The 115,343-nt window shown below is 31.5% G+C and carries 108 protein-coding genes and 3 tRNA genes (1 of these 111 running past the window's edge); 55 read left to right on the top strand and 56 right to left on the bottom strand.

Features of this window, described 5'->3' with window-relative positions:
• On the bottom strand, positions 1 to 243 hold the 5' portion of the coding sequence (locus DIS18_RS13580) for a carboxypeptidase-like regulatory domain-containing protein (RefSeq protein ID WP_109353629.1). 558 nt of this gene lie to the left of the window's left edge; the window shows 243 of its 801 coding nt (coding positions 1-243); it begins with the start codon at positions 241 to 243; its stop codon lies off the left edge, out of view.
• A 103-nt stretch (positions 244 to 346) separates the two neighbouring features.
• Between DIS18_RS13580 and pepE the strand changes: the two genes are divergently transcribed.
• Positions 347 to 1,054 carry a dipeptidase PepE gene (pepE, locus tag DIS18_RS13575; RefSeq protein WP_109353628.1) on the top strand — a complete coding sequence of 236 codons (708 nt, stop codon included), beginning with the start codon at positions 347 to 349 and terminating at the stop codon, positions 1,052 to 1,054.
• A gap of 159 nt (positions 1,055 to 1,213) precedes the next feature.
• Here the strand turns inward: pepE and DIS18_RS13570 are convergent.
• Positions 1,214 to 1,286: transfer RNA gene (locus DIS18_RS13570), tRNA-Gly, on the bottom strand.
• 51 nt (positions 1,287 to 1,337) lie between these two features.
• Complete coding sequence (locus DIS18_RS13565; protein ID WP_109353627.1) at positions 1,338 to 1,763, bottom strand: GNAT family N-acetyltransferase; 426 nt, start codon at positions 1,761 to 1,763, stop codon at positions 1,338 to 1,340.
• 37 nt (positions 1,764 to 1,800) lie between these two features.
• Here DIS18_RS13565 and DIS18_RS13560 point away from each other — a divergent pair, with 37 nt between their 5' ends.
• Complete coding sequence (locus DIS18_RS13560) at positions 1,801 to 2,283, top strand: GNAT family N-acetyltransferase (RefSeq protein ID WP_342752176.1); 483 nt, start codon at positions 1,801 to 1,803, stop codon at positions 2,281 to 2,283.
• A gap of 95 nt (positions 2,284 to 2,378) precedes the next feature.
• Positions 2,379 to 3,146: a M48 family metalloprotease gene (locus DIS18_RS13555; protein ID WP_109353625.1), complete on the top strand. Its 768-nt coding sequence runs from the start codon at positions 2,379 to 2,381 to the stop codon at positions 3,144 to 3,146.
• A 73-nt stretch (positions 3,147 to 3,219) separates the two neighbouring features.
• Here DIS18_RS13555 and DIS18_RS13550 read toward each other — a convergent pair whose 3' ends face one another.
• The gene (locus DIS18_RS13550; protein WP_109353624.1) at positions 3,220 to 3,624 is read right to left on the bottom strand and encodes an ankyrin repeat domain-containing protein; all 405 of its coding nucleotides are present in this window, start codon (positions 3,622 to 3,624) and stop codon (positions 3,220 to 3,222) included.
• 252 nt (positions 3,625 to 3,876) lie between these two features.
• Here DIS18_RS13550 and gpmI point away from each other — a divergent pair, with 252 nt between their 5' ends.
• From gpmI to DIS18_RS13525, 5 genes are read left to right on the top strand one after another with little or no spacing between them, the layout of a single operon-like run.
• On the top strand, positions 3,877 to 5,391 hold the full coding sequence (gene gpmI, locus DIS18_RS13545) for a 2,3-bisphosphoglycerate-independent phosphoglycerate mutase (RefSeq protein WP_109353623.1): 1,515 nt from the start codon (positions 3,877 to 3,879) through the stop codon (positions 5,389 to 5,391).
• A 57-nt stretch (positions 5,392 to 5,448) separates the two neighbouring features.
• The gene (locus DIS18_RS13540; RefSeq protein WP_109353622.1) at positions 5,449 to 5,853 is read left to right on the top strand and encodes a BT0820 family HAD-type phosphatase; all 405 of its coding nucleotides are present in this window, start codon (positions 5,449 to 5,451) and stop codon (positions 5,851 to 5,853) included.
• 42 nt (positions 5,854 to 5,895) lie between these two features.
• On the top strand, positions 5,896 to 6,714 hold the full coding sequence (gene map, locus DIS18_RS13535; RefSeq protein ID WP_109353621.1) for a type I methionyl aminopeptidase: 819 nt from the start codon (positions 5,896 to 5,898) through the stop codon (positions 6,712 to 6,714).
• 1 nt (position 6,715) lies between these two features.
• Positions 6,716 to 7,033 carry a cupin domain-containing protein gene (locus tag DIS18_RS13530; RefSeq protein ID WP_109353620.1) on the top strand — a complete coding sequence of 106 codons (318 nt, stop codon included), beginning with the start codon at positions 6,716 to 6,718 and terminating at the stop codon, positions 7,031 to 7,033.
• A gap of 6 nt (positions 7,034 to 7,039) precedes the next feature.
• A complete protein-coding gene (locus tag DIS18_RS13525) occupies positions 7,040 to 7,804 on the top strand; it encodes a class I SAM-dependent methyltransferase (protein ID WP_109353619.1) in 765 nt (254 codons plus the stop codon).
• Position 7,805: 1 nt separating this feature from the next.
• Here the strand turns inward: DIS18_RS13525 and DIS18_RS13520 are convergent, their stop codons facing one another.
• Positions 7,806 to 8,783, bottom strand: coding sequence for an FAD:protein FMN transferase (locus DIS18_RS13520; RefSeq protein WP_109353618.1), 978 nt, complete (start codon positions 8,781 to 8,783; stop codon positions 7,806 to 7,808).
• Positions 8,784 to 8,802: 19 nt separating this feature from the next.
• Positions 8,803 to 9,180 (bottom strand): Na(+)-translocating NADH-quinone reductase subunit F, encoded by a 378-nt coding sequence (locus DIS18_RS13515; protein ID WP_109353617.1) that lies wholly within the window; start codon positions 9,178 to 9,180, stop codon positions 8,803 to 8,805.
• Positions 9,181 to 9,303: 123 nt separating this feature from the next.
• Between DIS18_RS13515 and DIS18_RS13510 the strand changes: the two genes are divergently transcribed.
• The 4 genes from DIS18_RS13510 to DIS18_RS13495 all read left to right on the top strand — a co-directional run bounded on the left by DIS18_RS13510 (position 9,304) and on the right by DIS18_RS13495 (position 14,774).
• On the top strand, positions 9,304 to 10,032 hold the full coding sequence (locus tag DIS18_RS13510) for a fibronectin type III domain-containing protein (protein WP_109353616.1): 729 nt from the start codon (positions 9,304 to 9,306) through the stop codon (positions 10,030 to 10,032).
• Between the two features lie 192 nt (positions 10,033 to 10,224).
• The gene (locus DIS18_RS13505) at positions 10,225 to 10,794 is read left to right on the top strand and encodes an RNA polymerase sigma factor (protein WP_109353615.1); all 570 of its coding nucleotides are present in this window, start codon (positions 10,225 to 10,227) and stop codon (positions 10,792 to 10,794) included.
• Between the two features lie 7 nt (positions 10,795 to 10,801).
• The gene (locus DIS18_RS13500) at positions 10,802 to 11,542 is read left to right on the top strand and encodes a tetratricopeptide repeat protein (protein WP_109353614.1); all 741 of its coding nucleotides are present in this window, start codon (positions 10,802 to 10,804) and stop codon (positions 11,540 to 11,542) included.
• A 13-nt stretch (positions 11,543 to 11,555) separates the two neighbouring features.
• The gene (locus DIS18_RS13495) at positions 11,556 to 14,774 is read left to right on the top strand and encodes a CHAT domain-containing protein (protein ID WP_245925713.1); all 3,219 of its coding nucleotides are present in this window, start codon (positions 11,556 to 11,558) and stop codon (positions 14,772 to 14,774) included.
• 62 nt (positions 14,775 to 14,836) lie between these two features.
• On the opposite strand, the gene DIS18_RS13490 is transcribed toward DIS18_RS13495, so the two are convergent.
• On the bottom strand, positions 14,837 to 16,756 hold the full coding sequence (locus DIS18_RS13490) for a T9SS type A sorting domain-containing protein (protein WP_109353612.1): 1,920 nt from the start codon (positions 16,754 to 16,756) through the stop codon (positions 14,837 to 14,839).
• 65 nt (positions 16,757 to 16,821) lie between these two features.
• Positions 16,822 to 17,691, bottom strand: coding sequence for a DUF4846 domain-containing protein (locus DIS18_RS13485; RefSeq protein WP_109353611.1), 870 nt, complete (start codon positions 17,689 to 17,691; stop codon positions 16,822 to 16,824).
• Between the two features lie 111 nt (positions 17,692 to 17,802).
• On the opposite strand from DIS18_RS13485, the gene DIS18_RS13480 reads away from it, so the two are divergent.
• On the top strand, positions 17,803 to 18,252 hold the full coding sequence (locus tag DIS18_RS13480) for a Na(+)-translocating NADH-quinone reductase subunit F (protein WP_109353610.1): 450 nt from the start codon (positions 17,803 to 17,805) through the stop codon (positions 18,250 to 18,252).
• A 103-nt stretch (positions 18,253 to 18,355) separates the two neighbouring features.
• Here the strand turns inward: DIS18_RS13480 and nqrF are convergent, their stop codons facing one another.
• The 6 genes from nqrF to DIS18_RS13450 are packed head-to-tail and all read right to left on the bottom strand — an operon-like array spanning position 18,356 to position 24,456.
• Positions 18,356 to 19,663 (bottom strand): NADH:ubiquinone reductase (Na(+)-transporting) subunit F, encoded by a 1,308-nt coding sequence (nqrF, locus tag DIS18_RS13475; protein WP_109353609.1) that lies wholly within the window; start codon positions 19,661 to 19,663, stop codon positions 18,356 to 18,358.
• Between the two features lies 1 nt (position 19,664).
• Complete coding sequence (gene nqrE, locus DIS18_RS13470; RefSeq protein ID WP_109353608.1) at positions 19,665 to 20,384, bottom strand: NADH:ubiquinone reductase (Na(+)-transporting) subunit E; 720 nt, start codon at positions 20,382 to 20,384, stop codon at positions 19,665 to 19,667.
• Positions 20,385 to 20,430: 46 nt separating this feature from the next.
• Positions 20,431 to 21,075, bottom strand: coding sequence for an NADH:ubiquinone reductase (Na(+)-transporting) subunit D (locus tag DIS18_RS13465; protein ID WP_109353607.1), 645 nt, complete (start codon positions 21,073 to 21,075; stop codon positions 20,431 to 20,433).
• 1 nt (position 21,076) lies between these two features.
• On the bottom strand, positions 21,077 to 21,823 hold the full coding sequence (locus DIS18_RS13460) for a Na(+)-translocating NADH-quinone reductase subunit C (protein WP_109353606.1): 747 nt from the start codon (positions 21,821 to 21,823) through the stop codon (positions 21,077 to 21,079).
• A gap of 2 nt (positions 21,824 to 21,825) precedes the next feature.
• A complete protein-coding gene (locus DIS18_RS13455; RefSeq protein ID WP_109353605.1) occupies positions 21,826 to 23,064 on the bottom strand; it encodes an NADH:ubiquinone reductase (Na(+)-transporting) subunit B in 1,239 nt (412 codons plus the stop codon).
• 36 nt (positions 23,065 to 23,100) lie between these two features.
• A complete protein-coding gene (locus tag DIS18_RS13450; RefSeq protein WP_109353604.1) occupies positions 23,101 to 24,456 on the bottom strand; it encodes a Na(+)-translocating NADH-quinone reductase subunit A in 1,356 nt (451 codons plus the stop codon).
• Between the two features lie 126 nt (positions 24,457 to 24,582).
• Here DIS18_RS13450 and DIS18_RS13445 point away from each other — a divergent pair, with 126 nt between their 5' ends.
• Together DIS18_RS13445 and apaG are read left to right on the top strand one after the other, a co-directional pair.
• Complete coding sequence (locus DIS18_RS13445; RefSeq protein ID WP_245925711.1) at positions 24,583 to 25,866, top strand: type IX secretion system plug protein; 1,284 nt, start codon at positions 24,583 to 24,585, stop codon at positions 25,864 to 25,866.
• A gap of 170 nt (positions 25,867 to 26,036) precedes the next feature.
• Positions 26,037 to 26,423 (top strand): Co2+/Mg2+ efflux protein ApaG, encoded by a 387-nt coding sequence (gene apaG, locus DIS18_RS13440; protein WP_109353602.1) that lies wholly within the window; start codon positions 26,037 to 26,039, stop codon positions 26,421 to 26,423.
• Positions 26,424 to 26,533: 110 nt separating this feature from the next.
• Here apaG and DIS18_RS13435 read toward each other — a convergent pair whose 3' ends face one another.
• The 3 genes from DIS18_RS13435 to DIS18_RS13425 form a co-directional block, all read right to left on the bottom strand.
• On the bottom strand, positions 26,534 to 26,926 hold the full coding sequence (locus tag DIS18_RS13435) for a VOC family protein (RefSeq protein WP_181364055.1): 393 nt from the start codon (positions 26,924 to 26,926) through the stop codon (positions 26,534 to 26,536).
• A gap of 112 nt (positions 26,927 to 27,038) precedes the next feature.
• Complete coding sequence (locus DIS18_RS13430) at positions 27,039 to 28,031, bottom strand: DUF6695 family protein (protein WP_109353600.1); 993 nt, start codon at positions 28,029 to 28,031, stop codon at positions 27,039 to 27,041.
• Entirely contained in the window at positions 28,024 to 28,746 is a 723-nt protein-coding gene (locus DIS18_RS13425; protein WP_109353599.1) for an NRDE family protein, read from the bottom strand. The genes DIS18_RS13430 and DIS18_RS13425 overlap by 8 nt, the downstream gene beginning before the upstream one ends.
• A gap of 151 nt (positions 28,747 to 28,897) precedes the next feature.
• Here DIS18_RS13425 and pruA point away from each other — a divergent pair, with 151 nt between their 5' ends.
• From pruA to DIS18_RS13380, 9 genes are all read left to right on the top strand, one after another.
• Complete coding sequence (gene pruA / locus DIS18_RS13420) at positions 28,898 to 30,529, top strand: L-glutamate gamma-semialdehyde dehydrogenase (protein WP_109353598.1); 1,632 nt, start codon at positions 28,898 to 28,900, stop codon at positions 30,527 to 30,529.
• Between the two features lie 284 nt (positions 30,530 to 30,813).
• A complete protein-coding gene (locus tag DIS18_RS13415) occupies positions 30,814 to 31,971 on the top strand; it encodes a radical SAM/SPASM domain-containing protein (RefSeq protein ID WP_109353597.1) in 1,158 nt (385 codons plus the stop codon).
• A gap of 460 nt (positions 31,972 to 32,431) precedes the next feature.
• On the top strand, positions 32,432 to 33,490 hold the full coding sequence (locus DIS18_RS13410; protein ID WP_109353596.1) for a helix-turn-helix domain-containing protein: 1,059 nt from the start codon (positions 32,432 to 32,434) through the stop codon (positions 33,488 to 33,490).
• 69 nt (positions 33,491 to 33,559) lie between these two features.
• Positions 33,560 to 33,913 (top strand): hypothetical protein, encoded by a 354-nt coding sequence (locus tag DIS18_RS13405; RefSeq protein WP_109353595.1) that lies wholly within the window; start codon positions 33,560 to 33,562, stop codon positions 33,911 to 33,913.
• 32 nt (positions 33,914 to 33,945) lie between these two features.
• Positions 33,946 to 34,419 (top strand): YHS domain-containing (seleno)protein, encoded by a 474-nt coding sequence (locus DIS18_RS13400; RefSeq protein WP_109353594.1) that lies wholly within the window; start codon positions 33,946 to 33,948, stop codon positions 34,417 to 34,419.
• An 11-nt stretch (positions 34,420 to 34,430) separates the two neighbouring features.
• On the top strand, positions 34,431 to 34,784 hold the full coding sequence (locus DIS18_RS13395; protein WP_109353593.1) for an SPW repeat domain-containing protein: 354 nt from the start codon (positions 34,431 to 34,433) through the stop codon (positions 34,782 to 34,784).
• Between the two features lie 400 nt (positions 34,785 to 35,184).
• Positions 35,185 to 35,532 (top strand): YciI family protein, encoded by a 348-nt coding sequence (locus DIS18_RS13390; RefSeq protein WP_109353592.1) that lies wholly within the window; start codon positions 35,185 to 35,187, stop codon positions 35,530 to 35,532.
• Positions 35,532 to 36,773 (top strand): RNA polymerase sigma factor, encoded by a 1,242-nt coding sequence (locus DIS18_RS13385; protein WP_109353591.1) that lies wholly within the window; start codon positions 35,532 to 35,534, stop codon positions 36,771 to 36,773. The genes DIS18_RS13390 and DIS18_RS13385 overlap by 1 nt, the downstream gene beginning before the upstream one ends.
• A 136-nt stretch (positions 36,774 to 36,909) precedes the next feature.
• Positions 36,910 to 37,869, top strand: a complete 960-nt coding sequence (locus DIS18_RS13380) for a tetratricopeptide repeat protein (protein ID WP_109353590.1) — start codon at positions 36,910 to 36,912, stop codon at positions 37,867 to 37,869.
• Here DIS18_RS13380 and rsmG read toward each other — a convergent pair whose 3' ends face one another.
• A complete protein-coding gene (rsmG, locus tag DIS18_RS13375; RefSeq protein ID WP_109353589.1) occupies positions 37,870 to 38,499 on the bottom strand; it encodes a 16S rRNA (guanine(527)-N(7))-methyltransferase RsmG in 630 nt (209 codons plus the stop codon).
• Positions 38,500 to 38,640: 141 nt separating this feature from the next.
• Here rsmG and DIS18_RS13370 point away from each other — a divergent pair, with 141 nt between their 5' ends.
• Together DIS18_RS13370 and DIS18_RS13365 are read left to right on the top strand one after the other, a co-directional pair.
• Positions 38,641 to 39,738, top strand: a complete 1,098-nt coding sequence (locus DIS18_RS13370) for a fatty acid desaturase family protein (protein ID WP_109353588.1) — start codon at positions 38,641 to 38,643, stop codon at positions 39,736 to 39,738.
• Between the two features lie 33 nt (positions 39,739 to 39,771).
• Positions 39,772 to 40,956 (top strand): pyridoxal phosphate-dependent aminotransferase, encoded by a 1,185-nt coding sequence (locus DIS18_RS13365; protein WP_109353587.1) that lies wholly within the window; start codon positions 39,772 to 39,774, stop codon positions 40,954 to 40,956.
• A gap of 401 nt (positions 40,957 to 41,357) precedes the next feature.
• On the opposite strand, the gene DIS18_RS13355 is transcribed toward DIS18_RS13365, so the two are convergent.
• From DIS18_RS13355 to trkA, 4 genes are all read right to left on the bottom strand, one after another.
• Positions 41,358 to 41,975, bottom strand: a complete 618-nt coding sequence (locus DIS18_RS13355) for a hypothetical protein (protein WP_109353585.1) — start codon at positions 41,973 to 41,975, stop codon at positions 41,358 to 41,360.
• A gap of 15 nt (positions 41,976 to 41,990) precedes the next feature.
• The gene (locus DIS18_RS13350) at positions 41,991 to 42,245 is read right to left on the bottom strand and encodes a hypothetical protein (RefSeq protein WP_109353584.1); all 255 of its coding nucleotides are present in this window, start codon (positions 42,243 to 42,245) and stop codon (positions 41,991 to 41,993) included.
• A 210-nt stretch (positions 42,246 to 42,455) separates the two neighbouring features.
• Positions 42,456 to 43,949, bottom strand: a complete 1,494-nt coding sequence (locus DIS18_RS13345) for a TrkH family potassium uptake protein (protein ID WP_109353583.1) — start codon at positions 43,947 to 43,949, stop codon at positions 42,456 to 42,458.
• A gap of 1 nt (position 43,950) precedes the next feature.
• Positions 43,951 to 45,300, bottom strand: coding sequence for a Trk system potassium transporter TrkA (gene trkA / locus DIS18_RS13340; protein WP_109353582.1), 1,350 nt, complete (start codon positions 45,298 to 45,300; stop codon positions 43,951 to 43,953).
• A 240-nt stretch (positions 45,301 to 45,540) separates the two neighbouring features.
• On the opposite strand from trkA, the gene ubiE reads away from it, so the two are divergent.
• Together ubiE and porT are read left to right on the top strand one after the other, a co-directional pair.
• Entirely contained in the window at positions 45,541 to 46,266 is a 726-nt protein-coding gene (gene ubiE / locus DIS18_RS13335; protein WP_109353581.1) for a bifunctional demethylmenaquinone methyltransferase/2-methoxy-6-polyprenyl-1,4-benzoquinol methylase UbiE, read from the top strand.
• 4 nt (positions 46,267 to 46,270) lie between these two features.
• Entirely contained in the window at positions 46,271 to 47,002 is a 732-nt protein-coding gene (gene porT, locus DIS18_RS13330) for a type IX secretion/gliding motility protein PorT/SprT (RefSeq protein ID WP_109353580.1), read from the top strand.
• Between the two features lie 19 nt (positions 47,003 to 47,021).
• Here the strand turns inward: porT and DIS18_RS13325 are convergent, their stop codons facing one another.
• On the bottom strand, positions 47,022 to 47,738 hold the full coding sequence (locus tag DIS18_RS13325) for a TrmH family RNA methyltransferase (RefSeq protein WP_109353579.1): 717 nt from the start codon (positions 47,736 to 47,738) through the stop codon (positions 47,022 to 47,024).
• A gap of 117 nt (positions 47,739 to 47,855) precedes the next feature.
• Here DIS18_RS13325 and tamL point away from each other — a divergent pair, with 117 nt between their 5' ends.
• From tamL to accD, 3 genes are all read left to right on the top strand, one after another.
• Positions 47,856 to 50,375, top strand: coding sequence for a translocation and assembly module lipoprotein TamL (gene tamL, locus DIS18_RS13320; RefSeq protein ID WP_109353578.1), 2,520 nt, complete (start codon positions 47,856 to 47,858; stop codon positions 50,373 to 50,375).
• A 134-nt stretch (positions 50,376 to 50,509) separates the two neighbouring features.
• Positions 50,510 to 51,577, top strand: coding sequence for a class II fructose-bisphosphate aldolase (fbaA, locus tag DIS18_RS13315; RefSeq protein WP_109353577.1), 1,068 nt, complete (start codon positions 50,510 to 50,512; stop codon positions 51,575 to 51,577).
• Positions 51,578 to 51,895: 318 nt separating this feature from the next.
• Positions 51,896 to 52,753, top strand: coding sequence for an acetyl-CoA carboxylase, carboxyltransferase subunit beta (gene accD / locus DIS18_RS13310; protein ID WP_109353576.1), 858 nt, complete (start codon positions 51,896 to 51,898; stop codon positions 52,751 to 52,753).
• Between the two features lie 56 nt (positions 52,754 to 52,809).
• Here the strand turns inward: accD and DIS18_RS13305 are convergent, their stop codons facing one another.
• Positions 52,810 to 53,919, bottom strand: coding sequence for a sensor histidine kinase (locus DIS18_RS13305; protein WP_109353575.1), 1,110 nt, complete (start codon positions 53,917 to 53,919; stop codon positions 52,810 to 52,812).
• 199 nt (positions 53,920 to 54,118) lie between these two features.
• On the opposite strand from DIS18_RS13305, the gene rpsO reads away from it, so the two are divergent.
• From rpsO to rpe, 14 genes are all read left to right on the top strand, one after another.
• Positions 54,119 to 54,388, top strand: a complete 270-nt coding sequence (gene rpsO, locus DIS18_RS13300) for a 30S ribosomal protein S15 (protein ID WP_109353574.1) — start codon at positions 54,119 to 54,121, stop codon at positions 54,386 to 54,388.
• 308 nt (positions 54,389 to 54,696) lie between these two features.
• A complete protein-coding gene (locus DIS18_RS13295) occupies positions 54,697 to 56,943 on the top strand; it encodes a polyribonucleotide nucleotidyltransferase (protein ID WP_109353573.1) in 2,247 nt (748 codons plus the stop codon).
• Between the two features lie 99 nt (positions 56,944 to 57,042).
• Positions 57,043 to 57,603: a hypothetical protein gene (locus tag DIS18_RS15080; protein WP_245925709.1), complete on the top strand. Its 561-nt coding sequence runs from the start codon at positions 57,043 to 57,045 to the stop codon at positions 57,601 to 57,603.
• 59 nt (positions 57,604 to 57,662) lie between these two features.
• A complete protein-coding gene (locus DIS18_RS15075) occupies positions 57,663 to 58,160 on the top strand; it encodes a tyrosine-type recombinase/integrase (protein ID WP_245925707.1) in 498 nt (165 codons plus the stop codon).
• Positions 58,161 to 58,307: 147 nt separating this feature from the next.
• On the top strand, positions 58,308 to 59,267 hold the full coding sequence (locus DIS18_RS13285) for a transglutaminase domain-containing protein (RefSeq protein WP_109353572.1): 960 nt from the start codon (positions 58,308 to 58,310) through the stop codon (positions 59,265 to 59,267).
• Positions 59,268 to 59,434: 167 nt separating this feature from the next.
• Entirely contained in the window at positions 59,435 to 59,956 is a 522-nt protein-coding gene (locus tag DIS18_RS13280) for a hypothetical protein (RefSeq protein WP_241974212.1), read from the top strand.
• Between the two features lie 315 nt (positions 59,957 to 60,271).
• Positions 60,272 to 60,592 (top strand): hypothetical protein, encoded by a 321-nt coding sequence (locus DIS18_RS14980; RefSeq protein ID WP_181364054.1) that lies wholly within the window; start codon positions 60,272 to 60,274, stop codon positions 60,590 to 60,592.
• A gap of 144 nt (positions 60,593 to 60,736) precedes the next feature.
• Positions 60,737 to 61,318, top strand: a complete 582-nt coding sequence (locus DIS18_RS13270) for a PHD finger domain-containing protein (RefSeq protein WP_181364053.1) — start codon at positions 60,737 to 60,739, stop codon at positions 61,316 to 61,318.
• A gap of 180 nt (positions 61,319 to 61,498) precedes the next feature.
• Positions 61,499 to 62,035, top strand: coding sequence for a hypothetical protein (locus DIS18_RS13265; protein ID WP_146191834.1), 537 nt, complete (start codon positions 61,499 to 61,501; stop codon positions 62,033 to 62,035).
• 492 nt (positions 62,036 to 62,527) lie between these two features.
• Entirely contained in the window at positions 62,528 to 62,767 is a 240-nt protein-coding gene (locus DIS18_RS14895) for a hypothetical protein (protein ID WP_146191833.1), read from the top strand.
• Between the two features lie 151 nt (positions 62,768 to 62,918).
• Positions 62,919 to 63,485 (top strand): hypothetical protein, encoded by a 567-nt coding sequence (locus tag DIS18_RS13255; RefSeq protein WP_146191832.1) that lies wholly within the window; start codon positions 62,919 to 62,921, stop codon positions 63,483 to 63,485.
• Between the two features lie 6 nt (positions 63,486 to 63,491).
• A complete protein-coding gene (locus DIS18_RS13250; protein WP_146191831.1) occupies positions 63,492 to 63,791 on the top strand; it encodes a hypothetical protein in 300 nt (99 codons plus the stop codon).
• 689 nt (positions 63,792 to 64,480) lie between these two features.
• On the top strand, positions 64,481 to 65,344 hold the full coding sequence (locus tag DIS18_RS13245; protein ID WP_019387909.1) for a sigma-70 family RNA polymerase sigma factor: 864 nt from the start codon (positions 64,481 to 64,483) through the stop codon (positions 65,342 to 65,344).
• Between the two features lie 175 nt (positions 65,345 to 65,519).
• Positions 65,520 to 66,182 carry a ribulose-phosphate 3-epimerase gene (rpe, locus tag DIS18_RS13240; RefSeq protein ID WP_109353565.1) on the top strand — a complete coding sequence of 221 codons (663 nt, stop codon included), beginning with the start codon at positions 65,520 to 65,522 and terminating at the stop codon, positions 66,180 to 66,182.
• Here rpe and DIS18_RS13235 read toward each other — a convergent pair.
• The 18 genes from DIS18_RS13235 to mraZ all read right to left on the bottom strand — a co-directional run bounded on the left by DIS18_RS13235 (position 66,179) and on the right by mraZ (position 87,906).
• Positions 66,179 to 66,598, bottom strand: coding sequence for a CBS domain-containing protein (locus tag DIS18_RS13235; protein WP_109353564.1), 420 nt, complete (start codon positions 66,596 to 66,598; stop codon positions 66,179 to 66,181). The two genes, rpe and DIS18_RS13235, sit on opposite strands and share 4 nt — an antisense overlap.
• 107 nt (positions 66,599 to 66,705) lie before the next feature.
• Complete coding sequence (locus tag DIS18_RS13230; RefSeq protein ID WP_109353563.1) at positions 66,706 to 67,128, bottom strand: CBS domain-containing protein; 423 nt, start codon at positions 67,126 to 67,128, stop codon at positions 66,706 to 66,708.
• Positions 67,129 to 67,292: 164 nt separating this feature from the next.
• Positions 67,293 to 71,357, bottom strand: a complete 4,065-nt coding sequence (locus tag DIS18_RS13225) for an FG-GAP-like repeat-containing protein (RefSeq protein ID WP_109353562.1) — start codon at positions 71,355 to 71,357, stop codon at positions 67,293 to 67,295.
• 353 nt (positions 71,358 to 71,710) lie between these two features.
• A tRNA-Arg gene (locus DIS18_RS13220) sits at positions 71,711 to 71,784 on the bottom strand.
• A gap of 28 nt (positions 71,785 to 71,812) precedes the next feature.
• Positions 71,813 to 72,262 carry a GatB/YqeY domain-containing protein gene (locus DIS18_RS13215; protein ID WP_109353561.1) on the bottom strand — a complete coding sequence of 150 codons (450 nt, stop codon included), beginning with the start codon at positions 72,260 to 72,262 and terminating at the stop codon, positions 71,813 to 71,815.
• A gap of 134 nt (positions 72,263 to 72,396) precedes the next feature.
• A complete protein-coding gene (ftsZ, locus tag DIS18_RS13210) occupies positions 72,397 to 74,397 on the bottom strand; it encodes a cell division protein FtsZ (protein WP_109353560.1) in 2,001 nt (666 codons plus the stop codon).
• Positions 74,398 to 74,452: 55 nt separating this feature from the next.
• Positions 74,453 to 75,763 (bottom strand): cell division protein FtsA, encoded by a 1,311-nt coding sequence (ftsA, locus tag DIS18_RS13205; RefSeq protein ID WP_109353559.1) that lies wholly within the window; start codon positions 75,761 to 75,763, stop codon positions 74,453 to 74,455.
• 3 nt (positions 75,764 to 75,766) lie between these two features.
• Entirely contained in the window at positions 75,767 to 76,459 is a 693-nt protein-coding gene (locus DIS18_RS13200; protein ID WP_342752174.1) for a cell division protein FtsQ/DivIB, read from the bottom strand.
• Between the two features lie 16 nt (positions 76,460 to 76,475).
• Positions 76,476 to 77,828, bottom strand: coding sequence for a UDP-N-acetylmuramate--L-alanine ligase (gene murC / locus DIS18_RS13195; RefSeq protein ID WP_109353557.1), 1,353 nt, complete (start codon positions 77,826 to 77,828; stop codon positions 76,476 to 76,478).
• A complete protein-coding gene (gene murG, locus DIS18_RS13190) occupies positions 77,825 to 78,925 on the bottom strand; it encodes an undecaprenyldiphospho-muramoylpentapeptide beta-N-acetylglucosaminyltransferase (protein WP_109353556.1) in 1,101 nt (366 codons plus the stop codon). Before murG ends, murC begins: the two co-directional genes overlap by 4 nt.
• Entirely contained in the window at positions 78,926 to 80,119 is a 1,194-nt protein-coding gene (locus DIS18_RS13185; protein ID WP_109353555.1) for an FtsW/RodA/SpoVE family cell cycle protein, read from the bottom strand.
• Between the two features lie 11 nt (positions 80,120 to 80,130).
• Positions 80,131 to 81,462 (bottom strand): UDP-N-acetylmuramoyl-L-alanine--D-glutamate ligase, encoded by a 1,332-nt coding sequence (gene murD / locus DIS18_RS13180; RefSeq protein WP_109353554.1) that lies wholly within the window; start codon positions 81,460 to 81,462, stop codon positions 80,131 to 80,133.
• Entirely contained in the window at positions 81,463 to 82,704 is a 1,242-nt protein-coding gene (gene mraY / locus DIS18_RS13175; protein ID WP_109353553.1) for a phospho-N-acetylmuramoyl-pentapeptide-transferase, read from the bottom strand.
• A 44-nt stretch (positions 82,705 to 82,748) separates the two neighbouring features.
• Positions 82,749 to 84,212, bottom strand: coding sequence for a UDP-N-acetylmuramoyl-L-alanyl-D-glutamate--2,6-diaminopimelate ligase (locus tag DIS18_RS13170; protein WP_109353552.1), 1,464 nt, complete (start codon positions 84,210 to 84,212; stop codon positions 82,749 to 82,751).
• Positions 84,209 to 86,170, bottom strand: a complete 1,962-nt coding sequence (locus DIS18_RS13165) for a penicillin-binding protein (protein WP_109353551.1) — start codon at positions 86,168 to 86,170, stop codon at positions 84,209 to 84,211. The genes DIS18_RS13170 and DIS18_RS13165 overlap by 4 nt, the downstream gene beginning before the upstream one ends.
• Before the next feature lie 64 nt (positions 86,171 to 86,234).
• Positions 86,235 to 86,552, bottom strand: a complete 318-nt coding sequence (locus DIS18_RS13160) for an FtsL-like putative cell division protein (RefSeq protein ID WP_109353550.1) — start codon at positions 86,550 to 86,552, stop codon at positions 86,235 to 86,237.
• Positions 86,553 to 87,461, bottom strand: a complete 909-nt coding sequence (rsmH, locus tag DIS18_RS13155; protein ID WP_109353549.1) for a 16S rRNA (cytosine(1402)-N(4))-methyltransferase RsmH — start codon at positions 87,459 to 87,461, stop codon at positions 86,553 to 86,555.
• The gene (gene mraZ / locus DIS18_RS13150; RefSeq protein ID WP_109353548.1) at positions 87,436 to 87,906 is read right to left on the bottom strand and encodes a division/cell wall cluster transcriptional repressor MraZ; all 471 of its coding nucleotides are present in this window, start codon (positions 87,904 to 87,906) and stop codon (positions 87,436 to 87,438) included. Before mraZ ends, rsmH begins: the two co-directional genes overlap by 26 nt.
• Before the next feature lie 326 nt (positions 87,907 to 88,232).
• Here mraZ and DIS18_RS13145 point away from each other — a divergent pair, with 326 nt between their 5' ends.
• A complete protein-coding gene (locus DIS18_RS13145; protein ID WP_109353547.1) occupies positions 88,233 to 88,997 on the top strand; it encodes an alpha/beta fold hydrolase in 765 nt (254 codons plus the stop codon).
• 51 nt (positions 88,998 to 89,048) lie between these two features.
• The gene (yihA, locus tag DIS18_RS13140; RefSeq protein WP_109353546.1) at positions 89,049 to 89,654 is read left to right on the top strand and encodes a ribosome biogenesis GTP-binding protein YihA/YsxC; all 606 of its coding nucleotides are present in this window, start codon (positions 89,049 to 89,051) and stop codon (positions 89,652 to 89,654) included.
• Between the two features lie 5 nt (positions 89,655 to 89,659).
• Here yihA and DIS18_RS13135 read toward each other — a convergent pair whose 3' ends face one another.
• Both DIS18_RS13135 and DIS18_RS13130 read right to left on the bottom strand, forming a co-directional pair.
• A complete protein-coding gene (locus DIS18_RS13135; RefSeq protein ID WP_109353545.1) occupies positions 89,660 to 90,754 on the bottom strand; it encodes an ABC transporter permease in 1,095 nt (364 codons plus the stop codon).
• A gap of 8 nt (positions 90,755 to 90,762) precedes the next feature.
• Complete coding sequence (locus DIS18_RS13130) at positions 90,763 to 92,904, bottom strand: carboxy terminal-processing peptidase (protein ID WP_109353766.1); 2,142 nt, start codon at positions 92,902 to 92,904, stop codon at positions 90,763 to 90,765.
• Between the two features lie 173 nt (positions 92,905 to 93,077).
• Here DIS18_RS13130 and surE point away from each other — a divergent pair, with 173 nt between their 5' ends.
• The 5 genes from surE (at position 93,078) to DIS18_RS13105 (ending at position 97,988) form a co-directional block, all read left to right on the top strand.
• Positions 93,078 to 93,848, top strand: a complete 771-nt coding sequence (gene surE / locus DIS18_RS13125; protein WP_109353544.1) for a 5'/3'-nucleotidase SurE — start codon at positions 93,078 to 93,080, stop codon at positions 93,846 to 93,848.
• Between the two features lie 21 nt (positions 93,849 to 93,869).
• Entirely contained in the window at positions 93,870 to 94,151 is a 282-nt protein-coding gene (locus tag DIS18_RS13120; RefSeq protein ID WP_109353543.1) for a hypothetical protein, read from the top strand.
• Positions 94,152 to 94,241: 90 nt separating this feature from the next.
• Positions 94,242 to 95,354 (top strand): lipid-A-disaccharide synthase, encoded by a 1,113-nt coding sequence (gene lpxB, locus DIS18_RS13115; protein WP_109353542.1) that lies wholly within the window; start codon positions 94,242 to 94,244, stop codon positions 95,352 to 95,354.
• A complete protein-coding gene (locus DIS18_RS13110; RefSeq protein WP_245925705.1) occupies positions 95,335 to 95,925 on the top strand; it encodes a C40 family peptidase in 591 nt (196 codons plus the stop codon). The genes lpxB and DIS18_RS13110 overlap by 20 nt, the downstream gene beginning before the upstream one ends.
• Before the next feature lie 23 nt (positions 95,926 to 95,948).
• Positions 95,949 to 97,988: a ComEC/Rec2 family competence protein gene (locus DIS18_RS13105; protein WP_109353540.1), complete on the top strand. Its 2,040-nt coding sequence runs from the start codon at positions 95,949 to 95,951 to the stop codon at positions 97,986 to 97,988.
• Positions 97,989 to 97,994: 6 nt separating this feature from the next.
• On the opposite strand, the gene DIS18_RS13100 is transcribed toward DIS18_RS13105, so the two are convergent.
• The 5 genes from DIS18_RS13100 to DIS18_RS13080 form a co-directional block, all read right to left on the bottom strand.
• Positions 97,995 to 98,465, bottom strand: coding sequence for a thioredoxin family protein (locus DIS18_RS13100; RefSeq protein ID WP_109353539.1), 471 nt, complete (start codon positions 98,463 to 98,465; stop codon positions 97,995 to 97,997).
• 16 nt (positions 98,466 to 98,481) lie between these two features.
• Positions 98,482 to 99,030: a thioredoxin family protein gene (locus DIS18_RS13095; protein WP_109353538.1), complete on the bottom strand. Its 549-nt coding sequence runs from the start codon at positions 99,028 to 99,030 to the stop codon at positions 98,482 to 98,484.
• Between the two features lie 88 nt (positions 99,031 to 99,118).
• Positions 99,119 to 100,666 (bottom strand): peptide MFS transporter, encoded by a 1,548-nt coding sequence (locus tag DIS18_RS13090; protein WP_109353537.1) that lies wholly within the window; start codon positions 100,664 to 100,666, stop codon positions 99,119 to 99,121.
• Between the two features lie 68 nt (positions 100,667 to 100,734).
• Positions 100,735 to 102,315: a peptide MFS transporter gene (locus tag DIS18_RS13085; protein ID WP_109353536.1), complete on the bottom strand. Its 1,581-nt coding sequence runs from the start codon at positions 102,313 to 102,315 to the stop codon at positions 100,735 to 100,737.
• A 23-nt stretch (positions 102,316 to 102,338) separates the two neighbouring features.
• Complete coding sequence (locus tag DIS18_RS13080) at positions 102,339 to 104,573, bottom strand: S9 family peptidase (RefSeq protein WP_109353535.1); 2,235 nt, start codon at positions 104,571 to 104,573, stop codon at positions 102,339 to 102,341.
• Positions 104,574 to 104,780: 207 nt separating this feature from the next.
• On the opposite strand from DIS18_RS13080, the gene DIS18_RS13075 reads away from it, so the two are divergent.
• Entirely contained in the window at positions 104,781 to 106,097 is a 1,317-nt protein-coding gene (locus DIS18_RS13075; RefSeq protein ID WP_109353534.1) for a hydroxymethylglutaryl-CoA reductase, degradative, read from the top strand.
• A gap of 1 nt (position 106,098) precedes the next feature.
• Positions 106,099 to 107,013: a GYDIA family GHMP kinase gene (locus DIS18_RS13070; RefSeq protein WP_109353533.1), complete on the top strand. Its 915-nt coding sequence runs from the start codon at positions 106,099 to 106,101 to the stop codon at positions 107,011 to 107,013.
• 57 nt (positions 107,014 to 107,070) lie between these two features.
• Here the strand turns inward: DIS18_RS13070 and DIS18_RS13065 are convergent, their stop codons facing one another.
• From DIS18_RS13065 to DIS18_RS13035, 7 genes are all read right to left on the bottom strand, one after another.
• Positions 107,071 to 109,200 carry a peptidylprolyl isomerase gene (locus DIS18_RS13065; RefSeq protein WP_109353532.1) on the bottom strand — a complete coding sequence of 710 codons (2,130 nt, stop codon included), beginning with the start codon at positions 109,198 to 109,200 and terminating at the stop codon, positions 107,071 to 107,073.
• A gap of 133 nt (positions 109,201 to 109,333) precedes the next feature.
• Positions 109,334 to 110,623 carry a hemolysin family protein gene (locus tag DIS18_RS13060; RefSeq protein WP_109353531.1) on the bottom strand — a complete coding sequence of 430 codons (1,290 nt, stop codon included), beginning with the start codon at positions 110,621 to 110,623 and terminating at the stop codon, positions 109,334 to 109,336.
• A complete protein-coding gene (locus tag DIS18_RS13055) occupies positions 110,624 to 110,818 on the bottom strand; it encodes a hypothetical protein (RefSeq protein ID WP_109353530.1) in 195 nt (64 codons plus the stop codon).
• A 62-nt stretch (positions 110,819 to 110,880) separates the two neighbouring features.
• A complete protein-coding gene (gene lptC / locus DIS18_RS13050) occupies positions 110,881 to 111,411 on the bottom strand; it encodes an LPS export ABC transporter periplasmic protein LptC (RefSeq protein ID WP_245925704.1) in 531 nt (176 codons plus the stop codon).
• 23 nt (positions 111,412 to 111,434) lie between these two features.
• Positions 111,435 to 112,817 (bottom strand): tetratricopeptide repeat protein, encoded by a 1,383-nt coding sequence (locus DIS18_RS13045; protein ID WP_109353529.1) that lies wholly within the window; start codon positions 112,815 to 112,817, stop codon positions 111,435 to 111,437.
• A gap of 18 nt (positions 112,818 to 112,835) precedes the next feature.
• Complete coding sequence (gene bamG / locus DIS18_RS13040) at positions 112,836 to 114,146, bottom strand: BamG family beta-barrel-assembly machinery protein (protein ID WP_109353528.1); 1,311 nt, start codon at positions 114,144 to 114,146, stop codon at positions 112,836 to 112,838.
• Positions 114,143 to 114,874, bottom strand: coding sequence for a type III pantothenate kinase (locus DIS18_RS13035; protein ID WP_109353764.1), 732 nt, complete (start codon positions 114,872 to 114,874; stop codon positions 114,143 to 114,145). The genes bamG and DIS18_RS13035 overlap by 4 nt, the downstream gene beginning before the upstream one ends.
• Before the next feature lie 180 nt (positions 114,875 to 115,054).
• Between DIS18_RS13035 and DIS18_RS13030 the strand changes: the two genes are divergently transcribed.
• A tRNA-Phe gene (locus DIS18_RS13030) sits at positions 115,055 to 115,127 on the top strand.
• The last annotated feature ends 216 nt before the right edge of the window (positions 115,128 to 115,343 follow it).

The raw sequence follows: 115,343 nt of genomic DNA, 5'->3' as shown, positions 1-115,343 counted from the left end.
AAAACTTATGTTTTGATATTGCAGCGCACTAACTTCAATATTATCATTTAAAGCAACTTTTAGTTTAAACTCGCCATTATCATCGGTAATTGTACCGCTATTGGAAGATGTATTAAAAATTGTAATCCCTGAAATATCACTACCTTCAACAATAATTTTTCCAGAAACTTCTATTCTGGTAATAGTCTGAGAAATTGCAGAGATAGAAAAAACTAAAGCTAAAACGAATAAAACTCTTTTCATATTTTTTATTTTCAAATTACTATTTTAATTTCTTTATTTAAAGTAAAAATCATCAATTTTTTTAATACCAATAATTAATTAGTTTTATATAAAATTAAAATTCATGCGTAACATCATAATTGCTAGCACCTCAACAGTACATGGAAGTGGGTATTTAGAATATATTTTAGACGATTTAAAAACGTTTTTCCAAAACGCTAACACCATACTTTTTATCCCTTATGCAAGACCAAGCGGAATATCACATAATGATTATACCAAAATTGCAAGCAAAGCATTTAAAAAAATTAATAAAAATGTAAAAGGTATCCATGAATTTGAAAACCCAGTTGAGGCTATTAAAAATGCCGAAGGTATTTTTGTAGGTGGCGGTAATACCTTTGTTTTAACCACTCAATTATACAAAAACAATCTAATAAGCACTTTAAAACACACCATACAAAACGGCACACCATACTTAGGCACAAGCGCAGGCAGTAACATTTGCGGCTTAACTATAAAAACTACTAATGATATGCCCATAGTATATCCGCCTAATTTCAATGTTTTAGGCTTGGTCCCTTTCAATATAAATCCACATTATCTAGATCCAATTTCGGGTAGTAAACACATGGGAGAAACTAGAGAAACCCGCATAAAAGAATTCCATCATTACAACACCCAACCCGTTATTGGCTTAAGAGAAGGCAGTTGGTTGCATGTAAACAGCAACTCCATAATATTAAAAGGACAACTAACAGCCAGAGTTTTTGAGTATAACAAACCACCTTACGAAGTTGATTCTGGAACTGAGTTAAATCAATTAAAATAATAATTTGGGCGTGCCCCTAAAGGGTCGGGCTATCCGTTACAAGTCCTCGCGCAAAAAAGCGCTGTGGGCTTTCCTCTACTATCCCTCACGCGAGTATACCAGCAAAAAACAGAGTTTTTACCAAATAAAAAAGCTCCATCGTAACGATGAAGCTTTTAGAGCGGGAGACCAGGTTCGAACTGGCGACATTCAGCTTGGAAGGCTGACGCTCTACCAACTGAGCTACTCCCGCCTTTAATTCCGATGCAAAGATATAAACAGTTTCTTCTTCTGCAAGAAAAAATCATAGCTTTTTCAAAAAATGATAGCCTAAAATTTTAAAACCTTCATTAAAATAAAATTTATGTGAAGCAGCATTTGTAACATACGTATTTAACTCCATGGCTTCAAACCCTTTAGCTTTTGAATAATTATAAATCCAAGTAAAAAACTGCTTTCCTAAACCTTTCCCTCTATAACTATCATCAATATAAACATGGTCTGGTTCTACACTCTTACCAGAGTAATGTCTTGTACAAAACCACAATCCACAAACTCCAATAAGCTTTTCATCATCATAAATAACAGCACACTCATAATTCTGAGTTATCATTTCAGAAAAACGTTGCTTTAAAACAGCATCAGAATCTTTATTTCCATTAAGTTTTTGAACCAATGGAACAATCAAGTCGATCTTCTCTTTTTCTAAAATTTTAAAATTAAAAGCCATAAATAAATTTTAAGTGAAGGTAATAATTCCTTAAAATATTTTTAAGTTTGAAAAGCATAAAATAAAAACTATCGCTAATTCAAACTATATAGTTAAACAAATAAACGCAGAAGAGACTCATACTGTAAGGCATCCTGTTTTAAGAACAGGAAAACCCATCGAATCTTGTATTTTTAATGGTGATAATCTTAAAAGCACTATACATTTAGGCATTTTTATTAAAGACCAACTAGTTGGTATAAGTTCATTCTTTAAAAATTCCAATCCTAATATTCTTGAAGAGAATCAATATCAATTAAGAGGAATGGCTATTCTAAAATCATTTCAAGGGAAAGGTTTAGGAAATATCATTTTAAAACAAGGAGAAGATTTATTGAAAGAAAAAAAGATAAAAATTCTTTGGTGTAATGCAAGAGAAGTTGCAATTCATTTCTACAAGAAAAACAATTATCAAATTATTGGCAAACCTTTTAACATAAAGCAAATAGGGATCCATTACGTTATGTATAAAACACTCTAGGAACTTTAAATTTGAAGAGTGACTAAATCTAAAAGCAAGTGTCAAAATATTTATACGCTAAAATTTTGTAATTTTAGTTTCAAATTTTTTTCAAGATGAGAGGTAAAAATCTAAAAGTTCGTTTATTAATAGGAGTAGCTATAGCTTTATTTTTTGTATTCAAAAGATGTAGTCAAAGAGAAGAGAACCCCTATACAGGAAGAATGCAAACAATATCTATGACTCCTGATAAAGAAATTGCAATAGGTTTGCAAAGTGCTCCACAAATGGCGCAACAACATGGTGGTTTACACCCAAATAACCAGTACCAAGCTTTAGTTGACAATGTTGGAAACAAATTAGTAAACAATAGTATTGCTAGACAAACGCCATATCAATACGAGTTTCATTTACTAGCAGACCCCAATACCATAAATGCCTTTGCATTACCTGGAGGTCAAATATTTATAACACATGCGCTTTTTTCTAAACTAAAAAACGAAGATCAATTAGCAGGTGTTCTAGGTCATGAAATCGGGCATGTATTAGGTCGCCATAGTGCAGAGCGTATTGCAGAAAGTGAGTATTGGCAAGGGTTAGCAACAGCAGGCTCTGTTGGTGCAGATATGGGAGGATTAGTTGGTGGCATTGGTCAACAAACACTTTTAACTAATGGTAGAGATGATGAGTTAGAAAGTGATGACCTTGGTGTTAAGTTTATGATTAAAGCAGGTTACAACCCTGAAGAAATGATTGGTGTAATGAAAATTTTAAAAGATGCTGCTGGTCCAAATCGTGTTCCAGAATTTCAAAGCACTCATCCAGATCCAGATAATAGAATTGAAAAAATTGAAGAAGCCATAGATAAATATCGAAATTTATAAAAACAAAAAAGCCTCATTTTTAATGAGGCTTTTTTTATGAGTGACTAACTCAAATAATTATTAATTCTTATAATTATTTTCTTTTCTTAGCTTTAGCATCTGCAATTGCTTTTACTAAAATTGCTTCAGCATCTTTAGCGCCATGTAATTGTGCATACTTCAAAGCCGTCATTTTCTTGTCAGTCTTAGCTTTTAAATTAGCTCCATGAACTATTAAAAGTTCTAAAATATCAGTTCTGTTAAATTTTGCTGCATACATTAATGGCGTCATACCATTAGATTTTGCATTTACATCTGCACCTCTACTAATAAGTTTTTGCACAGTTTCTAAATCTCCTTTTGCTATAGATACACAAAATGAGTTTACTTTGAAAAAAGCTTCAACTTCATAATTAGAAGTAACGTTTACTGGAGTAGCATTTACTGATACAATTGAAAAGCATAATGCGATTGCGGAAATAATGATTGTTTTTTTCATGATGAAAGATTTTAATTTGATTTATTGATTTATGTTTTTTGATATACTAAAGAGACGATATAAAATTCAATCTGTTACACAAAAAATTATTTATAACACATTTTTAACATTTACTTAGTAATTATTAACGAAATCGTTTCAATAATTAATTATTCGCAAAATCCTTGAAAAACAAGGGTTTTCAGAGTTTTAAATAACCTCTTTTCACTCAAACTTGTTTATCTTTGCCTAGTTTAAAATTTTAACAAAAAAATGAACAAAAAAGTTATTTTAATGATACTTGACGGATGGGGAAACTCTCCAGATCCAAAAGTTTCGGCTATTGATAATGCAAATACACCATTTATCGATTCTCTTTATAAAAAATATCCATTTGCCACTTTAAGAACTGATGGATTACATGTTGGTTTACCCGAAGGTCAAATGGGAAATAGTGAGGTTGGACACATGAATTTAGGAGCAGGAAGAATTGTATATCAAGATTTAGCAAAAATTAATTTAGCCATTGAGCAAGATACTTTGAAAGACGAAAAAGTATTAATTAATGCTTTAAAATATGCTTCAAAAAACAATAAAAATGTTCATTTTTTAGGATTATTAAGTAATGGTGGTGTTCATGCACATACCAGTCACTTAAAAGGTTTTATAGATGCAGCAAATAAAGCTGGTGTAAACTCTTTTGTACATGCTTTTACTGATGGTAGAGATGTAGACCCTAAATCTGGTAAAGGTTATATTGAGGATTTAGAAAAACATATTGAAGGTACTAACACAAAAATAGCAAGTATAACTGGTCGTTATTATGCTATGGATAGAGATAAACGTTGGGAACGTGTTCAACTTGCTTACGACGCTATAGTTAATGGAGCTGGGACGAAAATAACAAATCCAACTGCGGCTATTCAAGAAAATTATGATAATGATATAACGGATGAATTTATCAAACCTTTAATCATTACTGATGATAACAATACCCCAGTTGCAACAGTTCAAAAAGATGATGTGGTTATCTTCTTTAATTTTAGAACAGACAGAGGTCGTGAATTAACAGAAATGTTAAATCAAAAAGATTTCCCTGAATACAACACTAAGAAATTAGACTTATACTACGTAACTATAACTAATTATAGTGATGCTTTTGAAGGCATAAAAGTGATTTTTAATAAAGATAATATTACTGAGACTCTTGGTGAAGTTTTATCAAAACATGGTAAAAAACAAATTAGAATTGCTGAAACTGAGAAGTATCCTCATGTTACATTTTTCTTTTCTGGTGGACAAGAAGAACCTTTTGAAGGCGAATCTCGTATTCTAAAAAACTCACCAAAAGTAGCCACTTACGATTTAAAACCTGAAATGAGCGCTTACGAACTAAGAGATGCTTTGGTTCCTGAATTAGAAAAAGGTGATGCAGATTTTGTATGCTTGAACTTTGCTAATGGTGATATGGTAGGACACACAGGAGTTATGGAAGCTGCTATAAAAGCCTGCGAAGCAGTTGATACATGTGTAAAAGATGTTGTAACCACAGGTTTAGATAATGGTTACACAACGCTTCTTATAGCAGATCATGGAAACTGTGAAACCATGATAAATCCTGATGGTTCACCTCACACTGCCCACACAACAAACCCTGTTCCTGTAATTTTAATTGATAATGAACTCACTGAAATTAAAGACGGAATTTTAGGAGATATGGCTCCAACCATATTAAAACTTATGAATGTTGAGCAACCAGATGCGATGACTCAACATCCTTTAGTTTGATTATAATTAAGAAATAAATAGTGTAACTTTACATTTCAATTAACGTCATTAAATTAAATGAATTTTAACGATACACTTATTATTGCAATAGATTTTGATGGAACTATTGTTGAAGATGCATATCCAAAAATTGGAAAACCTATTTTATTTGCTTTTGAAACTTTAAAGAAGTTACAAGAAGATGGGCATCGTCTTATATTATGGACTTACAGATCTGGCGAAAGGTTGGATGAAGCTGTCAAATTTTGTGAAGATAACGGTATTCGGTTTTACTCTGTAAATAAAAGTTTTGACGAAGAAGAATACACAAACGATATCAGCAGAAAAATAAATGCGGATTTATTTATTGATGATAGAAACATAGGTGGCTTCCCTGGTTGGGGGGAAGTTTATCAAATGCTTACCAACTCAACACCGCCTATTCCTCAGAAAAAGAAAGGCTTCTTTGGACTTTTTAAATAACATGAGTTTTTAAGTATCTTTGCACTCTTATTATTACTTTTTATGATTATTGTTAAAACAAGAGAGGAAATTGAATTAATGCGCGAAAGTGCTTTAATTGTATCTAAAACTTTAGGAGAACTTGCAAAGGCTATAAAGCCTGGGGTAACAACCCTTGAATTGGATAAAATAGCAGAAACTTGTGTTAGAGACCATGGTGCTATTCCTGGTTTTTTGGGTCTTTATGATTTCCCAAATACGCTTTGTATGAGTCCTAATTCACAAGTTGTACATGGTATTCCTAATGGAGATCCGCTTGTTGAAGGCGATATAATTTCTATTGATTGCGGTGCTTTAAAAAATGGTTTTTACGGAGACCATGCGTACACATTTGCAGTAGGTGAAATTGATCCTGAAACTGAAAAATTACTTCAAATAACTAAAGAATCATTATACGTTGGTATTAGAGAATTTAAAGCAAATAATCGTGTGGGTGATGTTGGTTATGCAATTCAACAATACTGTGAATCTCACGGTTATGGTGTTGTTAGAGAACTTGTTGGTCATGGGTTAGGAAGTAAAATGCACGAAGATCCAGAAATGCCAAACTACGGAAGGCGTGGTAGAGGTAAAAAATTTATTGAAGGTATGGTAGTAGCTATTGAACCTATGATAAACATGGGAACACACCGTATAAAACAACATAGAGACGGCTGGACAATTACTACACAAGATAATAAACCATCAGCTCATTTTGAACATGATGTTGCCTTAGTTGATGGAAAACCAGAATTACTATCAACCTTTGCCTATATCTATGAGGCTTTAGGTATTACTTCAAACGAGGAAGATGAATTCAGACAAAAAGCTTTGGTAATTTAAAATGACTTTAAAATTTTCAGACATACAAGAAAAAAACCTTGTTAAAGGGATTAGCGGAAAATATATTCATACTGAGAATAATACGGTTGGTTATATTGAAATAAAAAATGGAGCTGTTTTACCTGCGCATTCACATATACATGAACAAATAACTCAAGTAATTTCTGGTAAACTAGAAATGACAATTGATGGAGTTACTCAAATCCTCGAATCAGGTTCCATTACAATTATACCTTCCAATTCTGTTCACAGTGCTTTTGCACATACAGATTGTATTGTTATAGATACTTTCTTTCCTGTAAGAGAAGATTATAAATAATCTCAATTGAAAAAACTCTTCAAATTAATACTAAACATTATTCCAAGACCTATATTAATTAGGTTGAGTTATATTATACGTCCAGTTCTAGCTTTTTTTTTAAAAGGGAACAAATTCACAGATCCTATAGATGGAAAAAGTTTTAAAACTTTTCTACCTTACGGATATGGAAACCAACGAAATAATGTGTTATCGCCTTCAACACTAAGTTTAGAACGCCATAGGTTGCTGTGGCTTTATCTTCAAAATGAAACCAAATTCTTTTCTGAAAATTTTAAAGTGCTTCATTTTGCTCCTGAACAAGCTTTTTATAAACGCTTCAGGAGTATGAATAATCTAGATTATGTTACTACAGATTTATATTCACCTTTAGCAGATGTTAAAGCAGATATTTGTAACCTTCCTTTTAAAGACAATGAGTTTGATGTCATTTTATGTAACCATGTTTTAGAGCACATCCCAGACGACAAAAAAGCGATGCAGGAATTATATCGTGTATTAAAAGTTGGAGGTATGGGAATACTACAGATACCTCAAGATTTGAGCAGAGAAAAAACTTTTGAAGATAATACCATCACAGATAAAAAAGAACGCGCAAAAATCTTTGGTCAATACGACCATGTTAGGATTTATGGACTAGATTATTTCAGCAAGCTTAAAAGCATTGGCTTTAAAGTTGAAGAAGTTGACTATACAACAGAATTTTCTAAAAGTGAAATTGACAAATATTGTTTAGCAAAAGGCGAGATTATTCCTGTTGTTTATAAATAATTTAAGACTCAGGGAAACCATTTAAGTTTAAGGTCTCAAGTTCTTTATTTTTATTCTCAAAAATCAAAAACACTTTCAATTCTAAGTGATTTTTTAAAAAGCTTTTAATTTTATCAACGCCCATAGATTTAAATGCTGTTGCATAAGCATCGGCTGTCATGCAATCATCAGTAATAACTGAAATACTTAACAAATTAGTTTTACTAGGATACCCCGTTTCTGTATCAATAATATGGGCATATCTATTTCCGTTTTCGTCTATCTTAAACTTTCTATATGTACCAGATGTTGCCATAGCTTCATCCTTAAGAGTTATAGATTTTAATATTGATTTTTGCCCTTCAAAATTAGGTTCTTCTACACCTACTTTCCATTTACTTTGTTTTTCAGCATTAATTCCTCTTGTTCTAATTTCTCCACCAATTTCAACCAAATAATCCTCTATTTTATTACTTTCAAGATATTCTCCTAAAACATCAACTGCATAGCCTTTAGCAATGGCATTAAATTCTAAATAAACATTTGGATTAGATTTTCTTATAGTATTATTACTCCTATATGTTTTATCAAAACCTACATACTGCATCAAACTATCTATTTTTAGGCTATCAACAACTTCTATAGTATTTTCTGAACCAAATTTCCATGCATTAACTACATTTCCAATAGTTGGATCAAAAGCACCCTCAGTTTGTCCAAAAATTTCTTTTGAGGCATCGTAAACTTTTATAAAGTGTTTATCAATTTCAAAAGATTCATTTCTATTTAATTTAGAAATATCAGAATTTGTTTGATACGTAGACAAGGACTTATTAATCACATAAAATAAACTATCAAATTGAGTTTCATAATTGATATCAGAGTCATAAATAATGGAATAGCTCGTACCAAAAATAGCTCCTGACAACTTTGTGTTTTTAGGCTCTCTTTTACAAGAAAACAAAACACTAATTATTAGTAATACAACTAAATTCCTCATAAATAAATTAATAAGATTTCTAATTTAAATTAGTCTCTAAAACCTGAATACCATTATACTCTAACAAGTAATCTTTGTTTAAATAAATTGGCTCTTTCTCACCTTCAGTACTCCCAATTCCAACCCCAGCATAAAGTACTTTTGCATCTTTCTCTCTTGCATGATTTTTAAAGGATTCCATCCAAACTACATCATAGTTATTAGGGTTTTCTGGTAAAATCACAGCGCGTACAATAACAAAATAGTACTGTTTGTTTTTATCAATACATACAAATTGTGGATGCTTTTTAAGCTTACTATTCACAGCAATAAACTCAAAACCACGTTGCTCTAAATCTTTTCCAACATGATTCATTGCTAAGTTATGTAATTCTTGAGCTGATAGTGGTTTATTCATGTTGCAAAAATACTATAAAAGTTTAACTGATGATGACATTTTAATTTAATTACGATGACTATAAAAATCATAATTACAAAGTTATAAATTCAATAAAACACTAACATTTAAAAAACAATAACTATGGTAACATTCCAAAGAACTAAATATTACTTAATCGTTTTTTTTACATTATTATTAGCGAGTTGCACAACATCAGATAGTGACCCAAACAATTCCGTTCCTGGATTATTTTCTGCAAATACAATAGAAACTACAGCTAATGGGGCTACTATAGAGTGGACAGAATCTATTGATCCAGATGACGATGATGTATCTTATGCTATAATTCTAGAAGGTCAAGAAATTGCATCTGGTGGCACTAACTTAACTTACAGTTTTTCTGGATTGGAACCAGAAACCAATTACGAAGGCTATGTTGAAGCTAGAGATGGTAACGGAGGTACATCTCTAGCCTCATTTTTCTTTACAACAGAACCCGAAGTAATTATACAAACTTTAAATATTAAATACAGATGGTGGGAAGGTGCTGGAGGTTATGGTATAGTGGCCTATTTTGAAGTCCCTGCCATAGACAATGCATTAAGCTATCATCTCGAAATATTAGATTACACTCCAGATGTTATTCCTTCTAATGTAGGAAGAACCTATTTTTGGAAACCAGATGACTCTATTAGACAAGGCAATGATGTAGGGTCTGGAGCTAGCCACTTAACCGAGTTCTCACCAGGACTTTATCATGCAAATACAACAACTGGTAGTGGACCAATGTCAAATTTTCCAAATGTCAAAAGCTATTATGAATCTATAGTAGCAACAGCAAGATTAACAGTAATTGTAGGGCAAGAGTAAAAATTACATTTTTTAAAATAGTAATTAATTGTGTAAATAATGAATCAAAAAACAAAGTAATAACATAACTAAGTTCCTATCAAATAAATTTAATATATGAGATAAAAGTAGATAACCGAAATATTAGCCCTTTGGTAGTGAAGTATTTGCTGTAAAATGAAATAATTGTATCTTTCCTCTAGCTATTAATTCATGGGGAAGTCAATAAATTCATTAAGTCAATCAGAGCTCGTTTATGCGATAAAATCAAACGACCCAAATGTTTTAAAATTCTTTTACACAGAGAATTACACAAAAATTGAAAGTTTAATTCTTAAAAACAGTGGTTCTATTGAGTATGCAAAAGACATCTATCAAGATGCATTTATTACAGTTTGGACGCATATTAAAAACGATAAATTCGTTCCAAAAAACGATACCGCTTTGCAAGGCTATTTATATAAAATTGCAAAAAACAAATGGATGGATGTATTGAGATCTAAATCTTTTAAAAACCTTAAATCTTTAAATTATGAGACTTTGGTTTATATAAAAGATGAGAAAGATGAAAACATTGATTTAAAGAATAATAAATTAAAAATAGCAATGCTTGCCTTTAAAAACTTAGGGCAACCTTGTAAGAAACTATTAAGCACCTTTTATTTTGATAAAAAATCTATAAAAGATATAGCATCAGAATTAAAAATAGAAGAAACCACAGCACGAAATAAGAAATACAGATGTATGGAAAAATTACGTGCTCTAGTATTAGCCTCAAAATAATTATAGATTGAACGATAATAGCGACATATCACAAGAATTATTAGAAATTATAGAACGATACATTAATGGTTCTATGACTTCTCAAGAATTAAAAGATTTCAATCAACTTCTTGAACTTGACAATGAGTTTAAAGTTAAAGTTGAAGATATAAAAACCATGCTTTTAGGTATTGAAGCACAATCTTTAAAAGAACAACTAGATATACTACATAAAGATATTCCTAAAACCATAGTTAAAAAACCTGTAGATAAAAAAGTTAAATATTTAAACTTCAGCAAAATAGCTGCTGCCGCTGCAGTAATTATTGCAATAGGCAGTATTTGGTTTTTCAGCACCCCTAAAAACGAAAAACTATACGCTAACCATTTTAAACCAGACCCAGGATTACCAACTACCATGAGTAGCACAAATAATTATGATTTTTATGATGCTATGGTAAAATATAAGCATGGTGATTACAATATTGCAATTGATAAATGGAAAATTTTAAGTGAACAAAAACCTGAAAATGACACATTAAACTACTTTTTAGGTGTTGCTTATATGGCTAATAAAAATACTTCAGAAGCCATTCCTTTTTTAGAACGGTCCGTTGAAGCGCCTGATGAATTTGTTTTCTTGAATGAAGCATACTATTATTTAGGTTTAGCTTATTTGAAAGAAGGCAATGTAGAACTTGCTAAAAAAAATCTTAGCTTAAGTGAAACCGATGCATCTAAACTAGTACTTTCAAAATTGACAAAATAAAATCTTCAATCTAATGATTAAGTCTTCATCAATTTTAAAACACACATTTTTAATGTTTGTGTTACTTTTTGTATTCAAGTTTCAGGCTCAAAATGATTCTATTTCAAATATTTCATACATCCAAAAATTAATAAAAAATGATTCTTTAGAAAAAGCGAGTAAAGAATTAAAAACACATTTAGATTTTTATCGTGCTCAAAAAAACACAGATAGCCTAATAAAATATGTGTTTCTTGTTGGAAGCTTAAAACTAGCAAATAATGATTATGAGTTGGCCATAAAAAAAGCAGAAGCTTATGGAAAAGAACTAAAACAATACAATAGCCCTTTTGTTGATAAAGAAGCTTTATTAGAAATAGCTTGGATATATGATGACGCAGGTTATACAGAAAGATCTTATGAAATTGTAGAAGAAGCTCTTGAAGTAGCAAAAAAAATCAAAGACCCAAAAAAAGCTGGTATAAATTCTATTTATCATAATCTCGGTTATTTATCTGCTAATCTTGGTAATTACTCATCTGCAAAAAAATATTATTTAAAGGCCACAACTATTATGGAAGGCGCAAAAGAGGATGACTATGAGTCTTTACATCAAACTTACAACGCTTTAGGTGGCATGATGTGGCAAACCTCTGAATTAGATAGTAGTGTTTTTTACTTTAATAAAGCTTTAAAAATGTTAGATAAAGCTGAAAAAACACCTATGAATATGCATTACAGAAAGGCTTTGGTAAATCTCAATCTTGCTGTATTAAATCAAAGTTTAGGAAAAATAGATCAAGCTATTGAATCATCTAAAGAAGTTATTGAAGGTTTTCAAAAATATTTAGATATTTCAGATGATGAATCTAGAAAACTAAGAGCATTAAAACACCAATTAGCTGCTATAGATAATTTAGGCGTATTCTATCATTCTGTTGGAGAATTTGAAAAGGCAGATAAACTAGTAACATATGCTTATAATAAAAAAGCACAAAATTTAGCTCCTGATGATAATGACTTAACAATATCTCCTATTATATGTGCACAAGCAAAAATTGGTCTAAGAGATTTTAAGGCTGGAAAAAAACTGATAGACCATGCGTTAGACAGAATTGATAAAAGCAAAAATACTCAGCTTTTTTGGCATGCTAGTGCGTTATCTACAAAGGCTTCCATTAGTAATGAATTAGGCGAAATTGAAAATGCTGACGATAATTACAATAAAGCATATATCATTTTTAAGAAAGCTTTAGGTAATACTTATAACAGGGATTTTTTAGACGTTATAATAAATATGTCTCAATTTCACGCTTCTCAAAATAATGCTTCAGAAGCAATTTCTTACGCAGAAGAAACCTATAATTTTATAAAAAATAGCGACTTTAAATCTACGATACAGGAATTCCACCATATTGTTAATTTAAGTGAGGTACATTACAAATTAAAAAACTATGATAAAGCCATAACATATAGTAACGAGGCCATAAATTTTTTATATAATATTGAAATTGATACAAATAGCTTTAAGGATTCTATACAAATTCAATACAGAAAACCCAAAGCCATACTTATAAATGCTAAATCTAAATATGCATTAAACACAGATAAATCTGAAGATTTTTTAATTGATTTACTAAATCAAACTAAAAACAGCTTGGACATTCTTGAACAACGCAAAACAATTATAAATTCATATGAAGACTTAAATTTATTAATTACTGAAAACAGCGAGTTATTCAATTTTTCAAAACAATTACTTTTAGATTTATATTATCTTACCAATAATGAAACATATTTAAATAAATTGCTAAGTATACACGAATCAAGTATTTATAATCGTATTCGCTCTCGCTTTAATCTTAAAAACAGTATTACTTTTTCTGGGATTCCAAATACTGTTATTCAAAGAGAAAAAATACTAAAAAACAATCTAAATACTTCTATTAATAATATAAACGATGGGTTAAAATCATTCTCTCAAGCAAGTTCTAATTGGAATTCTTTTCTAGATTCTATAAAACAAGTCTATCCCAAATACTATAAAATGCGTTACGCAACTATAGAAGAACCTATGGATAGTTTAAAACATAACATTCCAAAAAACACTACTGTTGTACGTTATCTATTTATTGATACAATTTTATACGCAATGGTTATTGATAGTAAAGAAAAGCATCTATTTAAACTGGATAGTAAAAACGTTGAAGACTATACATTTCAACTAACAAATCATCAATCTAATACTAACACTAAACTTCATCAATTATATCTGCAACTTTGGAAGCCTTTTGAAAAAAATGTAGTTACCGATAATGTTATTATTATTCCTGATGGTCCTTTATTTAATTTAAGTTTTGAAAGCTTAACACCTTCAAAAATAAATTCATTTAAAGATTTAGCAAAACATAGTTTACTTGCAAAACATACTATTTCATACAATTATAGTTTGTTATTATTAGGTGCAAGTAAAAAGTCTATTAATTATCAAAAAGATTTTATTGCATTTGCTCCAGAATTTAATGATAAAATGAAGCAAGATTACAGTGTTGCAATAAAAGATTCTATATCAATAGATGAAACATATTTAAGTCTATTACCACAGCCATTTAGTGTAGATTTAGCTAAAGAATATTCTAGATTATTTGATGGCGATTACTTTATAAATGAAAATGCATCCAAACAAATTTTTAAAAATGAAGCTAATGAACATAAAATTATTCACATTGGTACGCATGCTGAATCAAACAATATTTCTCCTGAATTATCGCGATTAATTTTTGCTAAAAATATTAAAGATGAAGACAATTCATTATACACTTATGAAATTTATAATGAAAATTTAAATTCTAATTTGGCTATTTTAACAGCCTGTGAAACAGGAAAACCAACTTATCAAGCTGGAGAAGGCATGATTTCTTTAGCACATGCATTTAATTATGCTGGAAGTGAAAGTATTTTAACTAGTCTTTGGAAAATAGATGAAAAATCTAGTACCCAAATAATAGAACTGTTTTATAATAACATCAAAAAAGGACTTTCTAAAGACAAAGCTTTACAACAAGCTAAACTAAATTATATTTCTAACAACGAAGGTAGAATTATAGCACCAAACTACTGGGCAGGTTTAGTTTTAATAGGAGATACTAGTCCTATAAATTTAAAAACATCTTCAACTATATTATGGTATTTATTATGTGTTTTATTACTTATAATAGCTACAGTTTACATAATAAAAACTCGCAAAAAATAAAGAAGAGTTACTATCTCTAGCAACTCTTCTTATAATTAAAACTAATTATAACTTTTAGTAAGTTAGTTAGAAACAACTATCCGTTTTGTTGTTGTGGCATTTAAATTATCATCTTCAATTTTAAATAAATAAACACCAGTAGGTACTTCCTTTACATTAATTCTAAGTTCGTTAGATTCGAAAGTTGAAGCTTTTACTACTTGTCCTAATTGGTTTATTAGTTGCCAATTACCTTTACTTATTAAATTAGACTTGATATTTAAAACACTGCTAACAGGGTTAGGATATATTGCAATGTCTTCTAATATATTTTCAGTATTAGAAAGTACTGCGTTAGGTCCATTTAAATATACCGAGTTATTGTGACAAACAACATCAAAAGTATAGGGTGTACCATTATAAGTTGCTGTTACTGTACTAGGTAGACTGCAATTATAAATTTCATTAGATTTTATAATCTCGAAACTTGCATCGTTAGCTGGTAAGTAACCCAATGTAACTTCTATTTCGCCTTCTAATCCTGCATTATTGGTAACTGAAATTTGATCGTATTGAGTTCCAGCATTTGGTCCATCTATTTCAATTTCAAAAGTTGCGGAAGTTGATGTCACAAAGTCCCCAACTACAGTTAAAATACCTGGGGAGCTTCCTGGAGCTACCACGCCATCTAAAACAAAATTACTAGGAAACTGAATACTTCCACTACCACCATAACTTCCAATCCAATCTAAATATTCTCCTGTAGTTAAATCTTCATTAAATGCTAAGGTTCCTGATTCACTAATAACATCTCCATAATTTATAAAAGTGGTAAGATTAACTGAAGATGTTCCACTTCCTGTTGTTTTTTTAAGAGCACTAATAACACTAACAGTTAATTCATGAAGTGTACCACTATTATAACCAATAGTAATATTATCACCATTAATGTTATAGCTGTTAAAATTAAACACCCTAACTGTACCATTATTTATGTTTAAGTTTCCCTGATTATGATTAATATCATCAAAAAATGTCCATAAATACATATTAGTATCTAATTCTTTAGTTCCAGGGCCATCAAGATTAACATTTCCATAACTGTTTATTCCAGATTGATCATTAGGATCGTTACTATATATTTTTCCATCTGTCCAAGATAATGTTGCTCCTTTTTTTACATAAATATATTTATCTAGCAAAAAATCGCCATTTATTTCTAAAGTACTGTCTGCTCCTAAAATAACATTTGCAACAGCTGTAATTCCAGCACCATTAGTAGACACAAAATCACCCCCAGGCAAATTAATAACCACCCTAGAGTCTGCTTCTGGAATACCATTAGGATCCCAATTTGCAGGATTACTCCACATACCATCATTTCCTTCACCATCCCAAGCAATAGAAGTTGTATAATTAATATCTAAAACTTCGTAATACAACCCATCAAAGTCACATTGTGCCGTTAGTATAGTATCAAAATCAAAACTAGGATTTAGATAAGATGTAGGAGAAGGACAAGAGCCTTGATTTCCCTCTACAACTTGAAAGGCATCTCCAATTTGTGGTGCATATCCTGAAAAAAGTAAATTTACAGTTCCGTTAAAATAAAAATTTCCTTCACAGGTTACTTTATTAAACAAATCTATATCTTGTACAACAACTTCAAAAGTACTCGATGCATCCACGATGAAATCTCCATAGAGATGGAAATCCCCTTGAGTAAATAATCGTGCTCCAAATCTTAACTCTAAATTCCCATAGTCTTGCTGAGGAATAGAACCAAGACCATTAAAATAAACACTAAATCCCTCAATCAAGATATCATCCCCTTCTTCAGGAACTCCAGGTAACGATGGATCTCCTCCTCTACGCCAATTTTCGGGGTCTTCCCAAGCATCAGTACCTGCGTCTCCAGTAAATATAACTTGATTGTAATCTTGGGCATTAAGGGTTGCAAATGTGAATGTAAAACACATTGTAAATAATAAAATTCGTTTCATAATTAATAGCTTTATATGGTTTATATATAGCTACATCGAAACAAATGAAAAATGTGAGCAGAAAATTATTTAAATTTTACAAATTTTGAACTATTAAAGGTGTAATTTGAAACTGGTATTTCAATATTATTCTCCAGATGGTACCAAGGTGAAATTTTAGAGTTTTCTAAATTTTTAACTAAATGTACACTTTGTGCTGGTGTATTGCCTTGAAACAATAAAAACAGCTTCTCTCCTTTGTTATTTATTACCTCATCACAAATCATAACAATATGCCCTGGAGAACCACCTTTAATCAGCATATCACCTATTTTTAAATTTTTAGCATCTTCGATTTTAGGAAGTTCATTATAAAGTGATAATGTTCCTGAATACATATAAATCAAGTTCAAATACTTATAGAAGTTTTCTTTTGAAAAATTTTTAGTTGCTGTTTTATGAAAAGACACTTTATTACCGTTAATTTTTGGGCGATACCCTTCAGCATATTGTTTCCAAGAGCAATAATGCCCGATAGTAAAATTGAAACCTATCTCATCCTTTCTATCATTATCCCATAGATATTCACTTCTTATCCTAATTAAAGCATCTGCACATTGTTGTAATCCGTTTTTTGGCACAGGAATTTCTAATATCCCTATATGTCCACCTTGCCAAAAATATTCGGTATCATCATAATTGATAATTTTTGTTCCGAAAGGTTTTAGTTTATAGTTTCTAAGATAATTTTGAAATGAACCTAACGGATACTTTACGCGCTTATATCCTTTAGGTGTTTTAACTCTTGATTTTATAGTAAGACTATCTTTATTAATTAAGCTAGGTGCTTCAATAGTAGCAGCAATAGTTTTTATAGTATTTTTTGCAGGTTTAAATTGAATAAATAAAACCAACAGCAAAACTAAAAGTAGTACAATTCTAAGCGAGTTTTTCATATTGAAACTAACGTTATGATTAACCAACTTCGTACTTCATTATGAAAAATTTAAGATTAATTTCACTTATAAGGTTTAAATTTTTAGTAATTTGAAGTAAAAATTCAGCTTATGGAAACTTCAACAAGATTGGGGTCAGCTCTAAAAAAACTCTACACAGCATTTCATAATAATACATTAAATCCAGAATGTTGTAAACAATGTGCTGTTGGAAATATTTTGAGTCATACTGATAATTGGAAACATTTATCTGACTCACACGGTGCTTTAGAGCTTAATTATATTGGGAAAGTACATCAAACTTTGGGTAGAAAATTTAACGGTTATTCACCTATTGAGTTACTAAAGATTGAACATATATTCTTGAAAGCTTGTGGTTATCAATTACCGCTTCATTATAAAAATAAAAAACCAAAGAATCCAACTGATAAAACTATTTTATTTAATGGCTTATATGCTGTTATTTCTTTTTTATGCGAATTAGATGAAATTGCAAATGTCATGGATTACACAAAATTGTTTGAGGTTGAAAATGATAAACCAAAATATGAATTAACTTAAATACTATTTAAATAAAGCCATAAAAAAACCAACTCTAATGAGTTGGTTTTTTTTATTAATAACTTATAAACTGAAATACATTCAGCACGATAATTTTTAATTCTTATCCTCCAAAATCATCAAATCGTATGTGTTCATCTGGGATACCAAAATCTTCTCCCATTTTCTGAACTGCCTTATTCATTAATGGTGGTCCACAGAAGTATAATTCTATATCCTCAGGTGATTCGTGTTTACTTAAATAGTTGTCTATTACACAATTATGAATAAATCCAACAAAACCATCTCCAGGAGCATCTATATCTTCTTTTACTTTCCAATTATCTTCTTCCATTGGCTCAGATAAAGCTAAATAGAATTTAAAGTTTGGAAACTCTTTTTCTAATTGTTCAAAGTGATCTAGATAGAATAATTCGCGTTTAGAACGTCCACCATACCAATACGTTACTTTTCTACCTGTTTTTAAGGTTTTGAATAAATGATATAAATGAGAGCGCATTGGTGCCATACCAGCACCTCCACCAACATAAAGCATTTCACTATCAGACTCATTGATAAAAAACTCACCATAAGGTCCTGAAATAGTACACTTATCACCTTTCTTTAAATTAAAAATATAAGAAGATGCTACACCAGGGTTTACATCCATCCATCCATTCTTCGCTCTATCCCATGGCGGTGTTGCAATACGAACATTCAACATAATTTCTCGTCCTTCAGCTGGGTAAGAAGCCATAGAGTAGGCTCTTTCAACTGTTTCAGTATTTTTCATCACTAATGGCCAAAGACCAAACTTATCCCACTCAGCTTGAAACTTATCAGGTGTTTCATGTTCTTCTGGGTGAGCTGTAATATCTATATCTGAATATTTTACTTCACATTCAGGAATTTCAATTTGAATATACCCTCCTGCTTTATAACCCATATCTTCTGGAATTTCAACAACAAATTCCTTAATAAAAGATGCTACATTATAGTTACGTACAACAGTTGCTTCCCATTTTTTAATACCAAATACCTCTTCAGGTATAGTGATATCCATATCTTGTTTTACTTTAACCTGACATGATAAACGTGCTCCATGTGCTAATTCTTTTCTTGAAAAGTGAGGTGTTTCAGTTGGTAAAGCTTCACCTCCACCAGATAGTACATGACATTCACATTGAATACATGTTCCACCACCACCACAAGCAGATGGCAAGAAAATTTTGTTTGCTCCTAAAGTAGATAGTAAACTACCTCCTGAAGCAACTTCTATTTCACGTTCACCATTAATTTTAATTTTTACTGGACCAGATGGTGATAATTTTTGTTTTACAAAAAGCAATAAACTAACGAGTATTAGCGTAATTAATAAAAACGCTACAACCGTTGCTATAACTGTTCCTGTTGTTCCTGCTGCTAAAATCATACTACTCAATTATTTTAGTGTTATCAGCTAATTCTTTAGCTTTTTCAGTTTCTAATTCATTAACATTTATGGCTGTTTCTGTAGCTGGTTTTTCTTCTTCGTCTCCACCAGTTAACATCCCTCCAAAACTTAAAAAACCAATTCCCATTAGTCCTGTAATGATAAAAGTTATACCTAAACCTCTTAAAGGTGCTGGTACATTACTATATCTTATTTTTTCACGAATAGCAGCAATAGCTAAAATGGCTAAAAACCAACCAATTCCTGAAGAAACCCCGTAATTAAAGGCTAATCCTAAAGTTTCAATTTCACGAGATTGCATAAATAAAGATCCACCTAAAATGGCACAATTTACTGCAATAAGTGGTAAGAATATACCAAGTGAATTGTATAAAGAAGGGGAAAACTTTTCAACTACTATTTCTACCAATTGAACCATGGTTGCAATGGTTGCAATAAACATAATAAATGAAAGAAAACTTAAATCATAATCTGCATATTCTGCTCCTAACCAAGATAATGCACCCGGTTGTAATAAATACTGGTCTAATAACCAGTTTAAAGGCACTGTAATTGCCAATACAAATATTACTGCTGCACCAAGACCTACTGCTGTTGCCACTTTTTTAGATACTGCTAAGTATGAACACATACCTAAGAATACCGAAAACACCATATTATCAATAAAAATTGATTTGAAAAATAATTCTATGTGCTCCATTATTATATTATTTTAATTCTTTAAAAGAAAAACTAAAGAGGGTTTTTTAATCCTCGATTAATGCTTTATTTCTACTACGTTGTACCCAGATAATTAAACCTACTACTATTAACGCCATTGGAGGCATTAACATAAATCCATTATTTTCGTAACCATATTTATAAACTCCTGTCAATTCGATAGGATCTCCTAAAACAGGAACACCAAATAAAGTACCTGACCCTAAAAGCTCTCTGAAGAATCCAACGATTAATAGAATAACTGCATATCCTAAAGCATTACCAATACCATCAAGGAAAGATTTCCAAGGTCCGTTTGCTAAAGCAAAAGCTTCAAAACGTCCCATAATGATACAGTTTGTAATAATTAATCCTACGAATACTGCCAATGTTTTACTTAATTCGTATTGAAAAGCTTTTAATACTTGATCTACTATAATTACCAAAGCAGCTACAACAATAAGTTGTACGATGATTCTAATTTTTGAAGGAATTATATTTCTCATTAAAGAGATTACTACATTTCCTATACCTAATACAAACATTACAGCAATTCCCATTACTAAAGAAGCTTTTAATTCTGCAGTAATAGCTAATGCAGAACAAATACCTAATACTTGAATTGTAATTGGGTTATTATCTGCTAACGGGTCTGTTATTAACTTTGCGTCTTTTTTTGAAAGTAGTCCCATATTATTTTAAGTTTTTAAAGTAAGGTAAGTACAATTTTAAATCAGATTTAATCATAGCTGAAACACCATCTCCTGTAATAGTTGCTCCTGCTAAAGCATCTACTTCGTAATCATCTTTAATTAAATTTTTAGGATCGTTGTTTCCTTTTGCTACAGCAATACCTTTAAAAGTACCATTGTCGTCCAATAAACGTTCTCCTGTAAAATCATCCATAAAGAAACGCTGGTTAATATTTGCACCTAAACCTGGAGTTTCTCCTTTATGGTCAAAAAATACACCTTGTACCACCATTTGTTTATCTAAAGCTACATAAGCCCAAATAGCATCCCAAAGTCCTTTACCTCTAATAGGTGCTATATAAAATGTTTTACCATCTTTCTCACCAATAAATAAAGGTAAACGTCTTGTTTCTCCGTTTTTAGCTTTTGCTTGTTCTTTTTTAACATCAATTAAATACGCTTCGGTATCTTCCTTAGATCCACCGTTTGCATCAACTATTAATTGTTTTTTAATGTATTTTGAAAACTCTCCAGCAACTTTATCTGTAGAGATGAATTCTCTACTTGTACCTTCATTTTCATTTACACCCATAGCATACAGAATGTTCTGTTGCTTTTCCATTCTTTCATTCTCTGTAATTCTAGGTTTTAATGAAGCTGCTGTAAACGCTAATAATGAACCTACAACTAACACCATTGCTATAGCAAATAGTATTGTATATGAATTTTTATCTGTATTAACTGCCATAATTATGCTGTTTTAACTTTTAAACGTTTCATTCTTTTCTTCACGTTACCTTGAATAACATAATGGTCAATAGTTGGTGCAAAAACATTCATCAATAGAATTGCCAACATAACACCTTCAGGGTAAGCCGGATTAAATACACGAATCATAATTGATATAAAACCAACTAGGAAACCGTATATCCATTTTCCTTTATTTGTTTGTGAAGCTGTAACAGGATCTGTAGCCATAAATACAGTACCAAAAGCAAAACCACCGATAAGTAAGTGATGCCAGAATGTTGTATTCATTAATCCATAAAATTTACTACTTTCAGAAATTATTCCTGAATCTGCAACAAAGTTAAAAATAAGCCCCATTACAATAGCTCCCATTACTGATGATAACATAATTCTCCAACTTCCAATTTTCGAAAAAATCAAGAACAATCCTCCTAATAAGATTAATAGTGTTGATGTTTCTCCAATTGATCCTGGAATAAATCCTAAGAATGCATTCCAAATATCTGCAGTTGTATCAATCATACTTGTATTGTTTTGAGCTAAACTACCTAATATGGTTTCACCAGAAATAGCATCAGGTTGAGCACCAGCTGCTAAATCTTGAACTCTAGGATCTGCACCATGAACCCAAACTTTATCACCACTCATCCATGTTGGATAAGCGAAGAATAAAAAGGCTCTAATGGTTAATGCTGGATTAAGAATATTCATTCCTGTACCTCCAAAAACCTCTTTACCAATAACAACTCCAAAAATAACTGCTACAGCTAACATCCATAATGGGATATCAATTGGTACAATTAATGGTACAAGCATTCCAGTTACTAAGTAACCTTCTTCTACTTCGTGTTTATTAATGATAGCAAATATGAATTCAATTAATAATCCAACTCCATAGGATACGATTACCAAAGGAATAATTTTCCAGAAACCAACCATAAAATTATCAAGTGTCCAAAATTCAGCACTTAAAAAACCTCCAGATACAGCTTGAATTTCTCCTAAAGCTAAATGGTGTTGGTAACCCGCATTAAACATACCAAACAATAAACATGGCACCATGGCCATTATTACTGTATTCATTGTACGTTTTAAATCATCGGCAGCTTTAATATGTGTACCGTTGTGCGTAGTCTCATTTGGTAAGTATAAAAATGTATGGATGGCATTAAATGCTGGTATCCATTTTTTATTTCTATTCTTTTCTTTAAAACTGTGTAATTTTTCTTTTAAACCCATCTTGTAATATTTTTCATTTCGTTCCTCAATGAATAATTATCCAATTTCTTTAAGCATTAAGTCTAAACCTTCTCTTATAATTTTTTGATGTGGTTGCTTAGACACACAAACAAATTCTGTTAATGCAAAATCTTCTGGAGCAACTTCATACATTCCTAAAGCTTCCATTTCATCTAAATCTTGATACATACAAGCCTTTAAAATTTGCATTGGATAAATATCTAAAGGAAAAACTTCTTCAAAAGTACCAGTAGTTACAAATGCACGATGCTCACCGTTGGTATTAGTATTTAAATCATATGCTTTCTTTGGGCTTAACCAAGAAAAAGTTAAAGCTCTAGAAGTCGAAACTTTATTAAAAACTGGCTTATTCCATCCAAAAAACTCATAGTCATCACCTTCTGGAATTACAGAAATTACATTACTGTAAAAATCTAAGCTACCATCTGGTTGTATTTGTTTTCCTGATAACACATTCCCAGAAATGATACGATCATTTCCTCCCTTAGCAACACCTTTATCATAAATAATAGTGGAAATTTCACTACCAGCAAGTGTTTTAAAATATCTTGGTTTTTCAACTGAAGAGCCTACTAATGCTACAATACGTTCTGCATTAAACTTACCAGTTAAAAGTAATTCACCAATAATGACTAAGTCTTGAGGATTAACCGTCCAAACTACTTCTCCTTTATTTACAGGATCAATTTTGTTGATTTGAGTTCCAACATTTCCTGATGGATGCGGTCCAGAAACTTTGTGCAAAGTCACACCGTTTAAACTAGCAAGAGGAGAATTTCCATTCTTCCCAACCGAAACATGCACCTTACCTTCAGTTAACTTTCCTAAAGCTGAAACTGCAGTTTGTAACTCAGCTTCTTTCCCTTGTAAGGTAAAATCTAAATCGGCTGCTAATGGTGCACTTGCATAACCTGAAATAAATATCGCTTTTGGCGATTTTTCTGGGTTTGCAATCACATCATAAGGACGTTGTTTTACAAATGGCCAACACCCTGCTGCTAATAAATGTGCTTTAATGTCTTCTGGTTTAGAAGCTTCAACATTAAACTTTCCAAAATCTTCAAAAGTTTGTGTTTTATCAGCTTCAATTTTAATAGCATCAATGCGTCTTTTCGGTCCTCTAACTACCTCAACTACTTTACCAGAAACTGGCGATAAAAACTTAATCGCTTCCTGAGATTTATCATAAAACAAAGTACCTCCAGCTTTAACTGAGGTTCCTTCTTTTGCAACAAGTTTTGGTATTACACCGTGAAAATCTTCTGGTCTTATGGTGCAGTAGTTACTGATAATCGCTTGTTCAACGGTTTTTTCAGCTTCACCCTTAAGTTTAATGTCCAGACCTTTTTTAATACGAATGTCGTTTGACATATTTATTTAATTGAAATTAGTTGTCTAAAAATCGGTGCAAAAATACGAATTAATACTAATATATTTTTCAAATTATCACATCTTTTTTATTTATAATGATTATAAACAATTTAAATTATTTAAGGTATGAAATTTGATTACCTTTGTTCATATCGCACACAAATGAATTTAAAAAACATTACATATTTACTTTTATTAATCAGCTTTACAGTCTTTAGTCAAGTTGAAGAAGTAAACCCTCCAGAATATATAAAATCTATTACCTTTAAAAGTAATAGTAGTGACTTAGGAGAGCTTCCTATTATGAAATTAGGCGAACCTTTTTACATTGAATTTGATGCATTAGTTGATGACGAACCAGATTTTTATTATAAGATTGAACATTACGATTATAATTGGAAAGAATCTATTCTCGTAAAACCAGAATTTTTACTTGGTGTTGATAATTTTAGAATTCAAGATTATACGAATTCATTTAATACGTTTCAAATGTATTCGCATTACAAATTATCTATTCCCAATCAACAAACTAAAAGCTTAAAAGTATCTGGTAATTATATCATTTCTTTTTTTGACACCGATGGCGAATTAGTATTCTCAAGAAAATTTATGATCTATGAAGACATCGTAACACCAGGAATCGCCATTAAAAGATCAAGAGATGTTAGCACTATTCAAGAAACCCAAACGGTTGATATAGAAATTTCTTCAGGCCCACAAATTAATAACCCTTTACAAACAGTTAAAGCTTTAATTATTCAAAATAGAAATTTAAATACAGCTATTTCAAATCTAAAGCCACAATACACTATAGGGAACAAACTTATATATAGATATGTAAAGGAAACAGCCTTCCCTGGCGGTAACGAATACTTGTTTTTTGAAACTAAAGATGTTCGTGCAGCCACTATGCGTGTGCAAGCTATTGCTTTAGAAGATATTTATCAGTCTTATTTATACACAGATATTGCAAGAAAAGACCGTCCTTATACCTACAACCCAGATATTAATGGGCAATTCAAAATTGTAGCTATTGATAGAGACGATGTATCTGTTGAAGCAGATTATGTGCAAGTTCATTTTTCATTAGATCAACCCGAATTCACTAACGGTGAAAGCATTTATATTTATGGTAATTACAATAATTACGCTCTGAATGAAGAAAACAAAATGTTTTTTAATCCAGAAACCGGACTTTACCATAATAGTATGAAACTAAAACAAGGTTTTTATAATTATAAATATGTTGTAGTTGATAAAAACGGAACTATCAATGAAGGTGCAATTAGTGGTAACTTTTGGCAAACCGAAAACAACTACAAAGTACTGGTCTATTACAGAGATTTAGGTGCCCGTTATGATAGAATCATTGGTTTTAACGAAGTTTCTTCTACAAATATTTCAAATTAACCCACCTTAGACGTTAAAAAACACTTACCAAAACCTATTGTTTTTAGATATTTTAACAAATATTACAGACTAAAAATGCATTTCGTCTAATTTTTATATCAAAGACGTTAAAATTTACGTTAACCACTTAATATTTATTATTTTAGCTCGCGCTAACACTCAGTAAAGCAATGGTTCAACAGGTTACAAAAGGCATAAAAATTTCGGTCGAAACCACTTTCGAAGGCTCATTTTATAAAAATTATAAAATACAGTACGCTTTTGGATACACCGTAACTATCGAAAATCAGAGCAAAGATTCTGTTCAACTCAACGCACGCCATTGGGAAATTCTTGACGCTTTAAATAATATAGAAACTGTTTCTGGAGAAGGTGTTATAGGCAAAAAACCAGTGCTTAAACCAGGAGAATCTCACACCTACACATCGGGTTGTTTACTAACCTCTCCTTTTGGTGCTATGCAAGGCAGTTATAGTATGGTAAACTTCACTACTACCAAAAAATTTCAGGTTGCCATTCCTACCTTTAAATTAAGCGCCCCTTTTGCAATAAATTAATTTTTTTATTTGGACGTTACCACAAGGGTCGGGCTTTCCGCTATATCTTTTTTGCTTTTAATGGCAAAAAAGGATGCCGCTTCAATCCCTAACGCAAGTTATAGTTAACATTAAAATAACTCCTCAAAAAGAAACAAAACAACACCATTTGGGTCAACAACAGAAAAACTTCTATGTCCCCAAGATTGATCAACTAAATCTTCTTTAAATTCAATATTCTTTTTCTTGTATTTTTCATAAAGTTCAGAAGCACTATCAACTTGTAAACATGCAAAAACACCTTGTGGTTTCCTATAATCTAAACCTTTTACTTTATAGTCATCTATTGGGGTTAATAACACTTCAATAGTACCTACTCCAGCTTTTAAAAGGGTACCTTTATCATTCTCATGTCTATCCCAAACATGCAAGACTTCAAGTTCCAGCTTATCTTTATAAAACGCTATGGTTTGGTCGTATTTTTCGGTAAAATAGGTTAATCTGAATGCGCCATTACTTTTCATTTCCATTAGTTTTAATTCACCTCTAACTTAAAAAGAATTAAAACAAATATTTATACATAGCAATCACGATTACCTATGAACAAATAGAATAAATTTTTATGAGAGTAAATAGCTATAATTTAAGTTCAAACTTAAAAACCTTATCATCTTGTTTCAGATGAAAGAATTTACAATTAGAATAATGTATAAACTCAAATTCTAAATCGTAATCAAAACCAACATCATCAATAGTAAAAACAGCATCACAATCTATATTCTCGTATGGCGAAATGCGTCTAAATCTATATTCTGTTTTACTTCCTAAATCATGTAATTCAAACCACGCTCCAGCAGCAATTCCAGAAAGCCATTGGGCTTTTTCATGCAAACCATTAACAGGTTTAGGTTTTTGAGTTCCAACCAAGTTAACTTCATGATCTTTCAATCTATCTAAAAAACAACGTAAGTTTTCACTTTTTTGAGAACCTTTAAATTTTGCAATAACACCAGTTTCAGAAATGACATAAGGATGTTTTTCAGTATCAGCTAGTAACACATTACCTACTGTACTTGGTGTAAACCATTTAGAGTTTTCAAGACTCTTTTTAATTTCAGGATTAGTCACAGAAGCAATTAATGTATCCGTTACAAAACGTGCACAATTACAGGCATCTTTTATAAATGCCGCATATCGAATAAAGTGTTTGTTTTGCATTTTAGTAATATGTGTTCTGGCTTTATTATAATCCACAGCATTACATACCGAGGCCACCAATTTACCATCACCATGTGTTAATTTTGGGTGCGTAGCTAAAAACTCAAGAATAGCTTCTAGATTTATAATCGTGTCGTTTTCAATTTCAGCTTTGATAGGGAAATGGAGTTCGTTATCGGTATCCCTTCCTCTTACTCTCCCATTAGGCTCAGAGGTAATATAGCGTCCAAAATCATGATATTCTAAAACACCAGTTTCTTTATTTATTAATACTAACGCTGCATGACCAGCACGTAAATAATCTTTTTTTCCAACGCCTAAAAATCTTAAAAAAGGAGAAAACCATTCTTCTGAAACCATAACAATAGTATCAGGATATGCCAATGTTAAAATAATACCTGTATTATCCATTAACGACTTCTGGAAGATTGAATGATTTAGATGTTACCGTTTTACTTTCAAGGTTTTCATAATGCATATCAACGGTATTGCCATTTTTTTTAACCTGTGTAATGCTGGTCGTTTTAACAAAACCTCTATTCATAATTACACCATAGTCCATATTTTCAACATCCGTATTTTTATGAAATTCTAATAATGAATCTGCATATAAATCATAAAGCGTTTCGAAATTTTCAAACCACTGTTGGCGTTCCCTTTGCATTGTTTCGTTATACAAAGTAGAAGACGACCAAATTCTAGATTCTAAAGGCAATTCAATAAAATGCTTATGCTTACCATCCCAAACTAATTCATAGAATTTTAAAGTATTATTCCAATCAGCAACAACTATAGTAAAGGGTTCAATATTTATTAAATTATAGTCTTCAACGGTTTTTATAATATCATCAGAAACCATAAAATCGTTTGCCACAATGCCTCTGCTTTTTCTGTAACTAGGTTGTCTTTCATGTTTAATAAAAGCACCATTAAGCACGCAAACCACACGATTTTTTTCGCTCACCCCAATCCAAGTTCCTCCCATTTTATCTTTTGGAAACAATAATTTAACACCATCAACAGTATAAAAATCGGGAACCAACGATACTCTATCAGGAGTTTCGTCTCGATTTGAAGTTAATACAAAACCATTATTTTCTTGGGGAACTATTGTAACCGTACACATAAAACCTGTAGTCTTAAAACAGGTTAGCAACTTACAAAAAATAAATAAAAATTAACTTGGTTTTAGCAAGACTTCCTTTAAAATAATCATTTAATTATTCGTAAATTTGCAGCACATTTACTGAAAATTCAATAACAAAAAATCAAAAATCATGGGAAAAGGCTTTTTTAATGTGCCAATTGCGGTTAACGAACCTGTAAAATCTTATGCTCCTGGGTCGCCAGAACGCGATGCTGTTTTAAAGACTTACAAAGCTATGTTTAATAGCAAAATTGATGTGCCTTTATATATAAATGGTAAAGACGTGTCTACTGGAAACACCAGAACCATGTCTCCACCACATGATCATCAACATATTGTAGGAACATATCATATTGCAGAACAAAAACATATTGATGATGCTATTTCAACTGCTTTAAAAGCTAGAAAAACATGGTCTCAAATGCCATGGGAACAACGTGCTGGTATCTTTTTAAAAGCAGCTGAATTAATTGCTGGTCCTTACCGTGCTAAAATAAACGCTGCAACTATGATTGCTCAATCTAAAACCATTCATCAAGCTGAAATTGATGCCGCTTGCGAGTTTATAGATTTCTTGCGTTTTAATGTCCAGTTTATGACTGACATTTATATGGAACAACCAGAAAGCACCAGTGATGCTTGGAATAGAATAGAATATCGCCCGTTAGAAGGATTCACTTATGCCGTTACACCATTTAACTTTACAGCTATTGCTGGAAACTTACCAGCATGTATGGCTTTAATGGGTAATGTTGTAGTTTGGAAACCTAGTGATAGTCAAGTGTATTCTGCTAAAGTTATTATGGATGTGTTTGAAGAAGCGGGTGTGCCTGCAGGTGTTATAAATGTGGTGTTTGGAGATCCTGTTATGATTACCAATACGGTAATGGCTAGCCCAGATTTTTCAGGATTACACTTTACAGGTTCTACATACATTTTTAAAGAACTTTGGAAACAAATAGGAAACAACATTCATAACTATAAAACCTACCCAAGAATAGTTGGAGAAACAGGCGGAAAAGATTTTATTGTCGCTCATAAATCGGCGGATGCAAAACAAGTAGCAACATCTATTGTTCGTGGTGCATTTGAGTTTCAAGGACAAAAATGTAGTGCAGCCTCAAGAGCTTATATTCCAAAAAGTCTTTGGGCAGATGTAAAAAAATATGTTATTGAAGATGTAAACTCATTTAAAATGGGCTCTCCAGAAGATATGAGTAACTTTATTACTGCGGTAATCCATGAAGGGTCGTTTGATAAATTAGCTAAATATATTGATGGCGCAAAGGCTGATAATGATGCAGACATCATCGTTGGTGGAAATTACGATAAAAGCAAAGGGTATTTTATTGAACCTACTGTTATAGTTGCTAAAGATCCAAAATACACTACTATGTGTACTGAGCTTTTTGGGCCAGTAATTACCATTTATGTTTATGAAGATAATGCTTACGAGGAAACTTTAAAACTAGTTGATGAAACTAGTGAATATGCATTAACAGGGGCTATTTTATCTAAAGACAGATATGCAGTTACACAAGCTACTGAAGCGTTACAAAACGCAGCTGGGAACTTTTATATAAATGATAAACCAACAGGAGCTGTTGTAGGACAACAACCATTTGGAGGCGCAAGAGCCTCTGGAACAAATGATAAAGCAGGTAGTGCTCAAAACTTATTACGTTGGGTATCTCCTAGAATGATAAAAGAAACGTTTGTTACACCTGTAGATTATAGATATCCTTTTTTAGGTAATGAATAACTAACTTTTGAAAATTAGGAATCTTATAATTGAGAAACTATAAATTTACTAAAGAGACTATCTTAATATTGATAGTCTCTTTTTTTTTTAAAATATTGTATACTTAGATTTAATATGATTAAGGCGTTTTAATAAAACATTGATACAACCCATTATCTAATATTGTTTTTATATTGATTATCTATTTCAAAACTATTAATGATAAAAAAAACAGCAATTAAGTAAATTAATCTATATTGCAATTTTTAAAACAAAAAACCCCTCTTTAATTTACCCAAATCAAAATGAATTACTTAAGCAAAGTAAAAGATTTTTTTAGAAGAAACAGTTGGATAACTGTGAATTTAACTCTTAAAAAATCATATAATATTTTAAAGAACTTAACTGGCTATTTATTAAAAAAATCAAGGTTAAATTCTTGGCCAATAATTTTAAAAATAGACATCTCTCCTTTGTGTAACTTAAATTGTACAGTATGTGTGCATGCTAAACCTAATGGAAATGAGAAATTAGACAATCAAGTATTCAATAGAAAGCAACTTATGTCAGTGAGTCAATACCAACAAATTATAAATCAAGCAAAAGGAAAAGTTAGCGCAGTTTCTCTTTACTATTTGGGAGACCCAATAATTCACCCTGATTTAGTAGAAATGTGTTTACTCACAAAAAAAGCAAAAATTAATGTCCATATTTCAACTAATTTTAGTTTTTCATTAAGTGATGAAAAAATACAAAATTTAGTTACTAGTGGAATTACTCATTTTACTGTTTGTGTAGATGGAATCTCCCAAGATAAGTATGAATTAACTAGAGTTGGGGGCAAAGTAGATCGAGTAATGGATAACCTAACAAGGTTATGCAAATACAGAGATGAATATAAGGTAAATGATCTCTCAATTGAAGTACAGTATATAAAATTTCGTCATAATATTGACGAGTTTAGTAAAGCTAAAATTTTATTTAAGAAAATAGGTGTTGATCAAATAACTTCATTTTGGGGTAGTTTAGGAAATTACACAGATACAGATCCTAAACAAAATGAATCAAATATCCCAAGGAGTAAGGGATTAGTGCCGAGGTGTATGTGGCCTTACGTTTATATGCTAATTAAATACAATGGAGATGTAATACCTTGCTGTAATTTTCGCCTTGGTCAGCAATATACAAAACAAAAATCTGTGATTCTTGGAAATGTTTTTGAATCTAGCGTTGAAAATATATGGAAATCAAAAAAGTATGCAGAGTTGAGAAAACTAGTATCCAACCCGAATAAAATAAAATCCAATGAAGAAATGAAAAAATCTTTCTGTTATGGTTGCCCATCATTGTTTAAAAATTCTATACCTGAAAAATATATCAATGGAAAAGATCATAATTTCGAAGATATTTACACTTTAAATAAAAAAGGTAAACCGCATCGAAAAGCAGAAGGTGTATTTTAAGCCCCCTGTTGAAACGTATAGTCTAAATAACTAAAGTTTTTATTTAAATGAAAATTGTCCACTCTTATAAAAAAATAGCCAACTTAAGCATATATTAAATATCTATGATGATTTTTATTTGTATTTTTTGCCGAAAAACAACCGTTTGCAAGCGCAAGAGCCTCTGGAACAAATGATAAAACAGGTAGTGCTCAAAACTTATTACGTTGGGTATCTCCTAGAATGATAAAAGAAACATTTGTTACGCCTACAGATTATAGATATCCTTTTTTAGGAGAATAGATATTCTTGTACAAGAAAAATTAGAAAGAGGCTTCCTTTAGGGAGCCTCTTTTTTATTTCTAGGAAAATATTAGTTCTTGACTTTGTAAAAATTTTCAACTACCTTCGTTTAACGTCGGATATAAGTCATTAAAACGACGCATATCCGTAAAAACATTAGCAAACATTACCCAACTGAATGCAAAAAGTTGAAAAATTTTCACCAGAAATTAATAAAGTATACTTTATAGAAAGTCATACTCTTATTCATATTCTTTCAGGAAAAGGAAGCATTCAGGTTGATTTTAAGAACTATTTTGATTGGCAGGAAAAAGCAATCTTTCTAGAAAAAGGACAATACATTAAATTCTTGTCAGATGACTTTACAGTTAGACGAATAGAATTTTCAAATGAAAGCAAATTTTATGATAATGATGTAAGAGTATTATTCAAACACCTAATTTCTTTAGGTTATATTGACTTATTAGAATGTGAGGAATGTAAATCGTTCCTATCTGAAACAGCCTTAACTAATAATTCTGCTGATATAATTGATGTATCTTCTAAACAATGGTTTTGGCAAAATCCCTTCAAAGCTAATAAAGAAGAATACCAAGTAATTTTTGATGCTAAAGACATAATTGACAAAGAATATTCAAATAAATTAACAAGTATTGATTTAGTCAATTTAATTAACGACAGAGGATATAATGCTCAAGCTCTAATTAAAAATAAAATTGGTTTATCTGTCAAAAACTTAATGACATCAAAAAGGCTACAAGAAAGCCTTAAAGAAGTAGCGTTCACTAATAAAAACATTCAAGAAATTTCTTATGATTTAGGATATAAAGATGACGCTTATTTCAATAGAGTTTTTAAAAAATCAATTGGACAAACGCCAAAACAGTTTAGACAAAATTTCGATTTTGAAAATAGAGATTTATTCTCACAAGATATTTTAGAACTTCTAAAAAAATATCACACGCAAGAAAGGTCTCTTGAGTTTTACGCTAATGAAATGAACCTCTCTATAAAAGCATTGTCTAATAAAGTTCGAGCTAAAATGAACACTTCTTTAGGTCAATTAATACGATTAGAATTAATCAACTCTGCTAAATTAATGATACTCGAAGGACAATCCGTTGTCTCAATTTCTAGACAACTAGGATTTGAAGAACCAAATCATTTTTCGAGATTCTTTAAACATTATTCTAAAGTTACACCTTCCGAATTCAAATTAAAAAAGTACAATTCTTAGTCTTTTTTTTGTAGCAAGTATACTTTAATCTCATCTCATCTTTGCAGTGTAATTTTAAAACACAAAAGGATGAATATTAAAGAACAAGTACAAAAAATGGATGCGATAGTTTCACAAGGAGCAATCGTTGATGCCGTAAAAGAATTCTTTGCAGACAATGCTAATACTTCAGATTACGGAAATGGAGGAACCACAGGTAAAACAGAAATGATTGCAAAAATGGAAGGTTTTGCTGGTGCAATTGCAAAAGTAAATGGCATTACACATCATCATTCTATTGTAGATGGAAATGTATCAGCATCAGAATTCACATTCGATTTCGATATGAAGGATGGAAGTAAAATTTACTGGCACGAAATCATTCGTAGAATTTGGAATAATGAAGGAAAAGTAATTCAAGAAGAATACTTCAACGCAGAATAATTAGAATAAATAACAACTTAAAATATAAGAAAATGAAAAATTTAATTAAAACAACAATTTTAGGATTAGCTCTAATAATGAGTTCAGTAGTATTTGCTCAAGATAAAATGGCGAATAACATTGATAATAGTAATATAGCATTACAAGGTTACAGTCCTGTTTCATACTTAGATTTGGGATTAGCTCAAAAAGGAAACAAAACACATAAATCTGAACATAACAAAGTAGTATACTATTTCACATCAGCAGAACAAAAAACTACGTTTGACAAAAATCCTGGGAAATACCTTCCTCAATATGGCGGATTTTGTGCGTTTGGTTGTTATGCAGGAGCAAAATTTAGAGTTGACCCAAATAAATTTATTGTAGAAGATGGAAAATACTATCTGTATTTAAACAATGTGGAACTTGATGCAAAACAATTATGGTTGGCAGAAAATAATCATAGCAAATTAAAAGGTGTAGCAGATAAGAATTGGAAAAACTTAAGTAAAACTCATAATTAAAAAATAGAGTTATGAAATTTGTAACCAAGAGAATTCACGCATTTTTAGATTATCCAGTTGCTATTGCGTTAATAGTGCTTCCTTTTCTACTTGGATTAGGAGATTCAAGTCCTTTAGCCTTACAACTTTCGGTGGCAACAGGAATTGCAGCTTTTATTTTAACATTGCTAACAGACCATCATTTGGGAGTTCTTAAAGTAATTTCTTATAAAATGCATCTAGTAGTAGACTTTATAGTCGCAATTGTATTTATTATTGCACCTTTTGCTTTTTCGTTCGAAGGAATAGATGCCTATTATTATTGGATTAATGGGATTGCAGTTTTAACTGTAGTTAGTTTACATAAATCTGAGATAGTTGTTTAAAATCAATTAAAATAACGTTTGCTAACAACGTGTATAAGTAATAGCGATTTGAGTAATAATTCAAATCGCTATTACTTTTTATTTTGTAAATTACTTTCCGAAAAAGTAGTGATTATTAATTCGCTACTACTCATACACAAACACGTTAAACGAATCTCCAAAAAAAAGTTAAGAACACTCAATCAATTCCTTTTTCCGCGTTAAGGATTGTAGTGGAAAGCCCACAGCGGTCCCGACCCCGATAGCTATCGGGGTTAAGGGAAAGCGAGGACTTGTAACGGAAAGCCTGACCCCTTTTCGGGGTAACGCCCAAATAAAAATAGATTAAATTTGAAAAACATGTCCCCTTTTCTAATTTGGAAAACGTCTTAACTATATAAACCAAAAAACATATATAATTATGAAAGATTTTATGATGATTTTCACTGGAGCTGATTACACTGATTTAGGCTTATCTCCTGAAGAGTTACAAACCAGAATGGGCAAGTGGTTTGCTTGGGGTAACAAAATGCAGGAACAAGGCATACTTAAAGGTGGCGAAGCTTTAACACCACAAATTAGAAGAGTTGTTGGAAAAAATAGAACAATAACTGATTTAACATCAGCCGAGGTTAAAGAAATTGTTGGTGGTTATTATACCGTTTCAGCAAAAGATTTTGATGAAGTTGTAAAAATAGCTGAAGATTATCCAGATTACGACTTGGATGGTTCTGTTGAAATACGTGAAATTATGGTATTTGACCGCTAATGGAAAACCAATTAATAGACCATCTTTTCCGCCACCATAGCGGAAAGATGGTTTCTGTTTTAACTCGTATTTTCGGGCTTAAACATCTCGATATTATTGAAGATGCGGTACAAGACACTTTTATTAAAGCTAGTATTAGTTGGCGAAATAATCTGCCCGAAAACCCAGAAGCGTGGTTAACTAAAGCTGCAAAAAACAGAGTTGTAGATATTTTTAGAACGCTAAAAACTGCACAGAAAAACCTACCAAACATAAATCAAGGTACGGACACTATTGCTATAAACGAACTCTTTTTAGATTCTGAAATTGAAGATGCGCAACTTAGAATGATTTTTACAGCTTGCCATCCTCAACTAGATTCTAGAGACCGAATATCTTTTGCTTTAAAAACCATATCTGGTTTTAGTATTAAAGAAATTGCATCTGCTCTATTAACCAAAGAAGAAACGATAAAGAAAAGATTATCGCGTTCTAGAAAAGCCATTAAAGATTCGGATATTAAATTTAAAATCCCTCAAGGTGAAGCACTTAAACCTAGATTAGAAACGGTTATGGAGGTTTTATATCTTGTTTTTAATGAAGGATTCCATTCCAACAAAAAAGAGAAGCTTATAAGAAAAGAATTGTGTGGAGAAGCCATACGATTAACCCAAATGCTTTTAAAAAATAAGCTAACTAGAACTCCTGACGCTTATGCATTATGTGCATTAATGTGTTTTCATGCTTCTAGATTGGAAAGTAAAACAAATGCTGAAAATGAACTTTTAGATTTAAAACATCAGGATAGAAACTTATGGTATTTTCCGTTAATTAAACTTGGAAATACCATGATGAATAAAGCTGTTGAAACTCCTGAATTTTCTTGTTACCATTACGAAGCGGCTATTGCCGCAGAGCATTTAAAAGCCAGAACTTTTGAAGCCACAAATTGGAAAAAAATTCTGCATTGGTACCAGTGCCTAAATACTTTACAACCTATGCCTACCCACTTACTTACAATGTCAGTTGTTTGTATGCAAACAAAAGATTTTAAGTTAGCAAAACGTTATCTGGATGAGCTTAAACCCGAAGATTTTCAGCAACGTGCTTATTTGTTTTATGGTGCTAAAGCAGAATTTTACGCTGAAACAAATGACTATTTAAAAGCTTCAGAGTATTTTGATTTAGCACTAGATAACGTTACAAATGCTCTTGAAAAAAAATATTTGGAAAGGAAAAGAAATAGTATAATAAGGAATTAGTTACTTATTTTTTATTAGTCTTTTAATTAAATTTATTCTGCACAAAATTTTATTTTTTTATAAAATTTGAATTATCTTCACTTAGATTTCTTCATACAGATAAAACGGCATATTATTTGATGATTAAATTTTGCTGATGAAAAAACTATTATTCCTTATAATCGTAATTATACCTTTGCTTTCTTTTGGGCAAATAAAAAAGGTATATAGGAAAGCGCTTAGAACTACCGATTTAAATGAAAAGATAAAGCTTTTAAATCAGGTAATTTCTGAAGAACCAAAAAATCTAGATGCCTATTTCTATAGAGCTATTGCCAAAAGTGATTTAGGAGATTACCACGGTGCTATTGTTGACTACTCTAAAATTATAGTTGAAGAACCTGATGCTGACACTTACTTTAATAGAGGAAATTCTAGATACAGCATAAAGAACTTTTCAGGAGCTAAAGAAGATTACTCTAAAGCATATACACTTGATGAAAATTTTATTGATGCCCTTTACAGTTTAGCTTGTGTTAAACTTGACTTAGAGGAATATGAAAGTGCCATAAAAGATTTTAATGGAGTAATTAAAAAAATTCCGCATAAGTCTCACACCTACATATTAAGAGCATCTGCTTACAAAGCTATTGAACAATTTACAAATGCAGCAAGTGATTATTCTACGGCTATTTTAATTGAACCTAGTGCTTTTAATTACTATAATCGTGGTGCTTTTTTAATGGACATTAAATATTACAAAGAAGCTCATGCAGATTTAACAAAATCTATACGATTAAATAGAAATAATGCTTTTGCATATTTTTATAGAGGCGCAGCAAATTTATTTAATGGACACTATGATGATGCTATTTCTGATTTTACTAACGCCATAAAATTTGATGCTATGGATTTTGATGCCTACTTAGGTTTAGCAATAGCTTATCAAAAAAACAATCAGTTAGGTAAAGCAAAAGGGAATTTTGACAGAGCAAACTCTATTATTATACCAAATAAAAAAATATCAACAATTGAGCAGTATAATAATACCTATTGGTTTCAAAATCAATATTTTTATTTTAATAATGCTATAAATGCATTAATAAAGATAGATTAATTAACCTCTATACTTCATAGGAAGATGCACCACTTTTTTAGTTTCGTAAAAGTCTTCTTCAAAATAATCGGTTAAGTTATATATAGTAGTGGTTCTGTAGTCTTTAAGTTCTTCTGATAAATCACCACCTTTTAAATATAGAATACCATTTTTAAGTTCGTGATTTTGCAGTTTAGCAATTTTACCTTTTACCCAATGCACAAAGGTTGGCATTGCAGCAACTGCTCTACTTATTATAAAATCGTAAGTATCATCAATAGCTTCTACTCTACTATGTGTTGTTTTTACATTAGTTAAGCCCAAACCAGCAACAACCTCATCAACTACTTTTAGTTTTTTTGCAATACTATCCACCAAATGAAAAGAACACTCAGGAAATAAGATAGCCAATGGAATTCCAGGAAAACCTCCACCAGTACCAACATCAAGTAGTTTAGTGCCATCCTTAAAATTGATAACTTTAGCAATACCTAAAGAATGTAATACATGACGCATGTATAATTCATCAATATCTTTCCGAGAAACTACATTAATCTTCAAATTCCAATCTTGATATAAAGATTCAAGTTGTTTGAATTTCTCTATTTGGTCTTCCGTAAGGTTAGGAAAATACTTTAGAAGTAGTTGCATTTGTGTTAAATTTTCAACAAAAGTATACTTTTTAAGTACATTTTTTTACAAAAAAACGTTATTACTTCAATTGGTTTATACCTATCTTTGCCGCTGGTATGAGAAACAATTTTTTATTTTTATCATATTAAAAATTTTAACATGACTAAACAAGCACTTTCATTTTCAAGAAAAGATCCTGCAAAGTTTTTTAAAACACTAAATAAGCGTGTAAACGATTATTTTAAAGAGAACGATATTAAACGTACAGGAAACTGGAAATTATACACAAAAGCAATAGTGATGTTCTCTTTACTTATTGTTCCTGTTGTTTTAATTTTAACTATTGATAGTTTACCTGCTTGGGCACAAATACTAGGTATGGTAATAGTTGGAATTGGTATGGCTGGTGTTGGTATGAACGTAATGCACGATGCTAACCATGGTTCTTTTTCTAGTAAAAAATGGGTTAACAAATTAATGGGAAGCAGCATTTATATTTTAGCTGGAAATGACTATAACTGGAAAGTACAACATAACGTTTTACACCATACTTATACTAATATTCAAGGGCATGATGAAGATATTGATGCTGGTAGAATCATTAGGTTCTCTAAACATGCAAAATGGTTTAGGTTCCATAAATACCAAAGGTATTATGCGTTCTTCTTGTATGGTTTATTAACTGCAAATTGGGCAATAACAACAGATTTTGTTCAAACTTATAAATACCTAAAAAGAAAGTTAGCTTACGGTAAATTACCTCACCCGGCTACACAATGGACTAAACTTATTATTGGTAAAATTGTATACTATTCATTATGGGTGGTTTTACCATTGTCTTTAGGTTTTGCATGGTGGGAAGTTTTAATAGGATTTATTGTAATGCATTATACTGCTGGAATAATTCTTAGTGTTATATTTCAATTAGCACACGTTATGCCTAATACTGAGATGCCTTTACCAGATAATGAAGGAAACATGAAAAACACTTGGGCTATACATCAACTATTAACTACATCTAATTTTTCACCAAAAAGTTGGCTAGTAGGATTTTACACTGGTGGCTTAAATAGACAAGTAGAGCATCATTTGTTTTCAAATATTAGTCATATCCATTATAGTAAAATAGCTAAAATAGTTAAGGAAACTGCTCAAGAATTTAGCTTACCATATAATGAATACAATACATTTTGGCAAGCTGTTGCCGAACACTACAACCAATTAAAAATGCTAGGTAAAAACCCTAGTTTAGCCTAAAATTTCACATACTGATCAAACAAAAAAATTAAAATGCAATTATTATCAGATAGAATTTTAAACATGTCTACATCTGCCACTTTAGCTATGGCAGCAAAAGCAAGAGAACTTAGAGGAGAAGGAAAAGATATTATTGGGTTGAGCCTAGGCGAACCTGATTTTAACACACCCGATTTTGTTAGAGAAGCTGCTATTCAAGCGGTGAACGATGGCTATAACTCTTATACACCAGTAGATGGATATGGCGAGTTAAAAGATGCTATTATAACAAAATTTAAACGCGACAATAATTTAACGTATACACCTACACAAATAGTAGTTTCAACTGGTGCTAAACAATGTTTAGCTAATGTTGCTGGTGTGATGCTAAATAAAGGCGATGAAGTTCTTTTACCTTGCCCTTATTGGGTAAGTTATTCAGATATTGTAAAACTATATGATGGTGTTCCTGTTGAAGTTAAAACATCTATAGATACCGATTTTAAAATGACTGCTGAACAGTTGGAGGCTGCTATTACACCAAAAACAAAAATGATGTGGTTTAGCTCGCCTTGTAACCCAAGTGGCTCTGTATACAGTAAAGAGGAGCTAAAAGCTCTTGTTGATGTTTTAGTTAAATATCCAAATATTTATGTGGTTTCAGATGAAATTTACGAGCACATAAACTACGGACAAGGGCATGCTAGTATTGCTGGATTTGAAGAAATGTATGACAGAACCATCACTGTAAATGGTGTATCCAAAGCTTTTGCGATGACTGGATGGCGTATAGGGTTTATTGGCGCTCCTGAAAAAATTGCAAGAGCTTGTAATAAAATGCAAGGGCAAATGACGAGTGGCGCTAACTGTATTGCGCAACGTGCAGTAATAACCGCATTAAACGAGCCACCATCAAGAGTGCAATACATGATTGATGAATTTAAGGTACGTAGAGATTTAATATTAGGTTTAGTAAACGATATTGAAGGGTTTAAAGCTAACACACCAGATGGTGCTTTTTATATTTTCCCTGATGTAACACATTTCTTTGGAAAAACATTACGTGGCAAAACTATAAATAATGCTACTGATTTTTCTTTGTATTTACTAGAAGAGGCTTTAGTTGCTACCGTTACTGGTGATGCTTTTGGAAACCCTAACTGTATTAGAATTTCTTATGCTGCTTCGCAAGAACAAATTATTGAAGCTTTAAAACGTATTAAAGAAGTTGTGAGTTAATTTACTTTTAAACTTTATTGATAAATTGAAGCCACTAATTAAATTAGTGGCTTTTTTATTTAAAAATAATAAAGAAAAATAGACAATAAGATTAGCATAATAAAACTAACTACCATTACCTGCTTTATAAGAATACGCCTATGCTCTTCTTTTAATTTATCGCTAAGCTTTTTTAATTCGTAGTCTGAAATATATGATTTTTTAAAAATAATTTTTTTACTTTTTCCAGCTGATAATGTGTTTTTCAATCGACTTCGTTTAGACAATAAATTTCTATTACTTTTTATTGAGGATATAGCCGATTGTACAACACCAAAGCTCATGATTTTATATTTTGAATAATCTTAAGGATTAAAAGTTAAACTTAATAATATGTAGAATATTTAGAGGAAATGTTACAGTTATTTGTAAGGTTTTCTTTTTCTAAACCCAATGATTAAACCTGTTAATCCTGTTACTAGCACTGTTAAGAAAATAACCAAAATACTTTTAGTGTTGGCAAAGAAATTTGAAATAACTATAATAGTAAACAATAGAAGACCTAGAATTTGCCAAACAACATCGTTTTCTAGTCTTGGTTTTAAATCTGATATTGGTTTTTGATTTATGAGTACTTTAAGCGTATTCCAATCCCATGCAATTAGCATAATATTCGCTAATAACATTAAACCCGTTATAACTGGTGTAAAAGCAAAATAATATGATATTGTTATTGCAAATACATTGGCTATAATTGGAAGGTTTACAATAGCTCCAAGTTTTGCATAACGTTGTGTCATTAGTAAAACTCCAGAAATAAGTTGTGCTATTCCTAAAAACTTCCAGTATAACCCAGATTGGTATAAGGTTTCGAATAAATGCCATGAACTGTCTATGGGATTTGAAGCACCACTTTCGGCAGTAAATCTACCGCCTCTAATTTTTACTATGCTAGCAAAAACGAAGGCACTACCAATTATATATCTGGTATAGATTATAAAAATTTGAAGCCAAATTTTCTGCTTTAAACGTTGAAGCATGTATTCTATTTTGGATTAATTAAAAATTAAAAGCATTGTTACTAAAAACAATGATAGTTTTAAAGTAGTTTCTGCAACACAACTTGTTGCATAACTTTTGCTTTTAACACGTTGCTTAATCCCGAAAATTGAATTACTTTTTTTATTCTTATAACTTTTCTCAACAATACTTTTATATTGAGAATTTAAAAATCCTGAAGGCTTATTTATATAATCTTCTTGTTGCTTAGGAAAACGTCCTAAATTTCTGTTTGTTAATACTAATTCCATGATTTATAGTTTTTGATTGATATATTATATCGACGAAGAACTTACAGAATTGTTACATTAACCTATTGAAAACCAATAAAATTAGCAGATAAGCCCGCGTTAGCGATTGCAACGGAAAGCCCACAGTGATCCCGATAGCAATCGGGAGAACGAGGACTTGTAGTGTAAAGCGCGACCCTTGTGGTAACGCCCAAAAATTTAAAGGTATAATTACCTGTTTCGCCAGAAAAATGGTGTGAATAAAATGAGTACTGTAAACAATTCTAAACGCCCAATGAGCATTAAAAATGATGCCCACCATTTACCAATTGCAGGGAGTGGTGCATAGTTGTTTACGGGACCAAAATCTCCCAATGCTGGCCCTACATTACCTAATGTTGAGGCTGCTAAACCTATGGCGGATTTAAACTCGATACCCATCATGGAAAACCCAAGGGAACCGATGATAAAAGATAACATATATAGTATAAAAAAGCCTAGTATATTAAATACAATATCTCCAGAAATGGCTCTTTTGTTGTAACGCACTGGTAAAATAGCACTTGGGTGCAGTGTGCGTTTAAACTCTAGAAAACCGTTTTTTATGAGGATTAAATGTCGCACAACTTTTACTCCTCCCGAGGTACTTCCTGCTGAGCCTCCTAAAAACATAAGTCCAAAAAAGAAGACCACTAAAAAGGATGTCCACATAGTGAAATCTGCGGTTACAAAACCAGTGGTTGTAATAATAGCAAGCACTTGAAATAAAGCGTGCCTAAAGGCACTTTCTCCTTCTCCCCAAACCATTGGATGGTTTACTGTTGATGTAGAAACATCAGCTCTGAAATAAATAATAAGAGCAGCTATAATGGTAAAAATGGCTATGAATTTGAAGTATAGTTTAAACTCCTCGTCACGAATTATTTTTTGCACTTTACCTTTGAAAGCAAAATAACTAAGTACAAAGTTTGTACCTGCCAAAAACATAAAAAGAATAATAATATATTGTATAATTGGTTGCCCGTTCCAATGCGCTATACTTGCGTTTTTAGTTGAAAAACCTCCTGTAGAAAGTGTACACAAAGCATGGTTTATGGCATCAAAAAACGACATTCCTGCTACACTTAATAATAGTGTTTCTGCTGCTGTATAACCAAAATAAATTAGCCATAATCTTTTTGCTGTATCTGTAATTCTTGGATGTAATTTATCGGCACTTGGTCCTGGAGCTTCTGCCGCAAAAAGCTGCATCCCTCCTATGCCTAATAATGGCAATATGGCTATAGCTAAAACGATAATACCCATACCACCTATCCAATGCGTTAAACTCCTCCAAAACAATACGCCTTTTGGCACAGCTTCAATATCATTTAAAATAGATGCGCCAGTTGTTGTATAACCAGACATGGTTTCGAAAAAGGCATTTGTAAAACTGGGAATACTTTCAGTAAATACATAAGGTAAGGTCCCCGATAAAGACATAATAATCCAGCCAAAACTAACTACTATGTATCCTTCTCGCTTATTCATTTCTTTGTTATGATTTTTTGTAAAAACCATAGCAATAATTCCAATAATTAAAGTTGTAATACCTGCAAGAAATATTTGAAGTGTTACGCCATCTTTATAGATTAAGCTAATAAGTGATGAAAGCAACATAAACCCACCATTAAACAATAGTAGTAATCCTAAAAAATGAAAAATGATTTTATAATTTAATTTCATTTTAACGGAAAAGTTTTTCTACACCCTTTATAGATTGTAATAAACTACAAACTACTACTCTATCTCCTTCTTGAATTTTAAAATCTCCCAAAGCTATAACGCCTTTTCCGTTTCTTACTACACCGCCTATAATGGCAGATCGGGGAAAATCTATATTTTTAATATACTTATTACATATAGATGATGTGGGTTTAACTTCAAACTCTAACAACTCTGCATTCATATTGCTAAGCTTAGTCATAGCAACCACTTCTCCTTTTCGAATGTATCTGAATATATTATTCGCGGCTAGTAATTTTTTATTAATGAGTGTCTCTATACCAACGGAATGAGACAACTCAAAATAGTCCATATTCTCAACCAATGCTACCGATTTTTTAACACCTTTAGATTTAGCTACTAAACAAGACATAATGTTGGTTTCTGAATTAGCACCTACTGCAATAAACGCATCCATATCGCTAATATTTTCTTCCTCAAGGATATCAACATTTCTACCATCACTTTGAATTACTAAAACATTTGGTAAATCGTCTGCTATATCAAAAGCGCGTTCTTTATTAGCCTCAAGAAGTTTTACATTAAACCCTTTTTCACTTAAATCTCTTGCTGTTTTGTATCCAATTTCGCTTCCACCAAGAATCATAACGCTTTTAATTTCGCTATTGGATTTACCTGTAAGCCTACAAAGTTCTTCTCCTCCTCCTTCAGAGGTTATAAAAACCACTGTATCTCCTCTTTTAAACTTAGTATCCCCTCTAGGAATAATAGTATACTGTGTTCCAAAACGCTGAATAGCTATCGGTACAAAGTGTATTTCTGGGAATATTTTTGCTGCCTCCTTAACTGTTTTACCAACAAAAGATGCTGAGCTAGAAAGTGTTAAACCAACCATGGTTAAGGCACCTCCTTCAAACTCATAAGTATCATTGAATGATGATTGTTTTAAAGATAATTCAATCTCTGAAGCTGCTAAAGATTCTGGAGAAATTAACTCATCAATACCAAATTTAGTAAATCCAACTTCATCCTTATGATTTATAAACTCTGTATTGGTAATTCTAGCAATAGTCTTTTTAGCTCCAAGTTGTTTTGCTAAAACACAAACGGTAATATTGGTAGTTTCGCTTGCTGTAACCGCTATAAATAATTCACAATTATCAACATGACCTTCTTTCAAAATAGCTATAGAAGTGGCATCACCTCTAATAACTTTTATGTCTAAATGTGTATCTGCGTATGCTAAACTTTCCTTGTCTGTATCAATTAAAGTAATCTCTTGAGATTCGTAAGACAACAATTTTGCTAAATGAAATCCTACTTCACCAGCACCAGCAATAATAATTTTCATCTGTTTATTTTCATCTTTTTTTAAAAGTAAGATGTAACCAGTAAGAGAAAAAAATGATTCTCTTTAATAAATTATGATAGTCTTTAATCATAACGGTTTCATTTTTCTTTAATCATAAAAAGTAAAACAAATATACTACAAAATAGATATCCCGTCACGGAATCAATTCAATATAATTATTTAGAATCCTATTATGTAATGCTTTTCTAAAAGTTTATCTTTGCACAAAATTTTTAAGATTTGTCGAAAGTAAAGCCATACAAAAACAGTGATTTAGGTAAAAAAGAGCAGGTAACAAAAATGTTTGATAATATTTCTGGTGATTATGATGGTTTAAACCGCGTGATTTCATTTGGAATTGATATCAAATGGCGAAAAAAAGTAGTTAAATTAGTTAAAGAGGCAAATCCTGATACTATTCTAGATATTGCTACTGGAACTGGAGATTTAGCCATTAATCTTGCCGAAACTAATGCCTCAAAAATTGTTGGTTTAGATATTAGCACTGGTATGCTTGAGATTGGGAAAGAAAAGATCAAAAAAAAATCTCTGGACTCTAAAATTGAAATGGTTTTAGGTGATTCTGAAAATATGCCTTTTGAAGACAATGCTTTTGATGCAATTACAGTAGCCTTTGGTGTTAGAAATTTTGAAACGCTTGAAAATGGATTAAAAGAAATTTACAGAGTACTTAAACCAAATGGTACTTTTGTGATTTTAGAAACTTCTATGCCTACTAAAACACCATACAAACAAGGTTATAATTTTTACACAAAAAACATCCTACCTCTTATTGGCAAAGCATTTTCTAAAGATAGAAGCGCTTATAAGTATTTATGCGAATCTGCATCTGTTTTTCCTTTTGGAGAGGCTCTAAACAATATTTTACGTAATATTGGGTTTATAAATGTTGAAGATTTTCCACAAACTTTAGGTGTGGCAACAATTTATAAATCATCTAAGTAATTATATGAAATACGTTTTTGCATTATTATCATTTCTATTCATCATTGAAACTTCTAGTGCTCAACTCTTTAAAAAAGAGAAAGTAACCTATGATGCAAATCAAGGTCGTGGCTCTACAGATAATAATTTATTACGTTGGGGTTACTTTTTAGGAATCAATAGTTATGACTTTAACTTTGACTATAATCAAGATCTACGTGATATTTATGTAAAAAAGAGTCCTGGATTTAGTGTTGGTTTAATTGGCAACTTAAGAGTTAATAGTTTTATTGATTTACGTTTAGAACCAGGTTTATTAATAACTACCAGAGAGTTATATTATAGTCAAGAATGGTTTCAAGGTGTTCCTGACACCAAAGCTTCAGATTTTATTAGAGAGGTAAAATCTACTTATATACATATTCCTTTGTTGATAAAAGTATCTACAAAGCGTATCAATAATTTCAAACCATTTATTATTGGTGGTTTCTCTACAGCTTTGAATTTATCAAGTAACGAGGACAACCCTGAAGATAACAGCAATGGTGAGTTTAGAACCACTAGAAACTCTCTTTTTTATGAGATTGGTTTTGGTATAGACTTTTACCTTTATAATTTTAAATTTACACCTTCTATTCGTGGTCTTTTTGGAATTAATGATGAGTTAGTTAGAGATAATGACCCAAACAGCCCATGGACTTCAAATATTGCTGGAATGCAAACCAGAGGCGTTTTTATAAACTTTACTTTTCAGTAAAATCAGTTTTTACTAAAAATCATCTTTTAAATTCACTTAACAAAATCGCAGTAGCTGAAGCCACATTCAGACTTTCTGTTGCCTGCAAATCACCAAATCTTGGTATCGCTATTTTTTCAGTAATTACAGCTTCTACGTCTTTAGAAATACCATTAGCTTCATTACCCATAACTAAAACACTTTGTTTAGGCATTGTTTTATTATAGACATTTTTACCTTCCATAAAAGCTCCAAAAACAGGTGTTTTACTTTCTTCCAAAAAGAGCATTAAGTCTACATAAGTTATATTTACTCTTGTGATGGACCCCATAGTAGCTTGAATCACTTTTGGATTATAACAATCAACCGTTTTTTTACTACAAACTAATTCTTTAACACCAAACCAATCACATAATCTAATAATTGTACCCAGATTACCTGGATCTCTAACATCATCCAAAGCAACAATTAATCCAGAAGTATCAATAGATTTTTTATTTGGAATTTTAAAAATCGCTAAAGCTGTATTTGGTGTTACTAAAAAACTTATTCGTTTTAAATCCGAATTAGAAATTACAACTTCATTTTTGGCATCAATATTGAATGTTTCTGTCGTATATAATTTATAAAGCTCTAAATCTGATTGTAAAAGCTCTTTAATAGTTTTTACACCTTCAACAACAAAAAAACCATGTTGTTGTCTATATTTTTTTTGCTTTAAGCTCGTTATTAATTTTATTTGACTTTTAGAAAGCATTTATATTTTTTAGGTTTAAATAATGTATTTTTGAATCGTTCAACAACATTGTTAATTACAAACTTACAAATACTGTTCTCTTTTAAAGTCTAAAACACAAATTAACTCTAATTTCATTTGCAAAAACAACTCTTAAAAATATCAATTTTAGTATTGCTAACAGGATATTTACATTCTTGTGATGCAGTAAAAAGAGTTGCTAAAGAGGAACACTTACTTACCAAAACTTCAGTTATTGTTAATGGTAAAAAAGACAATACTGAAACTATAAACAACTTACTATACCAAAAACCAAATAGAAAAATAGCTAATATTCCTTTACGTTTACATATTTATAATATGGCTAGACCTCATAGAGATTCATTATTTGAATCTTGGTTAGACAAAAAAGCCAATAGAAGAGAACGTTTAAGACGGCGATATTCAAAAAAACAAGTTGATAAATTAAAACAATCTGTTCTAGGTTTTAACAACTGGCTAAAAAAAACTGGTGAAGCACCTGTTATTGTTAGTGAAGATAAAACAAAACGCTCTTTAAGACGTCTTAAAGATTATTATATTAATAATGGTTGGTTTGACGTTAAAATCGACTATGATATTGAAAGAAAAGATAATAAAAGAGCTGAAATTAAATACAATGTAGAAACCAAACAAGCCTTTTTAATTGATTCTATTTCTAAAATTATAAAATCACCAATTGTAGATTCATTATATCAAAACATCAAAAAGAATGCTTTTATAAAAAGCGGACAACAGTATAGATCTTCTAATTTTGAGCAAGAACGAGATAGAATTTCTTCAGATTTAAGAAACTCCGGGATTTATCATTTTAATCAAGATTATATAACTTTTGAAATGGATACCATTGGTACCAATAAAAAAGTAAATGTTGGTTTAAAAATTCAAGATAGAGCGATAAGAACTCCAGATTCTATTCGTCGTGAACCTTTTGAAATTTACAGAATTAGTGATGTAAATATTATTACAGATTACACTTTTGAGAACAGAAACAAACCGTTTAAAGATTCTATTTCATATGGCGGTTACAAGTTATACAGCTATGGTGATATGCTTTATAGACCAAAAGCTTTAACAGATGCAGTTTTTATTAATCCCGGACAAGTTTATAAAGATATAGACAGAACACGTACTTACAGGTATATCAACGAACTTAAAACATTTAAGTATCCAAATATAGAATATGTTGAAAATGACGACAATACGCTAAGTGATACTATTAGACTTACACCTTTAAAAAAGTTTAGCCTAGGTTTTAGTGCTGATGTATCTCAAAGTAACATTCAAACTGTTGGATTTTCATTAAACCCAAGTTTGAAAATAAGAAATGTTTTTAGAGGCGCTGAAACTCTTGAAATATCTGGTATTGCTTCAATTGGAGCATCAAAAGATGGAAAAGAAGATGATGATCCATTCTTTGATATTAATGAGTTTGGAGCTGATTTAAAATTAACAATTCCGAGGTTATTTTCTCCATTCTATACCGAAAACATCATCCCAAAATATATGTCTCCAAGTACTCGTATTGGTTTAGCATTAACAAGTCAAACTAATATTGGGTTAGACAAGCAAACTTTTAGTGGAAACTTTAGTTATAATTGGTTTCCGAGCAGTAAGGTTACAAATAGGTTAGACCTGTTTAATGTTCAATACGTTAGAAACTTAAATACTGATAACTATTTTAGAGTTTACAATAATTCTTTCAACTCATTAAACCAAATTGCCAAAGATGTTAATTTTACAACTGATGATTTAACAAGGCCCGAGGGTGCCAATGATTTTATAAATTATGCTTTAGCTACACCAACACCTAATGAGATTTCGTCTACGCAACGTCAAACAATTAATAATATTGACGAACGTAAAAATAGATTAACTGAAAACAACCTTATTCTGTCTTCAAGTTTCAGTTATACCAAAGACCAACGAACTAATTTATTTGATAATGATTTTTCCATATTTCGTTTTAAACTTGAATTAGCAGGAAACTTATTAGCAAGTACCTCAAAACTTTTAGGACTAAAAAAAGACAGTGATGGACGTTATGAACTACTTAATGTGGCTTATTCTCAATATGTGAAAACTGAATTTGATTATATAAAGCATTGGGATTTAGGCAAGAAAAATGTGTTAGCCACCCGAGCATTTTTTGGTATTGCTATTCCTTATGGAAACTCAAACAGTATTCCTTTTGCAAAAAGTTTCTTTGGAGGAGGACCAAACGATAACCGCGCTTGGACTGCTTATAATTTAGGCCCAGGAAGCTCTGAAACAACAAACGAATTTAATGAAGCAAACCTAAAAATAGCATTTAGTGCAGAACAACGCTTTAATATTTTTGGTGATTTAAACGGAGTTCTTTTTCTTGACGCTGGTAACATTTGGAATGTATTAGATAATGTTGAAGATGATAGAGCAACTTTTTCAAGTCTAAATTCATTAAAAGATATAGCTGTAGGATCAGGTTTTGGTTTACGCTATGATTTTAGTTTTTTCATCTTTAGATTCGATATTGGTTTTAAAACTTACGATCCTTCTTATAGAGATGAAAACAGATGGTTTAATGATTATAACTTTGCTAATGCAGTATATAACATAGGTATTAACTACCCTTTTTAATCCTATTTTACACAAGCTACACTATAACGTTTTAGTGTACATTTAGTATTTTCAAGACCAAAAACAACTTACAAGTATTTAAAAAATCATTACTTTTGTACTCACTAATTTCTAATCATATTTAATTAAAAAAAATGGGACACAATATAAAACCAGGAGTAGCTACAGGTAAGGAAGTTCAAGCTATATTCAACCATGCAAAAGCTAACAATTATGCTTTACCAGCAGTTAATGTTATCGGTTCAGATACTATAAACGGGGTTTTAGAAACTGCAAGAGATTTAAATGCTCCAGTAATAATTCAATTCTCAAACGGAGGTGCACAATTTAATGCAGGTAAAGGATTAAGTAATGATGGTCAAAAAGCTGCAATTGCTGGTGCCGTTGCTGGCGCAAAACATGTGCATACTTTATCTGAGGCTTATGGTGTTCCTGTAATTTTACATACAGACCACTGTGCTAAAAAACTATTACCTTGGATTGATGGTTTATTAGATGCTAGTGAAGTTCATTATAAAGAAACTGGAAAATCATTATTCAGTTCTCATATGATTGACCTATCTGAAGAACCAATTGAAGAAAATATCGAAATCTGTAAGCAATATCTAGAAAGAATGTCTAAAATGGGCATGACTTTAGAAATTGAGCTAGGTATAACAGGTGGTGAAGAAGATGGTGTTGATAACAGTGATGTTGATGTTTCTAAATTATATACACAACCTGAAGAAGTTGCATATGCTTATGAAGAATTAAGTAAAGTTAGTCCACAGTTTACTATTGCTGCTGCTTTTGGAAACGTTCACGGTGTTTACAAACCAGGAAACGTTAAACTAACTCCAAAAATCTTAAAAAATTCTCAAGAATATATCACAAAAAAATATGGTGTAGAACACAACCATATTGATTTTGTATTCCACGGTGGATCTGGTTCTACAGTAGAAGAAATTCGAGAAGGTATTAGCTACGGTGTAATTAAAATGAATATTGATACCGATTTACAATATGCTTTTATGAGTGGTATTAGAGATTATATGGGTGCTAAATCAGAGTATTTAAAATCTCAAATTGGTAATCCTGATGGAGATGACGCACCAAACAAAAAGTACTACGACCCAAGAGTTTGGTTACGAGAAGGAGAAAAAACCTTTGTAACACGTTTAAAAAAGGCGTTCGAAGACTTAAACAACGTAAACACCTTATAATTTTAAGGTAAATTTACTACAATCATAAAAAAAAGGTTCTGTAAATCAACAGGACCTTTTTTGTTTATTTATCTAAAAAACAAGCGATTACAATTACCTAAGTAAATAAAATCATTTGGGCGTTACCACAAAATTAAAAAAAGGTTTAATTTTGTCGTCAGGCTTTCCGCTGTATCTTTTTGCTAAAACAAAAAGGTTAAGACTATTAAGTAATAGTCGAACGGCTGCAATCCTTAACGCAATTAGCGTTAATACAATAAACACATAGATTTAACCCTCGCCTTTATAAATTAAAGGAAACTAAAATCTTTAAGCATTATGTCTTGGTTTAAAAGAAAAACAAAAGGAATAACAACAACTACGGAAGAGAAAAAAGACACACCTAAAGGGTTGTGGTATAAATCTCCAACCGGTAAAATTGTTGATACCGAAGAGTTAGAGAAAAATTTTTACGTAAGTCCTGAAGACGGCTACCATGTAAGGATTGGAAGTAAAGAATATTTTGAAATTCTTTTTGACGACAATAAATTCAAAGAGTTGGATGCAAGTTTAGAATCTAAAGATCCACTTAAGTTTGAGGATACTAAAAAATACCCTGAACGCTTAAAAGCAGCTCAATCAAAAACAAAGTTAAAGGACGCAGTAAGAACAGCTGTTGGAAAATCTAAAGGCAAAAATTTAGTAGTTGCATGTATGGATTTCTCATTTATTGGTGGTTCTATGGGAAGTGTTGTTGGAGAAAAAATTGCTAGAGCTGCAGATTATGCTTTAAAAAACAAATTACCTTTAATGGTTATTTCAAAATCTGGTGGAGCACGTATGATGGAGGCAGCATTATCTTTAATGCAATTAGCCAAAACATCAGTAAAATTAGCACAATTAGCAGATGCAGGCTTACCATATATTTCTTTATGTACAGATCCTACAACTGGAGGTACTACAGCTTCTTTTGCTATGTTAGGTGATATTAATATTAGCGAACCTGGAGCATTAATAGGCTTTGCGGGCCCAAGAATTGTTAGAGATACAACAGGAAAAGAATTACCTGAAGGTTTTCAAACTTCAGAGTTTTTATTAGAACATGGTTTCTTAGATTTTATAACCTTACGTAAAGATTTAAAAAACAAAGTCAATCAATATTTAGATTTAATATTAAATCAGCCTTTAAGAGCTTAATATTTAAGGTAAAATTTAAAAAAAACCGTATTAGTTTTAAAACTAATACGGTTTTTTTAGGCGCATTTTAAGTAAATAGAAAACTCACTACCAACTCCAACTTCACTATTAACAATTACTTTACCACCTAAAGATTCAATATGATTTCTTGTTATAAAGAGTCCAACACCAATAGCATCTTCATTTGAATGGAAGGTATTATACATCTGGAAAAGCTTATCACCATATTTCTCCATATCAATTCCCAATCCGTTATCTCCAACTTTAAAAATAACATAATCATCTTGAACCGATGCTGTTAATCTAATTTTTGGTAATCTTTTTTCAGATCGATACTTTATTGCATTTGTTAAAAAATTTAAAATAATACTATCTAAATATGCAGGAATCCCTTTAACACACAAATCCTCATCTATATAATTTACAATTGTCGTACCTGTATTTTTAGCAATAGCTGTAATATTATATATTGCTTTTTCAACATAATCATATAAATTTAATACCTCAATTTGATTTTGATCTACCTCTTTAATTTTAGCAATTTCGGTTAAATGAGATACAGTTTCTTCCAAATTTCCAACAGCTTTCTTTAATAAATCAAAATTTTCATTTTCAATCAATAAATTAAAATCCTCCTCTAAAAAATCTGTAAGTGTAGATAAATTTCCTGAATGGGAGCGTAAATTATGAGTTACGATATTTGCAAAAGAAGTCAACCTATCATTTTGTTCTCTCACTACTTTGAGCATCATTTTAAGCTTATCTTGATTTCTTTTTCGACCTGTTACATTTGAGAATTGCCAAATCATATTACTTGGGGTTCCATCTTTATTATTAATTAATGAAACAGAAATTAAAACCCAGATAATAGAACCATCTTTATGAAAATAACGTTGCTGAACGCGATATCTGTCTATTTTTCCTTGCATTAATTTATCATATTTTTTTTCATGAACCCCAAAATCTTCTCTGTAGATAATGTTTTCTATATTCATGTTAAAAAGCTCATGCCTTGTATATCCAAATAATTCGCAAATACTATCATTTACTTTTATCCAATCACCATCTAAAGTTAGAATAGCAATGCCATTGTAAGTATTATTAAAAATTTTTTCCAAGGAGTCATAGGTATCCGGGAAGTTACCTTGTGGGTATGATGTTTTCATGGGGCATAAATTAAAAGTTAGTAGTTTTAATAATATTTTAGAGTAGCTCTAAAGAAAATTTCAAATTATAAAATACTGATTACCCGTAATTTAGGAATAAAAGTTACAAAAAAAATAGCAGAACACCAAAAATGTACTATATTTGCCGCTCGAAAGAAAAACTTTCGTGTACATAACAATCATTTACAATAATATTAGCATGTATTTAGATCAAAAAGGAAAAGAAAAACTTTTCAAAAAACACGGTAAAAGTGCAAAAGATACTGGTTCTGCAGAAGGACAAATTGCATTATTTACAGCAAGAATTAATCACTTAACAGAGCACTTAAAAAATAATCGTAAAGATTATAATACTGAGCGTTCTTTAGTAAAATTAGTAGGTAAGCGTCGTGCTTTACTTGACTATTTAACTAAGAAGGATATCTTAAGATACCGTGCCATAGTAAAAGAATTAGGATTAAGAAAATAATCTAAAAAATAAAAGACCACGCTTTTCGCGTGGTTTTTTGTTTTTTGCGTTAGGGATTGAACGACATGTTTGAGCTCCCGACCTTAGGAGGAGCGAGTAGTGAAAGCCCGACCCCTTGTGGGTAACGCCCAAAATAATATAACTCGAGCGTAGGAGTTTAAACCACGCATTAGAAGAAGCTAGATCCCGAAACGAGTTCGGGACTAAAGGTTTTTCATTGGTCATACACACAACAACTACACACAACACAACGACCATTGTTTAACATGATTTGAGCATATTTATGCTTGAATTACAAGAAAAAATTTATGATTCCAAAAGTTTTTAAAGAGGTCATTGACCTAGGTGACGGTAGAGAAATTTCTATTGAAACTGGAAAATTAGCAAAACAAGCGCATGGTAGCGTTGTTGTGCAATCTGGAAAATGTATGTTATTATGTACAGTTGTTTCCAATTACAAACAAGCAGATGTTGACTTTTTACCATTAACGGTAGATTACAGAGAGAAATTTGCTGCTGCAGGACGTTACCCAGGTGGTTTCTTTAAGAGAGAAGCTAGACCTAGTGACGGAGAGGTTTTAACGATGCGTTTAGTAGACCGCGTTTTACGTCCGTTATTCCCAAAAGATTATCATTCTGAAACTCAGGTGATGATTCAATTAATGTCTCATGATGATGATGTTATGCCAGATGCTATGGCAGGTTTAGCAGCTTCGGCGGCTATTCAATTATCTGATTTTCCATTTGAGTGTCCAATCTCTGAAGCTAGAGTTGGTCGTGTAAATGGTGAATTTGTTATCAATCCAACTAGAGCACAATTAGAAGAGTCTGACATCGATATGATGATTGGTGCTTCTGCTGATTCTGTTATGATGGTTGAAGGTGAAATGGATGAGATTTCTGAAGAAGAAATGACAGAAGCGATTAAGTTTGCACACGAAGCTATTAAAGTACAATGTGCTGCACAGGTAAAATTAGCTGAAGCTTTTGGTAAAAAAGAAGTACGTGAGTACGAGCCAGAAAGAGAAGATGCTGATTTAGCAAAGAAAATTCATGATATGGCATACGATAAAGTATATGCTGTAGCTCAAGCAGGTTCTGCAAAACATGAACGTAGCGCTGCTTTTGGTGAAATTAAAGAAGAAATAAAAGCGTCTTTTTCTGAAGAAGAGCAAGAAGATTTTGGTGGGTTAATTTCAAAATACTACTCTAAAGCTGAAAAAGCAGCGGTTAGAGATTTAACTTTAAATGAAGGTTTACGTTTAGATGGACGTAAAACGGATGAGATTAGACCAATTTGGTGTGAGGTTGATTATTTACCTTCTACTCATGGTTCTTCAATATTTACACGTGGGGAAACTCAAGCATTAGCTACAGTTACTTTAGGTACAAGTAGAGAAGCCAACCAAATAGATATGCCATCTTACGAAGGTGAAGAGCGTTTCTATTTACACTATAACTTCCCTCCTTTTTCTACAGGTGAAGCTAGACCTATTCGTGGAACATCTCGTCGTGAGGTAGGACACGGTAATTTAGCGCAACGTGCTTTAAAAGGTATGGTTCCTGAAGATTGCCCATATACTGTACGTGTAGTGTCTGAGATTTTAGAATCTAACGGTTCGTCTTCTATGGCAACAGTTTGTGCTGGTACAATGGCAATGATGGATGCTGGTGTACAATTAAAGAAACCAGTTTCTGGTATTGCTATGGGATTAATTTCCGATGCTGATTCTGGAAAATACGCTGTGCTTTCAGATATTTTAGGTGATGAAGATCACTTAGGAGATATGGACTTTAAAGTTACAGGTACTGCTGATGGTATTACTGCTTGCCAAATGGATATTAAAGTAAAAGGATTATCGTATGAGATTCTTGTAAATGCTTTAAAACAAGCGCGTGATGGTCGTTTACATATTTTAGATAAGATTACTGAAACTATTGAAACACCTAATACAGAAGTTAAAGATCATGCGCCTACTATGGTTTCAAGACGTATTCCTAACGAATTTATCGGTGCTTTAATTGGTCCTGGTGGAAAAGTAATTCAAGAAATGCAAAAAGAAACTGAGACAACTATTGTTATTAACGAAGATCCTGTTACAGAAGAAGGTATTGTTGAAATTTTAGGTGTTGGTAGTAAAGGTATTGATGCTGTTATGGCAAAAATAGATTCTTTATTATTTAAGCCTGAAGTTGGTAGCGTTTATGAAGTTAAAGTAATCAAAATGCTTGACTTTGGTGCTGTTGTTGAATATGTTGAAGCTCCAGGAAACGAAGTGTTATTACACGTAAGTGAATTAGCATGGGAACGTACTGAAAATGTATCTGATGTTGTAAACATGGGTGATATATTTGATGTAAAATACTTTGGTATAGACAAACGTACGCGTAAGGAAAAAGTATCTCGTAAAGCTATTTTACCAAAACCTGAAGGTTATGTTGAAAGACCGCCAAGAGATAACAACCGTGGACGTGACAACAGAGGTAGAGATAATCGTGGACGTGATAACCGTCGTGATGACAGAAGACCTAGAGAAGATAAGAAAGAGGATTAATTTCTTTTATAGTCTATAATTTATTTAAGCCTGTTTCAAAATTTGAAACAGGCTTTTTTATTTACATTTGTATATAAATTAGCATTTTAAAATCATTTTATGGTCATAACACTATTGCCTTTAATTCATAAAAATCAACACGTTATTTCCATTAATTTTGAGTTTAATCTTGATGCAAAAAACTATATTAATGCTATTGAAGGTGTGTGCTGGAGTAAAACACATAAAACATTTTATATAGCCAATACCTTTTTAAATAAACAAAAGTTATATAAAGCATTAAGACGTAAAAATTGGTATGTAAATTATAGTGCATTAGCATCAAAAAAAGTACAAACGAAAAAAAACAAAGAAGATATTAATACTCTTAAACTACCTGTTTTATTAGAAGTTCAACAAAAAGAATTAGAAAAATTTAAAAAATGGATGCAACAAAAACGACTTAGCACCAATACAGTAAACACTTATTTCGAAGTAACCTCATTCTTTTTAAGATATGCACAACTTAAACAAAACCCTGTAAGTACAAGATTAATTGAGCAGTTTAATTATGATTTTATAGTAAGGCCTAATAAATCTATTTCTTACCAAAATCAATGTATTAATGGTATTAAAAAATATTTAGACTATAAAGGTGTGTTGTTATCAAATTTTCAATAGAGCGCCCAAAAAAACCTAAAAAACTACCCGAAGTTTTAAGTAATACTGAAATAAAAAACTTGTTAGATAGCATTATAAATTTAAAGCATAGGACTCTACTTACTTTAATTTATTCTTCTGGATTACGCATTGGAGAAGCATTACAGTTAAGAATTACAGATATTGATAGTAAACGTATGCTTATACATATAAAATCTGCTAAAGGTAAAAAGGACAGATATACTTTACTTTCTCCAAAATTTTTAGGATTACTACGTTTATACTACAAAACATATAAACCAAAAGATTATCTATTTGAAGGACAATCTGGTGGTTTGTATAGTGCTTCTAGTGCACAAAATATTTTAAAAAAAGCAGCTAAGAAAGCCAACATTACCAAACCTATTACGTTGCATACTTTGCGCCATAGTTTTGCTACACATTTACTCGAAAACGGAACAGATATAAGATACATACAAACTTTATTAGGGCATAGTAACCCTAAAACTACAATGATTTACACACATGTAAGTGAAACCAGTATTCGAAATATAAAAAACCCTTTTGATAATTTATAAAATTGTATTAGATTTAAATATTGTATGAAATATTCTATGTTTTAATAAAAATAAGCTGAATAAAAAATCTAAAAACTTCAGCTTAGCTACCCATAAAGGATTAATAAAAAGAATAAACATACTTATATAAACAAGTTGCCACCAATTATGAAACGAACTTTCTGCATTACATTTTTCATATTGTTTATAGCGAATTCTGTCATTTCTCAAACGGAATCTATAAAGGCATTGGTAGAAAAAACGAATGAATTGAATCTTGATATGTGGGATTTAACAGATTATGCAAAGAAACATCTAAAAGAAGAAGAACAATTAGCAAGATTTTTTTATTACTGGACAAGTTCAAATATAGAATATGACCATAAATCTTTGAATGAAAAAAATGAAGGAAAAATCTCATTAAAAGAATACTCAAATCGACAAGACGAATATCAAGTTTATGAAAACAGAAAAGGAGTTTGCGCTGGATATTCTAATCTTTTCAAGTGGTTTATGGATGAGATTGACATTGAAGCAGTAATAATAATCGGACATATTCGAGACGAAAGAAATCATTACGTTGAATTAACAAAAGATGATAATTTTAGACACGGTTGGAATGCAATTAAATTAAACAATAAGTGGATTTTAATAGATACAACTTGGGGAACTTCTAAAAAAGAAGAATACTCTGAATTTTATTTTGACATAAAACCTGAGTATTCAATTATTACACATTTTCCAGAAGACAGTAAATGGCAACTTTTAAAAGAACCTTTATCTCTTGAGGAATTTAATAAATCTCAATTTATAAAACCTATTTGGTTTATGATTGGATTTACAGAAGTTCCTAAACTGATGGCTGATAAAGATTTTTATTATTATACATTTCAAAACCTTCCGAATAATAAATGGTCTGTGAGTTTAAAAATGAGTAGTGACAATTTGAACTTTGAACCAATAAACAACATTGAAGTAATAAATCAAGATGGAACAATTTATTTTCGATTTAGAAAAGAACAAGTTCCTAAAACAGCTTATTTCAAAGTTAAAATAGTGAAATTTGAAAATCAAGGAGATCAACTATATAAAACTGAACACGACAATGTCATTAACTTCAAAATATAAAATAACTGGTGGCAACACCGTGTATAATTAATTGCTAGGTCACTGCCGACTTACGAACATTCCTGCGGAATATTCTATCTGTGATTTATTTGCTAAATTAGTTGCTTAACCACGCAACTAACCATACACAAAACCGTTGTGCAACATATGACCAAAACCGAAAGTTAATGACAAACCGAATTTTAACAGCTCTAATAATTAGAATTGCTGGAATATTTTTACTGACGAAAATTTTTGACCATTTTGGTTCTTACTTTTTTTCTGTTTACGGAACTGCAACTATGGCTCGATTTGACGAATTGTTAAGTGAACCGATTGATAAATTCTATTTTACTGGAACATTTCTGACAATAGCGAATATTGTCGTATCCATATTTCTATTCTTGAAAGCGGAATGGATTGCTAAAAAACTAATAAAAACGGACAATGAAATAAAAACGGAACTGAACGCTGAATCTCTGACAAAAGTGATTTTATTGACAGTTGGAGTTATTTGGTTGGCGAAATTAATTTATCTAATTCCGGACTTGATTGATTACTGCTCAAAATTCATTTCGAGCCTGAATGGAAATGAAGAAATTGAATTACCTGATTTTGCAATTGCGAATTATATTCTAAAAACGATTTTGACACTAATTATAATATTCCGCATTGAAAAAATATCGAATTGGATTATAAAGAAAATATAAATACGTTGCACAACAACGCGTATAATTAATGGCTAGTTTTAGCTTGCTTACGAACATTCCTGCGGAATATTCTATTTGTGATTTATTTGCTAACTTTAGTACTTAAACACGCCACTAATCATACACAAGACCGTTGTGGCTAATTTGAGAATGACCAGAAATAAAGTGAAAATAATTGATTTAATTTACATTGGAATTTACATTCTGTTCGGCGGACTTATATGCTTTTTTTATAAATTCTCTATTTTTCCCCAAAAAACTATTAATACATTACTTTTAGTTTTGACTTTCGGCGGACCAATATCTCTTTTTTGGATGTATTATCAAAGATTTAGAGAAAAGTCAATTACATTAATTTGGTTCGGAATTGGACTTATACAATGGTATATATTAAATGGCTTAAAAAGAAATTCGGATTTTAATTCAACGGTTGGTTCTTATGCAAATTATGACAAAACATTAATCGGACTTGTAATCATTTTGACATTATTTAGAATAATAAGTTTAGTTTTCACAAAACAAGAATTTATGGTTGCAGCTTGGTTTTCACCAAAAGACGACCGAAAATTGAATATTTTGGATACTGCATTTACATTTGTCGGATTTTTAAGCCTAATTGGATTAAGTGAAATATAAAAAACTAGCCACAACAAAGTATATAAAAAATTGCTAGTTTTACCTAAACCAAAGTTTGTTGCTCGTTTGTTAGCTTCTGATTTTCCTTCGGAAAATCCTCGCACACAAACACGCAACATTTCATATACGTAACCGTTGTGTGTAATGCTGACCAAGATTATGGGAATATTTGACTTTTTAAAATTTGGAGATAATTCAAAACCTTCGAGGAAGCATATTTCGTTTGCAAAATCTGCATTAGAAACAGTTGGAACGTTTGTAGAAAAAAACGAATTTCAATTACATAGTAAAAAAATTGAAACGTACTTTACGACTATTATTTGGCGAAAAGAAGAACAATATATAAAAATAACTGCATCTGATTTCCCAACTGATTATCCATACAATTATGACATAATACTTGGAGAAGGAAATTGCGATGACTTTTTTGAATCGGAATGGGATTCTATATCAATATCTGATATTCAAAGAATGTCTGAACCGAATAAAAAATATAATGGTTATGACTTTCCAAAAAAGCGTGAATTTAGAGCAAGTTTGGAAAAAGCGAAAACTGAATTAGCGGAATATGGAAATGGTTTCTTAAATGGAAATATGGAATTGTTTTATAAAGCACGAATATTGACAAACGGAGAAAAAAAACCTGAAAGAATAATAAAAAAAGACAAAAACGGAAAAGTTATTGTCGAACTTTTACCGTATAACGTTATTAAGAAAAGTGACTGAAATAAAGCACGTACACACAACATTGTATAAAAATAATGCTTAAATTTATTCCTAAATCTAAAGGTTAGCGCGTATTTGGTCGCTCTGATTTTCCTGCGGAAAATCCTCGGACACAAAACCGCACTATTCTTATACGTAACCGTTGTGCAACATTTGCCAAAAAACGAAAATACTTCTGAATTGAGTAAACTGAATACAAATTTACGAGCTGAATTAAAAAATGAAAATGAACTTGGAAGTCGAGCTAAACTGTTGCGGAATTTAATATTCGTATTCGCACTTGGTATTTCTTTAATGTCTTGTAAAAATGTAAAAACAAAATCTTATTGCGAATTTGACTTCTTTGAAAACTCAAGCGGGATAAAATTCCCTGAAAATGTTGAAATATTGGATTGTGAAGATGACCTTGAAGGACTAATATGGCTTCACCTAAAATTTGACCGAGAATCAGCACTTGAATTCGTTGCAACAAACGAAATGCATCAATATTCGGATGAAATAGAAAACGAACTTCTTAAATTATATGGTTCAGAAGATGACCAGCTTATTGAAAGTGTATCAACCTATATAAATGAAAATGTTGAACCGATTACCAAGAATCAAAATACATATTTGAAAACTGTACAAACGGAACATCAATTTGTTATTTATATTATCAATAAAGACAGTGGATATTTTTGGGGACAAATAGGATATCCAGATTGGAGTGGAGATTAAAAAACGTTGCACAACAACGTGTATAATTAATGGCTAGTTCTCGCCTACTTACGAAAATCCTCGCGGATTTTCTATTTGGTTTTTATTTGCTAAATTAGGTGCTTGAACACGCCACTAATCATACACAAGACCGTTGGCAATAATATGAAAAAACGAACCCGAATAATAATTGGACTTATATTTTTAGTCACGTCTTTGTCTTCAGCCTTTTATTTTTTACCAAAGGAATCTGAACTCTATTTGACAACTGACATTTCGGATTTACAGAAAACTCTTTTGCCAATATCAATTGCTTTATCGATTATAATTTCTTCAATACTCGTTTTCAAAAAATCGGAATATAACGGAGGAAATTGGTCTAGAATCTCACATCTTGGATATATTGGAATAATGAGTTACTTGATTTATAGTTTGTCATCTAGTTTATTGACAACTGTTACTCTAAAAATGAATAGAATATCCAAAACAGAAACGACGGAAAAAAATTTCGTTATGAGTACAATGACATTTCGTGAAAATGGAAAATTAATATCATCTGAACCTTGGGTTATCAAGTCTGATGGTAAATATGAAGTTCGAGGTAGAATTACTGGAAAATCTTACGATGATAATGTTGATGGAATATTTATGGATAAAAGTGACTATGCGAAAGTTGAACAAAAAAAAGAATTCGGAATTACTTTAGTAAATGGGTTATTCGGAATTCCATATGAACCGACTCTAAAAGAATAAATACTATTGCCAACAACGTGTATAATTAATTGCTTGGTCACTGCCGACTTACGAAAATTCCTCTGGAATTTTCTATCTGTGATTTGTTTGTTAACTTAGTTGCTTAACCACGCAACTAACCATACACAAAACCGTTGGCAACAAGCTGAAAATGAAACACGCATTAAACATATTACTTCTGATTTTAACTTTGATTTCCTGTAAAAATCAATCGGAGTCAAAATCTGAATTGAGCATTGAAACTGCTGAATTGTCTAAAGAATTTTCCCAACCCGAAATTCAACAAACCGATTCAATTGCTGAACAGTGGAATTTTATGGTCTTTGAAAAAGGAGGCTGTTTAGGTGGAACACAATATGTCACAGAAAAAAAGAGAAAAATTCCCACTATGGTTTTTAGTGAAAAAGAATGGGAAAAGTTTGCGAAAAATGACAAAACGGAATTGACTGAATTTCTTATAACCAAGCTTTCTGACACAACTAAAACCAAAGTGCATACTTGCCCATTTTTTGGAGCAACAAACGGAGAAATGGCTGTTTATTCACTTCAGCATATTCACAACAAGAATTGGCTTGAATTTTCGGAATTTAAAGAATATAAGGATAGAGAATATGGAAATGCAACAGACCAACCACAAATGTGGCTTCAAAATATTTTAAAAAACGAAAACGAAAGAAATAAAATAGCGGAATTGTATAAAAACGAACTGAAAAACTAACTTAAAATGAATAGCATAAATTTTAAAAAATGGGCATTCCATTTTATGATTTGGATTTTAGTAATAAATATTATTTCCTTTTATCTAACAATCAGCTACACCAGTATATTTAATGAAGGAGACAACACAGCAGAAGTTTTATTTTATTTCGGAATTTTAGGAACAGTTTTACTTTTATTGAGTCTGATTTTTATAATTTTTAGTACCATAAAAAAAGAGAAGAAAAATTATCAATATTGGACTTCAATAGTTGGACTTGTCATTTTTGGAATTTTGCCAATTTTAGCAAGTCTATTTTTAAATTAATTTAGAGAATAATTGAACTGAATAAATAAAAGCCAGTTGCCAACACCGTATATAATTTATTGCTAGTTCTAGCCTACTTACGAAAATCCTCGCGGATTTTCTATTCGGTTTTTATTTGCTAAATTACGTGCTAAACCACGCAACAAACCATATACAAACACGTTGGCAACAATATTGGCCCGTCCTGAATAAAGGCTGGTTCTATTTTCGTTTTTTTTTTTTGAATTTTAATAAAGATAATTCAGAAAAACTATTTTTTCGAAAATTGCAAATTTTAAGGAATTCTAACTCAAAATAGGAATGAATTATAATATCAATAATAAAAGCTAAAAGCCAACAATAGTCATAATTTATTATTGCAGAAATACCATATTTTTTTTTACTATTTTTATTTACACCTATCTTTTAAGCGAATAAGCCACAACATTAAGCGCATTAGGGATTGCAGAGGAAAGCCCACAGCCTGATCCCGATAGCTATCGGGAGAGGCGCGAGGACTTGTAACAAAAAGCCCGACCCCTTGTGGGTAATGCCCAAATAATTAAAGTGCATGTGACTTTTATGTGTTTTTAGTGTCTAATAATCAAGAGATTGAAATATTTTAATCTTTTTTTGTAACAAAATGTAACATTTGTACGTATAACTATTGAACGACCTATTTATTCACAATTAAATTCAGGAAACATTAGATGAGACAACTTAAAATTACGAAGCAGGTTACTAATAGAGAAACTGCATCGTTAGATAAATATCTACAGGAAATTGGTAAGGTTGATTTGATTACAGCTGATGAAGAAGTTGAATTAGCACAACGTATTAAGGCTGGTGATCAGATAGCTTTAGAGAAATTGACGAAGGCTAATTTACGTTTCGTTGTATCTGTTGCTAAACAATACCAAAACCAAGGGCTTACTTTACCGGATTTAATTAATGAGGGTAATTTAGGTTTAATTAAGGCTGCACAACGTTTTGATGAAACGCGTGGTTTTAAATTTATATCGTACGCTGTTTGGTGGATTCGTCAATCGATTCTTCAAGCTTTAGCTGAACAATCGCGTATTGTACGTTTACCATTAAACAAGATTGGTTCTATTAACAAGATTAATAAAACATTTGCCTTTTTAGAGCAAAGTCATGAACGCCCGCCTTCTGCTGAAGAAATAGCTAAGGAGTTGGACATGACCATTAATGATGTTAAGGAGTCTATGAAAAATTCTGGACGCCACGTAAGTATGGATGCACCTTTAGTTGAGGGTGAAGATTCTAACTTATACGATGTATTAAACTCTGGAGAGTCTCCAAATCCTGATAAAGAATTATTACATGAATCTTTACGTACGGAAATTGAACGTGCTTTGGAAACATTAACACCTCGTGAGGCTGATGTTATTCGTTTGTACTTTGGGTTAGGAAACCAACACCCAATGACTTTAGAGGAGATTGGTGAGACTTTCGATTTAACTAGAGAGCGTGTAAGACAAATTAAAGAAAAAGCTATACGTAGATTAAAACATACGTCTAGAAGTAAAATATTAAAAACATATTTAGGTTAGTAATTGTTAAAAATTACGACTAAATTACAGTAACAACAGTTACAAACATAACTGTTCGTTTTTTGATTGATGAAAGAACCCGCGGCTGATTACCGCGGGTTTATTTTTGCGCTATTTTTAAAATTCTTTTCCTTTAGCTAAAGACTTTAGTATCTTTGCCGAAATTAATTTTTATATGTCTTCTAAACTAATTGCCCCATCAATTTTAGCTGCTGATTTTGCTAACCTGCAACGCGATGTAGAAATGGTTAACAATAGCGATGCTGATTGGTTTCATATTGATATTATGGATGGTGTTTTTGTGCCTAATATTTCTTTTGGAATGCCTGTTTTACATGCTATTACTAAACATGCGAAAAAGACTATTGATGTGCATTTAATGATTGTTGATCCTGATAGATATATAAAAACATTTGCTGATCTAGGAAGTGATGTTTTAACTGTACATTATGAGGCTTGCACACATTTACATAGAACCTTACAAGCTATTAAAGCTGAAGGCATGAAAGCTGGTGTTGCTCTTAATCCGCACACAAACATAAGTCTTTTAGAAGACACAATTAATGATATTGATTTAGTTTGCATTATGAGTGTTAACCCTGGTTTTGGAGGTCAGAGTTTTATTGAAAACACTTATAATAAAGTAAAACAACTCAAAGACTTAATTAATCGTAAAGGTGCATCTACAAAAATTGAAATTGATGGCGGTGTTACTAATAAAAATGCAAAACAACTTATTGATGCTGGAGCTGATGTTCTGGTTGCTGGTAGTTATGTTTTTAAAAGTACGGACCAACCAAAAACTATAAAAGACTTAAAAGCTTTAGCTAATTCTTAAAACTGTTTTATAAAATAGTTTAATAAATCTGTAGTTGTAACTATACCAACTAAAATTCCATTTTCTAAAACTGGTAATGCGTGAAACTCTCTGTCGGCTAAAGTTTGAGCAACTTCTTTAATAGTCGTTTCACTAGTAACTGCTACAACATCTTTAGACATAACCTGTTCTATGCTAAACATATTATAAACAACTGATTCAACTGAATTACTTACTTCATCTCGACTTTCAGCAAAACTAATACGCATTAAATCTGTATAACTTAACATTCCAATTATAACCTCACCTGTAACTACAGGTAAGTGCTTTATCTTGTATCTATTAAAAAGGATTTCAGCTCTTTCTAAATCATCTGATCTTGTTAACCCTATAATATTTTTAGTCATTATAGTTGAAACCGGTATACGCTGTCTCATAATTTTTTGATTTAAGTTGTAAAGTAAAATTACTTCAGATTTATAAAATATAATATGATTTATATCTCTTAAAAAGTATTAATAAGTACCTGTATTAAGAATAAAAATTAATTTAAAATTTTTAGTAAATGTTTTATCATGTCAGTCGTTGTAACAATTCCTGTTAACGAATTATTATCAACTACTGGAAGCGCATGGAACTCTTTAGATGCTAAAATTTCGGCCACTTCTTTTATTGAATTAGATGAAGATACAGTGACTATATTTCGTTTCATAACCTGATCAATAGTAAACATATTATAAACCATTACATCTGCAGGATTATCATCATTATTGGTTATGTCTGCAAAACTTAATCTGAGTAGATCAGTATAACTCAGCATACCCATAATTACATTATCACTTACTACGGGAATATGCCTTATTTTATGTTGCTTAAATAATTGCTCTGCAGTTTCTAAGCTATCTGTTTTATTTAAAGTGATAACATTTTCTGTCATTATCATTGAAATAGGTGCTTTTCGTATCATAACATTATATCTTTTAGTTTGGTTTTTTAAAATTACTAAACCAAGAGTAGATAATGTATGACAAAAGTCATTATAGGAGATTTAGTACCCAGAAAAATCACAATTCTTGAAGAAGCTACTTTATAAAAAATATTATATGTTTTGCTAAATAAACTTAAACCTATCTATCGCTTAATCAGAATTTGATTTACATTTTCAGAACCACTGGTAACTTTTAAAATATAAACACCTTGCGCTAATGCTTTTAAATCAAAGCTACCTGATGTTGCCGAAATTGTGTCATTGAATATAAGTTGTCCATTAATGGAGTATAACTGTATCGTACTAGTACCCTTTAAATTTTTTAAATAGAGATTATCTTCAATAGGGTTCGGGTATAGTACAATCTCAAATTCGTCATCAGAAGTATTACTTTTTTCAAAATAAGGTAAGGCAAAATTATAAGCATCAATACCAATTTGTTTACCTATGAGCCTTCCCGGAATGTCATCAGCTGGTGGGTGAATACCTCCCCAAATTCTCGATAAACTCGTTTGATCTGAAGCATCTCTATAGGTTGCCCATTGTAAGGTTACATCTACTGAAGGGCCTTTTTCGAATACCAAAAACTCATCTTTTTTGGCTACAAATTCTCCCATGCCTCCAGGAAAAAATTCATCTCCAGTAATTAAAGTCATTACCTCTGCAGCTGCTCTAGAAAAAGTTGAGTGCCCTGACACAAAACCTGCAAAAGGCGGTGTTACAAAGCTCGGGCGTTGGTAAGGCCACCAGTTTTCTGCCAAGATCCAACCTACACCAGCTACATCGGTTGTGGCATTGTCTATAAAATTATGACCTCTCCATGCCTTTAGTTTTATTTTACCAATATGCTCATTGTTTATTCCACTTAATGGATCTCCATCCTGAACAACTTCTATATAGCCTACTTTTAATTCTATGCCTTCAGGGTTATAGTTTGACAAGTTATTGTCTGTACTTTGACCTAGCTCACACATATATCGTATCGCTGAAATAGGACGTATATAATCATGCCATCCTTTTATACCCCATGCGGCTATCGCGGAATCATGTAAGGCTCCTGCTAATATAAAATAGGCTTTTACATCCCATTCTAAGGGACTTAATTCTTCTCCTTGTCCGTTAAACTTTCGTTCAAAGAGTTCATGATCTGTTACATAATTGAGTATAGTAAACCAATGTCCTGGTGGTGTTTCTGAATCTGGACCATCTGCCCAGAACTCTGCCAATACTCTTGCATAATCTGCTCTTGGCACCATTTGGGTTTCATAGGCTTTTCCTGTTACTGGATTTATAGCATGACCTAAACTGATATCACCTCCTTCTAACTCATTATAAAAATCATGGTAATTGGCATATGAATTAGGAAACAGGTTAATATCTATATTTCCAATGGACTTTGGTGATATATCCCACATCACCCCATCTGTAGGGTCTAGATGAGAGCTCCATAAAGATACCAATTCAAAGTTCCATTTGTACTGTTCTCTAGAAGATGCACTAGCTCCACTTAAGTGTGGTGGTGCCTCTGGATTGTGGTATACGGTATAATCATTTCCATTTTCATTAAAAGTTTCCTTATCTGAATCTGATAAGGCAAAAGGATGTACTGCTCCCCATTCAGGGCTCAAAAATTCTGGCGTAGAGCCTTCTATTAAATTACCACTCTGATCAATAAAAGTATTAAAGGTTAATGGTTGCCATTTACTAGATGCTAAGATACCTGTTAGGGCGTCAGGTCCATTTAAATCCAATGCTGGATTTACTGGTTGATAAAAGGCATTATCGTACCCTGTTATTTCTCTAGAGTTATCGGTAAACCCATAATTAATAATAGTTTGTGCAACATAATTTCCTAAAGCAGCGGCATCTCCTGATTGATAATCCATAGAAATATTACTAATATCATAGCCTAATTGTTTCATGATTAGATTAAAGCGTTCTAAAGATGTATCTGCACTTGGAGAATCTTCAAATCGATGTACAAGTAAACGATAAGCGGCATAACTCATAGCTTTTTCTTTAGATGCAGCTATTGATTCAGTTGGTTCAAATTCAACCAAATCACTCGTAAATCCATGTACTTCATTGCCTATTAAATAAGGCTTAGTACCTTCAAAAATGGCCCAAACATCATACAGGGCTACTGAGGTATGAAATAAGTTTCTGGCATGTAATGTAGGTCTTGCATAATCTCCACGAATAGCCTCTAACAATGCTTCGTTCCATATCCTAGCAATAGAAGTATCTTCTGATAAATTATTGATATGAAGATTTACAATTAGTTCTGCTTCACTATTAGAACAAGAGTTGCCACTTTCTAAGGCAATGACTCTTCCATGTTCTACAAAGTCCCATGTTATTTGTATACTGTTTGTGCCTTGACCATTGATAATTTTACCTCCTTCTGCTGTCCAAGATACTTGTGAATCAGCAGGGGAATTGTAAGTGTATGTTTCTGTTTTGTAAAACCCTGACGCTGTATTTCCTGAAATGTCATTAGGTGCTAAGTATTGGCAACTACCATCATCAACAGTTGCAGCTGGATTATAATTACAAGAATTAGGGTCTGTACAACCATAAATTGCTGTTGAAAGATTATTCCCCTCCTTGACCCAGTAACGTTGATTAGGAGTGACATCCTCGAAATTTTGACTATAATCATCAGACCAAATAATCTCAATATTATCAATCACCTCATTATCGGCTAAACCAAAATGTACAACCAATGAATGTTGACTACAGTGACTCCCTTGACCATGGACTTCTTGAATTAGTTGCTCCCCATTTACTGTAAGCTTCACCTTTGCTCCAATTGCATCCTTGTTAATTGATTCGCCTTCAAGTTTAAATTGCACCCAGTTTTTACCCTGAACGCTACCAGGGTTTAATTGGTTTTGGTATAATGTTGTTCGTGCATTCGTACCAGCCGAATGGGTTTGCACAACAACTACAATATCTAAATCACCATCTTTATCATAATCACAATACGCCATCCCTCTTCCTCTATTGGAATCATTAATTCCAGATTCGAAGGATATATCGGTGAATGTTATACCATTATTATTAATATAAAGTTTATTCGGGTCGTCCTCTCCCGTTGAAATTGAATTTGCTGATGGTATTTTTCCATTAGCAACAAATAAATCTGGCCATGTATCATTATTTACATCTAAAAAAGCCGTTCCCCAACCTGTAGCAAGAAACTCACTTCCATCACCGTCTTGTGCATAGGTGTTTTCAACATTTGCTAATGTACTATCATCTGTAAATGTTTGGTCCCCATTATTTCTTAGAAGCACATTCCTTCCTAGATTTGTAAGATAGTAATCAAAATCATTATCCTTATCGATATCAGCATATGCAATGCCCATAGCGAATATTTCAATGTCGGTTCTTGTCAATTGAGATACATTACTATATAAACTTTGTGGGTAATTGTTAGCATATAATGCATTGGGTTCAATATAAGCTCCAAAATCATTTGCCAGATATATATCTTGATCTTGATCTAGATCAAAATCGGTTGGCATTACAGCCAAAGCACATCCTGTGTTGTCTAATCCTAATATTTGTGCTTTTTCACTAAATGTTCCATCACCATTATTCTCGTAAAAATAATTTTCAAAACAAGTATGACTAAACATTACATTTCCTTGATCATCCTCCGAAAAATCCTGATTCTCTATATAATTAACCACATAAATATCCAAAAAACCATCTTTATTATAGTCTAACACTGATGCTCCCATAGAAAAACTAACCTCAGTAATACCTGCAACTAAACCTGACTCTGTAAAAGTACCGTTCCCACTGTTTAAAAAAAGTAGATTTCTTTTTAAATTACTTCCATCATTACGCCCTCCCCAGGTAGTTATAAATAAATCTCTATAACCATCATTATTTACATCTGCACTTACAACACCTGTTGTATAAAAATTATCTGTTATATCAAATCCTGCATTTGGAACAATTTCAAAAGTTCCGTTAGCCATATTTCTATACAATACATCTCTTGATTTACCACCTACAATATATAAGTCTTCCCAACCATCGTTGTCATAATCAAAAAACACACAACCACCACCCAAAGTTCCAATTTGATCATAGATATGATCTATTCCTGAAATAGCACTTACTTCTGCAAATGTTTGTGCATTTAGACCTAAGGAAGCAATTAATAATAAGCCTAATAGTTGTATCGTTTTCATAATGGCTAGTTGCCTTAAAGCATTTATAGTAGAACTAGTAATTGATGAGAATGTTCTTTTCCTTCCTCAATGCTTTTATAATATCATAAAACATTCATTTTTCATCATTACCTTCTATTTTATTTAAAAGTAATTTTTTATTTCTGTTTTAAAGATTCCCAAAAATAACATTTTCGCTCATACTTTTGATCACTAGTGTGTGTTAAATTATTATTGTGTCATTTCGAAAAGGGCTAATTATAGGGCTAGTAAATATGGGATATAATGGTTAATCCCAAAAAACAAAAAACCTGAAAATATCGAGGTTTAACGTCTTTTATTGGACTATTGTAGACTTTATTAGTCAAAAGTAGTGACCCCGACAGGATTCAAACCTGTAACCCTCAGAGCCGAAATCTGATGCGCTATTCAGTTGCGCCACGGGGCCGTTTTCTGCGTAAAGCAGATATATTATTTTATGATAATTTTGCTTTTACAATATTAGAAATAGTTTTTCCATCGGCTTGTCCAGCAAGTTCTTTACTTACCATACCCATAACTTTTCCCATATCTTTCATACCTTCTGCTCCTGTTTGCTCTATTACGGCTACAACAACTTTTTCAATCTCTTCTTCACTTAATGCTTCTGGTAAAAACTGACTAATTACTTCTGCTTCATCAATTTCTGGTAAGGCTAAATCCTTTCTATCTTGTTCCAAAAAAATAGCAGCACTATCTTTACGTTGCTTAACTAATTTTTGAAGTATTTTAAGCTCTTGTTCTTCTGTTAAATCTTCTTTTGCGCCACTTTCAGTTTGAGCCAATAGAATGGCTGACTTTACTGCTCGTAATGCCGTTAAAGCCGTTTGATCTTTTGACTTCATAGCTGCTTTTAAAGCCGTCATAATATCTTGTTGTAAACTCATAATATATTGTTTTGAAGGAAGTGCGAAGATAAAAAATAGATTCCTGTCTTCGGAGGAATAACAATAAAAAAACCCGAAAAGTTGAGGGAACTCTTCGGGTTAATAAATAACACACTAAGTTAAATTTAAAAGAATTAGTCTACATTGTCGTGTAAAAATGAGTTATTGCTTCTTAATTGAATATCATCATTATCATCTAAACCAATACTGGTTCTTGATAAATCATTTTCTGATGAATGTTTAGCTTCATCTAAATCTACGCCCTGGCGCTTGTACGCTGGTACTTTTTCAATGTCATCAATTTTTGCGTTATTGAATTTATAATTGAAATCTTTCATTTTACGTCTGCGCTCTTCTGCTCTTTCTTTCAATAACTCAGAAATAGGGCTATTCATTGGGTCTATTTCTTCTGTTTCTTCTTCATTTATTGATGGCTCTACAACTACCTTTTTTTCAAAAACCACTTCTTCATCAACTTCTTCTAAAATTTCGTTTGAAACAGGTTGTGCCTTGTTTATTGAAGACTCTACCTCAACATAATCATCTAAAGCATAACGAATATCACCTTCTTCATTAGTTTCATTAACTGTAATTAACTCAACATAATCATTTACAGCAATATCTTTTACATCTTCTAATAAATCATGAGAAATGATATCTTCTTTCTCTTCTACAACTTCTTCACTTGGTGTTGATAATGGTAAATCAAAAGTTAATGTAATTTGTTGCTCTTCTTCAATATTATCTGAAATCACTTCTATATCCTGAACATCTTCAATATCAGCAGCCATTCTAGTTACTGGCTTGATAATGAAATCTTCGTCTTCTTCATTATTAGTTACTTCTTCAATTTTTGCGTCAACTTGATTATAAACCACATTAATATTCTTGATAATTTCTGAAGTTGGGATTAACTTGAAATCATCATCAACTTCATCTACTTGCTGAACTTCATCTTTTTTAACGAAAGTTACTTCCTCATCTTCAATCTCTAAAGTATGGCGAACAACTGGTGTTTCTTTCTTTTCTTCTAAAATAATTGTAGGTTCGATAACTACTGGTTCTTTTTCGTGAGCATCTAAATCTTGTTCTTCACTTAAAGAATGAACCACTTTTTTTGTTTCTGTATTAGAAATTTCATCTTGCTGTTCAACATTAAAGCCAGTTGCAATAATTGTAACTGCAATTGATTCTTCTAAAGCTTCATCTTCTCCAACACCCATGATGATATTTGCTCCATGACCTGCTTCATTTTGAATATGATCATTAATTTCTCCTATTTCATCAATCGTTATTTCTTGAGCACCAGAAACAATTAATAATAATACGTTTTTAGCGCCTGTAATTTTATTATCATTTAATAACGGAGAATCAAGTGCTTTACGAATAGCGTCTTGTGCACGATTTTGACCTGATGCCAATGCAGACCCCATAATAGCAGTACCACTATTACTTAATACGGTTTTTGCATCACGTAAATCAATATTTTGTGTGTAGTGATGTGTAATAACTTCTGCTATACCACGAGCAGCGGTAGATAACACCTCATCAGCTTTAGAAAATCCTGCCTTAAAACCAAGATTTCCGTATACTTCACGAAGTTTATTGTTATTAATTACAATTAATGAGTCAACTACATTTCTTAATTTTTCAATTCCTTTTTGAGATTGCTCAATACGCATTCTCCCTTCAAACTGAAAAGGCATAGTTACAATACCAACCGTTAAAATGTCTAAATCTTTAGCCATTTTAGCGATTATAGGAGCAGCACCTGTTCCTGTTCCACCACCCATTCCGGCAGTAATAAATACCATTTTAGTGTTGGTATCTAGCATTTGAGATATATCATCAAAACTTTCAACAGCAGATTGTTCTCCGATATCTGGATTTGCTCCTGCTCCTAACCCTTCAGTTAAGTTTAATCCTAATTGTATTTTATTTGGAACACCACTATTTTGAAGCGCCTGTGCATCTGTATTACAAATGTAAAAATCTACACCTTTAATCCCTTGTTGAAACATGTGATTAATGGCATTACTACCACCGCCACCCACACCGATGACTTTAATCACATTTGATTGATTTTTAGGTAAATCAAATGAAATACTTGTTTCGAATTCTTTTTTGCTGCTCATAAAATTCTATTTTATTGGGGTTTTGTACTTAATATTTTTAATTCAATGGATTTAATCATTCTGCGTTATCTAAAAAATCTTTAACGCGCTCTGTCAACTTATCAAGGAATGAGCGTCTTTCTTTGATAGGTTTTTCTCTAATTTCTTCTTCTACATGTGTTTCATCATCAACAACTTGCTCATCTTGTTGTTCAATTTTCTTTCTTTCTTGACGTTTTAATCCGTCTAATACCAAACCAACAGCTGTTGCAAATAAGGGACTAGTAATATCATCATCACTATCACCAGCTAAATGTTCGTTTGGATATCCTATTCTAGTATCCATACCAGTTATATACTCTACTAATTGCTTTAAATGTTTCAATTGGCTTCCTCCACCAGTTAAAACAATACCTGCAATTAATTTTTTCTTTTGCTCTTCGTGTCCGTAATTTTTAATTTCAACATATACTTGCTCAACAATTTCAACAACACGTGCATGAATAATTTTAGACAGGTTTTTTAAAGTGATTTCTTTGGGCTCTCTTCCTCTTAATCCAGGAATAGAAACAATTTCGTTATCTTTATTTTCCCCTGGCCATGCAGAACCAAATTTGATTTTTAATAACTCTGCTTGTTTTTCAATTATTGAACATCCTTCTTTAATATCCTCAGTAATTACATTTCCTCCGAAAGGAATAACTGCTGTATGACGGATAATACCATCTCTAAAAATGGCTAGATCAGTTGTTCCACCTCCAATATCAATTAAAGCTACACCTGCCTCTTTCTCTTCTTGACTTAAAACCGCATTTGCAGATGCTAAAGGCTCTAATGTGATACCTTCTAAATTCAATCCTGAGCTTTGAACACATCTACCAATATTCCTAATAGACGATACTTGCCCAACAACCACATGGAAATTCGCTTCTAAACGACCTCCGTACATCCCTATTGGTTCTTTTATTTCAGCTTGCCCATCTACTTTATATTCTTGAGGCAAAACATGAATAATTTCTTCCCCAGGAAGCATCACTAGTTTATGAACTTGGTTTATTAACCTATCAATATCATCTTCATCAATAACTGTCTCAGAATTTGATCTTGTTATATAATCACTGTGTTGCAAACTACGAATGTGCTGACCTGCAATACCAACGGTAACCTCATCAATCTTCATATCTGCAGCAACTTCTGCCTCTTGAACAGCTTGTTGAATAGATTGAATAGTTTGTGTAATGTTATTTACTACACCACGATGTACACCTAGGCTTTTAGATTTACCAATGCCTAAAATCTCAACCTTGCCGTATTCATTTTTACGACCAATCATTGCCACAATCTTTGTGGTTCCTATGTCTAATCCTACTGATAAATTATGCTCCATAGCCTAAATTTTGGTACATATTACTTGGTTCTCAAACTGTAAATTCACTTTACTGTAATTATTCAGCGTTTTATCTTTTTGATTTTTTTTATAAAATGCTTTTAGATTATTAATCTTCTTATTCAAAAAATTCTCATCTCCTAATTGCACTATAAAATCACATTTTCTAAGTCTTAAAAACAGCTGTTTATTAATATCTTGATGAATTTCAAAAACATGTTTCTTTAAAAATTCATCTTCTTTAATCTTACGCGCTATTTTATAGACGTTTTTTAAATTATTTTTTTCAACATAACCAGTAATTAAAGGTACTCTAGCGGAATAATTTTTAGACAATGGCATATATGAACCTTCGTCGTCAATGTAATAAGACGCATTTGTACTAACTCTCGCAATAGGTGTTTTCTGTTCTATTTCTGCGTTAAGTGTACCGTTTACAGCAACATACACTTCTGCAGTTTTTATCATTGGATTAGATTTTAGGGCATTTTCTAATTCATTCAAAACTAAAGTTTCTTTAGGCACGTTTTTAACACCTCCAAAATTTTGTATTAACAATTTACTAACAGTCTCATTAGTTATAAAAAAATTATTCTCACCAATGAATTTTACGTTGGGTTTTGAGACTTCTCTATTAGCATTTCTAGATGATGCAAAAGCGAATAAAAAGACCACTACGCCTAACAAAACAATCATTTTTATGTAACTCCAATTAACTCGCAATACTAAATTCTTTTTTAATATGTTTTACTTCCTCTCCTATATCTCCAGCACCGATAGTTAAAATAACTTGAGCGTTACTTTCGTGTATTTTAGATAGCAATTCTGTTTTACTAACTAACTGCTTGTTTTTGTTGTTTATTTTATTAAGCAACCATGATGAAGTAACACCTTCTATTGGTAATTCTCTAGCTGGATAAATATCTAATAACATCAACTCATCAAATTGCGATAAACTTTTTGCAAAATCGTCTACAAAATCTTGGGTTCTACTATACAAATGAGGCTGAAAAATAGCCAGGACTTTCTTATTTGGATACATTTCTCTAACCGCCTGATGCACTGCATTTATCTCTTCAGGATGGTGTGCATAATCATCAATAAAAACAAACGAGTTTGTTTTTATATGATATGTAAATCGTCTTTTAACCCCTTTATAAGATGCTAAAGCTTTGGCGAGCTGCTGGTGTGGGCAACCATATTCCACAGCCATCGCCAAGGCTATTAATGCATTCGACAAATTATGTCTACCAGGTAGGTTAAATTGTAAATTTTCAAGTACTATTTTTGGTGTTTTTACATCAAAAACATATGTCCCGTTTTCTATTTTTATATTATGAATTGAATAATCTGAATCGTCTTCAATACCATAAGTGATTCCTTTTAATGGTAGTCCGTTTCTAACAAACAACTTGCCATTAGGTTTTATTTTTCTTGAAAAATCTTCGAATGTTTTCTTTAATTCTGAAGCAGTTCCATAAATATCTAAATGATCTGCATCCATTGAAGTTATACAAGCTAAATCTGGTGATAATGTTAAAAACGAGCGATCAAATTCATCCGCTTCAACTACCGAAACTTCAGTGCCATTCATAATTAAATTTGAATTATAATTTTCACTTATTCCACCTAAAAATGCAGTTACAGACACATCACATTCATTCATTAAATGCCCAAGAATACTTGTTGTTGTTGTCTTCCCATGTGTTCCTGCAACAGCCAAACAAAACGTATTTTCAGTAATCAATCCTAAAACCTGAGAACGCTTTAAAACCTTAAAACCATTATTCTTAAAATAATTCAACTCTTTATGATTCTTTGGAACTGCAGGTGTATAAACAACTAATGTGTTTTCAGGGTTTTGATATTCAGTTTTAATATTATCTATTGAGTCTTCAAAATGAATTTCAACACCTAAATCCACTAAACTATTTGTGATTGCAGTTTGTGTTTTATCATAACCTACAACTTGCTTATTATTCGCATGAAAGTAACGCGCCAAAGCACTCATGCCAATACCACCAATACCAATGAAATAAATATTATGTACGTTGTTTAAATTCATTTGTTGTTTTTCAGAAGTTTTTCAACCTCATCTACTATATCTTTTGTAGCATTTACCAATGCTAATTTCTTTATATTTTCGCTTAATTGATTTTGTTTCTCAGTTGAAGCTACAAGCTGTGAAAACTTATTTTCAAAATCGGCTTCCAAATCTTCTTCTTTTATCATCAAAGCAGCATCTTCATTTACAATAGACAGGGCGTTTTTAGTTTGGTGATCTTCCGCTACGTTTGGAGACGGAATAAAAATAACTGGCTTCCCAACTATACACAATTCTGATACTGAACTTGCTCCTGCTCTAGAAATCACAATATCTGCCGCTGCATAGGCAAACTCCATATTGTTTAAAAACTCGAATACCTGAACATCTTTTGTGTTATTATAAATTTTATACTGTTGATAGTATAGTTTACCACATTGCCAAATGATTTGAATATTCTGTGTATCGAAAAAATCTAATTCTTTTTCAATTAACTCATTAACTCTTCTAGCCCCTAAACTTCCTCCAATAACCAATAACGTATACTTACCATGTTTTAATTCAAAAAAGTTTTTTGCTTCAACAGTTTTATCTTCAATATTTAATAAGCCTTGACGTACTGGATTACCCGTTTTAATAATTTTTTCTTTTGGAAAAAATCGTTCTAAACCATCATAAGCCACACATATTTTTTGAGCTTTTTTTGATAATAGTTTATTTGTAATTCCTGGATAAGAATTCTGCTCTTGAATTAACGAAGAAATATTATTCGAATTAGCCATTTGCAATAATGGTCCGCTTGCAAAACCACCAGTTCCTATAGCTACATCAGGTTTAAACGTTTTTATAATTTTACGAGCTTTCCATAGACTACTAATTAGTTTAAAAGGAAAGCTTAAGTTTTTTAAAGTTAACTTTCGTTGTACACCAGAAATCCATAAGCCTTTTATATCATATCCAGCTTGTGGCACTTTCTCCATTTCCATTCTATCTTTTGCACCAACAAATAAAAATTCAGCATCTGGAAAACGAGATTTTAACTCGTTTGCAATAGCAATAGCAGGATATATATGCCCTCCTGTGCCGCCTCCAGATAATATGATTTTATAATTACGCATTTAAATTGCTTCTGATAAAATTTCTAATGGGTTTTCTTCGCTTATTTCTTTTTCTTTAATTTCTTCTCGTTTTGCACTTACGCTTAATATAATTCCAATAGCTAGACAGGTCATCCAAATTGATGTGCCCCCACTACTTATTAATGGCAACGTTTGCCCTGTAACTGGAAATAACTCCACGGCTACTGCCATATTTATTAAAGCTTGAAAAACTATTGGAAGTCCAACACCTAAAACCAACAACTTTCCAAAAATAGTATCGGATTTTTGCGCTACTATAACTATTCGAAATAAAAACCACAAATATAAAGTCATGATTACAAAACCACCAATCAATCCATATTCTTCAATGATAATTGCAAAAATGAAATCTGATGAAGATTGAGGTAAAAAATTCTTTTGCATGCTTTTACCAGGACCAACACCTTGTATACCTCCTGTAGCAATTGCAATTTTAGCTTTGTCTATTTGATAACCTGCATCAGAATCTCCTGGGTTTGTGAAACTATCAATTCTACCCATCCACGTATCCACTCTATTTGGCATCGCATCAGGAAATGCTTTGGCTGTTAGAATAAACAAGGTTAAAACCAATATTCCAGAACCAATAATAACTGCTAAATAACGCAACGGATAACCTCCTAAAAACACCAACATAACCACCATTAAAAAGATAATAGCAGCAGTTGAAAAATTGGCTGGCAAAATAAGAATAAGCACTAAAAATACTGGCATCCAAAGTGGCAAAATAGAACCTTTAAACGTTATAATTTCATCTTTAATTTTAGACATATATCTAGCCACATAAACCATAAGAACAACAGCTGCTAAGGCTGATGTTTGAAAAGACATACCAACAAAAGGAATTTGAATCCACCTACTTGCATTAGCGCCATCAATAGTTTTTCCTTGAAAAATAGTTAGACATAACAACACCAAAACAACAGGAATCATTACTAAAGACAACCCTTTAAAATATCTATATGGAATTTTATGTACACCATAAATAATAGCAAAACCTAAAACTAAATGCACAAAATGCTTCACAAAAAAAGTAAACGTACTACTACCAGCACCTTTATAAGCCAAATTACTTGCAGCACTATAAACAGGCAAAAAAGACAGAATAGCCAATAACGCAGCTATTGCCCAGATCAACCTATCTCCTTTTATGTTTTTGAAAAGCTTTTGCACTTCCTAAAATTTTACAGATTTCTTACAGCATCTTTAAATTGACGTCCTCTATCCTCGTAGTTTTCAAATAAATCGAAACTGGCACATGCAGGAGATAACAATACGTTATCACCAGACTCAGCAACTTTATATGCTATTTTCACAGCTTCACTCATAAACTGAGTTTCTATAATAACATCAACCATGTTTCCAAAGTTATTCATCAACTTTTCATTATCAACCCCAAGACAAATGATTGCTTTCACCTTTTCATTTATAAACGGAAATAACTCTTCATAATTATTTCCCTTATCAACACCTCCAACAATCCAAACGGTTGGCGCATCCATACTTTCTAAAGCATAATATGTGGCATTAACATTAGTGGCTTTTGAGTCGTTTATATATTGTACTTTATTAATTTTAAGTACTTGCTCTAAACGATGCTCAACCCCTTGAAAGTTCTCTAAACTTTCTCTAATGGTTTGTTTTCTAATTTTAAGTAAATGCGCCACAGTAGAGGCAGCCATGGCATTTTTAATGTTGTGCTTTCCTTCTAAAGTTAAGTTTGCTGTTGGCATAATAATTTCGTTGTTATTTATTGTTAGTCTAATATTATCGTTGTCTAAATACGCACCGCTTTCAATAGTTTTTTCTAATGAAAATGGCAATAATGTGGATTGAACTGGATTGTTTTTTAAATGATTCATTATTACTTCATCATCTGCATCATAAATCAAATAATCATCTTTAGTTTGATTCATAGCAATTCTGAATTTAGAGTTGATATAATTTTCAAATTGATAATCATATCTATCTAAATGATCTGGTGTAATGTTTAATAAAACAGCAATGTTTGGTTTAAAATCAACAATATCATCTAATTGAAAACTGCTTATTTCAAGAACATAGTTTTCAAAACCATCTTCCAAAATTTGTTTTGCAAAACTGTCGCCTATATTACCCGCTAAACCAACATTTAATTCTTGTTTTAAAATATGATGCGTTAATGTTGCTGTTGTTGTTTTTCCATTACTTCCCGTAATTCCAACAATAGTTGCATCTGTAAATTTTGAAGCAAACTCTATTTCAGAAACTACAGATATTCCCTTTTCATGAATTTGTTTTACCAGAGCAACTTTATCAGGAATCCCAGGGCTTTTTATGACGATATCCGCATTTAGAATTTTAGATTCTGTATGCGTCTCATCTTCCCATTCAATCTCATTATGTATAAGAACTTGTTTGTACTTTTCTTTTATTTTTCCTTTATCTGAGACAAAAACATCATATCCTTTTGCCTTTCCTAAAAGCGCTGTTCCAACACCACTTTCTCCTCCACCAAGAATAACCAGCCTTTTCATCTATCTAATTTTCAACGTTACAATTGAAAGGATAGCGAGTAAAATGCCTACAATCCAAAACCGCGTGACTATTTTACTTTCGTGGTATCCAGATTTTTGATAATGATGATGCAATGGCGACATTTTAAATATGCGACGCCCTGCACCGTATTTTTTCTTGGTATACTTAAACCAACTTACCTGCATAACCACCGATAAGTTTTCCGCTAAAAAGATTCCACACAACACTGGGATTAACCATTCTTTACGAACTGCAATAGCTATTACTGCTATAATGCCACCAATAGTTAAGCTTCCTGTATCTCCCATAAAAACCTGAGCTGGATAGGTGTTGTACCATAAAAACCCAATAAGTGCTCCTACAAAAGCCGCTATGTAAATTGTAATTTCTTCTACTCTTGGGATATACATAATGTTCAAGTATTCAGAAAAAATGATATTACCCGAAACCCAAGCGAAGATGCCTAAGGTGAGTACAATAATTGCAGAGGTACCCGCTGCCAAACCATCTATACCATCTGTTAAATTTGCACCATTAGAAACAGCAGTAATAATAAAGATGGAAGCCAAAATAAAAATAATCCAAGCATACTTCTCTAGTTCAGGACTTATCCAAGTAATAACTTTAGCATAATCAAACTCATTACCTTTTACAAAAGGAATTGTTGTTTTAGTTGACTTAACTTCTTCATCAAATAGTTTTGATGCCTCTATATCAGGATTTTCAGCCAATAAAATGCGCTGTTGTTCAATTGGCAACTTTTCTTTCATAGTAACATCTTGATGAAAAAACAGAGTTGCACCTACTATAACACCTAAACCTACTTGTCCTAAAACTTTAAACCTTCCCTTTAAGCCTTCTTTATCATTTTTGAATTTTTTGATATAATCATCAATAAATCCAATTGTTCCCATCCAAACTGTTGTTACTATTAAAAGTATGATGTATATATTTTCAAGCTTTGCTAACAACAACACAGGTATTAAGGTTGCCAAAATGATTATGATACCACCCATAGTTGGTGTACCTGCCTTTTCTTTTTGTCCATCTAAACCTAGATCCCTAATTGTCTCACCTACTTGCTGTTTTAATAAAAAGCGAATGATTCGTTTACCGTAAATAGTAGAAATTAATAATGACAGAATCATAGCCAAAGCAGCTCTAAAGGTTAAAAAACCAAAAAGTGTTGCTCCAGGTAACTGAAATTGCTTTTCTAAATATTCAAATAGGTAGTATAACATTTAATTTTATTGTTGAGATTCTTCGACTACGCTCAGAATGACATTTATTTCTGTAATTGTTTTAAAAATTCCTTTACTATTTTGAGATCATCAAAATCAAATCGCTCACCATTTATTTCTTGATAGGTTTCATGCCCCTTACCAGCTATCAAAATGATATCATTAGGCTGCGCCATTTGGCACGCTGTTTTAATAGCCTGCTTCCTATCTTCTATGGTTACTATTTTTTTAAAGTTTTGAGGCTCTACACCAGCCTCTATTTCACTTAAAATATCTTGTGGTTTTTCACTTCTCGGATTATCATTTGTAAAAATCACTTTGGTACTTAAAGCTGAAGCAATATGTCCCATCTTTGGACGCTTTGTTTTATCTCTATCTCCTCCACAACCCACAACTGTAATAAGTTCCTCATTCTTTGTTCTGATACTATTTACTGTTTCCAAAACATTTTTTAAAGCATCAGGTGTATGAGCATAATCAACAATAGCTGTGATTTTTTCATCTGAAATAACATATTGAAAACGACCACTCACATTCTCTAAATCGCTTATCAATCGAAGAATTTCAACTTTTTCAAGACCTAATAATTCCGCAGTAGCATAAATAGCCAACACATTGTAAGCATTGAAATTTCCAATAAGTCTTGTCCAGACTTCACTATCATTAACCTTCAACAATAAGCCACCGAATTGATTCTCTAAAATTTGAGTTTTATAATCAGCATATTGTTTTAAAGCGTAAGTGTATTTTTTAGCATTCGTATTTTGCAACATTACCAAACCATTTTTATCATCAACATTTGATAATGCAAAAGACTGTCTTGGTAACTCATCAAAGAATTTCTTCTTGACATCTCTATATTCTGCGAATGTTTTATGATAATCTAAATGATCATGAGAAAGGTTTGTAAAAATTCCGCCCTCAAAATGCAAGCCTTCAGTTCTATATTGATGTATACCATGAGAACTTACTTCCATGAAGCAAAACTCAACACCTTCAGCATTCATTTCTCTTAAATATTTATTAATTGTAAGTGAATCTGGAGTTGTATGTGTTGCGTTATATTCAGTCTCATCTACCATAATTTTCACAGTAGATAATAGTCCAACTTTATAACCTGCCTTTTTAAATAACTGATACAATAAACTCGTTACAGTAGTTTTTCCATTAGTACCAGTAACTCCAACAAGTCTTAAGTTTTCTGATGGATTTTCATAAAAATTTGAAGCAATAATAGCCAAGGCTTTATTTGAGTTATCAACCTCAACGTAGGCAACGCCATCTATCAAATTTTTTGGGAGACTTTCGCAAACTATACTCGTTGCTCCATTATTTATAGCTGTTTCTATATAATCATGACCATCTGAAATCAAACCACGAATAGCAACAAATAAATGATCTTTTTTTACTTTTCTAGAATCAAAATTAACCGCATACACATTTGTGCTTGTACTACCAACTACAGCATTTAAAGTAACCTTATATAATATGTCTTTTAATACAATCATGAGGCTTTTAAAACTACGGTTTGATTGTTTTTAAGTTTAGTATTCTTGTTTACTGATTGAGATTTCACAATACCATTTCCATCTAATTTTACTTTAACATCTACTTGCATATTCTCTAAAAAAGCTAAAGCATCCATAGCTGGCATTCCAACTAGATTTGGCATTATTGTTTTAAACTTCTGAGACATTTTATAGTAATGTTGATATTCATCTTCTACAGCACCCATTTTCACTTCTAAAGTTTCAACTTCGTCAACAATAGGTGTATCAGTAAAAATCTTTTGTGCCACCCTTTTAAATACGGGTCCAGAAACATCAGCTCCATAATATCCTACACTTTTATCAGGCTCATGAATAACCACAATACATGAATATTTTGGATTCTCTACTGGGAAGTATCCAGCAAACGACGAGATATAATTCAACTTTTCTTTGTCACGATAATCTTTTTGACAAGTCCCCGTTTTACCTGCCATAGAAAAGTTTTTAGAATATAATCGATGGCCTGTACCATGTTCCTTTTCAACTACATTTTTAAGTAATGCTTGTAATTTTGAAATGGTTTCTTTTGAGCAGATTTGATTGTTTATCACTTCCTTTTCAAAAGGTTCTATGACTTTATCAAACTCTTTTACTTCTTTTAAAAACCTAGGCTTCACCATAACACCATCGTTAGCAACAGCATTATAAAAAGTGAGTGTTTGTAGAGGTGTAAATGACACACCATAACCATAAGCCATCCATTGCAATGCAATACCACTCCAACGTCCGTTTTTAACTCTTGGATCCGGAATAATAGGTTTAGGTTCTCCAATAATTGGTAAATCCAAATCATTATTCAAATTCATATCATACAACCTATCCACAAACTTTTCTGGTTGTTTTCTATAAGCCTGATCTATAACTTTTACAATTCCGGTATTAGATGAGACTTCAAAAGCTTTAGAAACAGAAATCTTACCATAACCACCGTGCTTTGAATCACGTACTTTTTTTCCGTAGAAGCTTATAATCCCTCTCTCAGTATCTACTACATCACTTGTATCTGTCACTTTATCTTCAAAAGCTGCTGCAAGTGCCATTAATTTAAATGTAGAACCAGATTCATGACTTTCACCAACAGCATAATTTAATCGTTCGTAATAGTGACCATTTTTATTCCTTCCCAAATTAGAAATAGCACGAATTTCGCCAGTTTTAGTTTCCATAACTACAACACAACCGTGATCTGCTTTATATTTTTCTAATTGTGCTAACAGAGCATGATGTGCTATATCTTGAATATTTACATCAATCGTAGTATATACATCATATCCATCTTGTGGCTCAATTTCATTAGCATCACTCAAAGGTTTCCATTGCCCTTTTCCAATTTGCTGCTTCATACGCTGTCCATCAACACCACGTAAATATTTCACTCCAAAAGCGCCATCAATTCCTGGTCGCGTTACATTTCCTTTATCATCAATACGCTCATAACCAATAGTTCTTTGCGCAATACCCCCCATTGGATGCTCACGTTTTGTAGTTTGCTCAACAACCAAACCGCCTTTAAAAGCACCTAGATTTAATAAAGGAAAATTTCTTAATCGGATGTAATCTGAATAGCCAATGTTTCTAGCCAATAAGAAATATCTATTTCTATTAGCACGAGCACGTCTGATATCTTTTTCTAATTTATTTGAAGATTTGCCAGAATATTTTGAAAGTGAATCACAAAGTGGCTTTACATACTTTTCAAATGTTTTGGCTTTAGAGGTTAAAGCATCTAAACGAATATCGTATTTAGGGATTGATGTTGCTAACAAATTTCCGTTTACTGAATATACATTACCTCTATTAGCAGGAATCGTATCATTCTTAACAACTCGTTCTGTAGCTTTTGCTCGATAAACATCACCTTGAAGAAACTGAATACTTAACAGCTTAAAAACCACGGCAAGTCCGAAGATGAACATACATCCAGCTATAAAATACAAACGGTTTAATATGTTTTTTTCGTTTACGGCCAAGGCTACTTTATCAATTTTGTGATTTTACTTTTATTTTTTTTGGCGGAATTACTGAGGGCGCCAATCCCTTATCTTTCATTACGGTTATAACATGCGATTCCATTTTAAGCCTCATAAGCTTAGAACGTCCATCAACAAAAGCAGATCGCATCTCTTTAACTTCATTCTTTAATCGTGCTATTTCATAAACTTTTTTATCAGCACTATGCGAACTTGCTATCATTATTATAGCTAGCCCTGAAATGAACAAGATAAATCGCCAGTTTCTAAATGAATCATCACTAACCAAGAAAGTACCCTTTAATATGTTATAGATATTTTTCTTCATTTATAGTTTCTCTGCAATTCTAAGCTTTGCACTTCTTGCTCTATTGTTTACTTTTATTTCTTCTTTGGAAGGAATAATTAATCCATTAACTTTTTTTAGTGGTACTTCAAAATTTCCAAACATATCTCGCTCTGGCTCTCCTTCAAACATTCCATTTCTTATAAAGCGTTTCACTAATCTATCTTCGAGAGAGTGATAGGATATAAAACTTAATCTTCCGCCAACTTTTAACACTTCTGGAGTTTGCAATAAAAACTCTTTTAAAACCTCAATTTCTTGGTTGACTTCTATTCTAATAGCCTGATAAATTTGAGCTAACACTTTATTTTCATGCCTTGGTGGTAAAAATTTCCTCAACACCGTTTTCAATTGTTCACTTGTAATAATTGGTTCACTTCTTCGAAAATCGACAATTAATCTTGCCATCGCGGGAGCAGCTCTCAACTCACCATATTGCAAAAAGACTTGCCTCAACCTTTCTTCTTCATATTCATTAACCACATGAAAAGCAGATAGTTCATTCTCTTGATTCATTCTCATATCCAAATCTGCCTCAAAACGTGTAGAAAATCCACGTTCAGCAACATCAAATTGATGTGATGACACACCAAAATCTGCCAAAACTCCATCAACCTGCTTTACGCCATGAAATCTCAAAAATCGCTTTACAAATCTGAAATTCTCATGAATTAGCGTAAACCTATCATCATCAATTGTATTTTTAAGAGCGTCTAAATCTTGATCAAAAGCAAAAAGCTTTCCTTTATCCCCAAGTCGTTTTAATATTTCTTTACTGTGTCCGCCACCACCAAAAGTGACATCTACATAAACACCATCCGGATTAATATTTAGCCCATCTACGGTTTCTTTCAGAAGTACTGGATTATGATACTCCATTGTCGTCATCATCTTGTCCCATTACTTCTTCTGCTAAATCAGCAAAATCAACCGTAGCATCATCAATAGCTTGCTCATACAAATCTTTATCCCAAATCTCAATGATATTAATAGCTGAAGCCACCACAATATTTTTGGATATATCTGCAAAAACAGTAAGGTCTTTTGGAATTAACAACCTACCATTCACATCAACTTCAACCATTTTAGCACCTGCTGTAAACCTTCTGATAAAATCGTTATTCTTCTTTTTAAACTTATTCAGTTTGTTCATCTTCTTCATCAAACCCTGCCATTCTCCAATAGGATAAAGCTCTAGGCATTTTTGAAACACAGAACGACGCAACACAAAACCATCTTGCAAAATCGCAGAAAGTTGCTTTTTGATTGCAGCAGGCATCATTAATCTGCCTTTTGCATCAACTTTACAATCATATGTCCCTGTAATTAAATCCAAAGTGATTTACTGACTTTTAAACGTTTAAGTTTCAAATATATTGAAAAATATCCCACATTCTACCACTAAATACCACTTTGTTAATAAATATTCTATTAAGATTGTTTTTAATCCGATTTTTTTATTGAACAACTCCCACCAACTCTAATAAATCTTGAATTAGAATTTTAAATTTGAAAAGATTTAAATTGTTGATATTTTCTTTTGTTTAACATCTTAAAATTTCAATTAAAAAAATCACTTTTTAAGCTGAAAACAATTATTATAGTAGAAATATGAATGAAATACTTATATTTGTTTTTAACGAATGAATGACTAACCGATTAATGACGCATCGTTTAAAAAAAGAAAAAAATTACAGCTATATTGAAGCAGGTGAAGGCACACCTATAATTGTACTACATGGCCTTATGGGAGGTTTAAGTAACTTTGATGCTGTTACTGATTTTTTTAGCAAAAAAGGCTACAAAGTTCTTATCCCAGAACTCCCTATTTATAATATGTCTTTAATAAAAACCAACGTAAAACATTTCGCAAAGTATTTACATGATTTTATAGAATTTAAAGGTTTTAAAGAAGTTATTTTACTTGGAAATTCTTTAGGCGGGCACATTGGTCTTTACCACACAAAACTTTTTCCTGAAAGTGTAAAAGCACTTATTATTACTGGAAGTTCTGGCTTATATGAAAACGCCATGGGAGGTGGTTACACTAAGCGTAGTGACTATGAGGTAATTAAAAAGAAAGCACAAGATGTTTTTTACGATCCAGCAGTTGCTACAAAAGAAATTGTAGATGAAGTTTACGAAACTGTAAATGATCGTAATAAACTTATTAAAACTTTGGCTATTGCAAAAAGCGCCATTAGACACAACATGTCTAAAGACTTACCAACTCTAACCACACCAACTTGTATTATTTGGGGAAAAAACGATGGTGTTACACCACCTGAAGTTGCAGTAGAGTTTAACGAATTATTACCAGATTCTGAATTATTTTGGATTGACAAATGCGGACATGCTGCAATGATGGAGCACCCTGATGAATTTAACAAAATACTAGATTCCTGGTTGCAAAAAAGAGGGTTTTAAAATCTATCCCAAACAGAAAAACTACAAATAGAAAACTCTATTTACAAAAACATGAAAATTAAGTCTGCCGAATTTGTTGTAAGCAACTCTGATGTTGAAAAATGCCCTAAAAGCAGATTACCAGAATATGCTTTTATTGGTAGAAGTAATGTTGGTAAATCTTCTTTAATAAACATGTTAACCAGTAGAAAAAGTTTAGCCAAAACTTCTGGAAGACCCGGAAAAACTCAGCTTATCAACCATTTTTTAATTAATAAAAATTGGCACTTAGTAGATTTACCAGGTTACGGTTATGCTCGTGTTTCTAAAAGCTCAAAAAAAGTATTTCAAAAATTCATAACACAATATTTTGGCTTACGTGAACAATTAGTTACTGCTTTTGTTTTAGTAGATATTAGACATAAACCACAACCCATAGATTTAGAATTTATGCAATGGCTTGGAGAAAATGGCATTCCTTTTTCAATCATCTTCACAAAAGCTGATAAATTAAGACCAAAGGCCATTGAAAACCATGTTGAAGATTACAAAACTATTCTTTTAGAAACTTGGGAAGAGGTTCCTAATTACTTTATAACTTCATCATCAAAAGACATTGGAAGAGATGATGTCTTAAAGTATATTGATGGATTGAATGAGAATATGGAGTTGAATTAAAAACACTAACTCTTTACATCTAAAGCATCACGTAAAGCATTCCCAATCAACATAAAGGCCATTACCAAACTCATTATACATAGTCCAGGAATAATAGCTAAATAGGGCTTACCAAGAATTATATAATTGTAATGATCTTTAATCATAGCTCCCCAACTTGCCATTGGTGGTTGTGCACCAATACCAAGAAAACTCAATCCGCTTTCTATTAAAATGGCTGCTGCAAAATTAGCAGCGGAAATAACAATAACAGGCGCCATAATATTGGGTAGAATATGTTTGGTAATAATTCTAAAGTCATTATATCCAAGCGCTCTAGCTGCGGTAACATATTGCATTTCTTTGGTGCTTATTATTTGTCCGCGTACAACACGAGCCACTTCTACCCACATAGTTAAACCAACAGCTATAAATACTTGCCAAAAGCCTTTACCCAAAGCCAATGTAATTGCTATTACAAGAAGTAGTGTTGGAATTGACCATGTTACATTAATAATCCACATAATCACAGCATCTACTTTCCCTCCAAAATAACCAGATACACTTCCCATAAAAATACCAATTAGTAAGGATATAAGTACTGCCACAAAACCAATAAAAAAAGAAATTCTTGCGCCTACTAAAACACGACTTAATAAATCTCTACCATATTTATCTGTCCCGAAAAGAAAGGTTTTCTCTTGAATAAAATCCTTTGGTGAATTATTTGGAAATATATTTAATTCAACCGTTTTTTCTGCTCCTTCTAATCCATCTGAAGCATATTCTTTATACACTAAAACATCGTCCTTAATTGCATATTCAGAAATTGGAATTTCTGTATCTGTGTTTTTCCTACCAAAAAATAATTTGTCAAAACTATTTTGTTTTACCTTGATCTTTGATGGCATAGTTAACATAGTAACATTATACCCAGGCTTTTTTGAATGAATTGCTAAATGCATTTGGTTAGCATATTGCGAATCATCTGGAGCAAAAACATAAGCAAAAATTGAAATAAAACCAATTAAAACGATAAAGAAGAAACTAAAAACGCCCCAAAAGTTCTTTTTAAACTTTTGGAGCGCCAACTGTTTTAATGAGTTTGATTTATGACTCATATACGTTTTTAATTCTTTACAGAAGTGGAAGCTAATTTTTTAATTGGATAAGCTGTTTTCAAATCCTCAAGCACATTAATAGCTTCTTCAATATATACATCTTTACTTAAGCTTTGATGCCAACGCTTACGCTTTTCTGCTAAATCTGTAGTATCTTTTGCTATAAGCTCTTTTTCATATGTTGTTGAATCAAAAGTTAAGTTTGTATTATACTTAGTAATAGCATCATACTTTTTTGACTCAAGTTCATTTGCATCTATTTTAGCTTTATAATCCTTATAATTAAGAGAATAAACAGTCTCGTCAATTTTAGTTTTTACCCATTTCGCATTTTCTTCTATAAGCTTTAATTGCTCATTATTACTCATACGCTGTTTACTTTTCTCTATGGTAGCATCATAATCAAAATAATACTCCCAAGGTGTATATTCTGCAGCATCAATTTCATCATAAGGCAAAGGGTTTTCTTTATCCTTCTCACCAACATCAATAAAACTAAAACGTCCTGGAACTTTAATGTCACTCTTAACACCTTCTAACTGGACCGAACCTCCATTTATCCTGTAGTACTTCTGCCTTGTTAGCGCTAATGCTCCCATGTCTCCACTTGTATTATTTCTAAGCATATTGTTTAGATTGATAACATTCTGTACAGTACCCTTACCGTAAGTTTGCTTACTTCCAATAATTATAGCACGCTTGTAATCTTGCATTGCAGCAGCCATAATTTCTGAAGCAGAAGCTGAAATTTCATTGACCAAAATAACTAATGGACCATCCCAAGAAATAGATTTATCTCTATCTTTTAAAACTTCTTTAGGTGTATCCGTAGAACGCACTTGAACTATAGGGCCATCTTTAATAAACAAACCAGCCATATCTACAACTGTAGGTAAAGATCCTCCTCCATTGTTTCTTAAATCAAGCACCAAACCTTCCATACCTTCATCTTTTAATCTTTCAATTTCTTTTTTAACATCTTTTGCCGCATTGATATTTTTATAGTCTTCAAAATCAACATAAAAAGCTGGTAAATTTATAACCCCGAACTTTTTTCCTTCTTTTTCAACAACAGAAGATTTAGCATAGGTATCAAAAACCTCAACTATATCTCTTGTAATAGTAATATCTTTTATAGTACCATCAACTTTTTTAACCGTAAGTGTTACTTTGGTTCCTTTTGGACCTTTTATATATTTTATGGCATCATCAGTACGCATACCAACAATATCTACTGGAAATTCTTCATCTTCTTGCTTTACTTTTATAATAAGATCTTCAACCTCAAGCTCTTTCCCTCTCCAAGCAGGACCACCAGAAATAAGCTCTACTACTTTTATGTAATCCATTCGCTTTTGAAGTCTTGCACCAATTCCTTCCAACTTACCTGACATACGCGTATCAAAATCTTCTTTCCCTTTTGGAGCTAAATAATAGGTATGAGGATCAAACTCTTCAACAATTGTATTTACATATACAGCAAACCAATCTTCGCGTCTTTGATCATCAATATAATCTTCAAAATAAATATTTATAGATCTTAAAGTAGCCTCTCGAGCTTCTTTTTCAATTTGATCTTTGGATTTCATTTCATAAGAAGCGTCTTTTTCTTTTGCTCTTTTTTCTTCTTCATAGATATCATCATAATTTGAAATTGTAGAGAACTTTAATTGTTTCCTCCAGCGCTCTTTCATCCCTTTTTTATTCTTAACAAAATCGCTGTTTTCATAATTAGTATCAAAACTTTCTTCAATAGTATAATCAAAAGGTTTAGAAAGTATTTCTTTATAAATTTCTTTAGATTCTTCTATTCGTTTCTCAAAACGCTCATGAACTACATTAAAAAAAGTAATATCTGTTATTTTTAGCTGATCATCTATACTATGCTTGTATTTTTCAAAATCTTTATAATCAGACTCATAAAAATATCGTTTTACAGGATCCATAACTTCAACAAAATCTGAAAACAATTCTTCAGAAAAAGCATCATCCATAGCAATAGGATCAAAATGCCCTTGCTCAATTACGAATGTAATAATCTGAATTAGCAGTTTATCTTTATCTGGGTTACTAAATTTGTTTGAAGTAAAACTACAAGACGCAAACGCTAGTAATAGCATAAGCGATAGTATTTTATAATTCTTTTTCATAATATTAATCATGTGTTAATCTTTTTGCCTCTTATAAGCACAGCATTTATTTCACTAAAATAAAGAAAAAACCATGCCAATACTGCCAATTGCTACTAATTTTTTGTTAAAGCAAAGAATTTGAGTGTTTACAAGCGGAATTATGTATTTTAGCGATGAATTTCAACAATAATATGAGCAAAAAACCACTTATTCTTGTAACTAATGATGATGGCATTAATGCTCCGGGAATCAGAGCTTTAATTTCTGTAATGAATAGCATAGGTGATGTTGTTGTTGTTGCACCAGATAGTCCGCAAAGTGGCATGGGGCACGCTATAACTTTAAATGCAACATTATATTCAAAAGAGGTTCATTTTGATGATGGCCCACAAAAAGAGTTTAGTTGTTCTGGAACACCTGCTGATTGCGTAAAACTGGCCATAAGAGAACTGTCTGACAGAACCCCAGATCTTTGTGTTTCTGGGATTAATCACGGCTCAAACGCATCAATAAATGTTATTTACTCTGGCACTATGAGTGCCGCAATTGAAGCTGGAATTGAAGGTATTCCTGCTATTGGTTTTTCTTTGTTGGATTATAGTTGGAATGCTAATTTTGAAGCCTCAAAACCTTTTATAAAATCAATTACCGAAAATGTTTTAAAAAATGGACTGCCAAACGGTATTGTTTTGAATGTTAACATACCTAACAGTTCTTCCGAAGACATAAAAGGAATAAAAATATGCAGGCAAGCTAAAGCGAATTGGGTAGAAGAGTTTGACAAAAGAAAAACCCCTCAAGGGAAAGATTACTATTGGCTTACAGGGAAATTTGTTAATTTAGATGGAGGTGAAGACACTGACGAATGGGCACTTGAAAATGGTTATGTTTCTGTAGTTCCCTCACAATTTGATTTAACAGCACACCACTTTATAAAAGATTTAAACAGTTGGGATTTATAATATTTAACACGTTCTGAGTACATGAAAAAAGATATTTTTATAGGCATGTTTGTTGGTTTAGTAGCCAACGCTATTGGTTTATTTTTAGCAGCAAATTTATTAGGCAAAGGTGATGATTTCACTGTAGTTATAGATGCAGCTGCCAAAGAAGGTTTTCTTGGAAAGCTTATTAGCCTAGGTGCTATTTTAAACCTTATAGCCTTTTTTATTTTTATCAGGAAAAAACAAGATTATCGTGCAAGAGGCGTGTTATTAATTACTGTTTTTATAGCTGTTTTTACTTTTATTTTTAAACTCTTTTAATTTTTCACCCTCTCGTGCGTAGTAGAGAGGTTTTTACTTTAAGTAAAATGAATAGAAAGGTTTTACTGCGCTAAACCTGACAACAAGAAAATGAAGTACTACATTGTAGCAGGAGAAGCATCGGGCGATCTACATGGCTCTAACCTAATGATGGCATTACAAAAAATTGATGCTAATGCCAAAATTAGATTTTGGGGTGGAGATTTAATGCATGCAGCTGGAGGCGCACTTGTAAAGCATTACAAAGAACGTGCTTTTATGGGTTTTATTGAAGTTATTATGAACCTCAATAAAATTTTTAAAGATATTTCTTTCTGTAAAAATGATATTTCAAATTTTAATCCTGATGTTATTGTTTTTATTGATAATTCTGGTTTCAATCTCCGCATTGCAAAGTGGGCAAAACATGAAGGGTTTAAAACAAATTATTATATCTCACCTCAAGTATGGGCGTCTAGAGCAAGTAGAATTAAAGCTATAAAACGAGATATTGATGCTATGTATGTTATTCTACCATTTGTAAAACCTTTTTACAAAAAGCATGGATACGAGGTTACTTTTGTTGGACACCCTTTAATTGATGCCATAGCAAATAGAGAACAAGTTGACGAATCTAAATTTAGAGAAGAACATAAGTTAGGAAACAAACCAATTATAGCTTTACTTCCAGGAAGTAGGAAACAAGAAATAACAAAAATACTATCTGTAATGCTAAGTTTGGTTGAAAATTATCCAGACTATCAATTTGTTATTGCTGGTGCACCAAGTCAAGATTATAATTTTTATGAAACTTTTATCAAGTCTTTTGATATAAAATTTATTTCAAATAAAACTTACGACTTGCTGAGTATATCCTCGGCAGCATTGGTAACATCTGGAACTGCAACTTTAGAAACCGCTTTATTTAAAGTGCCTCAAGTAGTTTGTTACAAAGGCAGCACTATTTCTTATCAAATTGCAAAACGTATAATAACTTTAAAATATATTTCGTTAGTTAATCTTATTATGGATAAGGAGGTAGTTACTGAGCTTATTCAAAACAACTTCAATAAAAAACGTTTAAAACAAGAGTTAGATAACATACTAAATCCTGAAACTCGAAAACAATTGTTTCTAGACTATTATGAATTAGAAAAAACTTTAGGAGGGAAAGGTGCAAGTGAAAAAACTGCTAAATTGATTTATGAGTCTATTATATCTTAAAATGAATCGATTTCTAATAATTCTTTTATTACTTGTTAGCTTTAGCAATTGTAAATCTTCTAAAAACGCTAAAAAAAAGAGAGTCTCTTCTACAAAAATTGTAACAAAAAAAAGTAAAGAAACAGTTACTGAAACCAGAAACAAAACTATTATTAAAGCTCCTTACGAAGAAGGGAATTCAAAAAAATCTAAAGCAGATTTTATCATTAATTACGCAAAGCAATTTGAAGGTGTTCGTTACAAATGGGGAGGAACAACAATATCTGGAATGGATTGCTCTGGTTTAATTTACGAATCATTTAAATCTTATGGTATTGTATTACCAAGGGTTTCTAGAGATATGGCAAAAAAAGGAAATAGAATTAAACTCAAAAATGTACACAAAGGTGATTTGTTGTTTTTTAAAACTGGAAACAGACGAAACTCCATAAATCATGTAGGCTTAATTGTTGATATTCGGAATAATGACATTAAGTTTATTCATGCCACTTCAAGCAAAGGTGTAATCGTATCTGGACTTAACGAAACCTATTGGCTAAAAGCATTCCATGAAGCAAGGCGTATTTTATAAGATATTTTATATCTTTCAGAAGTATGCGCTTACTCAATTTCACTATAATTAAATTAACCATTTGCCTTGTTCTAGGTATTATTATTGGGTATTTATCCAAGTGTTCGCTAGAAACCTCAACCATACTAACCAGTATCTTTTTATTAGCTCTTTTAGTTTTTTATTTAATTGCTAAAAATCAATTTATAAAATCTATTTGGTTTGGAGCTTCTACTTTTTTAGTAATGATTTCAATTGGTATACTAACAACTAGTTTTCATAATCAAAAAAACTTCTCAAACCATTATACTCAAATTATTTCTATTGAAAAAGACAGCTTAAAAACTATTGCATTCAGAATTAGAGAAGTACTAAAACCAGGTAATTATTATGATAAATATGTTATTGATCTTTTAAAAATTAATGATAAAGAAGTAACAGGAAAAACACTTTTAAATATTCAAAAAGACACCTTACAACCTGCTTTAAAAGTAGATGGTATTTATATAAGTAGAACAGATTTTAAAAATCTAATACATCCATTAAACCCGCATCAATTTGATTATAAAAACTACTTAGAGAAAAAATATATTTACCACCAACTTTTCACATCTAACGAAGCCTTATTAACTACTAAATATAAAGCAAAAACTCTTTTTGGAATTGTCGATAATATTAGGCAACATATCAACAAAAAACTAAAACCATATCATTTTAAATCTGACGAAATTGCTATAATTAACGCACTTTTATTAGGGCAACGTCAAGATATCAGCGAAGAAGTTTATACCAGTTACACTAATGCAGGAGCCATACATATTCTTGCTGTATCTGGGTTACATGTTGGTATTATTTTACTCATATTAAGTTTCATGTTTAAACCTTTAGAACGGTTTAAACATGGTAAACTAATAAAAACTATACTACTAGTAAGCATCTTATGGAGTTTTGCTTTAATAGCTGGATTATCTGCCTCTGTAACTAGAGCTGTAACTATGTTCAGTATTGTAGCTATTGCCTTAAATCTAAAAAGACCAACAAACATATTCAATACGTTAGCCATAAGTATGTTTGTTATTCTTCTTTTTAAGCCTTTGTTTTTATTTGATGTAGGCTTTCAGTTAAGTTATTTAGCGGTTTTTGCTATTGTTATTATAGACCCTTATTTATTCAATCTATGGAAACCAAAAAACAAAATCATTAAATTTTATTGGCACACATTTACTATTACCGTTTCAGCACAGTTTGGTATTATTCCTGTAAGTTTATATTACTTCCATCAGTTTCCTGGTTTATTTTTTATATCAAATTTAGTTATCATTCCATTTCTTGGGTTAATTCTAGGCTTAGGTATTTTTGTAATTCTTTTAGCTGTTTTAAATATACTCCCTCAATTTTTAGCAAATAGTTTCGGTTATGTAATTAGCGGAATGAATAGTTTTGTGGGTTGGGTTTCAAAACAAGAAGCTTTTTTATTTAAAGACCTCGCTTTTAGCATTCTATATGTAATCGTTTCTTATTTTCTAATTATATCTTTTTTTCGACTTCTATTTAAAAGAAATTATTCAAACTTAAGACTGTTTTTAATTTCGGTACTTGTTTTACAAGGTGCAGTTTTATACACTAAATATAGTCAACCAAAAAATGAGTTTATAGTATTCCATAAAAGCAGATATAGCTTAATAGGAAATACGACAAATAACAAAATTATAGTCTCCAATGATTTTGACAGTATTACCAAAACAAAAAACAAAATAATTACTGATTATAAAGTTGGAAATGATATTAAAGCTATTGAAGAGCAACCATTATCTTCAATCTACAAACTAAACAACAAAAGCATATTAGTTATTGATAGTCTTGGGATTTATAATATAAATTCTTTTAAACCAGATATGATACTGCTTAGACAATCACCTAAAATCAACTTAAACAGATTGATTGATTCGCTAAAACCAAAACAAATTATTGCTGATGGAAGTAATTACAAATCACATATAAATAGGTGGGAAACTATATGTTTAAAAAGAAAAATCCCTTTTCATCAAACCAGTAAAAAGGGCGCTTTTATTATAAACTATTAATCTTTTTTATATTGTTTTTTTGACAATATTATCTGCTACTTCTAGCCATTTACTTGCTCCTCCTCTAACATAACCAGTTTTCCCTAAACTATTTAAATTCATTTTTCCGTCTGGCATTTTTTCAGGATTTACAAAATATACTGAAGGATAACCTCTAACTTTAAACATGGCTTGAATTTGTCTATTTTGAGCTTTAATAGTTTCATCTTGAGGAGTTCTTCTAGGAAAATCTAGTTCAACCAAAACTAAATCATTAGACCACTTTTCAAAATCTGAAGTTTTAAAAACTTCATTTTGTAATTTGATACACCAACCACACCAGTCTGAACCTGTAAAAAAGAGCATCACTTTCTTGTTCTCTTTTACTGCTATTTCAAGTGCTTCATTAATATCTGTATGCCAAATCATTTTCTCTTGCGCAAATGAGTTAGCCGAAATTAATGTTGTTATTATAAGTGCAAATATGATTTTTTTCATGTGTGATTTTTATAAACTAACCTTTAAATTCAGATTTAAAAGCATTGTAATATTCGTTAAATTTTTCTTGGGTATCTAATGTTTTATGCTCATCTGCATTAAACATTTTTAAATACAACTCCATTTGAGAAACATTTTTATAACCCACTAACGGAAAAATCAAATTCCCTTTTTCGTCTAAAAACATTATTGTTGGATAAGATCTAACTTGAAAATAACGTGATAATTCATGAGCCGAATTTCTTCTATTAGCTAAAGCAGGATTGTAATTTGGGTTGGAAAATTTTTTACCATTATAATTAACTACTTCATCTCCTTCTCCATTAAACTTTACAGCATAATAATTAGCATTTACATAATTGGCAACATCTTTATTTTGAAACGTGTTTTTATCTAGCATTTTACATGGTCCACACCAATTGGTATAAACATCTACCATAATCTTTTTAGGGTTCTTCTTTTGCAAAGCAATAGCTTCATCAAAAGTAACCCAATTAATCTTTTGTGCAGAAGCATTAAAACTCACAAAAACTAATGTAAATATTAAAAGTATAGTCTTTCTCATAATCAACTAAGTTGCAAATCGTATGCCGAACTTACAAAAAAAGCACCTAAACAGGTGCTTTTTCAATATTTTTTAACTTTTTATTCGATTAACGTACACCATGCATAAGCTTTTTTATTAATGGGTTTAATACTAAAAAGATTAAACCAACAGCACCAGGAATGACCGTAAATATTAAAAAAAAATGTGACATTGAATATTGTTCAACAATAGTGTCGATATATTTTCCAATAGTACCTGCAGTAAGATTACCAATAAAGTTTACCAAATACCAAACACCAAACATCATCCCAATTTTCTTTGCTGGCACTAGTTTAGAAACATATGAAAGTCCTACTGGTGAAACACACAATTCTCCCATAGTATGAAATAAATATGCAATAATTAACCATATTAAACTTACTGAAGCTGTTTTTGCACCTTGGGGAATTGAGCTTGAACCATAAGCTAAAGCAGCAAATCCTATTCCAAGAAGAATCATTCCAATTCCAAATTTTACAGCAGCAGAAGGGTTATATTTACTTTCCCACCATTTAGAGAATAATGGCGCTAAAAAAATTATAAAAAGTGAATTTAAAATTAAAAACCAAGAAGCTTCTATTTCTGCATTTTCTTTTAGTATTATAATACTTAATTTCCAAATCACAATAGCCCAAATACTTAAAAAACTAATACCTAGAATGATATTAGAAAGAGAAATTCTTTTAAAGGTTTGTCCAAACAATTTAAATAAAACCCAAGAAATGATTATCAACGGAACAGTAGATACTAAAACATCTACAATTTTAAAAATAGTAGCTGCATTCCCTTCTAAAGTTCGCTGTGTATAGTCACTTGCAAAAATAGTCATTGAACCACTAGCCTGCTCAAATGCAGCCCAAAAGAAAACTGTAAAAAACGCTAAAAGACCAACAACAATATATCTATCTCTTTGAACATTTGAAGGAACTTTTTCTTCTGTTTTTTCATCATTTATATTTGGTCCAATTTTTTCAATAGCATCAGATAAATCTACTTTTTCAGAAGGTTGTTTTCCAACATTTTCAAAAATCTCTTTACCAAACCAAAACTGTAAAGTTCCTAAAAACATAAAAATTCCTGCTAACCCAAATCCCCAAGAATAACTCAGATTACTTGCTAAAAAACCACAAAGTAAAACACCAAGAAAGCCTCCTGCATTTACACCCATATAAAAAATAGTATAAGCCCCATCTTTCCTATCAGGATATTTATCATACAAACCACTAACTATAGATGTAACATTAGGCTTAAACAAACCATTACCAATTATTAATAACCCTATTCCAATATACAATGTAGCTTCCGTCTCTAAAGACATTGCTGCGTGACCTAACGTCATTGCTAATGCCCCTAAAGCAACTGCTTTTTGATATCCTAATAATTTATCAGCTATAATACCTCCAAGTAAAGGAGTTAAATAAACTGTACTTGTATAAATTGCTAATAATCCAACAGCTCTTTCATTACTCCAATCCCAACTTTTTACAAGGAATAAAACAAAAATAGCACGCATTCCATAATAAGAAAAACGCTCCCACATCTCTGTAAAGAATAATACAAACAAAGCAGGTTTATGACCTAATAAACTAAACTCATTGGAACTAGATGTACTCATAATTTATTTATTTGAAATTGAAAAAGCCTTACATTAAAAATGTAAGGCTTTAATTATTTTTATTCTAATTAATTATCTGCTAATTCGAATCCTTCGGCTTCTTCATTTTTTAATACCCTTTCACTTTCCTCTGCACCATGTGTCAAACGTTTTAAAGGCTTCAAAATGGCAATAAATAATATTCCTATAATAACAGTGAATATTACAATACCAGAAAATATGGTAAGTTCTCCAAATTCTGAAGCGGATTCACCAACAATACCAGCTACTTTATTTCCTAAGCCTGTAGCTGCAAAATAAACTCCCATCATTAGAGATGCATATTTAACTGGAGCCAATTTAGTTATGAAAGATAAGGCTACAGGAGAAATACAAAGCTCACCTATAGTATGAAATAAATATGCTAGTACTAACCAATACATTGCAGAACCTGAACCTGAAATACCTTCAATTACAGGACCACTTGATTCAAAATCTTTTACGGCAAATACCATAAACAGAAAACCAAACCCCATTATAATTATTCCTATTGCCATTTTAAAAAGAGAAGACGCTTCTTTTCCTTTAAGTTTTCGTTTAGCCCAAATTCCAGCAATAATAGTTGCAAAAATAATTATAAAACCTGCATTTAAACTTTGAAACATTACCGTTGGAACCTCCCAACCAAATAGCATTCTATTTGTATTGGTTTCTGTGTATAAATTCATTAAACCTCCAGCTTGTTCAAAAGCACCCCAAAAGATGATAACCATAATAAATGATAATAACAGAACTAAAAAACGGTCTTTGTAAACCTGAGTATCTAGCTCTTTATAAATCATCATTAACAATGCTGCGATTGCAGTTAAAAAAACAAACAATAATCCATAACTCCAATCCATATAATACCAACCGATAAATGAAGCTACTAGCAAAATTCCTGCAAATATCAATTGCTTAGGAGAACTAAATAATTTTGAATATAATTTTCCATATGACACTTCGTTTTCATCATTCTTACTCGGGATAAAATCACCAACTCCTTTTAAGTATTTTTGACCAGCTAAATAATTTATTAGTCCTAAAACCATTACTACTCCAGCTAAACCAAATCCAGCGTGCCATCCCCATTCTGCAACAACTAAACCTACTGTTAAGGTTGCTAATAATGACCCTAAATTTATCCCTATGTAAAAGATACTAAACCCTTTATCTCTTCTAATATCGCCTTGTTTATACAAACCTCCAACCATAGTTGAAATATTAGGTTTTAATAATCCTACACCTAAAATCACTAATCCAAGACCAGTGTAAAAAGCCCAAATATCTGTAAGCACTAAAACACCATGACCTAAACAAAGCACTATAGCTCCTATAAGTACTGCTTTCTTTTGTCCAATCAATTTATCAGCAATCATACCTCCAGGAATTGACATGACATAAACCAACATAGTATACCAACCATAAAGTGCTAATGCTTCTTGGTTTGTCCAACCTAAACCAGCTCCTCGGTCGTCGCCAATTGTTTGAGTAGTCATATATAACACTAATAACGCACGCATACCATAGTATGAAAAACGTTCCCACATTTCTGTAAGGAATAATATATACAATCCTATTGGTTGCCCGAAAAGTTCTTTTTGATGTGGTTTTAATGCCGAAGTAGCCATATATTTAGTTTTGGTTAGTATTCTTATCCTTTAATTTTAACTTGATTCACTTTAGTTTCTTCTTCTTTTAGAATTTTATCCCCAAGTGTTTCATGAATAAAATTGGTCATTTTTTTATATAAATGAAGTCTTGTATTACCTCCATAAATACCATGGTTTTTATCTGGATAAACCGCCCAATCAAATTGTTTATCCGCTTGAATTAAAGCTTCTGCTAAACGCATCGTATTCTGTAAATGTACGTTATCGTCTCCTGAACCATGTACTAAAAGGAAATCGCCTTTTAATTTATCTACATGGTTTATCGGAGAATTTTCATCATATCCGCTTGCATTCTCTTGTGGTGTTGTCATGTATCGCTCAGTATAAATGGTATCATAAAAACGCCAGCTACTCACAGGTGCAACGGCTATTGCCATTTTAAACACATCATTTCCTTTAAATAAGCAATTACTACTCATAAAGCCTCCGTAACTCCATCCCCAAATACCAATTCTGCTGGCATCAATATACGGTAATTCACCTAATTGTTCAGCAGCGGCAATTTGATCTTCAACCTCGTATTTTCCTAATTCATTTTGAGTTACTTTTTTAAAATCAGCACCTTTTAAACCTGTTCCTCTACCATCAATACAGGCAACAATATAACCCTCTTGAGCTAAATGCTGATACCAATAATCGTTTGCGCCATTCCATCTGTTAGCAACTTGCTGAGATCCTGGTCCAGAATATTGATACATTAATAGAGGGTATACTTTAGATTCATCAAAATTAGCCGGTTTTATCATCCACATGTTTAAATCATTCCCATTTATAGTAATGGTACTGAATTCTTTTTTTGATGTTTTATATTCAGATAATTTTTGAGCTAGTTTATCATTATCTTTTATACTCTTTATTAAATTTCCAGAAGTAGAGCTATTTAAAGTGTATTCTGGCGGTGTTGTAGCGCTAGAAAATGTGTTTATAAAAAATGAGAAGTCTGCACTAAAGGAAGCATTATTAGTACCTTCACTTTTAGTAAGACGACTTTTATTTCTTCCGTTTAATTTAACAGAATAAACATCTCTATTTATAGAACCATTTTCAACTGACTGATAAAAAATGGTATTACTTTTATCATCATAACCATAATAATTAGTTACTTCCCAGTTACCTTTAGTTATTTGATTTATCAAATTTCCATTTTTATCATAATGATAGATGTGATTATAACCGTCTTTCTCACTAGTCCAAATAAAGCTATTGTCATCTAAAAAAGTCAGATTATCAGTTACATCAACATATGCTTTATCTTTTTCTTCTAACACTAAATTTGAAGTATTAGCTTTAGCATTTATCATCCATAAATCTAATTCATTTTGATGTCTGTTCATATATTGCGCGCTCAAAATATCTGGATTATTAGTCCATTTAATTCTAGGTATATAAAAGTCTTCATAAGCTTTATCTACTTTAACCGTTTTGGTTTTATCTGAACTTAAATCATAAAGATGTAAAGACACTAAAGAATTTGCTTCACCAGCTTTAGGATATTTAAAAACTTGTTGCGTTTGATAAAGCTCAGAGCCATAAACATCCATAGAGAACTCAGGCACATTAGTTTCATCAAAACGAATGAATGCAATTTTATTACTATCAGCATTCCAATCAAATGCACGAACAAAACCAAACTCTTCTTCGTAAACCCAATCTGTAATACCATTAATTACCTTATTCTTTTCCCCATCAGAAGTGATTTGAGTAATTTTACCTGAACTTAAATCTTTTACATAAAGATTGTTTTCTTTTGCAAAAGCAACTTTCTTACCATCAGGCGAAAATGTAGGTTCTTGAATTTTATCTTCAGAAATTAAATCCAAAGATCCTTCTTTTACATTGTAAACATAATAATTCCCTAAAGCAGAACGTCTATATATAGCTTTTTCATTTGTTGCCAATATTACTAGTTGTTCATCTTTACTAAAGGTATAATCCGTAAAATAAGGGATTTCCTCAAGATTAGCAGAATTAACTATAGTCGCTTCCTTTTTTAAAGTTTTATAATCGTAAATATCTATAGAAGTACTCCTTGATTCTCTATCAAAGTTTAAAACGGAGTATTGCTGTCCGTTGGCCATGGAATGTAACGCATCCATCCTTTCAGTTCTAAACGAACCATCTTTCCAAATATCTTCAAGTGTTATGTCTTTAGTTTGAGCTGATAAAATTGTTGTTATAAAAAGACAAATGCAAAAGGGTAAAATAATGTGTTTCATAGATTTATTTAATCTGTTTTAGAAGTAAAATATTAGTCAATTATGAGAATTTAGCTTAAAAGGCTATTTATTTCATAAAATGATGTCAAGTTTACTAAAAATTATGCAAAAAACCGTATTTATTAACACTTAAATAACCCAGGTTTTCAAGTAGTTATTCAATATTCATACCAAGAGTCTTATCTTTGCAATGCAAATTTGTAAAGTATGAGTAAATCTATTACTGGTTTTTCTAAACTATCTAAATCAAAAAAAATTGATTGGATTGTTGATACGTATTTTTCTGAAGCTGAAACTGCAAAACGCATTTTAAAGCAATATTGGAATACGGATGATAAACTTCAACAACTTCATGACGAGTTTATCGAAAATACTATAACCAATTATTATTTACCGCTTGGTGTAGCTCCAAACTTTTTGATAAACGATAGATTATATACCATTCCTATGGCTATTGAGGAAAGTTCAGTGGTTGCTGCAGCTAGTAAAGCTGCTAAATTTTGGCTAGAAAGAGGAGGGTTTAAAACAAAGGTAATCTCTACTATAAAAATTGGACAAGTACATTTTATTTACAAAGGTGATTTTGAAAAATTAAACTCTTTTTTCAAAAAGGTAAAATTCAAACTTATTGAAGATACCGAAGCTATCACAAAAAATATGAAAAAACGTGGTGGTGGAATTCTTGATATTGAATTAAGAGATAAAACTTCAGACATAAATAATTATTATCAACTACATGCATCTTTTGAGACATTAGATGCTATGGGTGCTAACTTTATAAATTCTTGTCTAGAACAATTTGCTAATACGTTTAAAAATGAAGCGTTATCTTTTGAATTATTTTCTGAAAGTGAAAAGCAGATTGATATTATAATGAGTATTCTTTCTAATTATGTACCAGAATGTTTAGTTCGTGCTGAAGTAAGCTGTCCTGTTGAAGATTTAAGTGAAAACAATACTATTTCAGGTAAAGCTTTTGCTAACAAATTTATACAAGCTGTTAATATTGCTGAAGTAGAACCATACAGAGCAGTAACGCATAATAAAGGTATTATGAATGGTATAGACGCTGTTGTTTTAGCAACTGGAAACGATTTTAGGGCTATTGAAGCTGGTGTACATGCTTATGCCTCAAGACACGGTAAATACAGCAGTTTATCTCATGCTAAAGTTGAAAATGAAATATTTACTTTCTGGATGGAAATTCCTTTAGCGTTAGGTACGGTTGGTGGACTTACTGGCTTACATCCTTTAGTAAAATTATCGTTGGAGCTACTACATAAACCTTCAGCCAATGAGCTAATGCAAATAGTAGCAGTGGCTGGTTTAGCTCAAAATTTTGCTGCTTTACGTTCACTAACAACAACAGGAATTCAGCAAGGACATATGAAAATGCACTTAATGAATATTCTAAATCAGTTTGAAGCCAATGATTCTGAAAAGGATATTTTAACCAACCACTTTAAAAATAACACGGTTACACATGGTGCCGTAATAGAAGCATTAAACAAACTCAGAGTCTAAAGTGAAAAGTAAAACCTTTTACAGCCACGGAAAACTGCTACTCTCTGGAGAATATGTTGTGCTTGATGGCGCGTTATCATTGACTATTCCAACAAAATTCGGACAATCTTTAATTATTGAACCTATTGAGGAACATGTATTATATTGGAAAAGTTTTGATGAAACTAAAAATGTCTGGTTTGAAAAACAGTTTGAATTAAATCACGGTGAATTAATTGAAACCATCCAGCAAGATGATATTTCAAAACGATTAATCCAGATTATTAATGCTGTAAAAACATTGAATCCTAAATTTTTAAATGATGCTTCTGGTTTTAGAATTGAAACTCATTTAGAATTTCCAAAAAATTGGGGATTAGGTACATCATCAACACTTATCAATAATATAGCACAATGGGCAAACATTAATGCTTTTAAACTGTTAGATAAAACTTTTGGAGGAAGTGGTTATGATATTGCCTGTGCACAAAACAACACTCCCATCACATATCAAATTGACAATAAAAAACCTATAGTTAAAACAGCAGAATTTAATCCCTCATTCAAAGAACATCTATATTTTGTTCATTTAAATAAAAAGCAAAATAGTCGTGAAGGCATAAAACACTACAGAGAAAATAAAGAGAATGTGCAATTGACTATAGCAAAAATTAACACTATTACCTTGGAAATGGTTGGTTCAAAAAATCTAGATCATTTTCAAAATTTAATGACTCAACATGAAACCATTATTTCTAAGGTAACAAAACAACCACCAGTTAAGAACATCTTATTTAAAGATTTTGATGGTGCTATTAAAAGTCTAGGTGCTTGGGGAGGAGATTTTGTTATGGTTGCTTCAAAAAATAACCCAAGCGAATATTTTAAAGGTAAAGGTTATGAAACCGTAATACCATATTCAAAGATGCTTCTTTAAACGCCATAAAAAAGCCTCGAATATTTCGAGGCTTTTTTATGTACTTTTTATATTAATTTACTGCACTTGAGAAGAAGCTCTATTATCTTCAATTTCTGCAGCTTCTTTTAAAGCATTGTATAATTTAGACTCTACATTAACAGTTTTTTGTTGTCCCACTCTATTAGCAGCTCCTTGATAATTATCAAGCTCTACTGCAGGTGTTAACTTAGTAAGTTCAACCATATAAACGCCTTTGTTGCCTTCTATCAAACCTGAAGTTTCTCCTTCATTAAGTCCAAATGCAGCTCCAACAACCATAGGTTCTCTTCCAGCACCAGAAATGGTTGGGTTTTTCATATTAATTCCAGATGTTGCTCTTACATTAGTATTTTCAGCAGCCGCTAAATCTTTTAAAGTAGTAGCAGTAACTCTATCTTTAATAAGTGCTGCTTTCTTTTCTTTTCTAATAATTGGTAACACTTTAGCAGTAGCATCATCAACAGACATTAAACCTTCCTCGTGTTTAGCAACTAATTGTGCAATAACATAACCGTTAGGTATATTAAAACGTTTAATATCTCCAACTTCAGCATCTTCTTCAAAAGCCCAACGTACAATTTGTCTTTGATTTCCAACACCTGGTATGTTTTCATCTAAAGCCTTAATACCATTAACTGGTCTTAAAGCATATTTATTTTCAGTTGCAAGTGTCGCAAAATCTCCTTTTCCTGCATTAATTTCAAAGTTTGAAGCATCTCTAAAAACTTTATCAGTAGTTTTTTCAGATGGCTCAATTTTTCTTGAAATAGTTCCTACTTGAACAGCTTTAGTTTTATTTTTTTGCCCTTCAACTTCTATAATATGAAACCCAAAAACTGTTTTAACAACACCTAAATCTCCCGTTTTACCTTCAAATTCAAAATCGTTAAATTCAGGTACCATCGTATTATATGGGTGCCAATCATAACGTCCTTCTTTAGCTATACTACCTTGATCTGAAGAAAACTCCTTAACAAAATCAGGAAATTTTGAACGATTTCTTTTAAGTATACTTAATAAACTATCAGCTGTTTGTTTAGCTTCAGTTTCGGTTTGCGCTACATCAGGACCAGCACTTTGAGCACCTTTAAAAGGAATTAAAATGTGTCTTACTTTAGCAGAATCTGGTATTTGCTTCACTGCTACTACTTTAGTTACTTTAAATGCCCCATCATGTTTGTATGGTCCATAAACTTCACCTTCATTTAAATTATAAATAGCGTCAGCAAACTCTGTTGGTAAGCTTGACTTAAACACAAAACGTTCATCAAATTTTATATCTGAAGCAGCAATTGAATTTATGTACTCTTCATTGTTTTTTACTTTAGAAAAAGCAACAATAGTATCTTTTCTTCCTCTTTCATCAACTAATCTTCCGTTAATGTAAGTTTGAAGATCAGCTTTAATAGCATTTTCGTCTTCAACTGATGCTAATTCTTTAAACTCCACAAAACGAATATCTCTGGATGCATCAACTTTATATTGATTCTCGTTTTCTTTAATATAACTAGATATATCTGATTTTGAAACTTCAACAATACTATCAGGGATTGAAGAAAAAGGTATTTGAACATACCTAATATCTACTTTATTCCCTTCTAACTCATGGTCTAATTTCCCTTCAGCAAGCGTTCCTGTTAAACCAGCTTTAACCATATTAAAATAGTTTTGGTTTAAAGCCGTTGAAGCTACTTGTTTTTCATAATTAACCCAACTCTCATAACCAGCAGGTGATGTTTCTTTTAAGTTAGCTATATATTCGTTCATTTTATTTTCATCAAACAATCCAGCTTCATTCAAGAAATTTGGATTAGTAGCCAAAGAGGTTTTAAGCAAATCCCTCATTTGATCTTTCTCAACAGAAATTTCTAACTCATCAAATTGAGTTTGCATAACAGCTTGTCTTACCTCTTGTTCCCATACTCTATTCATTACCTGAGTATTAGTAGCATTAGGACCCATTTGTCTTTGTAGTTGTTCTACTTTTTGTAAAAAATCTTCTCTAGTAATATCTTTTCCATTTATTGTAGCAACAATATTTTGTGACTTAGATGTTAATGCATCACTATTTTTGAATAAATCTGCTAATACAAAAGAAAATAACGCCAATGCTATAATTAATATTAAGAATAGTGAACGTTGTCTTATCTTATTTAAAACTGCCATTTGTAAATTAAATTTTTATTTCCCGATGTTGGGATTTACTTATTAAGTTGGTGTCAATTATACTAGAACTGACAAAAATATCGTGCGCGAAAATACCATTTTCTATTCAATAATAAAAGTAGAAGTCTGTATTTTAATCTTCTTCTAACACTTTAAGTTCAACCATATCAATTTTAGTATTAGAAACTTCTAATATGGTAAATTGAAAGGTTTCAATTTGTACTATATCATTTTGAGCAGGAATCTCTTCTGTATGATTTACAATAAGTCCTCCAAGGGTTTCATAGTTTTCACTCTTAGGAAGATTAATTTTATATGTTTCGTTAATATAATCAACCTCTAAACGCGCTGAAAATTTATAAATATCATTTTGTAAAGTCTCTTCTACCAAATCAACTGAATCGTGTTCATCCTCAATTTCTCCAAAAAGCTCCTCTACAATATCCTCAACAGTCATCATACCCGAAGTTCCACCATATTCATCTAAAACCACAGCAATACTTCTTCGTTTTTTAGTAAGTACACTTAGCACATCTTTAATAAGTACAGTTTCTGGAACAAATTCAACTGGCACCATCATAGCTTTTATGCTTTTTGTTTTTTTAAATAATTGAAAAGAATGAACGTAACCTAAAATATCATCAATAGTATCTTTATAAACCAATATTTTAGTCCTACCAGTTTCAGTAAATAATGCATTTAATGATTTTATTGAATCATTTATATCAACAGCAATAATTTCAGTACGTGGAATCATAACTTCCCTTGCCTTTACTTCTGAAAACTCTAAAGCATTTTGAAAAATTTGTATTTCGCTATCAACTTCATCTTGTTCTTCAACAGATTCCATTTGTTCGCTAATATAATTACCTAATTCTACTTTAGTAAATGCCAATTGAATTTGATCGCCTTCAGTTTTAAAAAACACCTTCAACACAAAATCTGATATCCAGATTACAAAATCTGAAACAAAAGTAAATAGCATGTAAAACACATATGCTGGAATAGCTAATCCTTTGATTAAGGTGTTTGCATATATTTGAAAAAATACTTTTGGCAAAAACTCAGCAGTAATTAAAATAACGAACGTTGAAACTACAGTTTGAGATAGCAAACTTAAATCAGTAAACAAATAATCTAAAAAAGGGGAAGATGTAGGTAATAAAGATTGAAACCATTTAACTAATAAATCGCCCATAAAAAACCCATAAATAACCAATGCTATGTTATTACCAATAAGCATTGTGGTTATAAACTTAGAAGGTTTAGCAGTTAATTTAGTTAAAGCTTTTGCAAGAATGCCATCTTGTTTTTTTTCAATTTCAATATGAATTTTATTTGAAGACACATAGGCAATCTCCATTCCAGAAAAGAAGGCTGATAGAATTAATGATACAATTATTATGATAACATAAATGCTCATTTATTTAGAATTATCTCTGTTTTCAAACTTTTTACTAAACTTCCTTCTAAAAAAATACATGAAAATTGCTAAAGCAGCTAGCCCCAATGAAATGTAGGCACCATTTGTACCATTACCCCATTTAGCTATACCATCATATATAAATAATACTGCAAAAACTATGTATGCGTATTGAAAAATCTTAGAATATTTCATTATTAAATGTTTAAAGGATAAAGATACTAAAATTGGGAAAGGTGATTTTATTTTATAGAAGATTAATCCTCTAGGGTAATAATACCTGTTACTTCAAGCACTTCAGCATTTGTAAATTTAGAATTTGAATCAAAACCATTACCATTTATAATATCTTGGTCAGTTTTAAAACTTACAGCTTTATTTGTAGAAAACCATTCTTTTCTTTGGTCATAAAACAACTGATCTGTTTTTAAAACTCTATTATCATGCGTAGTAATAACAACATTATCTTGCATGTCAATCAAGTCTGTATTGTTATAAACAAATGCGTTATCTGCTACTACTGTACTTTTCTTATTTTCTTTATCATACACGTATAGTGTAACACCATCTATAAATTGATAAAAAGGAAAATCTCGGTTAGAATAATCTAACATTTTAGCACTAATTAGGTTTGCACTAACGCGACCTGAATCAGTATACTTAATATTACTATTAAATTCAACTCCGATAGGTTCGTTTTCAGAAATGCCAATTTTTTGTACTTGTTTAAAACTATCGTTACATGAAAAAAACATAGTCACAATAAATATTGTGACTATGTTTAACATGTTATATGTAACTTTTTTACTCATTAAATACTTGGCACTGTTACTGATGCTCCAATCCAACAACCAATTTTAATAGTCTGTCCTGCTCTACCTGAACTAAAAATTTCAGATTTTTGAGGAGCTTTTGCATTATAATTTGCAACTGATTGCGCAGCAGCCTTTTTTAATGTTGGATCAACTCTAGCAGCTTTTCTTGCTTCAGATGCTGCTAACCAATATACAGCTCTCTTATCAAAGTTAGATTGACCACATCTATTTGCACTTTTAGCATACATTGATGCAATAGCTATATAAGGACGTCCATTAGAAGGATTAAGCTTTAAAGCTTGCCTGTAATAGTTTCTTGCTTTGCCGTAGCTTCCTCTAGCTTTTAACTTAGATGCTATTTTATAATATAACTTTGACTTTTTAAAGTTATCAGTCTCTAATCCAATTGCTTGTTCAAAAAATGCAATAGCTCCGTTAGTATCTCCATCTTTATCTTTAAGAAGACCTAAATAATATGCTGAATTTGCTGATGGACTTATGTTATGATAAGCATTTACTAATTTAAAGAATAATGGATCATCAGTACATTCTTTCTGAGACATTTTTCCAGCAGCCCTTTGTAACCAAACAGCATTACTTTTATTCTCTTCAAAATCTTTTTGATATAAAGGAATTAAGTTTTCACAATTTGCTCTATCACCTAATTTACCATCTATACTTCCAGAAATTTGGTCGTAAGCTTTTAAGTAACTCTCGTAATATGTTTTATACTTTCCTTCCTTCTTAGTTAAAGCAGTTCCAGCATCTTCCTTCTCAATAAGTTTATTCAATTTCTCAGAAAAACTTTTAACTTCATCTTCTACTTTCTCAACAACATCATCATACTTGTTAAACAAGTCTGCTGCTGGTTTTTTTCCTGCATCATACAAATCTACCATTAAAGAAAAATATGTATATAAACTTTTAGGATTTGTAAAGGTATCTTTATCTAATTTATAAGCAGCATCAAAACAATCATATAATTCTTGATCTGTTTTACCTAACTCTTTTCTATTATCATACATTAATTGGCATGCTTTGGCAGCATATTCCCCTTTCTTAGTTTTGCTTGCAAAATGCTCTCCTCTTTGATCCCATAATAAAATCAAATCATTAATAAAAGCAACCTTATCTGCTCCTGCTGAGTTTTTAATTTTATGATTTAAAATTTTCTCTCCATCAACATATATAGCATTGTTAAACTTTGGGCATTTGTTTCTTACTGCCATCCATGGCTCATAAGCTGCATCGTAGTTTTTTGCCTTAGTATATTCGTGGAATATAGAAAGCTTAGTCATGCACTCTTCATCTTGTTGAGAAAAACCTAAGTTTAACCCAATAAATAAAATAGCTAGTAATAATGTAATTTTTGTTTTCATGATATTAATTTTGTTCTGTTAGTCATACTTCCTTTTCTGAAACCATCTATCGTTCAAAGATAAACTTAATTGGAAATTAATAAAATTCTCCTGTATTAAATTGCTATTTGTAGTTCCTCTTTGTCCTATTTCAAAACCTAAATTAGCATTCGAAAGTAATCTTGCATCTCCAACTGGTATACCTACTCCAAAAGATATGCCAAACTCTTTAATAGACTCGTTATTTATATTTAAACCTGTTTGTTCAGTTCTAAAACCTGCACGATAAACAACTCGTTTCCAGTAACTTGAAAATGAATTATATTGAGGGATATAGAAACCTCCCATCGAAAAAGAATAAGCATCTTCATAAACTGTATCGGCATTATTAAACAAATCGTTAGAAAACTTACTTGTCTTTAAAAAAGTAGTCTCTGCCCCAACAAACCATTTCCTTGGTTCTCCAATACCAGCTCCAAATGATAATCTTGAGGGTAGCACTAAATCCGTTTCTTTTAAACCTAAAAGCTCTAAATCTGTTGCAATAGTATTCCTTTCAAACTCTTGACCAGCAGAATTAATGGTTATCGTAGAAACAGATCGTTCATTTTTTGATGTCAAATTACTTTCAGGGCTATAAGCGAAACTAGAAGTTAGTTCTAGTTTTTCACTTATCATAGATTTATAAGACAGCCCAAAATTTAAATTCAAACCACTTAAATCAGATCTGTTATTTTCACGAGATTGATATTGAGTTGGTATTCCATCAGAATATTGAAAATCAACAATACTATTTTGAACATTTCCAAAATTATATTGAAAATCAACTCCAGCGGTTAACCCTTTAGCCAGTTTATAACCAAAACCAAAAAAAGCTTTATTAAGACCTCCTTCTCCTTGAAATCGATTATCAATATTACCTTCATTATTTATAGATTCAAGCTTATAGCCAACCGATGTGTAGGGTAATAAACCAAAGCCAAAACCAAATCTTCCCATAGGGATATTTACAGCTAAATAATCAAATGTAGATGATGAAGCTTTTTCCCCACTACTATTGCTACTTTTTAAATTGGTACTAGAATAACTACCACCAACAGCAAACTTTACAGGTCTACTTTCATTACCCCAAATAGCTAAGTTATCTCCAGCATACGAAGCAGGGTTTCGCAAATTAACATGAATACTGTCATTATAAATACTCAAACCACCCATACTTCTATTCTCTACAGTACCTTTAAATTTAAGACTTCCAATACCATAAAAAGAATAAGGAGATGTGGTTCCTTGCTGTCCGTAACCGTGAATCGCAATCGTTGCAATAAAAACTAATACAAGTTTTTTTATCATTCGCTTGAGTTAAATTGTAAAATAAAGTTTAATCCTTCTAATAGAAAATTAGGATTGGCAAATATGCTACTTTTTAATTGTTTTGACAAGAATTTAGCATCACCTCCTGTTAAAATTACTGTTAAATCTGAATATTTCTGTTTATACAATTCTATTACACCATCAATTTCATTCAAAATACCATACATAACGCCAGAATGAATAGATTCATCAGTAGATCTCCCAATAATTCCATTTGGCATTTCAGACTCTAATAACGGTAAATTAGCAGTTAAATTATTTAACGCTTTGTACCGTATTCTAATACCTGGAGAAATAGCACCACCTAAATACTCATTATCCGAGTTTATAAAATCATAAGTCACACAAGTTCCAGCATCAATAATAAGTACATTTTTATCAGAAAATTGTCTAATAGAACCACAAACCAAAGCAATTCTATCAACCCCTAAAGTCTTGGGAGTTTTATAAAGATTTTTGAAAGGCAAATTCGTTTCAGAATTTAATATAGTTAAATCTATACATTTCGAAATAGCCTCAACATCCTTCTCTGCAAGCCTTCCAACTGATGAAATAATTGCTCTATTTACCCCTTTATATTTCTTTGTTAAAGTTCTTACCACTCCCACAACATCAGCAAGTAAAACAATAACCTTATCTATAAGCTCAGTTTTTTTATAAACAGCAAGCTTTACATAAGAATTTCCAACATCTATAATTAAATTCATAACGTTTCCAAAGAATGTAAATTTATAAAACCATATAGAATATATATTCCAATTTAACATTATTTGTTAATAAACCACTGCTATAAAGATTGTTAAAATAAAAGTCTTTTTTTTGATGATTTTTTATGATTTAATTTTGGCGAATAACAAAAATGAATCTATATTTGCAACCGCTAAGGAGGTGCCTTAGCTCAGTTGGTAGAGCAAAGGACTGAAAATCCTTGTGTCCCTGGTTCGATTCCTGGAGGCACCACAAAAAAATCCCGGAACTTATGTTTACGGGATTTTTTGTTTCTAATGAATAATTAATTGTTCGAGTTTTTAAGAAAAATAAAACCGCGCTATCTGCTACTAGTTTAGGTTCGATGCTCGCCTCTCCAAAAGCTATAAATTTATCCTGAGTGCAGTCGAACGACTGCTATTGCTCCCGCAAGTATCCCCAAGAGTCATTTTCTAATGTAAGTGTTGT

It is taken from the genome of Algibacter marinivivus, from assembly GCF_003143755.1.
Classification (GTDB): Bacteria; Bacteroidota; Bacteroidia; order Flavobacteriales; family Flavobacteriaceae; genus Algibacter_B; species Algibacter_B marinivivus.
The sequence above is the reverse complement of the archived record's forward strand: the minus strand, read 5'-3'. Positions and strand labels throughout refer to the sequence as shown.

What these genes read in the sequence shown, in the direction of transcription:
- rsmH (WP_109353549.1), bottom strand. Translation starts at nt 87,461, where the DNA reads ATGATGACGACAATGGAGTATCATAATCCAGTACTTCTGAAAGAAACC.
- DIS18_RS13410 (WP_109353596.1), top strand. Translation starts at nt 32,432, where the DNA reads ATGCAAAAAGTTGAAAAATTTTCACCAGAAATTAATAAAGTATACTTT.
- nqrF (WP_109353609.1), bottom strand. Translation starts at nt 19,663, where the DNA reads ATGATTTTAGCAGCAGGAACAACAGGAACAGTTATAGCAACGGTTGTA.
- trkA (WP_109353582.1), bottom strand. Translation starts at nt 45,300, where the DNA reads ATGAAAATTATTATTGCTGGTGCTGGTGAAGTAGGATTTCATTTAGCA.
- DIS18_RS13160 (WP_109353550.1), bottom strand. Translation starts at nt 86,552, where the DNA reads ATGAAGAAAAATATCTATAACATATTAAAGGGTACTTTCTTGGTTAGT.
- DIS18_RS13305 (WP_109353575.1), bottom strand. Translation starts at nt 53,919, where the DNA reads ATGAAAACATCATACCCACAAGGTAACTTCCCGGATACCTATGACTCC.
- DIS18_RS13380 (WP_109353590.1), top strand. Translation starts at nt 36,910, where the DNA reads ATGAAAAAACTATTATTCCTTATAATCGTAATTATACCTTTGCTTTCT.
- DIS18_RS14895 (WP_146191833.1), top strand. Translation starts at nt 62,528, where the DNA reads ATGAGTACAATGACATTTCGTGAAAATGGAAAATTAATATCATCTGAA.
- DIS18_RS13460 (WP_109353606.1), bottom strand. Translation starts at nt 21,823, where the DNA reads ATGGCAGTTAATACAGATAAAAATTCATATACAATACTATTTGCTATA.
- yihA (WP_109353546.1), top strand. Translation starts at nt 89,049, where the DNA reads ATGAAAATTAAGTCTGCCGAATTTGTTGTAAGCAACTCTGATGTTGAA.
- DIS18_RS13060 (WP_109353531.1), bottom strand. Translation starts at nt 110,623, where the DNA reads ATGAGCATTTATGTTATCATAATAATTGTATCATTAATTCTATCAGCC.
- DIS18_RS13110 (WP_245925705.1), top strand. Translation starts at nt 95,335, where the DNA reads ATGAGTCTATTATATCTTAAAATGAATCGATTTCTAATAATTCTTTTA.
- DIS18_RS13425 (WP_109353599.1), bottom strand. Translation starts at nt 28,746, where the DNA reads ATGTGTACGGTTACAATAGTTCCCCAAGAAAATAATGGTTTTGTATTA.
- DIS18_RS13085 (WP_109353536.1), bottom strand. Translation starts at nt 102,315, where the DNA reads ATGGCTACTTCGGCATTAAAACCACATCAAAAAGAACTTTTCGGGCAA.
- DIS18_RS13565 (WP_109353627.1), bottom strand. Translation starts at nt 1,763, where the DNA reads ATGGCTTTTAATTTTAAAATTTTAGAAAAAGAGAAGATCGACTTGATT.
- DIS18_RS13325 (WP_109353579.1), bottom strand. Translation starts at nt 47,738, where the DNA reads ATGCTTTCTAAAAGTCAAATAAAATTAATAACGAGCTTAAAGCAAAAA.
- DIS18_RS13370 (WP_109353588.1), top strand. Translation starts at nt 38,641, where the DNA reads ATGACTAAACAAGCACTTTCATTTTCAAGAAAAGATCCTGCAAAGTTT.
- lptC (WP_245925704.1), bottom strand. Translation starts at nt 111,411, where the DNA reads ATGTTAAACATAGTCACAATATTTATTGTGACTATGTTTTTTTCATGT.
- DIS18_RS13530 (WP_109353620.1), top strand. Translation starts at nt 6,716, where the DNA reads ATGACTTTAAAATTTTCAGACATACAAGAAAAAAACCTTGTTAAAGGG.
- pruA (WP_109353598.1), top strand. Translation starts at nt 28,898, where the DNA reads ATGGGAAAAGGCTTTTTTAATGTGCCAATTGCGGTTAACGAACCTGTA.
- rpsO (WP_109353574.1), top strand. Translation starts at nt 54,119, where the DNA reads ATGTATTTAGATCAAAAAGGAAAAGAAAAACTTTTCAAAAAACACGGT.
- DIS18_RS13095 (WP_109353538.1), bottom strand. Translation starts at nt 99,030, where the DNA reads ATGAGAAAGACTATACTTTTAATATTTACATTAGTTTTTGTGAGTTTT.
- DIS18_RS13490 (WP_109353612.1), bottom strand. Translation starts at nt 16,756, where the DNA reads ATGAAACGAATTTTATTATTTACAATGTGTTTTACATTCACATTTGCA.
- DIS18_RS13405 (WP_109353595.1), top strand. Translation starts at nt 33,560, where the DNA reads ATGAATATTAAAGAACAAGTACAAAAAATGGATGCGATAGTTTCACAA.
- DIS18_RS13415 (WP_109353597.1), top strand. Translation starts at nt 30,814, where the DNA reads ATGAATTACTTAAGCAAAGTAAAAGATTTTTTTAGAAGAAACAGTTGG.
- DIS18_RS13145 (WP_109353547.1), top strand. Translation starts at nt 88,233, where the DNA reads ATGACGCATCGTTTAAAAAAAGAAAAAAATTACAGCTATATTGAAGCA.
- DIS18_RS13250 (WP_146191831.1), top strand. Translation starts at nt 63,492, where the DNA reads ATGAATAGCATAAATTTTAAAAAATGGGCATTCCATTTTATGATTTGG.
- map (WP_109353621.1), top strand. Translation starts at nt 5,896, where the DNA reads ATGATTATTGTTAAAACAAGAGAGGAAATTGAATTAATGCGCGAAAGT.
- mraY (WP_109353553.1), bottom strand. Translation starts at nt 82,704, where the DNA reads ATGTTATACTACCTATTTGAATATTTAGAAAAGCAATTTCAGTTACCT.
- DIS18_RS13035 (WP_109353764.1), bottom strand. Translation starts at nt 114,874, where the DNA reads ATGAATTTAATTATAGATGTTGGAAATTCTTATGTAAAGCTTGCTGTT.
- DIS18_RS13120 (WP_109353543.1), top strand. Translation starts at nt 93,870, where the DNA reads ATGAAAAAAGATATTTTTATAGGCATGTTTGTTGGTTTAGTAGCCAAC.
- DIS18_RS13285 (WP_109353572.1), top strand. Translation starts at nt 58,308, where the DNA reads ATGAAACGAACTTTCTGCATTACATTTTTCATATTGTTTATAGCGAAT.
- DIS18_RS13485 (WP_109353611.1), bottom strand. Translation starts at nt 17,691, where the DNA reads ATGAAAAACTCGCTTAGAATTGTACTACTTTTAGTTTTGCTGTTGGTT.
- lpxB (WP_109353542.1), top strand. Translation starts at nt 94,242, where the DNA reads ATGAAGTACTACATTGTAGCAGGAGAAGCATCGGGCGATCTACATGGC.
- DIS18_RS13355 (WP_109353585.1), bottom strand. Translation starts at nt 41,975, where the DNA reads ATGCTTCAACGTTTAAAGCAGAAAATTTGGCTTCAAATTTTTATAATC.
- DIS18_RS13445 (WP_245925711.1), top strand. Translation starts at nt 24,583, where the DNA reads ATGAAATTTGATTACCTTTGTTCATATCGCACACAAATGAATTTAAAA.
- DIS18_RS13130 (WP_109353766.1), bottom strand. Translation starts at nt 92,904, where the DNA reads ATGAAAAAGAATTATAAAATACTATCGCTTATGCTATTACTAGCGTTT.
- DIS18_RS13435 (WP_181364055.1), bottom strand. Translation starts at nt 26,926, where the DNA reads ATGAAAAGTAATGGCGCATTCAGATTAACCTATTTTACCGAAAAATAC.
- accD (WP_109353576.1), top strand. Translation starts at nt 51,896, where the DNA reads ATGTCTTGGTTTAAAAGAAAAACAAAAGGAATAACAACAACTACGGAA.
- rsmG (WP_109353589.1), bottom strand. Translation starts at nt 38,499, where the DNA reads ATGCAACTACTTCTAAAGTATTTTCCTAACCTTACGGAAGACCAAATA.
- ftsA (WP_109353559.1), bottom strand. Translation starts at nt 75,763, where the DNA reads ATGGAGCATAATTTATCAGTAGGATTAGACATAGGAACCACAAAGATT.
- DIS18_RS13080 (WP_109353535.1), bottom strand. Translation starts at nt 104,573, where the DNA reads ATGAAACACATTATTTTACCCTTTTGCATTTGTCTTTTTATAACAACA.
- DIS18_RS13505 (WP_109353615.1), top strand. Translation starts at nt 10,225, where the DNA reads ATGGGGAAGTCAATAAATTCATTAAGTCAATCAGAGCTCGTTTATGCG.
- DIS18_RS13280 (WP_241974212.1), top strand. Translation starts at nt 59,435, where the DNA reads ATGACAAACCGAATTTTAACAGCTCTAATAATTAGAATTGCTGGAATA.
- DIS18_RS13255 (WP_146191832.1), top strand. Translation starts at nt 62,919, where the DNA reads ATGAAACACGCATTAAACATATTACTTCTGATTTTAACTTTGATTTCC.
- porT (WP_109353580.1), top strand. Translation starts at nt 46,271, where the DNA reads ATGAAATACGTTTTTGCATTATTATCATTTCTATTCATCATTGAAACT.
- DIS18_RS13400 (WP_109353594.1), top strand. Translation starts at nt 33,946, where the DNA reads ATGAAAAATTTAATTAAAACAACAATTTTAGGATTAGCTCTAATAATG.
- fbaA (WP_109353577.1), top strand. Translation starts at nt 50,510, where the DNA reads ATGGGACACAATATAAAACCAGGAGTAGCTACAGGTAAGGAAGTTCAA.
- DIS18_RS13295 (WP_109353573.1), top strand. Translation starts at nt 54,697, where the DNA reads ATGATTCCAAAAGTTTTTAAAGAGGTCATTGACCTAGGTGACGGTAGA.
- pepE (WP_109353628.1), top strand. Translation starts at nt 347, where the DNA reads ATGCGTAACATCATAATTGCTAGCACCTCAACAGTACATGGAAGTGGG.
- DIS18_RS15080 (WP_245925709.1), top strand. Translation starts at nt 57,043, where the DNA reads ATGGTCATAACACTATTGCCTTTAATTCATAAAAATCAACACGTTATT.
- DIS18_RS13090 (WP_109353537.1), bottom strand. Translation starts at nt 100,666, where the DNA reads ATGAGTACATCTAGTTCCAATGAGTTTAGTTTATTAGGTCATAAACCT.
- DIS18_RS13230 (WP_109353563.1), bottom strand. Translation starts at nt 67,128, where the DNA reads ATGATACGAAAAGCACCTATTTCAATGATAATGACAGAAAATGTTATC.
- DIS18_RS13345 (WP_109353583.1), bottom strand. Translation starts at nt 43,949, where the DNA reads ATGAAATTAAATTATAAAATCATTTTTCATTTTTTAGGATTACTACTA.
- DIS18_RS13350 (WP_109353584.1), bottom strand. Translation starts at nt 42,245, where the DNA reads ATGGAATTAGTATTAACAAACAGAAATTTAGGACGTTTTCCTAAGCAA.
- DIS18_RS13270 (WP_181364053.1), top strand. Translation starts at nt 60,737, where the DNA reads ATGCTGACCAAGATTATGGGAATATTTGACTTTTTAAAATTTGGAGAT.
- DIS18_RS13135 (WP_109353545.1), bottom strand. Translation starts at nt 90,754, where the DNA reads ATGAGTCATAAATCAAACTCATTAAAACAGTTGGCGCTCCAAAAGTTT.
- DIS18_RS13555 (WP_109353625.1), top strand. Translation starts at nt 2,379, where the DNA reads ATGAGAGGTAAAAATCTAAAAGTTCGTTTATTAATAGGAGTAGCTATA.
- DIS18_RS13235 (WP_109353564.1), bottom strand. Translation starts at nt 66,598, where the DNA reads ATGAGACAGCGTATACCGGTTTCAACTATAATGACTAAAAATATTATA.
- ftsZ (WP_109353560.1), bottom strand. Translation starts at nt 74,397, where the DNA reads ATGAGCAGCAAAAAAGAATTCGAAACAAGTATTTCATTTGATTTACCT.
- DIS18_RS13515 (WP_109353617.1), bottom strand. Translation starts at nt 9,180, where the DNA reads ATGAATAAACCACTATCAGCTCAAGAATTACATAACTTAGCAATGAAT.
- DIS18_RS13495 (WP_245925713.1), top strand. Translation starts at nt 11,556, where the DNA reads ATGATTAAGTCTTCATCAATTTTAAAACACACATTTTTAATGTTTGTG.
- DIS18_RS13395 (WP_109353593.1), top strand. Translation starts at nt 34,431, where the DNA reads ATGAAATTTGTAACCAAGAGAATTCACGCATTTTTAGATTATCCAGTT.
- murC (WP_109353557.1), bottom strand. Translation starts at nt 77,828, where the DNA reads ATGAATTTAAACAACGTACATAATATTTATTTCATTGGTATTGGTGGT.
- murG (WP_109353556.1), bottom strand. Translation starts at nt 78,925, where the DNA reads ATGCGTAATTATAAAATCATATTATCTGGAGGCGGCACAGGAGGGCAT.
- DIS18_RS13465 (WP_109353607.1), bottom strand. Translation starts at nt 21,075, where the DNA reads ATGGGACTACTTTCAAAAAAAGACGCAAAGTTAATAACAGACCCGTTA.
- DIS18_RS13430 (WP_109353600.1), bottom strand. Translation starts at nt 28,031, where the DNA reads ATGGATAATACAGGTATTATTTTAACATTGGCATATCCTGATACTATT.
- DIS18_RS13225 (WP_109353562.1), bottom strand. Translation starts at nt 71,357, where the DNA reads ATGAAAACGATACAACTATTAGGCTTATTATTAATTGCTTCCTTAGGT.
- DIS18_RS13215 (WP_109353561.1), bottom strand. Translation starts at nt 72,262, where the DNA reads ATGAGTTTACAACAAGATATTATGACGGCTTTAAAAGCAGCTATGAAG.
- DIS18_RS13075 (WP_109353534.1), top strand. Translation starts at nt 104,781, where the DNA reads ATGAGTAAATCTATTACTGGTTTTTCTAAACTATCTAAATCAAAAAAA.
- DIS18_RS13105 (WP_109353540.1), top strand. Translation starts at nt 95,949, where the DNA reads ATGCGCTTACTCAATTTCACTATAATTAAATTAACCATTTGCCTTGTT.
- murD (WP_109353554.1), bottom strand. Translation starts at nt 81,462, where the DNA reads ATGAAAAGGCTGGTTATTCTTGGTGGAGGAGAAAGTGGTGTTGGAACA.
- DIS18_RS13365 (WP_109353587.1), top strand. Translation starts at nt 39,772, where the DNA reads ATGCAATTATTATCAGATAGAATTTTAAACATGTCTACATCTGCCACT.
- surE (WP_109353544.1), top strand. Translation starts at nt 93,078, where the DNA reads ATGAGCAAAAAACCACTTATTCTTGTAACTAATGATGATGGCATTAAT.
- DIS18_RS13200 (WP_342752174.1), bottom strand. Translation starts at nt 76,459, where the DNA reads ATGATTGTTTTGTTAGGCGTAGTGGTCTTTTTATTCGCTTTTGCATCA.
- apaG (WP_109353602.1), top strand. Translation starts at nt 26,037, where the DNA reads ATGGTTCAACAGGTTACAAAAGGCATAAAAATTTCGGTCGAAACCACT.
- rpe (WP_109353565.1), top strand. Translation starts at nt 65,520, where the DNA reads ATGTCTTCTAAACTAATTGCCCCATCAATTTTAGCTGCTGATTTTGCT.
- DIS18_RS13170 (WP_109353552.1), bottom strand. Translation starts at nt 84,212, where the DNA reads ATGATTGTATTAAAAGACATATTATATAAGGTTACTTTAAATGCTGTA.
- nqrE (WP_109353608.1), bottom strand. Translation starts at nt 20,384, where the DNA reads ATGGAGCACATAGAATTATTTTTCAAATCAATTTTTATTGATAATATG.
- DIS18_RS13100 (WP_109353539.1), bottom strand. Translation starts at nt 98,465, where the DNA reads ATGAAAAAAATCATATTTGCACTTATAATAACAACATTAATTTCGGCT.
- DIS18_RS13540 (WP_109353622.1), top strand. Translation starts at nt 5,449, where the DNA reads ATGAATTTTAACGATACACTTATTATTGCAATAGATTTTGATGGAACT.
- DIS18_RS13510 (WP_109353616.1), top strand. Translation starts at nt 9,304, where the DNA reads ATGGTAACATTCCAAAGAACTAAATATTACTTAATCGTTTTTTTTACA.
- DIS18_RS13245 (WP_019387909.1), top strand. Translation starts at nt 64,481, where the DNA reads ATGAGACAACTTAAAATTACGAAGCAGGTTACTAATAGAGAAACTGCA.
- DIS18_RS13550 (WP_109353624.1), bottom strand. Translation starts at nt 3,624, where the DNA reads ATGAAAAAAACAATCATTATTTCCGCAATCGCATTATGCTTTTCAATT.
- bamG (WP_109353528.1), bottom strand. Translation starts at nt 114,146, where the DNA reads ATGATAAAAAAACTTGTATTAGTTTTTATTGCAACGATTGCGATTCAC.
- DIS18_RS13455 (WP_109353605.1), bottom strand. Translation starts at nt 23,064, where the DNA reads ATGGGTTTAAAAGAAAAATTACACAGTTTTAAAGAAAAGAATAGAAAT.
- DIS18_RS13385 (WP_109353591.1), top strand. Translation starts at nt 35,532, where the DNA reads ATGGAAAACCAATTAATAGACCATCTTTTCCGCCACCATAGCGGAAAG.
- DIS18_RS13165 (WP_109353551.1), bottom strand. Translation starts at nt 86,170, where the DNA reads ATGTTCATCTTCGGACTTGCCGTGGTTTTTAAGCTGTTAAGTATTCAG.
- DIS18_RS13520 (WP_109353618.1), bottom strand. Translation starts at nt 8,783, where the DNA reads ATGAGGAATTTAGTTGTATTACTAATAATTAGTGTTTTGTTTTCTTGT.
- DIS18_RS13480 (WP_109353610.1), top strand. Translation starts at nt 17,803, where the DNA reads ATGGAAACTTCAACAAGATTGGGGTCAGCTCTAAAAAAACTCTACACA.
- gpmI (WP_109353623.1), top strand. Translation starts at nt 3,877, where the DNA reads ATGAACAAAAAAGTTATTTTAATGATACTTGACGGATGGGGAAACTCT.
- DIS18_RS13450 (WP_109353604.1), bottom strand. Translation starts at nt 24,456, where the DNA reads ATGTCAAACGACATTCGTATTAAAAAAGGTCTGGACATTAAACTTAAG.
- DIS18_RS13390 (WP_109353592.1), top strand. Translation starts at nt 35,185, where the DNA reads ATGAAAGATTTTATGATGATTTTCACTGGAGCTGATTACACTGATTTA.
- DIS18_RS14980 (WP_181364054.1), top strand. Translation starts at nt 60,272, where the DNA reads ATGTATTATCAAAGATTTAGAGAAAAGTCAATTACATTAATTTGGTTC.
- DIS18_RS13065 (WP_109353532.1), bottom strand. Translation starts at nt 109,200, where the DNA reads ATGGCAGTTTTAAATAAGATAAGACAACGTTCACTATTCTTAATATTA.
- DIS18_RS13045 (WP_109353529.1), bottom strand. Translation starts at nt 112,817, where the DNA reads ATGAAAACAAAAATTACATTATTACTAGCTATTTTATTTATTGGGTTA.
- DIS18_RS13055 (WP_109353530.1), bottom strand. Translation starts at nt 110,818, where the DNA reads ATGAAATATTCTAAGATTTTTCAATACGCATACATAGTTTTTGCAGTA.